Genomic DNA, 111,001 nt, shown 5'->3' with positions numbered 1-111,001 from the left:
TGCCAGTCAGGAGATCGGTAGTGGACGGTCCGGGCGTTAGATCACAGAAGGTGCTCAGCGGGTAGGCGCGGGGAAGATCGATCCCTGAGCTGAGTGAATGTGGTCTGAATCAGACACACGGGCGCCAATTCTGCAGCAGATAGTCCGAGTAGCGGGCTACTATCGAACGCATGTTCACGCAGCTATTGAAGGGTGGCCTCGATCCGCGCCACCGCGTCATCGAGGAGCTCGTGCTCCCAGACGCGGACGACGCGCCACCCTTCGCTGCGCAGGGCTTCGCCGACGATTCGGTCGCGCTCCATGTTGCGCCGAAGCTTCGGTGTCCAGTACCACTCGTTCGTCGTCGGCTGACGGCCGTGTTCAGGGCACACGTGCCAGAAGCACCCATCGACGAACACCGCGACCTTGCGCGCCGTGAACACGATGTCCGGCTTGACACGCACCCCGTCATCGAGCCGGAGAAGAAGATCTTTGCGGTACCGGTAGCCGAGCTTGTGGAGCGCCTTCCGGAGCTTCACCTCGGGTTTGGTGTCAGCTCGACGGTTGGCGCGCATGTTCCGGGATCGGCCGGCGTTCAGCGGAGCCGGATAGATGCCCGCGGCGTGCGCTCGCTCACGGGCTTCGCTGAGGTCTTGTTCAGACACGATCACACCAACTGTCAGGCGGTGAGGGCTAGCTCGCGCGTACAAGGCAAGATAACGCCTGCCAGGAGCAAGCCTGACGCACCGTGCCTAGCTGTGAGGAGGGGAACAGATGTCGGACTACGGCGTCGTTGAGATTTGCGCAGGTGCGGGCGGCCAGGCTCTCGGGCTGGAGAAGGCCGGCTTCGAGCACAAGCTTGCGATCGAGCTCGACAGCAACGCATGCGACACGCTCCGCTTGAACCGCGAGGAATGGGACGTCAAACAAGGCGACGTCGCAGATCGGGATCTCTGGAACCCGAGTGACTATCGTGGCGTCTCGCTCTTGGCGGGGGGTGTTCCTTGCCCACCGTTCACGATCGCGGGTAAGCAGCTCGGAGCCGAGGACGAACGGGACCTGTTCGCGTGGGCGATCGAACTCGTCGACGAGGTGAAACCGCGGGCGTTGCTGCTGGAGAACGTTCGCGGCCTGAGCATGCCCAGGTTCGCTGGCTACCGCCAGCACGTGTTGGACCGGCTGACCGAGCTCGGTTACGTGGCCGAATGGCAGCTTCTGAACGCTTCGGATTTTGGTGTTCCGCAGTTGCGGCCGCGATTTGTCCTGGTCGCGCTGCGTCCTGAGGACGCTGCCTACTTCGCATGGCCCGAGACTGACGAAGAACCCAGCACTGTCGGAGAGGTCCTCAAGGACCTTATGGCCGATAACGGCTGGGAGGGCGCGGACGAGTGGGCCAAGCGTGCGAACAAGATCGCTCCGACGATTGTGGGCGGATCTAAGAAGCACGGTGGGGCTGACCTTGGCCCGACCAGGGCCAAGCGCGCGTGGGCTGAGCTGGGAGTCGATGCCCTAGGGATTCGCAACGACGCGCCCCTCCCTGGTGAAAAGTTCGAGGTCGGGCCGAAGCTCACGACCGAGATGGTCGAGCGGATTCAGGGCTGGCTTCCGGATAAGGGCTTCAAATGGAAGTTCGCTGGACGGAAAACAGCCACCTACAGGCAGATCGGCAACGCCTTTCCGCCACCGGTCGCTGCTGCTGTCGGCTCGGCGATCATGCGCGCGTTCCAGCACGAAGGCGAGCCGACCCAGCGTCAACCTGTCGAACATGACCCGATCTACAAGGCCCTGCGCAGTAGCGGCGAGTTCATGACACAAGCTCAGCTCTCGCAAGCAAGCGGACTTGACCTCGACGCCCCAGAACTGGAGCGCCGGATCAGCATCCTCAGCCGCGACTTCGACGTGGAGATCAGCACCCGTAAATCGGCGACGGCATACAAACTTGGAGAGTTCCGGGCGTTCACCGGACAAGAGGATCACGCGCGGAACGAGCTCTTCCTTAAAAATCGCGCAAAGATCAGTTAGTGGGATCTGTGGGTTGGTGTCGGTTCTCGTGACTCTGGATCGACACCAACCCTGCTTATGCGTGACTTCGATGCCGCCGTGTATCTTTGCTAGTTCGAACGGGCATTGGTCGGGAGATCGTGGTTGTCGGGCTGCCTGTGCGACTAGGTTCGCGCGCTCGAGATTGACCATCGGAATATCGTGAAACTTGTTGCTTGACTGCCAGCTGGTCTGGTTGGGTGTTGATCGTGACAGCACTTGTAAGCCAGAAGCGCGAGGAATTCCATGCAGGCCTGATCGAAGGTGGAACGCTCACATTAAACGCATCCGGTGTCGCCTCAATGTCTGACGGTGGCAACAAGCTTTCGACCAACGTTGGGGCTGAGCTTGCTCGTGTGCTGCGGGTTAGCACGGAGAGCGAGCGCGCTGCTGGTCAGACACTCGGGGACTCGTTCGAGTCTGCTACGCAAGCGTTCCTCGAGTCTACTTTCCCTGCGTTTTCGATGTTGAGGCCTGGATCTTGGCAGGTGCATAAGGTCGGCAACCGAGCTAAGGGTAATTCGATCGCTTCTTTTGAGCCTTATCAGCATTTGGCAGAACTGGCTGAGGCTGTGCGCAAGAGTCCGAACCTCGCTGCTGTTCTCGGCAATGCATATGCGATCTCGCCGGACGTCATCATCACACGCGAATCGGTTTCGGATGAGTTGATCAATGGTGGGGCCGAATTGGTCGATAATGTCACTGCTGTCCATACGGCAATCCGATCAGTGAATCAGACGCTCCCGATCCTTCACGCTGTGGTCTCGTGTAAATGGACACTAAGGTCTGATAGGGCTCAGAACGCCCGTTCTGAAGCGCTCAACTTGATCCGGAATCGGAAGGGGCGATTGCCGCATATCGTGGTAGTGACGGCTGAGCCCACCCCGTCCCGTTTGTCTTCACTGGCATTGGGTACCGGTGACATCGACTGCGTCTACCATGTTGCATTGCCGGAGCTTAAGAAAGCAATGCGGAAGCATGGCAATGATGACAATGTAGAGGCGCTCGAGGTGATGATTGAGGGGCGTCGGCTTAAGGATATCGCTGACCTTCCTCTTGACCTAGCAATCTGATCGGCGCAAGGGCAGCGGCCTGGTCAGCCCTCGGACTTGGCAGGCCGGGCTGCATCACGCAGCTCGACGTGCCAAAACCAATTCGGTTCCGCTTGGAGCGCGGCCTGCGGCCGCGGTGCTCCGAGCCGCCTGTCTCGGTGGTTGGCGGTTGAACGCGAGCCGCGGAAGCTGCTTCGAAGTGTTGGCTGAGTTGTGTGGATGGAGGCGAAGAGGTGACTGTAGGGAAGGTCTGAGGCTTCCTTTCAGTCGCCCTCTGCGCGAGGGTGCAACCCTTACATACTGATTGTGGCCAACCAGTTTTCGACACGCCTGGGGTCTGTGTAGCCGTGTGATTTGAGCGTGTCCACGATGTCCTTACCACTGATCAGGACGATGGGGTGGCCGTCGTCGCGGACCTCCTTGTAGACCTGCTTGTTGTAGTAGGACAGAGTGACGAAGACGCCGAACTGACGGTGTCGAATGCGGGAGATCAAGCGTGCTAGTGGTTGGACACCGATTGCGTTACTGGGGTCATAACACTTTGCGTATTCACCGATAGCATCGCGTCCGCCATCAACCGCTGGCCGTGTTAGCTCGCAGTGCGTGGTTCGCGGTGCTGTCAGGCGCCAAATCTCACTTGCGCAGGCTTCGAACGCATGCTCGTTGCCGCGGTAGTGGTTCCTGATGGTGTTGAGGATCTCGCATCCGCTGGCGTCGTCGGGAAGCTAATCTTCACGCGACCGAACGGTGGTCGTCGGCGGAGCGGTCAGGGAGCGATAGTTGCGACCGTCGACCCATGCAGTCCAGCTATCGGGGCGGTGGATGCTTTCCCTTGCGGCGGGTGTCGTGTAGTTCGCTCCAGGGCGCTTGTTGTCGCCGTAGTAGGTAAAGATTCCGGTCTGCAAGTCGAGTGAGTCCGGCCAGTCAGACTCTGCGCCGGTCGTATAGAGGACTACCAGCTGCACGCTGCCCCGTTCAGGTGAGCTCTTATAGCGAAACCCACCTTGGTTGCCCACAGGGAGAAGCTGAGCGATCGGGTCGTCCGATGCGTGCCCTTGGAGGCCGCCGTCAAGTAATCGATCTACGACGAGATTTGCAGTGCCTAGCTTATGGAACGGCACTGGTTCCTGTGCTGTCACTTGATGTATCTCTCAGGGTTCGCAGTTCGGGTTACCGAACAGATGGGTTTGCGCCAATGTTCAACTCTTGTCGCGAGGTGCCGTGACGAATGATGACCAGGCTTCGAGGTCGAAAGCTAGGACGGGGCTCGCATCGACGAGTTTGGAATCCCGCACCCCACGGAGGCCGGGGGCTTTTCCGACCTCGACGCACTCTGGGGGTTGCCGCTGCTGTAGGCGGACTTGCGCCAGTTGGTGAACGCGTTCGCGTTCATGCTGACCCTCCTGAGGGACGATCGGTCACACGTAGTTGTCCGCTTCGCGGAGCAGGTACTCGCGAGAGGCCACCGGATCGAGTGCTGCTCCGGTGAGCCGTGCCCACAGGTGACTGTACGTCTCGACGTCGTCTTGTTCGTCGAGGTATCGCCCGTCGTGAAAGTCCTCCAGGTAGACGAACTCCAGCGGGCCGGCCTTGCCCGGTGATGGGATGCGGAAGGTCGTGAAGGGGTAGGTGCAGGCTGGCGTGTAGGTGCGGGCCTTGAACGGGAGGACCTGCAGCTGGACGATACAACTCCCTGGTGACATGTCATCGAGATTTTGGGGGCGATGTGGATTCCAGGTGTGGAGGCGAGGAACCGTGGATGTGGCCTCACTTGGCCGCTTTGGAAGCCAGTGTCTTGGCTAGCTTTCACTTTCGGTGCCTGACAGCCCTCGATGATTGGCTGCTGTGCAGGGGTTTCGGGTCGGGAACGGCGTGTTGGACATGTTCGTCGTTGAGTCCGCAGACAGCGTGTCCGCAGCCCGATTTCGCATCGAGGACGTCGAAAACTCCAATACGCCTGCGGCTCTTTGGCACAGGCGCGGCGCCGTCGCAGATCTGGTCACTGAGCTGCTCGAACTCGCACCTCACGGTTCGCCGGGTACTCCTGCGCTGGCCAACGAGCGCCCGGGCGATCTGTGGGTGCCTTGTGACTAGCCCGGGGCACTACTGGCTCCCGGTTGCTGACGGAGACCGGGGAGCCCGGCATGACTTTCGCGGACGGCGGTGGGAGGGGCAGTCAGCGGAGGACGCCGTTTGCGGCCGTCGTGTCGCGATGGCTCAGCCCTCGGAGATGGACTGGGTGCCGTTCAAGTCCTGCGACGAGTGCCGCTTCGCTTTGCTGTGTGAGGCCGGGATCGACCCCGAGGTCGTACGTGCCTTCGGGCTCAATAAGAGGAAAGCGGTGAAGGTGTCGTTCGGCCGGCAGCCAAGGAGTGAGGCGTTTCCATGAGCGAGTCAAAGCCTGAGGATGAGAAGCCAAAGATCGTAAGACCAGCGACCTCCATGCCGGTGCAGGTCGAGCCGCTCGCATTCGGAGTCGGATACAAGGTGCAGTCAGAAACCCCGGCTGACTCTCCGGCCCGGCCTACGGACTCACCCGAGGACGTTCGCCACCTGCTTGCTTGAACGCTTCCCGCGGATGGATTTACCGCAGCTCAAGTTTGTCCAGGGCCTGCTCGTTCGCGGTAGCTGCGCCTTTCAGCACCGAATGGGCGATGCCGTTGTACACCAGGTCCCACAGGGCGCGCTTGCGCTGCAGCTGCCGCAGGGGAGCTCCTGCGTATCCGCCGTGAACATCGGTCAGCTCGATTCCGATTGACTGACCGCCAGCTTGGTACTCGAGCTTCACCGTCTTCAGCTCGTAGAGCCTCACGTAGCTCTTCTCGGACGTGGCGAACCAGTCAGCGCCTGCTGAGAAACCGCTGCTGCGGCCCAGGAAGTAGAAGACGATCGGGGGCCAGACGATGCAGAGCCACAGCCACCAGGTGGCCATCCAGGCAAAGCCCCAGTCCAGCAGGCACAGGAAGATGACTCCCAGAGCGGTGAGCGCGAAACCAGCCTTGACGGCTTCGGACTGGGTCGCTTGGTACCACTCCAAGAGTGGCCCTTCGCCTGCCGGTGCCGGTGGGAACTTGGCCCTGGCAGGGTTTGTCTTGCCCTCGGTCTTCCACGTGGTGAGCACGGGAGCGCGGGGTGGCCTGGGCTCACCGGTCGTGGTGTCGGGTTTCGGGGCTACCTGCGGCACGCCGCGTCCGCCTTCCATCGCTTGCTCGCGTCCTGGCTGGGGAGGTTAGTCGAACAGGTTCCAGCCCTCGTCGACGGCGATGCCGACGCCGATTCCGATGATCGCCCCGCCGACGACACCGATCGGGCCACCGAACGCCGCGCCGATCGCAGCTCCTGACGCGGCACCTGCGACGAACGACGCCCCACCGGACACCACGGCCTGCGTCGGGTCTTTTCCTTGCTGGATGTCATATCCGACTCCGGCAGCGGTGAACAGCAAACCGGTGTAGGGCAGTGTCCTGCCCAACTTCGTTGCGCCTTTCAAGATCGGGCTCGTCGGGGTCGCCCCGCCGTTCGGGATGATCTTGGCGTCGAGGCCGTACTTCGCCCAGTCCGGCAGCTTGTCGAGCGCGGATGCGATCCGGGTCGGATAGGCGTTGGCCAGCGCAGTGGCTTTGGCCGTGCTTCGCTCGGCCGCGATCTCGGCAGCTCGAAAGCGACCAGCCGCGCTCATGGTGGTGTTCTGGGCGAGCTTTGCGGGCAACTCCGGCGACTTGACGTTGGCGGCCACGGTCTTCCACTTCGACGCGTTCGCGGTGACGGCGCCCGCTAGTCCGGTGGAGACGTCGCCCAAGGTCAGCGAGAGCTTGACGGGCTCGACGACGCCCGCGATCGAGCGCACAATCGCGTTCTGGGAGTCGGTCTCGGTCTTCTTCGCCTTGGCGACAAGCCCCGCAGCTTCGTTGTAGGCCTCGACCTTGCGCTTGTACGCTGCCTGAGCGGCGACGGCCGCCGCGTGATCCTGGGTCTGCTGTGGGCTTGCTTGCTTGCCCGCGGGCAGCGGAGCCGGGGCGGCGGGAGCATCGCCCGGTGGCTGGATCTTGAACCCGGTGATCGTCAGGCCACCTTCGGTGGCCGCGTCGCGCGCCTGCTGCATCTGCGCTGTGGCCGTGCGCAGGCCGTCAGCGTGGATCTCCATCGCGCTGCAAACCTCAGAGATCGTCTGCACTGTGTCCCCAGCCATGCGCGCGCCTTGGAAGGCGATCTCGCGGAAGGCGTCTCCGGCCTCCCCGCCCCATCCGCCTTCAGAACTCCCACGGGCCTTGAGGTAGCTCTGCTCGGCCTGCTCGATGTTGCTGGAGGTCTCGCGCAACCACTGGCACGTCGCGGTGAAGCTTTCGGGGTCGCCCTTGATCTCGGTGTCCAGTTCTTCCACGTCAGCCCCCAGACTGCGCGCTCTTGACGTTCAACGCCTGGTCGTAGTCGATCGCGTCGTACTCCGCGCGCCCTTCGGCGACCGCATCGCCCAGGCCGCCGGCGCTGGCGGCGACGTTGCCGACGCCCTCGCACAGCACCTGCAGGGTCGCCGACAGCAATTCGGTGATGTCTCCTGCTTGCGGCTGCGGAGGGGTCGATGCGCTCGCATCCAGGTCGGTGCCGGCGTTGCGGAGTGTTCCGGCGACCTGGCTGAGCAAATCTGGCTTCGCTTCGATGCCCATGTCAGCGCTCCCCCTGACCGCGTCGCTGCTCCAGCGGTACGGCCGCGTCCCACAGCACCGCGTCGGCTTCGCTGCGCTGCTGCAGGTCTTCCACGGCGTTGCCTTCGACCGCGATCCACGGTTGTCCCTCACCGCAACCGGCGACCAGTGCCTCCAGCGAGGTGTAGGCGAGCATCGCCGTGGTGCCACCGGAGAGCACCCGCAGCTCCAGCGTCACCGGCTGGTTCGGGTCCGTGATCCGCTCTGCCGGGAGGAACACCTGGTCTGGCAGCTGATCGCCGCCATCCAGCGGCGCCACGTGCTCGGCCCCGATCACAGATGGCGCCGCGTTCTCGTGCTGGCGGAAGACGTGCGCGTCTCCGTAGGTCATCGCGTCCCCGTTGGTATCCCTTTCCACTGGTCAACCGCACGGTATCGAACCAGTGCAAACGATGAGAGGGGGTTTCTACTCACTCACTCGAAACGCTCTGATTGAGCGCGCCGGCAGTGGTCAGACTGCTACTGCGGAGCGTGCCGGTTACCTGCGGTATCGCTCGGCGACGGCGGTGAAGGCGGCCTTGGGTTCCCATTCCATGTCGGGGTAGGTCCGGCCCCGGCGGCCTTCGAGGAGTTTGACGATGCTCAGGCTCGCCCGGTCCAGGTCGTTTCTGGGGTCGCCGTCCGGCGGTGCGGGTACCCGGGCAAGGCGAACAGGAACACGAAGGCGCTGTCCACGCCCTCGGTCTCGAAGATCTGCAGCAGTTCGCTCAGATACGCGACCTGCCCGGCCTCGTCGCCGACTCCGCGGTAGGCCGCTGTGCCGAACCCGGTGATGGCGAGCGGCTTGGAGCCTTGGGTCAGCGTCCGCACGGCTTCCCGGAACCGGTCGGCGACCTCGGCGGAGCGGATCAGCTCGTACGTCACCACGTCGAACGGAGTCCAGTCGACCTGCTCGAACTGGATGGACGCGTAGGTGAGCCGTCCCTGGAAGCGCTCGCGGATCGTGGCCGCTGCATCGCTCAGGAAAGCTGAGGTGGGTGCTGAGTTCCCGCATCGCTTCGGCGCGCCGCTCGGGTCGGCTCACAGTCGCTCGACCCGTTCCTCGGGGCTTTCCCCGGGCAGGAACCCGCGGTTCATCGCGGATCGCGGCCGCCGTCGCGGCCCGGCCCGACCGAGCGCGCCTCGCCGACGCCGTCGCTGACGCGGTGGTCGAGCAGTACGCGAACCCCGGGGAGCGCGAGGCGCTGCTGCTGATCACCACCCGGACAGCGCTGCGCGACGCGTTCCTCGACACCACCGCCGAGATCGAGCCCCCGCTCACGGCGGTGATCGCCGAACGCCTGGATGACACCGGAGTGCACACCGCCCGCGTTCTCGCGGCGAGCGTCGCCGCGGCGGTCCGCATCGCCCTGGAAGGCTGGCTTCAGCCGCCCGGGAGTTCAGAGGTCGCCGGTGCCGGAGGGCTCGTCGTACCCACCGGCTCGCTGACCGACCGGCTCCGGGCGGCCCTGACCCCGCTCGCGCCCTCGTTCGACGCAGCCGAGCGACAGTCGCAGTCCTGAGGGCGACAGAACCGGAACACGTCGAGGTGTGCAGCCGTCATCGTTGAAATATGAGGCGACTCCGGGGATTTAAGTGGCTACGCTGTCCTGATGGGGTCGGTCAAGCAGGTTCAGATCACTTTTGATTGTGCGGAGCCGGAGCGGGTGGCTCGGTTCTGGTGCGAGGTGCTCGGGTACGTCGTGCCGCCTCCGCCGCCCGGGTTCGAATCCTGGGATGAGTTCGATCGGTCGTTGCCCGCTGAGCGGCAGGGGTCGGCTTTTGCCTGCGTTGATCCCACCGGGGTGGGGCCGCGGTTGTTCTTCCAGCGGGTTCCCGAGGGCAAGATCGCGAAGAACCGGGTGCACCTCGACGTGCGGGTCGGGACCGGGCTGGTGGGGGAGGAGCGGCTCGCTGCGCTGGAGGCCGAGTGCGCGCGTCTCGAAGGGCTCGGGGCCACCCGAGGCACGTTGCTGCTCGCCGACGGGTTCAACGAGTCCTGTCAGGTGATGCAGGACGTCGAGGGCAACGAGTTCTGCCTCGACTGACCTACTCCGCGGTGAACAGGCCGCTTTCGCTGTTGAGGACCGAGTCGAGGAGTTGGAGAACTTCGGCCGTCTCCGCCATTTCGCCGATGACGATGATCTTGAGGCGTTTGCGGTCTTCGTCGTGGACGGTTTGCACGCGCAGGGTGCGGTCGGCGCCGACGCCCGCGAGGACGAGAGTGCCCAGGCGGTCCGCTGCTGAGCGGTCGACGCCGTCGATCTGGACGATGCTGGAGACCTCCACCGCGCCGGCGGTGTGGGCGGGTTCGGTCGGTCTGCCGGTGAGCTGTTCGAGGTCGGATCGGGAGATCCGGTACTGCTTGCCGATGCGGACGGCGTTGAGCCTGCCCGAGCGGATGTAGCTGCGAACCGTGCGCACGTGCAGGCCGAGGAGTGCCGCGACCTGCTCAACCGAGTACATATCTTCCTGCATCGGTTCTCATTTTAGGTCATGAAGCGGAATGATGCGGCAACGCGTCACGTGGGGTCGCCGGGTTCGATGAACGACTGGACCATCCTGGGGAAGATCTGCGTGAACAGCGGTTTCGACGTCGACGAGGCGCCGGTGAACGCCGCGTGCTCCAGCTGGGCCTCGTAGACCGAGGTCAGCGCGCGGACGGCGTCTCGGGTGTCGACCACCAGGCGCAGGTTCAGCCGGCCCAGGGCCTCGTGCAGCAGCTCGGCGATCGAGTCCGTGAGGTGCTCCAGGGATTCGCCGGCGCGCTTGCGCAGGTGCGGGTGGCGCAGCGCGTGCGCGCGGAACTCGGTGACCAGCATGTACCAGTTCTGGTCGGCGATCAGCGACTCCGCGCAGGCCGTGCCCACCTTGACGATCGCCTCGTGCAGCGATTCCCGGTCGGCGACACCCTCGCCGAGCACGTCGTCGACGATCGCCCGCGTCTTCTGGATGCGCAGGCCCATCTCCTCCTCGTACACCGCGAGGAACAGGTCCTCCTTGGTGTCGAAGTTCGAGTAGAAGGCGCCGCGGCTGAAGCCGGCGGTCTCGCAGATCAGCTCCACCGGTGTGTCGCGAATGCTGTGCTCGGAGAACACCTCGCGTGCTGCGTCGATCAGACGCCGACGCGTCTGCGCCCGTCGCCGTGTTTCCCGTTGGCGCGGTTGTTCGGTCATGCCGGGCATTCTCCTGCGGTGTTTCGGCTCACAGTTCAGTGCGGCCACGAGCTAGGTGGATCTCGGAAAATATACAGTCTGTATCGCATACACCGTGTATCGAAATACCGGGAGTGTTCCCCTTGTCTTCGTTGCTTTACCGGCTGGGGCGGGCAGTGGTCCGCGGTCGAGCCTGGGTGCTGGTCGCGTGGTTAGCCCTGCTCGCGGTGCTGGGAACCGGTGCCGCGCTGTTCCAGCAGGGCATGGAGACCGAACTCGCGATCCCCGGATCCGAGTCGCAGGACACGCTCGACCACCTCAACAACGTTTTCCCCCAGATGAGTGGCTCCAGCGCTCAGCTCGTGGCCACCACACCGCCCGGTGAGCGCATCGACTCACCCGAGGGGCGCGAGGCCATCGAGTCCCTGATCCACCGGGTCGAAGGCCAAGAGGGCGTGACGGCGGTGATGAACCCGCTGTCGGACATGGTCAAGAACCAGGTCTCCGCCGACGGCGACACCGCGCTGATCACCGTGCAGCTCAGCTTCCCCGCCACCAACGTGCCGGACTCGGTGAAGAACGGCCTGCTCGCCGAAGCCGACACCCTCGAGAAGCAGCTCGGCGCCGGCAGCGAGGTGCACGCGGGCGGGTCGATCTTCGCCGTCAACATGCCGGCCGTCGGAGCCACCGAAGCGGTCGGCGTGATCGTGGCGCTGCTCGTGCTGCTGCTGATGCTGCGCTCGCTGGTGGGAGCGGTGATGCCGCTGGTCACCGCGCTGATCGGCGTCGGCGTGTCGATGACGATCGTGCTGCTGTCGACCGCGTTCGTCACGGTGTCCTCGGCCGCGCCGATGCTCGGCCTGATGCTCGGGCTCGCCGTCGGCATCGACTACTCGCTGTTCATCGTCTCGCGCCATCGAGAACAACTCGGCGCTGGACTCGACGTCTCCGAATCGATCGCGCGCTCGGTGGCCACCGCCGGATCCGCGGTGATCTTCGCAGGCGTCACCGTGATCATCGCGCTGCTGGCGCTGGCCGTTCCCGGCATCCCGTTCCTGACCGTCATGGGCATCCTCGCCGGCGTGTCGATCGCCGTCGGCGTCGCCGCGTCGCTGACCGTCATCCCCGCGCTGCTCAGCTTCGCCGGCGAACGGCTGCGCCCCAAGCGCGCCCGCGCCAAGCGCACCACCCGCGCCCGCACGCGCACCAAGTTCAGCCTGCGCTGGGTCCGCGCGGTCACCAAGGCCCCGCTGCTGACGATCGTGATCGTCATCGCCGCGCTGGGGATCTGCACGCTCCCCGCCGCTGACCTGCGGCTCTCGGTGCCCGATGCCGGAGCGCAGGCCGTGGGGACCCCGGCGCGCGACACCTACGACGCCGTCGCCGAGCAGTTCGGCCCCGGCTACAACGCGCCGCTGATCGTCACCACCGACGTCATCGGCACCAAGGACCCGCTCGGCCAGGTCAACGGCATGGCCGACGAGATCCGCGCGCTGCCCGGCGTCGCCGCGGTCCCGATGGCCACACCCAACGAGACCATCGACACCGGCATCATCCAGGTCATCCCCACCTCCGGCGGTGAGTCGCAGGAGACCGAGGACCTGGTGCACCGGCTGCGCGACCTCAGCCCGCACTTCGAGCAGACCTACGGCGCCGGCATCGCCGTCACCGGCATGACCGCCATCGGCATCGACCTGTCGGAGAAGCTCAGCGACGCGCTGCTGCCCTTCGGCGTCATCGTCGTCGGACTGACGCTGGTTCTGCTGGCCATGGTGTTCCGGTCGGTGTGGGTGCCGATCAAGGCGGCACTCGGCTACCTGCTGTCGGTCGGTGCGACCTTCGGCGCCACGGCGTTCGTGTTCAACCAGGGCAACCTCGCCGAGCAGCTCAACATCACCCACGTGGGCGGCGTGATCAGCTTCCTGCCGCTGCTGCTGATGGCGATCCTGTTCGGCCTGGCCATGGACTACGAGGTGTTCCTCGTGTCCCGGATGCGCGAGGACTACACGCACAACCGCGACGCCAAGCGCGCCATCGAAGCCGGTTTCTCCAACGTCTCGCCGGTCGTGGTGGCCGCCGCGGTCATCATGATCTCGGTGTTCGCGGCGTTCGTCCCGCACGGCGACTCCAACATCAAGCCCATCGCCTTCGGACTCGCCGTCGGCGTGTTCGTCGACGCCTTCATCGTGCGCATGACGCTCGTGCCCGCCGTGATGGCGCTGCTCGGCGACCGGGCTTGGTGGCTGCCGAAGTGGCTGTCGCGCAAGCTTCCCGCGCTCGACGTCGAAGGTGAGGCGCTGGAGCACGAGATCCGGCTCGCCAACTGGCCCGGCAACGACGAGGTCGTCAGCGCGCGCGGGTTCGGCGTGCACGACGACCGCGACGAGCCGATCTTCGAAGACGTGCGGATCGCGCTGCGGCCCGGCGGAGTGCTGGCGGTGCAGGGCGATGACGACGAGCTGTCCTCGGCGATGCTGCACGCGCTCGGCGGACGGCTCAGCGGCGTGCGCGGTGACGTGCGCGTGATGGGTTTCCTGCTGCCGCAGCGCGCCCGGGCGGTGCGGTCCGCGACTGCGCTGGTGCGCTGCCGGGAGAGCGTCGCGCCCGCCGCCGAGATCGCTTCGGCCCTGGCCGACGGCGTGCGGCTGGTACTCATCGACGAGCTCGACGCCGTCGCCGACTCCGAGCAGCGCCGCGAGATCGCCCGACTGCTCGCGCAAGCGTCCACATCGGACGGTGAGCCGGTGGCCTTCGTGGTCACCCACCAGAACCCGAGCCTGGTCTCCGGCCTGCTGCCGGAGCACCGGCTGAGCACGATGCGGCTTTCCACGCGGCCGGACGCCCCCGCGTTCGCCGGCCGCCTCCTGGAGGTGTGAGGGACATGCTGAACCCGTTCACGCACGCGAGCAGGCGCGCAGGCGGCTCGGTCGGCTGGCGCACCTGGACCGGCTTGGTGCTCGTGCCGGTGCTCATCGTCGGAGTGCTGGCCTGGGCCTTCTGGGCACCGATGTCCCAGCACGCCGCCGCCAAGGTCGCGGTGGTCAACAACGACGAACCCGCCACCATCAACGGGCAGATGGCTCCGCTCGGCCGCGAGATGGCCGCGAAGCTGGTCAACAACACCGAGTCCGGCTACTCGTGGGAGATGACCGACACCGACGACGCCGACGAAGGCCTCAGCGAAGGCCGCTACTCGGCCGCGGTCATCATCCCGCCGCGGTTCTCCCAGAACGCCGCCTCGGTCATGACCGGTGACCCCCTCGACGCCACGCGCGCCGGCATCCAGGTCAAGACCTCCCCGGCAGCGGCGCCCGCCGACGCCGCCGCGGTGTCGGCCGCGGCCCGGCAGAGCGTGTCGGTGTTCAACAAGCAGATCCTGGAGCAGCTGCTCGACGGCTTCTACGGCGGCTTCACGCAGATGCACGACCAGCTCGGCACGGCCGCCGACGGCGCCAACAAGCTCGCCGACGGCAGCGGGCAGCTCGCCGACGGCATCGGCCAGCTGTCCACCGGGGTCGGTCGGCTGACCGGCGGAACCGGGCAGCTCGCCGACGGCGGCAACCAGCTCGCGGACGGAACCGGGCAGCTCGCGGGCGGCGTCTCGCAGCTCTCCGGCGGTCTCACCCAGCTGCACCAGCAGATCCAGCAGATGCCGGCGCAGACCCAGCAGCTGGCCGACGGCGCCAAGCAGGTCGCGGCCGGAAACCGGCAGATGGCCAACACCTTCACGCCGCTGGCCGATCAGATCCTGACCGTCACCGACCAGATCCCGACCGAGTCCAGCACCCTCGCCACCCTGCAGAAGCTCCTCGCCCAGTGCCCGCCGGAAGGGACCACCGTCGACCTGTGCGCCGGGTTGCGCGCCGAGGTCGACCGGCTCAGCCAGCAGGAGGGCGCGCTGGACTCCATCAAGGAGCGGATCCAGAAACCGGCGCGCGACATGCGCGACGGCATGCAGGGCCTGGCCCACGGGTCCGAGCAGGTCGCGCAGGGCAACCAGGTGCTCGCCGACAAGTCCGGTGAACTCGTCGCCGGTGTCGGCCAGCTCGCCCGAGGCGGGCAGCAGCTCGACGGCGGCGCGCAGCAGCTCGCCGGGGGAGCGCGGCAGCTCGCCGACGGGCTCAACCAGTTCAGCGGTGCGTCGCAGGAGCTCGGGACGGGTGTGCAGGCGCTGGCCGACGGCAGCAGGCAGGTCGCCGACGGCAACCGCCAGTTCGCCGACCAGATGGCGCCGGCGGGCGACAAGCTCCCCAGCTACTCCGACGACGAGCGCGCGCACCTCAAGACCGTGGCTTCCAGTCCAGCGGCGCTGGAGACGAGCCTGCCCGGGTTCGGCAAGTCGCTGATCGCGCTGCTGGTGGCCATCGCGTTCTGGACCGCGGCGATGGGCGTCTACGCGGTGACCAGGGCGGTTCCGGCGGACGCGTCGACTTCGCGCCGCTCCACCTGGCGCTTGGTGCTCGGTTCGGTGGTGCCCGGTGTCGCGGTGGGCGGAATCGGAGCCGTGCTGGTGAGCACGGTGCTCGCGCCGTTCCTGGGACTCGGTGTCGGCGGTTGGCTGGCCTTCACCGGGGTGACGCTGCTGGCGGCACTGGCGTTCGTGGTGGTCAACCAGGCGCTGGTGGCGGTGTTCGGCAGCATCGGGCGGATCATCTCGATCGCGGTGCTGGTGCTGGCCGCCGCGACGGGCGTGGTCTCGACGGTGCCCGGATTCCTCCGCGACGTCAGCGCGGTGCTGCCGACGCAGGGTGCGGTGCAAGCGCTTTCGGCGATCGTCACCGGCAGCGGCGGTGCCCTCGGCGGGGTGCTGCAGCTCGTCGCCTGGCTCGTGGCCGGGGGCCTGGTGTTCGCGCTTGCGGTGGACCGGGCTCGCGTCGTCCCGTCGCGCCAGTTCCGCCGGCGCCCCTCGCCCGGAGCGCGTCCGGCCTGGTGAGGCTGACCGCCCGCGACCCCCGTTTTGTGCGCTCAGGGGCGCCAGCGGGGGTCGCGGCCGGTCTTGGCGACGATCTCGTCGAGCAGCAGGGCGTCCTGCGCCACCGGGATCTCCTCGGAGTAGGCGCCCATCTCGCGGCCCTTGGCCGCGGTCTTGGTGAGCTCGGCGAGGGTCTGGCTGAGGGTTTCGGTGTCCCAGGTGGCTTCGGTGTCGGTCGCTCGGAAGAGGTCCCAGGCGTGGACCGTGTACTCGATGGTGATCAGGTGTCCCACCAGCTCGGACGGGTAGGTCGTCGGGCCGCCCATGTGGGTCTCGCCCGTCCAGGCCTCCGGTGCGTCCCAGGCGCGCGAGGTCCGGTCGAGCTGGGAGAGCAGCGCTTTCGCCCAGTCGCCACGCGTGCGGTCGACCGGCTCGGCAGGGGGAGCGACGTGCTCGCCGCGGGCCGCCGCCTCGAACGGCGGACCCCAGTGCAGCAGGTGGTTGATCAGCGCCCGCACGTCGAACTCCGCGCACGGGGTCGGCGCTGACAGCTGCGCGGGCGAGATCCCGGCGACGACCTGCTTGAGCGTGGCCGCCGCCTGGACCAGGTGCTGGGCTCCGGACATGCCGCCCACCCAACCACCACCGGCCCGGGACCGCCGGTCCGAACACGCAGTCGGCCGTCCGACCCCGCCTCGGTACCCGGATCACTGCCGCTTCGGTGTCCGGATTACTGCGGTAGTCCGGTAGGTACCCGGAATACCGCCGTCATCGGGGGACGGAATACCGCCGTGATCGGGTCAACCCGGGAGAGGGGTCAGGACAGCAGCTTGCGGAGGATTTTGTTGCCGAAGCCGTAGCGGATGAGGCCGTCGAGGTTGCGGATGGTCTTGTCGGTGTAGGGGTACCAGACGCTCTCGCTCTTCGGGGAGCCGCGCGTGAGCAGGATCGGCTGGGCGTGGGTGAAGCCGCGCAGCGAGTCCAGGCCGTTGACCTGGCCGACGCCGCTGTTCTTCCGCCCGCCGAAGGGGGCTTCGGGGACGCCGTAGATGACCGCGGCGTCGTTGTGCACGACCGAACCCGTGGTCAGCTGCCCGCCGATGCGCTCGGCCTTGGCGGCGTCGCGGGTGAAGACGCTGCCGCCGAGGCCGTACTGGCAGTCGTTGGCCAACCGGACGGCCTCGTCCTCGTCGCGCACCCGCATCACGGTCGCGACCGGACCGAAGGTCTCCTCGGTCATCAGCTCCATGTCGTGGGTGGCACCCACGACAACGGTGGGCTGGAAGAACAGGCCGTCGCCCGACACCCGTGAGCCGCCGACCAGCACCTCGGCACCCTTGTTCGTGGCGTCCTTGAGATGCCCGCTGACCACGTCCATCTGCTTGTCGAAGAACAGCGGGCCGACGTCGCCGTCCTCGGAGCCGTAACGCAGCGCGGAGACCTTCTCCTTGAGCAGCCGGATGAACTCGTCGGCGACCGGCTCCACGACGTAGATCCGCTCGACGCTCAGGCACACCTGCCCGGAGTTGAACATCGACAGGTACGCCGCGCCGGAGGCGGCGCGCTCCAGGTCGGCGTCGGCGCAGACGATCATCGCGTCCTTGCCGCCCAGCTCCAGGGTGTAGGGCTTGAGCGACTTCGCGCAGGCCGAGGCGATGCTGCGGCCGGTGCCGACGCTGCCGGTGAAGGAGATCTTGTCGACGTCGCCCTCCACCAGCGCCGCGCCGGTCTCGCCGTCGCCGTGCACGCACTGCACGACGTCGGCCGGAACGCCCGCCTCGTGCAGCACCTTCACGGCCAGCTCGCCGGAGCGGGGCGTGACCTCGGAGGGCTTGAGCACGACGGAGTTCCCGGCCAGCAGCGCCTGCACCACGGGGTTCAGCGACAGCACGAACGGTGCGTTCCACGGCGTGATCACCCCGACCACGCCCAACGGCTGGTACTTGATGCGCAGCTTCTTCATCGGCAGCAGGTAGCCGTGCAGCCGGCGCTTCTCGTCGCGCAGGTCCTTCGGCGCGCGCGTGCACCAGAAGTTGACGAAGTCGCAGGCGGGCACGACCTCGATCGTCAGCGCTTCGGCCCGCGGCTTGCCGGTCTCGGCGCGCACCTGCTCGACGATCTCCTCACGTCGCCGCACGAGCACGTCGACGACGTTGCGCAGGATTCGGGCGCGCTCGGCCACCGGCCGCGCGGCCCACTCGGCCTGGGCCTTGCGGGCGCGCTCGACGGCCGCGTCGACCTCGGCCTTGGTGCTGATCTCCAGGTCACCGACGTGGTGGCGGTCCACCGGGCTGTCCAGGCGGAGGCGACGCCGCCCGTCCTCCGCGGCCGGCTGCGGCTGCACGATAGCCATGGGGGGTTCCTTCTACTCGTAGCTGACTTGCCAGTGCTTGATGCCGTTGATGAAGCTGGATCGAAGTCGCTCGGGTTCGGCGACCTGCCGGATGTTCGGCAGCACGTCGGCGATCGCGTTGAAGATCAGGTCCAGTTGCAGGCGCGCCAGGTTGGCGCCCACGCAGTAGTGCGCTCCGGTCCCACCGAAGCCCAAGTGCGGGTTGGGGTCTCGCAGCACGTCGAAGCGGAACGGGTCGTCGAAGACGTCCTCGTCGAAGTTCGCCGAGCTGTAGAACAGCGCGACCCGCTCGCCCCGGCGGATCAGCTGGCCGCTGACCTCGACGTTCTCGGTGGCGGTGCGCTGGAACGAGGTGACCGGTGTTGCCCAGCGGACGATCTCGTCGGGTGCGGTCGAGGGCCGCCGCTCCCGGTAGATCTCCCACTGCTCCGGGTTGTCGACGAAGGCCTTCATGCCGTGCGTGGTGGCGTTGCGGGTCGTCTCGTTGCCCGCGACCGACAGCAGGATCACGAAGAACCCGAATTCGTCGGAGGTCAGCGACTGGCCATCGACGTCGGCGGTGACCAGCTTGGACACGATGTCGTCCATCGGGCAGGCCCGCTTGGTCTCGGCCATGGTCATGGCGTAGCCGAGCACTTCGGCGGCCGCGGCGACCGGATCGCCGAACTCGGGGTCGTCGAAGTTGAGCATCTGGTTGGACCAGTCGAAGAGGTTCTTGCGGTCCTCCTGCGGCACGCCCAGCAGCTCGGCGATGGCCTGCAGCGGGAGCTCGCAGGCGACCTGCTCGACGAAGTCCCCGCCGCCCTGCTCGCGCGCGTCGCGCACGATGGCCTCGGCGCGTTCGGTCAGCGCCGCGCGCAGGTTCTCCACGGCGCGCGGGGTGAAGCCCTTGTTGATGATGCCGCGGATCTTGGTGTGCTTCGGCGGATCCATGTTGATCAGCATCGTGCGGATCGCCTCGAACGCCTCCGGCGTGGTGTAGCCGGGGAACCGGATGATCGCGTTGTTGGCCTCGGAGGAGTAGAGCTTGGGGTCGCGGGAGATCTCCCGGATGTCGGCGTGCTTGCTGATCACCCAGAAACCGCCGTCGTCGTAGGGCGCGTCCATGCCGTCGGTCTGCGCGTTCCACCAGACAGGCGCGGTCCGGCGCAGCGAGGTGAACTCCTCGACCGGGGTCCGCTGGGCCCACAGCTCTGGATCGGAGAAGTCGAGTCCGGCCGGGATCGTCGGGTCAGGCACCGTTGCCTCCTCGCGGATCGCGGGGGTTGAGCGCGGTCCGGCTTGCCGAAGCGCGTCATACAGACATACCGTAGATGTATGATTGTCAGGAGGCAATGGGCAGCGTCGCGGGTCCGCTCGGCCATACTTGAGCCATGAAACGACCGGCGTGGAACGGGGCGCCGCCGCGTGACGGCGAGGAGGCCAAGGCCCGCATCATCGACGCGGCGATGCGGTGCATCGACCGGCACGGACCGGGCAAGACGAGCCTCTCGGACGTCGCCGCCGAGCTGGGCGTCATCCGCCAGACCGTCTACCGCTACTTCCCGAGCACCGAGGAGCTGTTCATCGCGGTCGGGTTCGCCGCGCTCAACAGCTTCCTGGAACGGCTCGTCGCCCACCTCGCCGGACGCCGCGATCCCGCCGACGTCGTGGTCGAAGCCATGGCCTACGCCATCGAGCAAGTGCCGAAAGACCCCTACCTGGGGCTATTCCTGGACCTCGGGCGCCCGGAAGCCTTCTCGCGCGGCGCCACCTCGGCCCGCGCCTTCGACGCCTGCCGGCTCGCGTTCGCCCGCACCGACGTCGACTGGGACGAGCTCGGATTCTCCGGCGACGAGCTCACCGAACTGCTGGAGTTCTTGCTGCGCGTGCTGCTGTCGTTCGCCAACGACCCGCTGCCCGGGCGGGACGGAGCCGACCTGCGCTCTTTCCTGCGCCGCTGGGTGACCCCGGCGATTCTGGCCCCGACCCCGGCCCCCTGAGCGGTGGTGGCCGCGCTGGGTCTGTCACCCGCACCGCCGAGCGCGAAGACTTCGACTCACCCAGTTGCGTGGATTGGTCTCGGGACCGTACGTTGCGGACACGCCGAGGAACGGGACCAGTTATGGACCACGAGAAGCGTGAGCCATGGGCGGTGCACGTCGGTGCGCAGAAGATCCTCGCCGCCGAGGACATGCGGGACTACGCGATCTTCGCCCTGGACCCCAACGGGTATGTGGCCAGTTGGAACCCGGGCGCCGCCCGGCTCGGGGGTTACGACTCGCACGAGGTCATCGGACGCCACTTCTCGCTGTTCTACCCACCTGACCAGATCGCCGCGGACTACCCGAACTGGGAGTTGCGGCAGGCCGCCGAGAACGCGTTCTACATCGACAGGGGCTGGCGGGTCCGGAAGGACGGCAGCCGGTACTGGGCGCACGTGGTGATCGCCGCGCAGCGCACTCCCGACGGCGCGCTCGACGGGTTCATCAAGGTGGTGCGCAACGAGAGCGAGTCCACCGCCCGCGTCGAGCGCACCAAGCGCCGGATGGCCGACCTCTTCGAGCTCGCGCCCGCGGGCATCGCGCTGCTCGACGACGACGGCCGCTTCGTCGACGCCAACGGCGCGTTCTGCGACCTGCTCGGATACCGGCTCGACGAGTTGATCGGACGCTTCGACGTCGAGTTCCTCGACCCCACCGACTCCGGCGGCGGCCTGGTCGGCGGTCTCACCCGGTCCTCCGGCGAACTGCTGGTCCCGCACCGGGTGCTGGCCCGATCGGACGGCTCTTCGGTGCCCTGCCAGGTGCACGCCGCAGCGTCGGTCCGCGACGACGGCGGCCGCAGCTGGCTGGTCACCTTCCACGACATCACCGAGCAGCTCGCCCGCGCCATGACCCTGCGTTACCAGGCCACCCACGACGAGCTCACCGGGCTGCTGAACCGCCGGGGCTTCCAGGACCGGCTCGCCGAGCTGCTGCCGCCGGACAAGCCCGGCAGCGTCGCGGTGCTGTTCTGCGACCTGCACAACTTCAAGCGGGTCAACGACGCCCTCGGCCACGAAGCCGGTGACGAACTCCTGTCCGCGGTCGCTGAACGCCTGCTCGCCCGGCTGCCCTCGCGCTGCGAAGTGGCCCGCTTCTACGGCGACGAGTTCGTGATCCTGCTGCGCGACCTCGAGGGCAACCGCGATCTGGACACCTTCGTCAACAGCGTCGCCGAGCTGTTCCGGATGACCGTTCCGCTGCGGCGCAGGCAGGTCCAGGTCTCGGCGTCGATCGGCGTGAAGGTGGTCGAGGACACCGGAACCGACGTCGTGGCGCTGCTGCGCTCGGCGGAGTCGGCGATGCTCGACGCCCGGGTGCGCGGTCAGGCGCGGTCGGGGATCGACCACGACCAGCTCACGCTGGAGCAGCACCTGCGCGAGGCCATCAACCGGAACGAGCTCGAGCTGCACTACCAGCCCGTCATCGACAACGACGACAACGTCGTGATCGCCGAGGCGCTGCTGCGCTGGCACCACCCGGACCTCGGGCCGCTCACGCCGGACGTGGTGCTCGCGGTGGCCTCGCGCGGCGGGATGCTCGCCGACCTCGACACGTGCGTGCTGCGCATCGCCTTGCGCGAGGCGCTGTCCTGGAAGCGCCGTGACGGCGTCCCGGTGAAGGTGGCGGTGAACCTCAGCGGACTTCGCCCCGAGCAGCCCGGATTCGCCGACGTCGTGCGCTCTGTCATCCGCGAAACCGGTGCCGCGCCCAGCGATCTGGTGCTGGAGATGGTGGAAACCGTGTTCGCGCAGCTCGAACCGGAGCAGCGCCAGGAGATGAACGACCTGGTCGCCGATGGCGTGCAGTTCGCGGTCGACGACTTCGGCACCGGCTACTCGTCGCTGTCGGTGCTCAAGCAGCTGCCGACGCAGATCATCAAGCTGGACCGCATGTTCGTCTGCGGCGTCGGAACCGACCCCGACGACCTCGGCATCGCCCGCGCCATGACCGAACTCGCCCGCACGCTGGGCCGGATGTGCATCGCCGAGGGCGTGGAGACCTCCACGCAGCACCAGCTGCTGCGCGCGGTCTCCGTCGACGCCTACCAGGGCTACTACTTCTCCCGGCCGATACCGCCGGAGGAGTTCCGCGCCTACCTCGCGGGCTGAGGACGTTCACCACGGCGTCGGTGCCGGACATCCCCATGTCGGCACCGACGCCGTGCCCACCCCCTCAGAGTGGTCTTGGCGAACGCGCGCCGACGCCGGGCATCCCCACGGCCGACGCCGGCGCGCGTCCTCCCCCTCTCGCGATGGCTCTCACAGGCTGGAGAAACAGCCTCACTCGGAAGTGTCTATCCAGAAGCTTTCTTCTCTGGCGTTTTCTTCGTAGAAAGATATCTCTCAGGAAGAATCGTCGCAAGCTGCTGGGTGCCGCCTGCGACGCAGGTCACCTCGGCCTCGCAGGAATCAAGATCATCGGTGAGCTGCTAGGACGGGCAGGAATTTGGTCCGTGGTGAGCGGTGGTTTCGCTGCTCATGCTGGATCTCGTGAACCTGGGGGTAGTCCGCGCCGTCGACGACGGTCAGCGCCCCCGCCGTGGTCGAGCAGCAGGAGCCGGTGCGCAACACCCACGACTGCGGAGAGCTGCAGAACTCGGGGATGGACGTCACCGAGGTCGTCGGCTGCTGGTACGGCCTCGGCGCGCCGTCGGACATGGACGACGACGCCGACGGCATCCCGCGCGAAACCGTCTACGGCGAGTGCTGAGGCCAGATCGTCAGCGCGTCGCTGCACTCTCGATCTTCGACTGGCTTCTTCGGATGGGTCAGGCATTCGCGGACCGCGATGGTGGCCGTGTCCGGCAATGTCACGTCGATTTCGGCCGATTCGTGCGCACCCTTGGTGACGGCCACGGGGCGATGCTCCTTGCCGTCCACGAGGATGATGAGCGACACGCCCTTGTTGTCCTGGGCTCTGTCCTCCAGCTTCCCCGTCACACGGACCTGCCCGTCGGCGTGCTCGATCTCGCCACCAGCGGAGACGCCGCCGACCGCCGATGAAGCAGAGTTGCTATTCCAGTCGTCCGTCTCCGGGGCGAGCCAGGGTTGGATCACGAAGTACTCCAAGAGCAGCGCGATCACACCGCCGCATGCGGCGATCGCGATGCCGGTGAGGACCTTCCGGCTCGGTCGATCGGTCTGCTGAGTCCTGTCAATCATGGCGTGTGCCTCCGGATGGGAACTCCCCCCAGGAAGATCAAGTCCTGGCAAGGGTCCCGTGAAGCACCTGGCCGTGGAAGCGAAATGCGGTTGCCGCACCCGTATGGCGGATCATGGTCGGACGGGGTTCGCACCAATGGAGGCACGCCTCTGCCTCGGGAAATGTGACTGTGGACGCACGGGTGCCCCGCGCGAACCTACGGGTGCGTAACCTGCTCAAATGGCTGAAATCGTCTATCCGCCCGTCATCCTGGCGGCGAAGGCCATGTTCCGCGTGCTGGACAACCGGCTGCGTGTGACAGGCACCGAGCACATCCCGCGCACCGGAGGCGCGGTGATCGCCTGCAACCACGTCAGCTACCTCGACTTCATCTTCTGCGGCCTCGGCGCGCAGCCCGCCAAGCGGCTGGTGCGCTTCATGGCCAAGAAGGAGGTCTTCGACAACAAGATCGCCGGGCCGCTGATGCGCGGAATGCACCACATCCCGGTCGACCGCGCGGCGGGACGGGACTCCTACGACGAGGCGGTGCGCAGGTTGCGCGCGGGCGAGGTCGTCGGGGTGTTCCCGGAGGCGACCATCAGCCGCTCGTTCACCGTCAAGCCCATCAAGTCCGGCGCGGTCCGGATGGCCGCCGAGGCCGGCGTCCCGGTCGTGCCGATGTCGCTGTGGGGCACGCACCGGCTGTGGACGAAGGGCAGGCCGAAGACGCTCACCAAGCGCCACGTGCCGATCCACATCCACGCGGGCGAGCCGTTCTGGCCCACCCCGCAGGACGACCCGGAAGCGCTCACCGAGGACCTCCGCAACCGCATGTCGGCGATCCTCGACGACCTGCAGGCGGGTTACCCCGAGCAGCCCGCCGACGCCGACGAGCGCTGGTGGCTCCCCGCCCACCTCGGCGGCACCGCTCCCACCCCCGAAGAGGCGGCTGCCCTGGACAGCCAGTCCAAGGGGGGTTAGTCGCCCGGCCAGTCGCCGAGCGATTCGGCGGCCGGCCGGTGCTCGATCAGATCGAGTAGTCCACGTTGGCCATGTGGGCGTTCCCGCTGCGCACCCGGACCTCGACCATCGACGCGGTGTTCTCGGGCCACTTGATCTCGCCCGTGCCGAGGGTGCCGCACCCCAGCGACTGCCACTTGTCGGGGTTCTTCGCCTTGCCCATCCGCGCCGCGACGCACGCGTACTGGTTGGTGCTCTCCTGCACGTTCCAGGTGATCCGCAGCTTGCCGTCCCAGCCGCTGGCCGGACTGGTGTAGGAGCACTCCTTCGAGATCGGTCCCCACTTGCCCGGGAACCCGCTCGTCCGGCTCTTGCAGATCGCAGCGGATGCCGGAGCGGCGAAGAAGCTCGCCGACAGCAGCGACAGCAGGGCGGTCATCATCAACGCGGTAGCGGTTTTCCTCATCTGAGCGCACTCGCTTTCGGTGAGAGGTCGAATGGAGCTCGGCGGCCGGGCGAAAACCGGAGAACCGCCGATGAATTCGACACTGTCCAGCGCGGAGAAGACCAGCAACCGGAACCCGTTGTTCGCGGCCACCGGGCTTTGTCCACGGCCAATTCAGGTGGACGTCCGTGCAGGCCAGCGGCACTCATGCGCGCACCGAGCTCAGGTGCTTGACCACGCCCCGAGGGCAGGCGCTCGAATGCTCTTCGTTCTCGAATCGCGAAGAGATGGGGGCGGTGATGAAGCGAAGGCGCGCAGCGGTGCTGTCGGCGATGGTCGGTCTGACGTGCTCGGTGGTCACACCGATGGCGGTGGCCGACGAGGGGCTCGCGTGGGGTCCGTGCCCCGCGGACGTGAAGACGGAGACGGTCGTGCTGGAGTGCGCCACGATTCCCGTCCCGCTCGACCACGCCGATCCCGGCGGTGAGCGCATCGAGCTCATGGTGTCGCGGCTGGCCAGCACGAACCCGGCCAAGCGGCGGGGAGTGCTGATGCTCAACCCCGGTGGTCCGGGCGGATCGGGCCTGGCGTTCCCGGACTTCGTGGCATCGCGCGGAATGCCGGCTGACGTCCTGGAGAGCTACGACCTGATCGGCATGGACACCCGAGGCATCGGGCACTCGGCGCCGGTGAGCTGCGGATTCACCAGCGATCAGGGCTACCTGGGCAACATCCCGCCGTACGCGGTCGACGACGCGGCGTTCGTCGCGCAGGCCGAGTCGGCGAAGCGGGTCGCCGAGCAGTGCGCTGCGCACGACGCCGACGGCCGGATGCGGCACCTCTCGACGGCGAACGTGGCGCGCGACCTCGACCGGATCCGCGCCGCGCTGGGCGAGGAGAAGGCGAGCTTCCTCGGCTACTCCTACGAATCGGCGCTCGGCGCGGTACGCGTCGATGTTCCCCGAGCGGTCCGACCGGATCGTGGTCGACAGCAACATCGGCGACACCCATCTCGACCACGACGGTCTGCGCAGGTACGCGCTCGGTTTCGAGGAGACCTTCCCGGACTTCGCGAGTTGGGCGGCCGAGCGGCACGAGACCTGCGGCCTGGGGCGCACGCCCGAGGAGGTGCGCGAGACGTACTTCCGGCTCGCCGAACGGCTGGACGCGGCGCCGGTCAACGGCATCGACGGGCGCGTGTTCCGGCTGGCCACCCTCGTCGGCCTGTACGGGAAGACGAAGTACGGGCTCACCGCGCAGGCGTGGCAGTCGGTGAGCACCGCGGCGAGACGCCGGAGCCGACCGCCTCCGAAGCGGCTCCGACGGACAACCCGTGGTCGGTCTTCTTGGCCGTGACCTGCAACGACTTCGACTGGTCGGGGGACGTGCGGACCTACCAGCGCGCCGTCGCCGAGGACCGCGAGCGCTACCCGATGTACGGCGCTGCGAGCGCGAACATCAGCCCGTGCGCCTCCTGGGAGGCCCCGGCGGAGCCGCCCGTCGCGATCGACCGAAACGGCCCGGAGAACGTGCTGGTGCTGCAGAACCGCCGCGACCCGGTGACCCCGCACCGAGGCGGCGAAATCCTCGACGAGAAGTTCGGCGACCGGTCCCGGCTGGTCAGCGTCGAAGGCAGCGGCCACGGCGTCTACGTGCTCGGCGAGAACGCCTGCGCGCTCAACACCACGACGGACTTCCTGGTCGACGGCGAACTCCCGGAACGGGACACCGTCTGCCGATGACCTGCGGTGGTGGCGGTTCCGCCCGGAACCGCCACCACCTCGACTACCAGGTCACGGGCAGAGAGGTGACGCCGCCGGTGATGGTCGGGCGGACTTCCAGCTCGTCCATCTCCCGGGCCAGGCGCAGGTCGGGGAGGCGCTGGGCGAGGGTTTCGAAGACGATCCGCAGCTCGGTGCGGGCGAGGCTGGCGCCGATGCAGAAGTGCGCCCCGTGCCCGAAGCCCAGGTGGGTGCGCTCCTCGCGGTCCGGGTCGAACGCTTCCGCGTCGGCGTAGGCGGTCTCGTCGCGGTTGGCCGCGTTGACCGACAGGATGACGGCCTCGCCGCGGCGGATCGTCACGTCGCCGATCTCGGCATCGGTGTGCGCGTAGCGCAGCAGCCCGAGATCGCCGGGGGCGCCCAGCCGCATGATCTCCTCGACCGTGCGGCTGACCCGGCCGGACGGATCGGCGGTCAGCGCCTTCCAGTGCTCGGGCTGGGTCAGCAGGAACAGCACGCCGAGACCGATGCGGTTGACGGTGGTCTCGTGACCGGCGAACAGCAGCCCGACGCACAGCCGGATCATCTCGCCGTAGTCGTAGGTCTCGTCGTCGTCCTGCGCGCGCACCAGGTCCGAGATGACGTCCTCACCCAGGTCATCGCGCTTGGACTCGGCCAGTCCGGTCATGTAGGAGTGGAACTCCTCGCGCGCCCGGTGCGGATCGTCGTCGGCCGCCAGCGTCGCCATCCGGCTCGACAGCGAGTGGAAGTGCTCGCGGTCGCTCTCCGGCACGCCGAGCAGCTGGCAGATGACCGCGACCGGCAGCGGGAACGCCAGACCCGAGTGCAGGTCGACGACGTCGCCGGATTCGCGCTCGGCCATCAGCTTGTCGAGGTAGCCGTCGACCAGCTCCTGCACGTGATCGGTGAGCATCCGCATCCGCTTCGCCGAGAAGGCCGGCGTCAGCAGCCGGCGCATGCGCGCGTGGTCTGCCTCCTCCGTCTCGTAGTTGCCCGTCGGACCGTCCTGCACCGCGGCGGTCGACACGCGCGACGCTAGCTCGGGTTCGGGGTGGGAGCGTCCGAACCGCTTGTCGCTCAGCAGCGTCCGCACTTCGTCGTACCGGGTGACCAGCCACGCGGGGTCGCCCGCCGGGGTGGTGACCGGGGCGACGGGCGCTTCGCGGCGCAGCACCTCGTACAGCGGAGCGAGGTCGAGGACGTTCGGCCTCGGGAAGGGAAGTTGCAGGCGCTCGGCAACTGAGCTCATGGGTCTCCTCGATGCATTAACTGGCAGTCACTGACAATAATGTTGGGCGGATTAGGGTGTGTCAACACGAATCCGGCCGGCCTGAGGGAGCTCTCAGTGGTCGAACGACCCCGCCGCGGCCGCCCGCCGGCGAGCGACCAGCAAAGACAGCAGCAGCGACTCGACATCTCCCGCCACGCGGTGCGGTTGTTCCGCGAGCACGGGGTGGCGGCGACCTCGGGCGAGCAGATCGCGCGCGCCACCGGGATTTCCGAGCGCACCCTGTGGCGCTGGTTCCGCAGCAAGGAGAGCTGCGTCGAGCCGCTGCTGTCGAAGTCCATCGACGCCTTCGGCGCGGTGCTGCGCACCTGGCCGCCCGAGCTCGAACTCGCCGAGCACCTGCGCGCCGCCTACACGCCCGTGCTCGACGCCGACGACGACATCGAAGCGGTCCTGGCGGTCATCCGCATGACCCACGACGAGCCCGCGCTGCGCGCCCTCTACCTGGTGCTGCGCGAACGCGCCGAGCCCGCCTTCGCCGAAGTCCTGGCCGACCGCATGGGCCTCCCGGCCGACGCCCTCGAAGTCCGCATGCAGGCGGCGGCCACGAGCGCAGCCCTCCGCGAAGCCACCGACGACCTCGTCGCCACGGCCACCTCCGAAGGCATCCCGCAGGCGGTCCTCCAAGAGCACAGGGACCGCGTCGCAGACGCCCTCCGCCACCTCACCCACCCCTCGGGCTGACGGTTCGAGGTTGCCGCCTTTTGAAGCGCCCCGAGGAGATGCAGGCTACGGCAGAGACGATCCGCGCCGGGTTGCAATGCGGCATGTTCTAAGGGCTGGCTGCGGGCCAGACGAGATCGAAGACGCAGCGATCGCCGAAGTAAGCGAGGGACGCCTTCTTGAGAGGCGTCACCACGCGCGGGAACGAAACCCGACGTTCGCGCAAGCGTAAAATCAAGGCAGCGCTCAAAAAGCACACGGCCAATTGCGATGCGAGATATGCGACTTCGATTTCGAAGCGGCATATTGCGAGCGAGGGCGCGGCTCCATCGAGTGTCAGCATGTAGTGTCACTGCATGCCTCGGGCGAAACCACGACCCTCCTACAGGACCTCGTGCTCATCTGCGTGAACTGTCACCTGATGATCCACCGCGGAACCCCATGGCTCATGCCGGAAGAACTGCGCACGCTGGTGCGTAGGGGCAGGAAGTCGTAGAGGCTTACACACACCAGCACCGCTGAAGGTGAAGACCTTCTGCTAACTCGCCCAGGGCGGCTCGGGCAGATCGTGCAGAACCTACAGGCTGGCTCGCTGGGTCAAACCTCAATACCGGCTGGCTGATCTGCAGCCCGCCGCGTGCAGTGCCTCCGACCTGCTGCGATGCGTTTCACCCGGATCAGTTGTCCAGACATTGACCAGAAGCGCTCCCGGGGGCCGGGGGCCGGCCCCCGGCGTGACGTCGGCGTGGCGTACGCAGGGCGGCCACAGCGCGACAGAGGTTCAGATAACACCCCTCGCGCCACGAGGCCGACCACCAAGGAGGTCGAATCTTGAGCGAGCCGTATAGCTACGACGAGTGGCCTGACCACCCGAGTGACCTGGATCGGTTTGATCGGAGCCCGTCAAGCTTCCTGGCGGTTTGGACGGTTATCTCCGTGCATACCGCCGCGCTGTACAGAGGTATGACCACGCGACCTTTCCGACGGTGCGGGATCGCATCCCCGTTGAGCGGCACATGGCTGAGCAGTAGTACGCGGATAGCGAGGTTCAGAAGCAACTGCGCCGCAAGATCAATGAGGTGACGCAGGACCTGGCCGCCCAGGCAGGAATGACTATGCGCGATCTTGCCCACTGGCTGGGCCAAGGAACGCGGATTCCCGTGGCGAGAGAACTGCGATATGGCGGATCTCAAGAAGTGGTATGCGTTCGTCAGCGCCTCCGAGACCCTCGATTTTGGCTCGTAACGTCCCGCACTACCCCGCCCCCAAGGAAAGGGCGGCCCAAACTCACCGCGGACCCCTCTGATGTTGAACTTAACGCTGGCGAGTGCCCACCAGTCGCCGGTGCCGGTCTGATGCCAGGCAGGACGCCGGGGACAGTGGTCTAGATGTTGATGCTGGCGGCGTGGGCGCGGAGGGGGCGCCGTGGAGGGCGCGTGGGCACGCGGCTGGGCCTTGGGGCATAGGCGAGCTTGATCCAGGTCGGGCTGGGGCAATCTGGGCATCGGATCGCCTTGGTTGCGGTCACCTTGGTGACGCCGTAGATCTCGGCGAGTTCCGGGCCGGAGGGGAGGCGCTGGCCGCTCAAGGTGATCATCCGACCGCCGAGGGTACTGGCAACCACCGACGGAGTTGCACGCGACTCGTCGGTCGTGGAGATCGCGCTGCTCAACCGGATCATGCAGCGGGAACTCCTTCCGGGGGCGCGGCAATGCGGGTCGCGGGGCTGTTCTAGGCCGTTCAGGTGACGAGTGGATAGGTCGACCACCTGGGAAAACACCTTCGATACGGTGCCCGTGAATATCACGTGTTGTGGAGGGGTTGGCATGGCTGGGATCGAGGTTCCGCCCGAACTGCTTGAACGGGTGCGGGGCATCCTCGATGGTGGGACGCGCAGTTTGGAAGGTGTCGCGGAGTCGCAGCCGCCTGGCGTTGATGCGGGCGAGTCAACGCCGACCGTCGCCGAGACGCTGGGCTTGCTCATGCAGGCCAGCGCAGGGGTGCTTGGCGGTGTGCAGCAGATGGCCGGTGATGTGCAGGCCACGGGCGATACGTACTTGAACAACGACGACGCTGCAGCGGACCTGTTTGGCCGCCACGGGCAGTGACCAGCACTTGGGGGAGTGCCAGATGACGGCGATCAACACACAGATTCTTGCCGATGCTTCCTCGGCTCGCGAAGGTTCGCAGTACCTCAAGCAGCTGAGCGCGGCCAACCGCGACGCGGCGACGGCTGTGCACCAAGCACGTTCGACTTCGGAAGCTGAGTGGGAAGGCGCGGCTGCGAATGCGTTCCGGGATGAAACGCAGCGAAGCAGTAGCGACACCGACGAGCTCGCGCGGATCACGGACAAGATCGCACGGGCGTTGGACAGCTTCGCCGACAACATCGCTACCTGCGTGTCGAGGATGGATCAGGCCTACCAACTCGCTCAAAGCGCAGGGCTGAGCGTCCGCGGTTGGTGGATCGAAAAACCCTTGGGTGAGCCGGTTCAGACTGCCTCGGAGGGAGCTGGACGTCCTTCGCTGCCGGGGCTTGATCCCGGCTATCAGAAGCAGAAGGAGCTGGAGCGCAAGCTCGACGCGTGGTCAGAGGCGGTCGGGCTGGTCGAGTGGGCACGACGTCTGGAACGCACCGCGCACGAGGAACTGAACGCGGCGCTCAGCGACGCGAACAACCTGGTCGCGTCGCTGACCAAGGCATCCACTTGGATCGGCAATTTCGTTGCTCTAGTCGGATCGCTGCATGGTGCGGCGACGAAACTGCAAGGCATGGCCGCTGAACGTCTGGCCTTTCTTGAGGAGTTCAAGCGTCTCTCTGCCGATTCAGCGATGCCGGCGGCTACCCGGCAGGCCCACCTGACCCAAATGATGTCGAGCATCGGACTCACTCAACAGCAGGCTGAGTCGAATGCTCGCGCGCTTGGCAACCTGGGCAACACCAAGGCTGGTGCCTTGGTTTTCAACCCGCTGACGAAGACCTTCGGCGGTACGAAGCCGGGCGTGATGCGCGGACTCGGTCGTTGGGGGTCTGTGCCCGGCTTCATCCTTACCGGCGTTGAGGCGGGGCGACAGATCATCTTCGACGGCAAGCCAGTCGGGAAAACGCTCCAGTCGAACTTTGAGAGCTGGGGCGTCGGCGCTGTGGCGGCCGGCGTCGCCGGCGCCGGCGCGGTTGCGGTTGGGGCGGCTGCTGCTCCAGCGGTCATCCTCGGTGTCGGCGTGGGGGCTGCAGCGTCGTGGGCGTGGAGCTACTCCGAGAACAACACCTGGGAAGACTTCCAGCACGACTCGGAAGAGACAGGCAAGGAAGTCCTGAACCGGCATTCAGAGGCTCAGGAAGAGATGCGCAAGGTCGAGCAGAAGCACCCGGGCTCCGTACCATCCTCGAAGTGGTGACATGTCGAGTCGGATCAAGGAAAGGCGGACAGTGCCCAAATCGGTGCGTGTGAGCGTGGTTGTCCTCGGGGTCCTTGTGACAGCACTTGCTCCGCTGTTCATCGCTCTATCGCTCGCGGACTCTTACGGCTGGGATCGAGAGAACGCTCGGTCAATCGCGTTCGTGGTGACCATCCTCTTGCTGGGTGGCTGGTACCTGGTTATCCGAATGGTCTCCGGCCGGCAGGCCCGGCGCGACGTGGGGGATGAGCTCGATCGAAAGCTCGCCCCGTACCGCGACGAGGACGACGAGAAGGACAAGGGCTAAGCGCATCGGGCCAGCCCAGTCTGCCCGGTCGACCTGCCCTGCCGCGATCAAGGAGACGTAGTGGGCAACGAGAACCTGTTCTCCGCTGATGACCAAGGGGTAGCGCCTGCGGTGTTCGGTGTGGAAGCCGTCGATGATGAGGATGAGTTCGAGCCTGAGCCTGCTGCGGCAAAGCAGCCGACCGCTTCGCCTGAACCGGTCTTCGTCGTCCCCTCCGAGGTAGTGCCCCGGCCACAGGCGGAAGTGACCGTGCAGTTGGGGCGCACGGAAGATGATGAGCTCGTGCTGTTGGCGTTCAGCTCGCCAGAGCGGTTGGCTGCCTGCCTCGGCGATGAGCAGCCGTGGGTGGCCATTCCGCAAGCACAACTCGAAGAGGTTCAACGCGCATGCGGTGCTGAACTGGTCGAGATCGATCCGGTGCTCCCGGCCGCCTGAATTCCTGCCTCCTCAGGTGGCGTGGATCCGCGTGTACGTGCATTGCACGTAGCCAGCGGCTGAGCCCGGCAGACATGAGCCGACAGTGACCGACGTACAGAATCGCCCCTGCCAGGATATGGCCTGGTCAGGGGTGGTTTTGTGTAGGTAAACGAGAGCGCCCCCGGCAGGATTCGAACCTGCGACACCGGCTTTAGGAGAGCCGTGCGGTACGCGGGTGTTTGCGCAGGTGAGGCCAATGGTAAGTGTGCGCGAGTGGCGCCATTGCCCGTGAACTGCCCGTGAGGTGGGGTGTTGGTGGCGCGCTTCGTAGAACAGGGACGAGCTGTCAGGGACCGGCGATAGCCTTCTTCCGTGAGCCTCATGCAGATCACCCGGGCTGAAGTCTTGGCAGCTATTGCTGAGTACGACGCGCTCGGGCGAGAGACGTTCCTAAGCCGGTATGGCTTTGATGACGCGACTTCCTACCTACTCCACCACGCCGAGGAGAGGTATGAGGCAGCAGCGGTCCTGGCCGCGGCACACGGGTACCTCCCTGATCGATCAGCCTTGCGGGCCAGTGAGCTTCCGTCCAGAAAAAATGCCGTTGAACTGCATCTTCGGCGCTTGAGGTTCGACGTGAGGCGTCTGAAGTCGCCCAGCTGGGAGCGCGACGAGGTGATTCTGGCTTGCGATCTGGTCCGTCAGAACGGATGGCACTGGCTGTCGGCGGATGACCAACGGGTTCAGGAGTTATCCGAGCTCTTGCAACTCATGCCGCTGCATCCTGCGGAGGTACGTGGGCCAAAATTCCGTAATGTGAATGGTGTTGCACGCAAGACCGCTGACATCGCTACCCAACACCCCGACTATCGCGGAAAGCCGACTAAGGGAGGGGCCCTCGATAGGGAGGTCCTTGCAGACTTCTTGAAACGCCCCGAGGAGATGCAGACTGCGGCAAATACGATCCGTGCCGGGTTGCAGTCCGGCATGTTCGAAGGGCTGGCCGCGAGCCCAGACGACATCGAAGACACCGCGATCGCCGAAGCAAGCGAGGGACGCCTCCTTGAGAGGCGTCACTACGCTCGGGAGCGAAACCCGAAGCTCCGCAAGCGCAAGATCGACGCAGCGCTCAAAGAGCGTGGCCGATTGCAGTGCGAGGTATGCGATTTCGATTTCGAAGCGGCATATTGCGAGCGAGGGCGCGGCTACATCGAGTGCCACCATGTAGTGCCGTTGCATACCTCCGGCGAAACCACAAACCGCCTGCAGGACCTCGTGCTCATCTGTGCGAACTGTCATCGAATGATTCACCGCGGAACCCCTTGGCTCACGCCGGACGAACTGCGCCTACTCGTGCGTAGGGGCTGGAAGTCGTAGAGTCCCTACAACACACCAGGATCGCTAAAGATGAAGGACCGTCTCAGCGCGCCCTCAGGGCCGCTGCGGGCCTCGATGTGGGGCTGTGGCCCCCAAAAAACCGCCGCCAGAACCGTCTGAGCTCGTACGGCGATCTGAGGGCCGCATCAACGGGCGCAGGCTGTCTGCGTCTCGGTGCCCGGTGCGCCATCGGCCGCGATACGCTCGCGTACTGCCTCCCGTGAGGTCCGCGTTTTGGCAAGTAACTAGTTGAGAGTGGATGCCAGGAATCCCCATTTCCCATGAGCGTTGGTTAGCCGATTTTTCTCTGCGCTTGATTCCACCAAGACGTAGCCATTTGGTGGATCACGACGAAGGTCTTCCGCTGCATGAATCCGGACTCGCGGGTTTGCAAATAGTCCGTGATCGCTGAAGTTTGCGCCGGAATAAGTAAAACCCCCATGAAGGTGAACGTCGGCAAATACCGCAGATTTGCGGAATCGTGCGTTCGCAAATCGGGCATCAGTGATGAACTCTGCCGCAGTGAAGTCTGCGCGCCCGTAGAAAGTCGACTCGGAAAAGCTTCCGGTGGCGAAATGTGCCCCATCGAACCTGGTGGTTCCGTGGAAGGAAGCTCCGTTGAAAATGACGGAACTTGCATGGCATTGTGAGAAGTCGAGATTGTCGAGTTCCGCTCCGGTGAGGTCGAGATCAACATCGGGCCAAAACGTATCCTTAGTTGCGCTTCTGTCGTTTGGTCTGAGGTGTGCGGCTAGCATGCGCTGTGCAGTCATGCGAGTCTCAATTAGGGCCTTGGATTGGTTGGAGTTGGCCGAGTCTTCTCCAGAGCCGACCGACTTCTGGTGGCGCATTTTTGGATTCGTTGCTGAGGGTGCAGGGTGAGGCATTCGTAGGTAGGCGCAGAATATGCTGGCGACGGTTTGCTGCTGATCGGCGGTTTGCGCGAGTCGCTCCAGGGCGTACATTCCTGCCAATCTCACTGCAGGTTGATCAGAACCGAGCTGTTCGGTGGCGGCGGTTAGGTTTTCGGCGAAGAGCCTGGCGTTCTCGCGCTGCTCTGCGGATTCTCCGAGTCGCTGCTTGCGGTAGGCGACTACGAGGGCCACTACTCCGCCAACGCCACCTACGACAGCAAGGACGATCTTGACAAAGTCAAAGGTTTGCGCCGCCGTCCACGGGGTGTGAGCCTGGATCGGAGGTTTCCCCAAGCCCCACCAGAGCATGCCTCCAACTAGTGCGGCTAAAGCAGCCGCCGTGACGAGCAAGGCGGCAATGTTCGCGCCGAGGGTTATTCGTGGTGGTGTTGGCGTACGCGGATGCGGGCGATGGCGATTTGGGCGCATGGTCATGTGTACTCCATCGTGAGAGCCTGAAGGACATGTATATCGCATTGTGGTGTATCGCTGGTCAACTTCCGGATTTTGGTGCATGATCACTGCCATGACGGAGTCGCAAGGGCCGCTCGATCCAATCGAGGATGAGATTGCCCAAAAGTTGGCCATCGGATTTGATAACATTGCTCGGTTGATGACTGGGCCGGTGTCAGATCAGTACTTTCACGAGAAGTTCCCCAGGGCGCTACGGGCTTTTCAAGAGGTTGCTGGATTACTTGGACTTGACACCTACGATCCGGGGGTGGTCATCGAAGATGCGCCGAAACCAGATCTCCTTAAAGTCTGGGACGAAGTTGTACGTCGGGAATCGAGTGACGGGCGCGCTTTAGACCAAATCTGGACAGCCGTGCAGTACGAAAACCCGTACTACGTTGCGCAGTATCCGCTCTCCGATAACAAGCCGTACTTTGGGCGACGACCGCGTACGTTGGATGATCCGACCTGTACGGATTGGCACGTCCAGTACGGGACACAGGATTCCTTCAGGTTGACGAACGCCGTTGTTCGTGGTCGATCGGCGTCCGATGCAGTTAGGAATGCCTACTACCTGTATCCGGAAGCGACAAAAGTTCGCATCAACATCCTGAAGCATCCCGATGAAACATAGAGACGGTGGTCCTGGCTAGGTGTCACGAGGTCGGATGGACATGGCGGGCACGAGCTGCGTCACGACGAGGCTCGGCTTTCGTGAGCGGTTGGTGAGCTCGAAGGTGGCGAGCGCCCACCAGTCGCCGGTGATGGTCTGGTGCCAGGCCAGCAGGACGCCGGGGACCGTCTTGGCGATGTCGATGCCGGCGGCACGGACTCGGAGCGGGACGCCGTCGAGGCCGCGGAGACGTGGGCTAGGCGGCAGGACGTAGGCGAGCTTGATCCAGATGGGGACTGGGACGTCTGGTCGCCGCTGGGTGCCCTGCCAGTCCCCGTCCTTGTGCGTCATGTGGTGCCCGCTCTGGTGTGCCCGTAGGAGCGGGCCGGCCGAGATGGGGTGCAGTCGGCCGGCCCGCATCGGGGCGGGAGATCTTCCCCATCGTCCCGACCCGACTTGCACGCATCCTAGAACGTGCGTTCGAAAGATCGCCAGTTGGCGGTGTTTTCTTTGTTCGTGCGGCAATGCCTCCTCGTTCGGCGCGTCCGGTTAAACCAGCCCAGCTTGGTGAAGTCGGATTACGAGGGTGAACACGCTAACGCACCCCGTGACGGCTGCGAGCGCGGTTTTGAGCACCTTGTAGGCGAGCTCGCGGCGCTGTTGGTCAGCGACGAATAGCGCCACGTAGCCGGCGCAGCCGGTGAGCACTGACAGCAGGACTACGTACGCGGCGATCGACCAGGCCCACATCGACCGGTTCCCTCATTTCTCGCTCGACGACCGGGTCAGCGGCCCGGGTTCCGCACCACGTTCTCGCAGGTCAAAGCGATAATTTACAGAATGTTACAACCGTTTAGACTCTTCGTTTCGAGATCTTTTGCTGGCCGAACATGAGGTGACGAAGCGCCCTCAGGGCTTGATCGTTTACACTTCTTTACAAGATCCAGGCCGGCGGCGCAGTTAGGAGTGTGACTTGGGTGGTGGATGGAAACGCCCTGATTTACCGGAAGGAGCGCTAAAGAACCTCAACGACGAGTTACATGAGCTTCACGGGCTCTCAGGTCATCGCACGACGCGCGAGATCGAACGTTGGCTGAAGCGGGAGTACGGTGATGAGGCCCCGTCTCACACCAAGGTCCACCAGGTTTTTACTCGCCCGAGGCTCTCGAATCCCGAACTCCTGCTGCGGATCGTCAGACAGCTGGCTCTGCGGATCCGTAGTGTCAATGAAGAGGATGAGTGTGACCGCTTCGACGCGCTGTGGCTAGCAGCGCGCGAGGAGGAGCTGAATCAGCAACGGCGTCGACGCGAACAGCCCGGCTCCTCGTGCCCGGCTAGCGACGATCTAAGCGCGATCACGCCACCTCAATTGCAGGTCGAGCGACTTTCTACGCCTTCCCAGATTTTAAACAGGGGCGAGTTAGTCGATCAAATTGAGGCCCGTGATCCAACTTTGCCAGATCCTCAAGCTTCTCGAGCTGTATTTGCGGGAAATGACCCCCGCGGTTTGGGTCCCGGCCCTGCCTGTGTAGTCGCGGAACAACTTTGCGGGCTGTTAAGGCATCCTTCGGGAACGTTTCTTAATCAGAACACTGTCGCATCGATCGAGCCAACCAAGGATCAGCTTCTCATGCAGTTGCAGGAAGCCGCTGATCATGCTGAAGATACCCTGCTCTTCTACTACGCTGGTCGTAGCCGTGTATCCCGCAACGGCCTCCTCCTGCGTGTTTCCGAAATCAAGCAGCAAGGCGGGCTCTTTGTCAATTACGAGGCGATTCGGGGAATCGTCTCCGGGAGTAGAGCCCGCCGGAAGGTAGTCATCCTGGAATGCAGCTCTCATGCAGGGCAAGTTTTGGAGGCGGTGGGCCCCGTACAGCGGGAGGACGGGCACACGGTCGCGGCGAACCCATCTACTTATGTGATCGTCGCAAGGAGACCGTTGGCGGAAGCTGCCGATGACAGTCCATCCCTACCATTTACCGAGACGCTGATGGAAATCCTCCGTGACGGTATCCGCGGTGCTCCCGAACTGCTCACAGTTGACACCATCGTCCGCGAGATCCGGCGAAAGGCTCGTGAACTGGAATTCCCAGAACCCAAATTCTTGATCCGTAATGATCGACGTCTGGCGTTAGCCCGCAACCCGGAATATCCGCAGGTCACTACGATCTCCGCTAGGTGAGTTCGTTGTGTGCGGACCGCTCCGTAGTGTTCGTGATCCGTTAGTCAGTTCGCCGTGACGTAGGTGCCCATGCCGTTGACGACGGTGAGTAGGCCGGCTTCTTGGAGATGGCGGATGGCCTTGGTGGCGGTCACCTTGGTGACGCCGTAGATCTCGGCGAGTTCGGGGCCCGAGGGGAGGCGTTGGCCTGGGGTGAGTTCGCCGGATTCGATGTCGGCTCGGAGGTCGTCGGCGATCTGGGACCAGACGTAGACCGGCAGGTCTCGGTTGATCCTGTCTGCGCGGCTCTCCCAGCTCATGGTCCGACGCTATGCAGGCAGAGGAACCTACGCCTGATGAGATGAACCCATAGATACGTGTAGGTAGCTACACTTTCGCCTATGGAAGTGACCCAGGTTGAGGAGCCGAAAGCGGTCTTCGTGGACGGCCGGCGCTGGCTCGTGTGCCCGGTCGCCGGTCCTGACTGCTTCCGTGTCGTGGCCGACCTCGGGCGCATTGCTGTCGACGCGGTCGAGTTCCACGCGGAGAACCATCACTTGGGAAGGCGCTGTTCCTGCTGTGGCCGATGACCGCTTGGCCGTCGAAGGGCGGGGAGTTGCCCTCCGACGTGCGATAACGCCCCGAGAGGCGATCTCACAGGCCGTTGAGATCGCCACAGCGGCGATGAAAGGCCTTGCCCGGTGTCCGGGCAAGGGCGGAGGTGCAGCGTGAACTGGTCAGCCGGTGCCGTGAAGCAGTCGTTCGAGGTCTTCGGCTGGCGCGGCGCAGCGGAAGCCGGTGTCGTCGTCGCACATGGTCTCGTTGGCGTCGTTGAACTGCGACGGAACCGCGCGATCGAACTGGCTGGTCCAGGCTCCGCCCTTGAGCTCACGCCGTCCAGGCGTGGACTGAGTGTCGAGCCATTCCCAGACGTTGCCGCACATGTCGTAGACGCCGTAGGGGCTGGTCCCGGACTGGTAGCAGTCGACGGCGGTCGTGGTGCCTACGCCGTTCTCGCGGACGTTGCACTTGGCCGGCGTCGGCTGGTCGCCCCACGGGTAGGTCGCACCGCGGGTTCCCCTGGCGGCCTTCTCCCACTGCTGCGAGGTTGGGAGCGTCTTGCCTGCCCACTTCGCGTAGGCGGCGGTGTCCTTCCAGGTCACCCACACCACGGGGTGGTTGGCCAGTTCCTTCGGGAAGGTGCCGTTTTCCCAGTGCTGCGGCGGCTCGTGGCCGGTCGCGGCGACGAACTGGGCGTAGTCCGCGTTGCTGACCAGGTAGATGTCGATGTAGTACGACGGCACCCACAGCGGCGTGTTGCTCGGGCCGGCCTGGTAGATGCTGCCATCCACCTTGACCATCGAGCTGCCGGTGATCGGATGGCGAACCTGGCTGCTGCCAATCGGTTCCACGGTTCCGGAGCCGGAGATCTCGGCGCCGTTGGTGAGTCCCTTGAATCGGGCCTTGGTATCGGGGTCGCACATCCGGAGGCAGGTATCGAGGATCGCCTGGTTGACGGGACGAGGCGTGATCTCCGTGCCCTTGGCCTCCCACTTCGAGATCATCCGTTCGCTCACGCCCAGGTGAGCGGCGAAGTCCCGGAGGCTCATCCGCATCGCTTCACGCAGAGCGCGGATCTCGACCCCGGTCCAAACCTGCACATTCGCCACTTACAGCTCCCCCTGTACCGATCTGTGCCGGGTCAGCGCGATGCTATTACATCCGCGCCTTGCTACCGAAGCTCATCCTGTGCCAGTCTGCCCGGCCAGCTGATCATTCAGGTTCGATCCGCTCAAACCTGCCGTCGTTGACTTCGTAGATGCAGGCGACCCCGTTCGAAGTCAGGAGGTCGACTAGATCGGCGGTCGGGCGAACAGGCGTCAAGACGGCGTGCTTGTAATCGACAAGGCGCCCGTAGTCCTTCAGCTGGCCAAGTGCGAAGCGCAGCTGGTACCTGTTTGCGGTCCCTTTTGCTTCGATCAGCTCGCCAAGGCCCTCGTCAAGGAGGTCGGCGCGCAGCGATCGGCCTGGCTCCCTGATCACGAGACCCGCTGCGTGTCGTCCCTGGGTGGCAAGCCACTGGCTATAACGCTCAACGAGGCTAGCCTCTGTGGAAGCTCTCCCCGCGCCGAAGGCCTTGTAAGCGTGGTCGAGATTCGCTGCGGGAGCCAAGTCTTGCGGCTTTGAGCGTTCTTGATCCTGCCGCTTGGCGTCCGATTTGGCGCGGCGCAGCGCCGAACGAACGCGTTGAACGACGGAAGCTAGCCGCTTAACCAGTCCTTCGAACAGTGCGGCTTCGAGCTGTTCAGCCACCCAAAGGGGCCGCTCGGCGCGCGGCACAGCATATAGCTCGGAGACTAGCTCCGTCCTTCGTGGATCGTTGTGCGGGTACATCAGAACGATCAACCGTAGGCAGAAGCCAGGAACGAAACCAAACGCGACAATGACGCCGAGCATGACGGGCATGGACGTGGATGTAGCGATCGTGACGATGTCGGTCATCAGGCGAACCGTCCAATCAAGGTACGGAATCGCGCATCGCTGCGGGCTTGGTCGAGCACTGCGCCCAGCTCAAGACGCCCCTTGTCAGTCAGTTCGTAGTACCGGCGCGGAGGTCGCTTGCGATCTATGGACGCCGGGTCTTCCCAACCGTCAGAAACCCAGCCTTCGTCAAGCATCCGCGTCAACATCGGGTACAACACGCCGGATCTCACTCCGGCTCGTTTGGTGAGGTCATAACCCCAGTGGCGTCCGGTCGGATCTGCCATGAACGCCATTGCGACTTGGACGAGAGCGTGGGTCTTCCGCATAGATCGTAATCTACATAGGTGTGGCGAAGATCGTCAACGCACTTGATCGGCAAGCGATCGCCCGTCTACACCCTTTCGCCGGGGATGTCCGCGTACAGGCCGCGCAGCTCGTCGAAGATCTCGTGTTGCGCGGGCCACTCGGTGCTCTCCACAGCGGAGACAGCGCGGATGCCGGTGGCGGCGTTCGTGGCGAAGACCGCATCCATCTCGTTGAGGTCGGAGAGCGTCACCGGCTCGACCACGACCGACTCATCGAGTTCCTGCTGAAGCAGCGTCATAGTGATGCCGTTTAGGTATTCCGACTTCGGCCAGATGATCTGGCCTTCGCGCACGAAGCCGATGTTCGAGGTCGCGATCTCGCTGATGGTGCCGTTCGGGTTGAGGAACAGCACGTCATCGAAGCCGTCCCGTTGGGCGATGCGGCGCCGGCGGAGAGCGGCGTACAGGCCGATGTGCTTCACGGGCGGGTCGTCGCGCAGGTAGGAGATCGCGCGGAGACGCATCGGCGAGGCGACGCCGGGTGAAGCCGCGCGCGTCGTGACCAGCACGTTCGGGTCGGCATCCTTGCCGATCGAACCGAGGTCGAGCGCGGGGTCGTAGATGGTCACGCGTGCCGTGGTCAGTGCCGGCGCGTCCTCGAGCGCCAGGCGGAGGAAGTGTCGGACGCGGTCGATGTCGAGATCGACGTCGAAGAGCTGCCGACAGTCGCGCGCAAGACGCTGCATGTGGTGCGACAGCCCGCGTACGCACCCGTCCTCGACCCGCATCGAGGTGAAGTGACCGTAGTTCGTCAAGGCCAGGGTCTTGACCTGTTCCAGGTCGGGCGGAGTGCCGTTGAGCTGCATGCATCCCACCTTGGCAGCTGACGAGCCAAATCTGAACTTGGGCGGAACCGAAGTTCAGCGCTAGTTCAGAGGTGCCGGTTCAGCGCTGGTTCAGCAAGGGGCGTTCAAGGACAGTTCTTTGCAGCTCGCTGAGACCGCAATCTGGATATGTCAGCGGAACGGGCAAGCGAAAAGCCCTCAGCGAGAAGGAGAAAGTCATGGCGAAGCAGGCCTTCCCCGGAGTCCAGACCGGCGGCGGCATTATGCCCAAGCTCGTCGGCGCGGCCGTCACCTTCGCGGTCCTAGTCCTCATCGTGAAGCACCCCGCCGAGTCGGCCGTTTGGGTCAAGGGCGCGTTCGAGCTCTTCATCGCCCTCGTCAACGGCATGGCCCAGTTCTTCCAGGGACTCATGGCATGACGGCGCCTGCCACGAAGCGGTTCGCGCTACTCGTCCCGGACTCGGCTGATGAGGTCGTCAAGCCGCCCCTCCAGGGCATTGATGGCGGCGTCCGCCTGCTGAACCGTCTTGCGAAGCTCGGTCAGCTCCGAGCGCGTGCGGGTGAGTTCCGCAGCCACGTCGACCTGCTCCGAAGGTTCCCGGACGTAGGCGCCGGCGTTGGTCCGGATCGTGACCACGCCGGCGTCCCGGAGCAGGCGCACGGCAGCCAGTGCGGTGTTGACCGCAACCTCGTACTCCTCCGCGAGCAGGCGATATGTCGGCAGCTGGGCACCCGGGGCGAATTCGCCGGCGTCGATCCGCCCCTGTAGGGCGTCCGCCACACGCCGACTAGCTGGGCGCTTGTCCTCGTGCGCGTCGTCAGTAGCCACGTGATCAGCGTACTCGGCATGTCTTGAGACATGGGTTGACAGCTCATCCCGCGCACTCTAATGTCTCGCGACAGAGAAATCTCTTAAGACATCAGGAGGTAGCAATGCCTTACCAGGGCTACGGGTCCCTTGGAGCCGAGCTGGCCAGCTGCGAGGCCGAACTGAGCGAGTTCGAGCAGGAGGCGGTGCGGGACTACTGGTCGCGGGTCATCGCTGAGGAGCTGGGTGAGCTGCCGGTGGCGCCGTTTGTGTGGTCGGAGCTGGGTGCGGGGGAGCGGACGCGTCTGCGGCGTTACGAGCGTCGCGAGGCTGGCGCGGTGCTGCGGCTGATCACGACCGAGGCGGACTCCGGGGAGGCGGCGTGAACGGGCTGGTGAGTTGGCTGTTGTCCGGGCGGCGGGTCCCGCGGTTTTCGACCAGCGACGGTTCCCGGGGTGCTCGGCGGCGGCGTGAGCTGACCTGCGGCGAGCACAAGCCGAGTCGTGGTGAGCAGGTCAGCGAGGTGTCGGTGCGGTGGACCTGTGACTGCGGTGCGTACCGCTTCGAGATCGACGCGCCTGCGCCGCATGTCGATGAGGTCCCCACGGCGGCCTATCTGGAGATGGAGCGCCGGGGGCTTCAGGGCAAGAAGGGGCCGTGGCGTTCCCAGATCACCGGCAAGCCCCTGCCGGTCGAGCGCACCGAACCGGCCGCTGAACCGCTGGTCGAGGCGAGCGCGTCGGAGCGGGCGGAGCGCGAGCTGCGCTGCGACCGGAAGGCCCGGGAGTACTGCAAGCGGTACGGGCCGAATGCGGCGCGGGATGAGGCCTACTGGGCGCTTCACGACAACGACGCCTGGATGGCCGAGGCCTTGTTCCGGGCTGCCGATCGCGTCGACGGCGGCGAGACCACGTGGCCTTTTTGATGTCCCGACCCAACAGTCCTTCCGCCAAGAACGCCTGTTGGGCCGGGTCTCCCATCGATCACGAAACCGTTAGGAGATCTCTGATGCTACGGATCGCCACCAGCCCCGGTGGGGGTGTGCGATGAAGACCCTGGTTATCGGGCTGTTTAGCCTCGTTCTTGAGTTGGCCGTGGTTGTCGTGTTGCCGCTGGTGCTGCTGGTTGTGGCCGGGCTGCTGCGGTTCACCGTCGTGACCGTCCTGCCCGTGGTCGGTCTGTTCGCCCTCGCTGTGGCCTCCGGGATCGCCCGCACCGTCGGCGTCGGTCTGTTCGGCGTGGGTGTGGTGCTGCGGCTGGTCATGGCCGCCGTCGACGCGGTGGGTGCTCGGGTGCCTGCTCCGCGGCTTCCGGTGGGGGTGGGCCGATGACCGCCGCGAAGAGCGCCTACCCGGTGCCGGTGGAGGAGCTGCTGCCGCAGGCCCGCCAACTGGTCATGCAGCTGGGGCGCACGCCGAGCCGGAACCAGCTCATGGCCGAGTTTCGCATCGGTGCCCCGAAGGCCCGGGAGATCCTGGATCGCCTGGCTGAGGAGCACCCGGCCAAGGCTCCCAACCCGGCCGGTCTGCACGTGGTGACCGAGCCTGCTCCGACCGAAACCGAACCCACCGAGACCCACGAGAACGAACCCGCCGAGGTCGAGTCTGAGACCGCCGACGTGGAGCCGGTCGCCGAGTCTGAGCCAGTTTCGGCCGAGGAATCGGAGCCGGTGCGCGAGGTCGAGTCTGAGCCGATCACCACGGCCGCAGACCCGGCCAAACCCGCCGAGGAGTCCAGGCCGGGGCCGGTGGCGGTGTGGCCGGTGATGCTGCTGGCGCTGCCGGCGTTCGTGGCGATTTGGTCCGGGTGGGTCGGACTCGGCCAGCTCACCGGGTTCGGCATCGTGCACCCACTGCCCGGGATCGCTGATGGGTTCGCGATCAATACTGCGATCACGTTGCCGATCGGGGTGGAGACCTACGCCGCCTACGCCCTCCGCGTCTGGCTCTCCGGCCAGGTCCCGGCCCGTGCCCGGCGGTTCGCGAAGTACTCCGCGCTCGGCTCGCTCGCCCTCGGGGCGCTGGGCCAGATCGCGTTCCACCTGATGAAGGCCGCCGGCATGACCTCCGCCCCCTGGCTCATCACCGCAGCAGTCGCGTGCCTGCCCGTCGCCGTACTCGGCATGGGCGCCAGCCTGGCCCACCTGATCAAAGACACCAATGACCACCGGGAGGTGCAGCGATGACCGAACAGCCGAACACGCCCAAGCCCGAGGGCAACGAGCACCAGGCGGCCGAGGAGCAGGCGCGTGTGCTGCGCTTCCCCTCCGAACGCCTCAACCACGACCAGGTCAAGGCCGAGGCCGAGTCGCAGGTGATCGACGGGGAGCTGGTCGACGAGGACCAGGCCCCGCAGGTCGACCAGCCCCAGCACCAGGCTGAGGCGGGTTCGAGCCTGGCCCGCCGTGAGAAGCGCGAACCCGTTCTGCCCAAGTGGGCGAGCAGCGTCGAGGAGTTCCGCGAGACCGCGAAGTGGGCTGTCGGCTACGTCGGCCACAGCTTCGCCTTCCACGCGGTGCGCTGCCCGGTCTACATCGCCCGCATCCTGATCCGCGTTCCACAAGGGACCCTGCGGCTGCTGCGCGGTCTTCTGCGGTGGGTGACCGATGCCGAAGGCCGGCCCGTTCGGCACGCTGCCGCTGACCGCGCCGACGCCGCCGAGTACCTCCGGCTGTCGAGCCAGCGTGATAGCCGGGTTCGGGGCCGGGTCTACGCCACCGTGGGCCTGGGCGCGGCCGCGTTGACGGCGTTCTTCCTGGGCCGCGAGCTGCTGCCCGAGATCGTGCAGTACGCCATCGTGGCCGGAGCTCTCGGCACGGTCGGTTGGTTGGGTGCTCCGGCGGATCAGCCGATCGCATCCCGTGCGGTGGAGGCGACCAAGGTGCCGAAGCTGACCAGCAACGCCGTCGAAATCGCCCTCGGCGCGCTCGGGATTTCCGGGATCAACCAGGCGATGGGCAAGGGCGGCGAAGGGATCGGGTTCCCCAAGCCCATCTCCCGTGATGGCAAGGGGTGGCGGGCCGATGTGGACCTGCCGCACGGTGTGACGCCGGGGGACATCATGGACCGCCGCGAAAAGCTCGCCTCCGGTCTCCGCCGACCGCTTGGGTGTGTGTGGCCCAAGGCCGACAACGGCGAGCACGCCGGCCGTCTGATCCTGTGGGTCGGTGACCAGGACATGCGCAAGGCGAAACAGCCCGCTTGGGCACTGCGCAAGGGCGTGCGCGTGGACCTGTTCCAGCCCCAGCCCTTCGGCACCGACCAACGAGGCCGCTGGGTCGACCTGCGGCTGATGTTCACCTCGGTGGCGATCGGTGCGATCCCGCGCATGGGCAAGACCTTCGCCCTGCGCGAGCTGCTGCTCATCGCCGCGCTGGACCCGCGTGCGGAGTTGCACACCTACGACCTCAAGGGCACCGGCGACCTCGACCCCCTGGAAAAGGTCACCCACGCCCACGGCGTCGGAGACGACGACGAAGAGATCGAAAAGGCTATTAGTGACCTGCGCAAACTTCGCGACGAACTGCGTCGGCGGGCCAAGCTGATCCGGGATCTGGCCAAGCAGGGTCTCGCGCCGGAGAACAAGGTCACGCCCGAGTTGGCGGGTAAGAAGTCGCTGGGTCTGCATCCGATTGTGATCGGTGTGGATGAGTGCCAGGTGTGGTTCGAGCACCCCGAGGTCGGCGAGGAGTTCGAAGCGATCTGCACTGACCTGGTCAAACGCGGACCCGCGCTGGGAATCATCATCATGCTTGCCACCCAGCGCCCCGACGCGAAGAGCCTGCCCACGGGGATCTCGGCGAACGTGTCGACCCGGTTTTGCTTGAAGGTGCAGGGCCAGACCGAAAACGACATGGTCCTGGGCACCTCCAAGTACAAGCAGGGCGTGCGGGCCACGACGTTCGCCTGGGCTGACAAGGGCATTGGCTATCTGGTCGGCGAAGGCTCCGACGCGCAGATCGTGCGCACCGTGGCGGGTTTGGATGGTCCGGCGTCGGAGAAGGTCGCCGCCTACGCCCGCACCCTCCGCGAGCAGGCCGGCACCCTCACCGGCCACGCCATCGGCGAAACCCCCGAGGTCGACGAGACGGCGTCGAAGAAGGACACGTTGCTCGAAGACATCCTGGCCGTGGTCGGCGAGTCCGAGAAGAAGGTCTGGAACGAGCGGGTCATCGCCCGCCTGTATGAGCTCAGGCCGGAGGTCTACGGCACCTACACCGAGTCGGCCGACCTCACCGCGGCTTTGAAGCGCCACGGCATCCGCACCGGCCAGGTGTGGGGCACCACCAACGACGGCAAGGGCGCAAGCCGCATCGGCATCACCCGCGCCGACATCGCCCAGGAAGTCGCGCAGCGTAATCGCCGCGAGGGGTCCGGCTAGCCCTCGCCGGGTCTCTAGACCTAGACGACAGCCCTTCTAGGTCTAGAGACCCCGCTAGACCACCACCCCGCTTTTCTCCAGCGCCCTAGTGCCTAGAGGCGCGTGGGCCAGTGCGCCCAAAAACCGCCCTGGAGGCCATCTGTGACCCCCACCGACCCCGCTAGCGCCCTCCTGTTCCTCGCACTCCTATTGGTCACGTTCGGTTACTGCGTGACGTGCTGGTTCTGGCCCTTCAAGGCCTGCCGCACTTGCCGAGGTGGCGGCAAACTCCGCTCCCCGTTCGGCCGCGCGATCCGCCTCTGCCGGCGCTGCTGCGGCACCGGCCTTCTCCTGCGCCTCGGCCGTCGAGCCATCAACGCCGCTCGCCGCGTCCACGGCGCCAACCGCCACCGCGACTGAATGCCCTACTTGGAAGGCCCATCCCGCATGAGCACTCACCTCGACATCGCTAGCTGGCTCGCTGCCCAGGGAATGCACGTCTTCCCGCTGCGGCCCGGCAGCAAGCGCCCGTTCGCCAACTGCCCGCACTGCAAGGCCGGCCACACCGCACCGGCCGCGTGCCGGTGCCTGACCGCCGAGCAGCCCTGCCACGGCCTCCTCGCGGCCACCACCAAGCCGGAGCTGATCCGGCAGTGGTGGACCCGCACGCCCCGCGCCGGCGTCGGGATCGCCACCGGGCCGTCCGGGCTGGTCGTGCTCGACCTCGACCGCAAGCCCAAGCCGCCGGCCCCGGCAGCGCACGACGTGCCCAGCCCGGTCGGCGACGGGTTGGAAGCCCTCGGCGCCCTGAGCATCGCCGCCGGCGCGACGTGGCCGACCACGCTCACCGTCGCCACACCCTCCGGTGGCCGGCACCTCTACTTCCGCGCACCGACTGGGCTTGAGGTGCCCAGCGACGCCACCGGCCGAGTCGGGCACCAGATCGACGTCCGCGCTCAAGGCGGCTACGTCGTCGCTCCCGGTACCCGCATCACAACACCCCCGGAGGATGCTGCCGGCGCCTACAGCCGGATCTCAGCGACCGCTGAGATCGCCGAGCTGCCCGCCTGGCTGCGGCCCCGGGTCACACCCTCGACCACATCGGTACCGGCAGCTCCCAACCTCGGCGCTGTGCGGCCTGGTGATCACGCTCCGGGCTACTGGCAGCGCGTCTGGGAAGGCCAGCTGACCAAGGTCGAAACGGAGCCGGGGGAGCGTTGGCGCCTGGTCTACGCGGCCGCTCGCCGCCTGGCCAACCTCGCCACCCACGACACCGCCCCGTGGACCGCGACCGAGGCGATCGACGCCCTGACCGCCGCCGCGCTCCGCCGACGGGAGCGCACCGGCAAGCCACTCCAACCCGCTGCCGCCCGACGCAACGCCATCCGGGGTTGGGAGCGCGGAACCCACGACGGACCGGAATCCCTGCTGGGACGCGGCGCGGCATGACCACCACCGACATGAAGGGAGGTAGTCCGATGACGGCACCCACCACCGGCGCGGAGCTCCTGGACGAGCTCCACCAGGCGGTGACGCGCTACGTGATCCTGCCCAGCCCACAGGCCGTCGACGCCGTGGTCTTGTGGATCGCCGCGACCCACGCCCAGCCCGCTTGGGCGCATGCCCCGCGCCTGGTCATCCGCGCACCGGAGAAGCGCTGCGGCAAGTCCCGGCTTCTCGACGTGGTCGAAGCCGCTTGCTACGAGCCGTTGATCACCGTCAACGCCTCGCCGTCGGCGGTGTACCGCTCGATCGACGAGGACCCGCCCACGATGCTCGTCGACGAGGCCGACACGATTTTCGGCGCCGACGCGGGCAGCAACGAGGACCTGCGCGGGCTGCTAAACGCCGGACACCAGCGCAACCGTCCAGCGATCCGGTTCGACGCCAACACCCGCAAGGTTGAAGCCATTCCGACCTTCGCAATGGCCGCGTTGGCCGGCATCGGCGCCATGCCCGACACGATCGAAGACCGAGCGGTCGTGATCCGCATGCGCCGCAGGGCACCGGGAGAGAAGGTCTCGCCGTTCCGGCACCGCCGCGACCGGCCGGCGCTGACCCGCCTTGCAGACCGGATCAAAGAGTGGCTGCGGGCCGACCTGGACAAGCTCGAAGCGGCTGAACCGGAAATGCCACTGGAAGACAGAGCAGCCGACACCTGGGAACCGCTCATTGCCCTGGCCGACCACGCCGGAGGGACGTGGCCGGAGCGAGCAAGGCAAGCCGCGGTTGACCTCCTGGCCGAAGCCAACGACAGCGACCAGGGTTCGATGAAAATTCGGCTGCTGGTCGACATCCGCCGCGCGTTCGCCGATCAGCAGGCCATCTCCACCAGCGACCTGCTGGGCAAGCTCAACGCTGACCTCGAAGCGCCGTGGTGCGAGTACGGCTCGTTGGGACTCAACCCCAGCAAGCTCTCGAAGCTGTTGGCCGACTTCGAGATCCGCTCTGGGAATGTGCGCTTTCCGGACGGATCCCAAGCCAAGGGCTACCGCCGCGCGGACTTCGTCGACGCCTGGCAGCGCTACTGCCCGCCCGAGTCCACTGCCGGGGAGGCGTCCCAGCCGTCCCAAGCGTCCCAGCCCAGCTCAGCCCGGGACGGCACCACCGCTCGGGACGGCACCAGCCGTCCCACCCAGATCGCCGGACCAGTCACGTGGGACGGCAAAAGCCGTCCCAACGTCCCTAGCCGTCCCGCGCTGACCTGCATCGGGACGGATGGGACGGCTGGGACGGCAATCCCGCACGCCGCAAAGCAGAGGGGGATCGCATGACCGATCGAGTCCGTTCGCTCAGTTCGTCTCGACCGAAGGAAACCGCCGTGAAGACCCGCCGACGCGAGTACCTGTCGATCCCGGATCTCTGTGCCGAACTCGGCATCAGCAGGGACACCTTCTACAAGTGGCGCGCCAGGGGGACTGCGCCGCGCTGCACGAAGTTGCCGAACGGAGCCCTTCGAATCCTCCGCGATGACCTCGAAGACTGGCTGAACGATCGGAAGGAAGTGGCCTGAAATGCAGAGCTACGACGTACGCATCTGGGCCATCACCGCTCGCAAGAACAAGGACGGGAAGGTCACGAGCTACCGCCTCCGTTGGCGGGTCAGCCACGAAGAGTTCGAGGAGACGTTCAAGAAGCGTGCGCAGGCGGACGGCCTCCGGGCGGAGCTCGTATCAGCCCAGAACCGAGGCGAACCATTTGACACCCTGACCGGTCGTCCGGTCTCGTTCGGCAGGGCGACGCGGGACCTGCGTTGGTTCGAGCTGGCCTGCAACTACGTCGACATGCGCTGGCCAGAAGCTGCCGCGAACACACGCCAGACCATCGCGGAGGCTCTGATTAGGGTGTCGCCTGTCTTCTTCAACGGAGGAAGGGGCAAGCCGGCCGACGCGGAGATCCGTTCGATGTTGCGAGGCTGGGCGTTCAACTCTGATCAGCGGGCCAAGGGCATGCCGGAAGAGCACCGCGATGCGATTGAATGGTGCACCCGCAACAGCCTGCCGATCAGCGTCGTCCTGGACGAGGCGAAGCAGCTGGAGCTGCAGCAGGCTGCGCTCGTAAGCCGATCCGGCAAAAAGTATGCAGCGACAGTGGCGCGTCGAAACCGCGCTGTGCTCTCACACTTGCTGTCCTACGCGGTCGATGAGAAGGCCCTGGAGACAAACCCTTTGCGAGACACGAAGTGGGAATCCATGCCGAAGGGCAGTCGCTCGCTTGATCCCCGAACGGTGCCAAACCCGGTGCAGGCGCGGACGTTGCTGCGAGCGGTGAGCCAGGTCCAACGCAGTGGCCCGAGGTTGGAAGCCTTCTTCGCAGTGATGTACTTCGCCGCTCTTCGCCCCGAGGAAGCCGCAGCCCTGACCAAGGACGATCTCAACTTGCCGAAGCGAGGATGGGGCGAGATCTACGTCAGCCAAGCACACCCGTATGTCGGCAAGCACTGGACCGGAACCGGCCAGGCACGGGAAAAGCGCGGCGTGAAGGCACGAGCTGTAGGGGAGGGGCGGCCGGTGCCATGCCCGCCAGAGCTGACCGACCTATTGCTCAAGCACAACAAGGCGTATGGCGACGGGGATAGTGGTTTCCTGTTCGAGGGAGACCAAGGCGGAGGAATCCCGAAGATCACGTACACGCGAGTGTGGCGGGCGGCCCGCGCCGTTGCCTTCACGGAAAAGGTCGCACAGTCACGCCTAGCCGAGCGACCGTATTCGCTACGGCATGCTGCAGTGAGCACATGGTTGACGGCCGGGGTTGACCCTACGACTGTGGCGCGATGGGCTGGCCACTCCGTGACAGTCCTGTTGGAAACCTACGCTTCGTGCCTCCATGGCCAGGACGTAATCGCCAGGCAGCGTGTCGAGAGCTTCTTCGGGTACCGGCCAGAATAGTTGCGTCGACCTTCCGAGTCGAAAACCTGAACGGATATCAGCGATTAAGTGAATATACCGCCTCCTGATATGTCGCGGAGGCGGTATATTCTACCCCGCAGTCCAACGACGGAAGGCATAGGTTAGATAAACTATCCGATTTCCATCCCGCCTAGTCGATAAACCTGTTGTGTACCCATGTGTGGATATCGTCGACTAACTTCTTATATGTGCGCACGTGGGCTAGGCTGCCTCCGTAGCTCTTACCGTGCGCGGTGTCATTTCGAATCTTAAGCAGTACTCCAAGTGAGTCCCGATTGCTTTCCTTTTCGAGGAGCTCCTTTAGGTCGGCAATCCACTCATCGCCAAATCTCTCGATCAGTGCTTCAAGTGATTTTGGGGTAAGGTTAGGCGCCTTCCTGAACCAAGAGAGGGCAAAATTAGAGGTGGCTTGGCCAGATGTTTCCGCTACGTATGCCGAGATTGCCTGGTGGAGGAGCTGTTCAAGGTAACCTGATAGGCGAATGCAGATATACAGATGTAGGTCCTGCTGGAGATCGATCGGAACGACTCGGAGGGACCTTTCGTATCGTTCGTAGATCGCATCCAGAGTAGACTTCATCTTGTGGATATCTTTGCGTGCCTGGCTTATGTTTGTCGGCATCAGCGCCCCTGGAAGGCCTTGACGCTTCTTTCGATCCTCTTGGTGACGCTCCTCCTGTGTGAGGTGCTCTTTTCAGTATGTTCTTTGAATTCCTTGTCTGATTCCAGCTTGTTGAACGCGGCGGCTACTTCCTGGACGGTAATGTCGGGGTTGTTCCTTAGGGCTAGGGTTAGTCCGACCAGAATTGAGTCAGTCCTTGCCGCGTTGATGGTTCGGTTCCTCCTAAGGGCACTCTTCCCGGAAGCCTCCACGAGGAGTGAGCAGGCCTTACTAAATTCGGCCATTTCGCGCTTACGTTCAGACGGAGAGAAATTCTTGTCGAAGTCGTCCAGGTGCTTAGTCATGAATGAGGCAAGAGGGGCTTTGTACTCGCGCTCTTCGTTATTGTTCTGTACTGGTTCCGCCACCTTTTTTAGTGACAGATACCGAAGGATCAGTTCCTGATCTTTCAAGTCGCGATGAGGAGGGCTTCCAAACAAGATTCGCCAAGAAATGTCGTCGTTCATCTCACGAATCGTCTTGATCAGGCTTCCGTTGTAGATGGCGACGCGAATTTGCTGTTCGTTTAGCTTTGTGCCGCCGCTATTGATTCTTTCAAATAGAGCGTAGACGGCCAGCTTTCCCTCGTCTCCCGTGGGGACCACCACCGTCGCCTGAATGAGGGCATTGTTCAGGAGTCGCTGATCCGACGAGGTGAGGGTCGCATATGTTTTTCCGAAGAAAGGGCCGTCCTCGGTTACGTACGTAAGCGAGAATTCCTGCTTGCCCTGCGGTGTCGGGTATTGCCCTCGATAGAAGTCGCGCAGAGTGGTGAGTCTCTGCTGTCCATCGAGGACGATGTACTGTCGACTCTCGAGTTCCACCAGGAAAATTCCGGGAACTGGATAGCCAAGAAGGATCGACTCAATGAATCGGTCCATCTGCTTCTTTTTCCAGACGAAGTTGCGCTGGAACGCTGCGTATCCAGTTCCCTGATTTGCCTCGTCTGGCGGGTTGAATCGCGGAACGATAAGCTCTTCGCGTTCGAAACGGCGTACAAGCCCCTCTACGTCAAAATCTACACCAAAGTAACGAAGTGACTCGCCGGCTGACGGCGTTTCGATGTCAACCTCGTCCTCATCGGTCTCGGGATCCTCGACGATCACGTCGGCCGCACCGAGTTCGTCATCTGTAACCAATGACACCACTTCTCCGAACAGTCAGGATTTATGTGCTGATCGTACATGTGCGGACACGCTGCGGGAGTTGTTTTGGGAGCTGTGGTCGACGTTGTCTCCCGGTGCTCGAGTGCGGGCCAGGCCATGCTCGTATGTGACTCCTGCGCACAACCGCCAGGTTTGACGGTCTGCCGGTTCGAGAAGTGAAGTACTCCGACAACGCCTCCAGCTCCGCCTTATGCGCTGGACTCGGGGGGCGCAAAAGAGCGGCGGTTCGGTGGGCCTCGGCCTGATGTAACGGATGCCTGGGCGCAGCTCGCCGCCAGCTCCGACGGGGACGCTTTTGCTCTAGCAACTTGGCGTTGGGGGGTGGGGGTGGAGGTTGGGCGCAGTAACGTTGCCGCCTGCGCCCGTGAATCGCCCGTAAACGCTGGCTGCCAGTAGCGGGTGGTGGCAGCCAGCAGCAGGCTCACCAACTGCTCGTTCCAGATGTCGTGCCTGGTCAAGCGCCGTTTCCGAACTTAACGATAAGCGCCCCCGGCAGGATTCGAACCTGCGACACCGGCTTTAGGAGAGCCGTGCTCTATCCCCTGAGCTACGAGGGCCTGATCGGAGGGTACCTGGTGGAGGTTCGGGTTCGGCACACCTGGTGGCGTCTGTGATCCGCGTTCTCCCCTGGTCGCGGTCGATGCTCGTGATCGGTGGTCGTCACTGCTGGTGGGCTCGTGCGACGGTCCACATGGGACGGGGGTGGAACGAGGTGCGTGACACCGGTGTCGGGCTTCATCGGTCCGGTTGTTGTTGGGCTTCCGGTAGGTCGGTGCCGTTTTCGACCCTGTTTCGGCCTGCTCTTTTGGCCTTGTAGAGGCCGATGTCGGCGGCTGCGAAGAGCTGGTCCAGGTCGTGGGGGCCTGCGGCCACGCCGATGCTGACCGTGGGTTTTTGGTCCAGTCTGCCCAGGACCAGGCGCCAGTCGTGGGCGTTGACCGCGGCGCGGATGCGTTCGGCGACGACCGGGCCGGCTTCGCGGGAGTCTTCGGCGGCGTCGACGAGCAGGACCACGAACTCGTCACCGGCCCACCGGCAGAGCAGGTCGCCCGCGCGGCACTCGCGGCGCAGCAGGTTGGCGACCTCCTGCAGGACGACGTCGCCCGCCGTGTGCCCGGCGAAGTCGTTGACCTCCTTGAAGTAGTCGACGTCGAGCAGCACGAGCCACGGGACCCGGCCGGCCGAGGCGTTGCGCTCCAGCAGGACCGGGGCCATGCGTTCCAGTCCCAGGCGGTTGGCGAGCCCGGTGAGCGGGTCGCGCAGTGCGGCTTCGCGGGCCGCCATCGCCATGCGCTGCGCTTGGGTGGCGACTCTGCGCTGCTCCAGCGCTTGGCCGAGACCTTCTTTGAGGATGTCCACGGCTGACACGGCTGCGGTCACCGCGCGGCGCAGGGCCGCTGCTTCGCCCACCGGATCGCCGAGCTGCTTGCAGATCTCGGCCAGTTCGCGGGAGAAGCGCATCATCAGGAACGATTCGTGGATGTTCTCGGCGCTCTCGAGCGCGCGGCTGGCGAAGGTGCGGGCCTCGGTCAGGACGCCCTGCGAGCGTCTGATGACGGCGAGCACCCAGTTGGCCAGCGCCGTCGCGTAGCCGTCGGAGGTGTCGCGGCTGAGGGTGATCGTCTCGTGCGCGACGCGCTCGGCCGACTCCACGTCGCCGGTGCCGACCAGCGATCGGGCCAGGCAGGCCAGGGCGCTGCGCTTGACGCGTCCCGGCTTGGCCAGCGACTGGGCCTCCTCGCAGAGCTCGCGGGCCGCGGCGAACTGGTGGGCGGCCTGCTCGGGGTGGTTCGCGGCCCGGAACACCCGGGCGATGCCTTCGCGGAGCTCGCAGTGGGCCAGCGACGGCTGGTCACCTGAGTCGCGGGCGATCTGCACCGCCAGCGACATCAGGTCCATCGCCGGACCGCGACGCCCGATGCCCTCCAGCAGGAAGCCCAGCATGCTGACGGTGTGCGCGGCCGATCCGCCGCTCGGCGGCTGCGTGTCGAGCTCGGTCCAGCCCTCGGCGATGAGCTCCAGGGCCAGCGGGATGCGGCCCAGCCGCCAGGCCAGCAGGGCGCGGTGCACCAGCACCGTGGACCTGACCCAGCGGTTGTCGACGAAGTTCGAGCCGCCGGCGAGCAGCTCGTCGAAGGCGGCATCGGCCTCGGTGAAGCTGCCAGCGTCGAGCAGCCGCCTGACCTGGCGGTCCTGGGCCGGGATGTGCCCGGCGAGCGGTTGTTCCTCCGGCTGCACCGCGACCTCGTCGTTGAGCACGTCTTCGTGACCGCTCGGATGAGCGACCTGTCCGAGGTTACCGGTTGCGACCACGCCCGTACGCTTCGTAGTGGATGACGTCGTCCAGGGGCATCCGCTGGCGCCAGCCGTGCCGTTCCAGGTCCGGAGTGTCGGCGAGCTCGCGAACCGGCCCCACGCACAACCATGCCACCGGCCTGACCTCGGAGGGAACTCCCAGCAGTCGTCGCAGGAACTCCTCGCGGTAGAAGCTGACCCAGCCGACCCCGAGGCCTTCGGCGGTCGCCGCCAGCCACAGGTTCTGGATCGCCAGGCACACCGAGTACAGGCCGGCGTCGGCGATGGCGTGCCTGCCCAGCACCTGCGGAGCGCCCCGGCGCGGGTCGTAGGTGACGGCGATGCCGAGCGAGGACTCCACGATGCCCTCGACCTTGATCTTGCTGAAGGTGTCGGCCCGCTCGCCGTCGAGCTTGCTGGCGAACACGCTGCGCTCGGCCAGCACGTGCTCGCGGAACGTGCGGCGCGTGTTCGCGTCGCGGACCAGGATGAAGTCCCACGGCTGGGAGAGCCCGACGCTCGGCGCGGTGTGCGCGGCGGTGAGCACGCGGCGCAGCACCGGCTCGGGGAGTTCGGCGCCGGAGAACTCGCGGCGGACGTCCCGCCTGCGGTTGATCACGTCGTAGAGCTCGGCGGCGGGGGCGGAATCGGTCAGGCTGGGGTTGTGTCCAGGGGTCTTCATCGCGATCAATGCTGCACCGGGGATACCGGCCACCCGGGTTCAGGGTGACCGGTATCGCACGGCGTTCGACCGGATCGTCCTATTTGTGGTGATACGGGAGCAGCGCCATCTCGCGGGCGTTCTTGATCGCCTTGGCGACGTCGCGCTGCTCCTGCGCCGTCAGTCCGGTGACCCGGCGCGAGCGGATCTTGCCCCGGTCGGAGATGAACTTGCGCAGCAGCGTCACGTCCTTCCAGTCGACCTGGACGACGCCCTCGCGTTGCAGGAGGTTCGGCTTCTTGCGGCGTTCGACGGGTCGGCGCACGCGATCACCAGCTCGACTTCGTCACGCCGGGCAGCTCGCCCTTGTGCGCCATCTCGCGCAGGCGCACGCGCGACAGCCCGAACTTGCGGAAGTAGCCGCGCGGACGCCCGTCCACGGTGTCCCGGTTGCGCAGCCGGACCCGGCTGGCGTCCCGGGGCTGCCGCTGCAGCTCGCTCTGCGCCTCGAAGCGGGCCTCGGGTTCGGTCTCGGGCGAGGCGATGATCCGCTTCAGCTCGGCCCGCCGCTCGGCGTACCGCTCGACGACCTCCTTGCGCTGCTCGTTCCGAGCGATCTTCGACTTCTTGGCCACGATGTCCTCTCTGCTGTGCGTCCTCGACCAGTGGTTTCGTGTTCTCAGTGGAAACCGGGGGGCGGAATTCGGCGGAAACCGGGATCCGGTTTTCCGCTGGAATCCGGTCACGCCCGGGGGTGCGCCTGACCTGGGGTGTGGGTTGGTCAGCGTTCTTCTCGGAACTCGACGTGCTTGCGGGCCACCGGGTCGTACTTGCGGAGGCGCATGCGGTCGGGGTCGTTGCGCCGGTTCTTGGTGGTGACGTAGGTGAATCCGGTGCCCGCGGTGGAGCGGAGCTTGATCACCGGACGGGTGTCGGTGCTCTTGGCCATCAGATGCGTTCCCCTCGCGCGCGCATGTCGGCGACGACCGCGTCGATGCCGCGCTTCTCGATCGTCTTCATTCCCTTGGTCGACACCCGCAGCCGGATCCACCGGTTCTCGGCGGGGAACCAGTAGCGCTTGTTCTGCACGTTGGGCAGCCAGCGGCGGCGGGTCTTGCGGTGGGAGTGCGAGATCTGGTTGCCGTAGCCCGGCTTCTTGCCGGTCACCTGGCAGCGGACTGACATGACCTACCTCTCGATAACGACATCCATTTTCATATAGCTGACGGCCAGGGTAGCGTGTCGGCAGCGAAGATGAAAACCGTTGTCGATTGAGGTGGGGATGTTCACCGATCCGTCCGACCGGACGCCGCTGCTGCTGGTGGCCGGCCTCCGCGAAAGCCAGGTCGCCGAGGCGGCCGAGGTCGCGCGCCTCCGCGACCCGTCAGGAACCGCGCTGGTGCACGCCGACCTGCGCTCGGTCGCCGAAGGAGTGGTGCGCCGCGAGGTCAGGCACGGCGATCACGTCGACAGCCACGTCCTCGAACTCGCGCACGGCTGCGTGTCCTGCACGCTGCGCGAAGACCTGCTGCCGCTGCTGCGCAGGCTCGCCGCCGCACCCGACATCAACCGCATCGTCATCCGGCTCGACCCGGCGCTGGAGCCCGAGGCGATCTGCTGGGCGCTGCGCCACGTCGAGGTCGACGGCCGCCCGCTGCTCACCGACGTCGCCATCGAGGCCGTGCTGACCACCGTCGACCTCGAGACCTGGCTGCCCGACGCCTCCGGTGAGGAGGCGCTCGCCGAGCGCGGACTGGGCGGCAGCGCCGACGACGAGCGCACCGTGGCGCAGGTGGCCGTCGGGCAGGCCGAGTTCGCCGACGCGATCGTGCTGGTCGGAGCCGCTGAGGACCGCTGGCAGCGGGTCCGCGCCGAGGCCGTGCTCGCCCGGCTCACCCCGTCGGCGCCGCTGGCCCACCTCGACGACCTGGACCTGCCCGCACTGCTGGCGCGCATCCCCGACGACTCCCGGCGCGGCGAGGTCGACGGGCCGCACGGCCGGTTGCTGCGCGGCCAGCCGTCGCTGGACACCGACGCGGGCGTGGCCACCGTCCTGTTCGAGGAGCGCCGCCCGTTCCACCCGAAGCGGCTGCACGAGGCCGTCGACATGCTGCTGGACGGGGTGGTGCGCACCCGCGGCCGGTTCTGGGTGGCCAGCCAGCCCGACGACTCGCTGTGGCTGGAATCCGCAGGTGGCGGGCTCGCCGTCGCCCACGCCGGACCGTGGCTGGCGACCGTCGACGACTGGGACGGCCTGTCCGACGACCGGCGGCTGAGGGCCGCGCTGACCTGGGACGACTACTACGGCGACCGGATGAACGAGCTCGTCGTCATCGCCCACGAAGCCGACCCGCACGAGATCGTCCGCGCGCTGCGCGACGCCGTGCTCACCGACGACGAACTCGCCGCGGGCGAGCAGGAGTGGGCGCAGTACCCGGACCCGTTCGCCGACTGGCGCACCGAACCGTGCGCCGAACCCGCTGAATCCGAGTTGAAGGGAAACCAGTGAAACCCGACATCCACCCCCGCTACGAGCCCGTGGTGTTCCAGGACCGCACCACCGGCAAGAGCTTCCTCACCCGCTCCACCGCGACCTCCGACGCGCGCATCGAGTGGGAGGACGGCAACACCTACCCGCTGATCACGATCGACGTGACCGCCTACTCGCACCCGTTCTGGACCGGCAACCAGCGCGTGATGGACACCCAGGGCCGCGTCGAGAAGTTCCGCCGCCGCTACGGCGACCGCCGCCGCTGACCGCGCTCGACCCTCGGAGAGGAAGGACCCGACATGGCAGTTCCCAAGCGCAAGACCTCGCGGGCCAACACCCGGCATCGCCGCTCGCAGTGGAAGGCGAAGGCGCCCGAGCTGGTGCCGATCGTGGTGTACGGCGAGCGGAAGCTGGTGCCGCGCGCGCTGATCCGCCACTTCCAGCAGAAGTGAGCGCATCCGGCGCGCGTCGTCACGCCGAGTGAACGACGCGCGCCGGACCGAGACGGCTGTCACCTCGACGAGCGAGGTCCGGCGGGGCTCTCAGCTCGTTCTCAGGGCAACGGGTAACACTGTCCGCATGCGCATCCTCGTCGTCGACGACGATCGTGCCGTGCGGGAGTCGCTGCGAAGGTCCCTGCAGTTCAACGGGTACCAAGTCGAGCTCGCCGCGGACGGTCAACAAGCTCTGGACCACCTGGCCGACAACCGACCGGACGCCATGGTCCTCGACGTGATGATGCCGCGGCTCGACGGCCTGGAGGTGGCGCGGCGGCTGCGCAGCACCGGCGACGACCTGCCGATCCTGGTGCTCACCGCCCGCGACGCCGTGTCCGACCGGGTCGCCGGGCTCGACGCCGGCGCCGACGACTACCTGCCCAAGCCCTTCGCCCTCGAAGAGCTCCTCGCCCGGCTGCGCGCGCTGCTGCGCCGCGCCACCCCGCCCGAGGGCGGTCCCGACGCTCAGCCCGCGGCGCTGCGCTTCGCCGACCTGGAGCTGGACCCGGGAACCCGCGAGGTCCGCCGCGGCGAGCGCTCGATCAGCCTCACCCGCACCGAGTTCGCTCTGCTGGAACTGCTGATGGCCCACCCCAAGCAGGTGCTCACCCGCAGCAGGCTGCTCGAGGACGTGTGGGGCTACGACTTCCCGACCTCGGGCAACGCCCTGGAGGTCTACATCGGCTACCTGCGCCGCAAGACCGAGGCCGAGGGGGAGACGAGGCTCATCCACACCGTTCGCGGTGTTGGCTACGTGCTCCGCGAGACGCCGCCATGATGGGCAATCCGATGGCCGTCCCCGCACCGCCACCACCTGACCTGGACAACCCGCCACCGCCCAGCAGGTTGCAGCGGGTGTCGCTGCGCAACCGCGTCACCTGGCTGGCGGCGATGTGCGTGGCCGGTGCCGTGGCGCTGGTGTCGGTCGGGGCGTTCGTGACCGTGCGCGACAGCCTCTACCAGCAGCTCGACGACAGCCTCACCGAGCGCGCGGTGGAGGCCGCCGAGGGGCCGCTGGTGCGCACCGCCGACCTGCAGCAGGTCCCGGTGGCCTTCTTCGTCGCCACCAATTTCAAGATCAACGTGCTCTCCGCCGACGGCACGGTGTTCGGCCCCGAGCAGCGCCCGCCGATGAGCGTGCTGGAGCTGTCGGTGGCCAAGGGCGAGGTCCAGCGCTCGCTGCGCACCGACAAGCCGAGCAACAGCCGCGTCGTCGCGGTGCCCACCGGGCGCAACGCGGCCCTGGTCATGTCGACCTCCCTGCAGCCCACGCAGCGGACGTTGGCGCAGCTCAGCGTGGTCCTGGTGGTGATGGGCGGGGCCGGCATCCTGCTCGCCGCGGCCGCCGGAACCGCGGTGGCGCGGGCCGGTCTGCGACCGGTGCAGCGGCTGACCGCCGCGACCGAGCGCGTCGCGCTGACCGGGGACCTGCGGCCGATCCCGGTCAGCGGTGACGACGAGCTGGCCCGGCTGACCGCGAGCTTCAACGGGATGCTCAGCGCCCTGGCCGAGTCCCAGGAGCGGCAGCGGCGCTTGGTCGCCGACGCCGGGCACGAGCTGCGCACGCCGCTGACCTCGTTGCGCACCAACCTGGAGCTGCTGCTCGCGGCCGCCCGCCCGGACGCGCCCGCGCTGTCCGAGCAGGACCGGCGAGAGATGTTCTCCGACGTCCAGGCCCAGGTGGAGGAGCTGTCCGCGCTGGTCGGCGACCTGGTCGAGCTCGCCCGCGAGGACACCCCGCAGGCCGTGCACGAACCGGTGGACCTGGTCGACGTCGTCGAGCGCGCGCTGGGGCGGGCCCGGCGGCGCGCGCCGCGCACCGAGTTCGACGTGCGGCTGAACCCGTGGGTGATGATGGGCGATGCGACCGCGCTGGAGCGGGCGGTGCTGAACCTGCTGGACAACGCCGCGAAGTGGAGTCCCGACGGCGGCCACGTGCGGGTCGACCTGTACCCGGAGGCGGGCACCGGGCTGGCGGCTCTGGAGGTGGCCGACAGCGGACCGGGCATCGCCGAAGCCGACCGGCCCTACGTCTTCGAGCGCTTCTACCGGTCGTCGGACGCGCGCACGCTGCCCGGTTCCGGGCTCGGGCTGTCGATCGTCAAGCAGGTCGCCGAGCGCCACGGCGGGTCGGTGCTGGCTGCCGAGGCTCCCGAGGGCGGTGCGCTGCTGCGCATGACGCTGCCGGGAAACTCTCAGCAAAACGAACAGCAATGAACACCCATCCGCAACGCCAAGCCCCAACTACCCGGCTGCCGGGCCGGTAATCCGTCAGGTATTGTTGGTTTTTGTTGACTTGATGACGGAAAGCTGACGCCCGGCCGGGGAGTGGACGTGCTCGCACGACAACGCCAGGAAGTGATCCTCGACGAAGTGCGGCGCACCGGAGCCGTGCAGGTCGGCGAGCTGGTGCAACGACTCGGCGTGTCGGACATGACGATCCGCCGCGACCTCGACGCCCTCGCCCGCCGAGGCCTCGTCGAGAAGGTCTACGGCGGCGCGACCTCCACGATCGGCACCAGCACCGACGAGCCCGGCTTCGAGGCCAAGTCCGTCCGGCAGCTCACCGAGAAGGAAGCCATCGCCAAGCTCGCCGCTGACGAGATCCAGCCCGGCACCGCGATCGGCATGTCCGCCGGAACCACCACGTGGACGCTCGCGCGCCAGCTCGACGACATCCCGGACCTGACCATCGTCACCAACTCGGTCCGCGTCGCCGACGCGCTGCAGCAGCGCGGCCGCGTCGACCGGACCGTCGTGCTCACCGGCGGTGTCCGCACCCCGTCCGACGCGCTCGTCGGACCCGTCGCCGTGCAGTCGCTGCGCTCGCTGCACCTGGACCTGGTGTTCCTCGGCGTGCACGGGATGGCGCCGCGGGCCGGCTTCACCACGCCGAACCTCAACGAGAGCGAGACCAACCGGGCCTTCGCCGAAGCAGCGGGCCGGTTGGTGGTGGTCGCCGACAGCTCCAAGTGGTCGACCGTCGGCATCTCGACGATCGTCGACTTCGACGAGGTCGACCTGCTGATCAGCGACGAGGGCCTGCCGCCGGACGCGCGAGAGCTGCTGGGCGAGCACGTCGAACTGCTGCTGGCCGAGCAGCGGTCAACGGAGGAGGACGAGTGAAGCGCACCGCGCGCCGCCTGGCCGACGGCCGGGAGATCATCTACTTCGACGACGAACCGGGGCGCGAACGCACCGCGGAGGACACCCGCGAGCTCCCGCCCCAGGCACCGGCGTCGGAGATGCGGCGTGATCCGCTGACCGGTGAGTGGGTGGCCATCGCCGCGCACCGGCAGTCCCGCACCTACAAGCCGCCGGCCGCGATGTGCCCGCTGTGCCCGAGCTCCCCGGGGCGCCCCAGCGAGATCCCCGAGTCCGACTACGACGTGGTCGTCTTCGAGAACCAGTTCCCGTCGTTCGCGCAGGGCATCCCCGGCGAGCCGACCACCGTCGACGGCATGCCTATGGTGCCCGCCGCTCCGGCCCGGGGACGCTGCGAGGTCGTCTGCTTCACCTCCGACCACAACTCCTCCTTCGGCTCGCTGAGCGCGAAGCGGGTCCGCAGCGTCGTCGACGTCTGGGCCGACCGCACCGCCGCCCTCAACGAAACCCCGGGTGTCGAGCAGGTCTTCTGCTTCGAGAACCGCGGTGAGGAGATCGGCGTGACGCTGCACCACCCGCACGGGCAGATCTACGGCTATCCGTTCGTCACGCCCAAGACCGAAACCATGCTGCGGGTCGCCGAGCAGTACCGCGCCGAGCGCGGCACCCACGTCATGGGCGACGTGCTGGCCGCCGAGCGCGCGAGCGGGGAGCGGGTGCTGGTCGACTCCGAGCACTGGACGGCGTTCGTCCCGGCCGCCGCCCGCTGGCCCGTCGAGGTCCAGATCGTCCCGCACCGCCAGGTCCCCGACATCGCCGCGCTCACCGACGACGAGCGGGACGACTTCGCCACCACCTACCTCGACGTGCTCGGCCGCCTCGACCGGCTCTACGACAAGCCGCTGCCCTACATCGCCGCCTGGCACCAGGCGCCGGTGAACACCGGGCGCGATCTGTCGTGGCTGCACCTGGAGCTGTTCTCGGTGCTGCGCAGCGCGGACAAGCTCAAGTACCTCGCCGGGTCCGAGTCGGGCATGGCCGTCTGGATCAACGACGCGACCCCGGAGCAGATCGCCGCCCGCCTCCGCTGAGGGGATCTCCCGCTGGCGGCGCCCGGTTCGAACCGTCCGTGATCGAGGTCGGTCGTGCCGGGTCAGTTCGGTCCAGGACCGCCCCCTGTCCTGCGCCCCCGGTCCGCATCCTGGGGGTTTGTCGGATTGGTCGGGGTGGGTGAGGACGATCATGGGACTTATCATGCGTGCCCACAGTCAGATCTCAGGCACTTCTCAGATGCCCGGAGCACAGTGGGAGCCATGACCGAACACACCCCGGAATTCGGCGACAAGCCGGAAGAGCCGAAGCCGAGCGGAGATGGCCTCGGCGCGGGCGATACCCCTCCATCCGGGGTGTCGTCCCAGCAGCAGAGCGCCCAGCCCGGCCCGGCCCAGCAGCCGACCCAGCCCGTCGGGCCGCAAGGCCAGCCCGCCGGCCAGTACGGGACCCAGCACTACCCGTACGGCATGCACCAGCAGCCGCAGCAGACCCAGCAGTACGCGCAGCCCTGGCCCGGGTACGCCTCCGGTCAGGCGACGCAGCAGAAGAAGACCGGTCGCGGCCTGGCGGCCGGGGTGGCCGCCCTCGCGCTGGTGTGCGGCCTGGTCGGAGGCGGTGTCGGCGGGTTCGTCGGGTACCAGCTCGGCGGTGACAGCAGCACCGGTGCCAGCGCGCTCGACGAGTCCAAGCCCGCACGCAGCGCCAGCACCGCACCCCAGGGATCCGTCCAGCAGGTCGCGCAGAAGGTCCTGCCGAGCGTCGTGCAGATCCAGATCTCCAGCGCGCAGGGCTCCGGCGAGGGATCGGGCATCGTGCTCAGCAGCGACGGCCTCATCCTCACCAACAACCACGTCGCCGAGGGCGCCCAGAGCGGGCGGCTGACCGCGCTGTTCCACGACAACCGCACCGCGCCGGTGCGCGTCGTGGGCACCGACCCGAAGTCCGACCTGGCGGTGGTCAAGGCCGACATCACCGGGCTGACCCCGGCCGAGCTCGGCCGCAGCGATGATCTGCCCGTCGGTTCGCAGGTCGTGGCCATCGGTTCGCCCTTCGGCCTGTCCGGCACGGTGACCAGCGGAATCATCAGCGCCAAGGACCGTCCGGTGCGCGCGGGCGGCGAGTCGGGCAGCCAGGACACGGTGCTCAACGCGCTGCAGACCGACGCCGCGATCAACCCCGGCAACTCCGGCGGTCCGCTGGTCGACATGGACGGCCGCGTCGTCGGCATCAACTCCGCGATCTACAGCCCCGGCTCCGGCCAGGAGCAGGCGGGCTCGGTCGGCCTGGGCTTCGCGATCCCGATCGACCAGGCCCGCCGCATCGCCAACGAGCTCAAGGAGACCGGCTCGGCCACGCAGACCACGCTGGGCGTGACGATCACCAACGCCAACCAGCCCGGGGCGCAGGTCCGCGACGTCATCCCGAACGGCCCCGCCCAGGCGGCCGGGATCAAGCCGGGCGATGTGATCACCAAGATCGACGACCGGGCCATCCTCGACGCGGACGCCCTGGTCGCGGCGGTTCGCTCGCACAACCCCGGTGACCGCGTCCGGTTCACCATCGGCGGCCCGGGCGGGGAGCGCACGGTCGACGTGACGCTCACCGGCCAGAAGGGCTGACCCCCTGATCGCGTCGGCCGAGTTCCCGCGGCCTATGCCCCCTTCCTGCGCCGCGGGACCGGCCGACGTGTCCAAAGCCCGTCTGACGAGCTCGTTCTGACCTCAGGCTCCGGCGGCGTCGGTGGTGGGGTGGTAGTGAAGATCGATCGACACCTGGGGAGGACCATGTCCGACAAAACGACCACCGTGACCGGCATCGCGCCGAAATTGGTGGAGCTCACCGACTCCTATGAACTGACCGAACCCGACCTTGGCACTACGGTTACCGGCATGGAACGCAGCGCGCAGCGGCTGGGGCGGGCTCTCGTGGTCGTGGTGGACGACCGGGTCGCCCAAGGAGAGCAGGAAGACAACATCGGTCCGCTGGTGACCGAGTTGCTGGAAGAAGCCGGATTTATCGTCGACGGAACCGTCGCGGTGGCCGGGGAGACGGTGGACATCCGCAACGCGCTGAACACCGCGGTGATCGGCGGCGTCGACGTGGTGATCACCGTCGGCGGCACCGGGGTGTCGCCCCGGGACGTCACTCCGGACGCCACCGCCGGGGTGCTGGACCGGCCGATCCCGGGCATCGCCGAGGCGCTTCGGGCCTCCGGACTGGCCGCCGGTGCGGTCGACGCTGGGGTGTCGCGCGGTCTCGTCGGTGTCTCGGGCAGCACGCTGGTGGTGAACCTGTCCGGTTCGCGGGCCTCGGTCCGCGACGGCATGGCGACCCTGACGCCGCTGGTGGCCCACGTGATCGAGCAGCTCTCGGGACTCGACACCCCCTGAGCGCGGAACGAAGAAGCGGTGGCGGCTCCCGCTCGGGAGCCGCCACCGCTTCTTCATCTTCGGAGCTGATCAGCCGGGCTTCGAGCCGCCGGCGGGATCGTCCGGGCCCTTGTCCTGCGAACCGTTGGAGCCGGGTCCGGAGCCGGGGTCGTCCTTGGCGGAATCCCCGTTCGAGGAGTCCCGCTTGAGCACGCCCTCCACCTTGCCGCTCACCGACTCGATCTGGTCGTGGTACTTGCCGCCGGTGGCCTTGTCCAGGCTCGACTTGGCGGCATCGAGCCCCTTGGCGGCGCTGGGTCCCGCCTTCTCGGCGAACTCCTCCGCCTTGCCCTTGGCTTGACCGGCCAGTTCCTTGGCCTTGTCCAGGAAACTCATCGCAGCCTCCCTGCGTCGCTGTCTCCCGCGACGGCGAGACACGCACTCACTGTAACCGATTTCACACCCGGTGATACCGGTCCGTGCGCGAACCGCTGCGATCGAGGCAGGATGGACAGGTGACCAGCGAATCGCCCCAGGCGAAGCCCGAACGCGAGAAGCGCCGCAGGCTCGCCGAGGTCTTCGGAGATGTGCTGCCGGAGACGACCTCCGACGACCGCCCCGAGCCGACCTCGGCGAACACCCGCGAGAGCTGGTACCGCGAGAACCGGCCGCCGCACCACGACGCTCGCTAGGGCGTCAGTTGCGCGAAGCGGCGTTGCCGTTGCCGGTGCCCGTGGTGGCCTGCTCCTCGGTGGCCAGGCCCTCGATGCGCGGCAGGCCCTGCTCGGCGCGCAGCAGGTTGCGGATCTCCATCAGCAGCTCCACGTCGGTGGGCTCGGACTGACCCTCTTCCTTGCCCTTCTTGCGGCGCTCGGAAATCTTGTTCATCGGAACGACGAACAGGAAGTAAACGACGGCCGCCGTGATGAGGAAGGTGATCACGGCGTTGATCACCGCGGCGAAGTCGATCGTCGAAGCCTTGTTGCCTGCGACGATCTCGATGCTCAGGCCGGTGACGTTCCCGCCGCCCGTCGCCGCGATCAGCGGCTTGATGATGCTGGTGGTGAACGCCGTGACCAGGGCGGTGAAAGCGCTACCGACGACAACCGCGACGGCGAGGTCGATGATGTTGCCGCGCATCAGGAAGTCCTTGAATCCCTTGAGCACGTTGAAACTCCTCTCGAAGAATGCGAGTCCGGATTTCCCGGATCGATGATCGCGCCGCATTCGCCGCGGATCGGCGCGGGCGCGGGCACTGGAGGGCAGCGTAACGGTAACCGAATGGGGGAAAGCAATTGCTCATCGCTGAGCCGTTCAGGTGGCGGCTGTGGCGATGTCCACAACGGAGTGCTGGCCGAGGGCCAGAGCCAGGGCCAGCAGCAGGAGGACCGCGGCCGTGATCCGGCGCAGCCACAGCACGCCGCGCCTGCTCGGCAGCAGGTGGCGGAGCCGGTCGAGCGCCGTGGGATCGAGCTCGGAGTCTGCGGGCATGTCGCCCCCTCGTGCCTTCGGGAGAGATCGGACGCGTTCGAAGTTAGGGACGTGCCCGGTGGCGAGGAAGGAGGAAGCGCGAATCTGTGGATGGATTCGGCACCTGGGGACAACTCGTTTCACCCGGAAGAATTAACCAGTGTCGTTGGTGATCATGATTTGCTGACGGAAATCGGACTTTTCGTGCGCACAGCAAAACCGCCGGCCACATTCGAGTGACCGGCGGTTGAATTGTGCGGAATCAGGAAGCCGCGGCGGTGGTGCTGCTGCTCGACGACGAGCTCGAAGACGACGAGCCCGAAGGGGACGAGTCCGAAGACGACGAGCTCGACGACGAACCGGAGTCCGAGGAGCTCGAGGAGGACGACGAACCGCTCGCGTTCGACGAGGACGACGACCGGTTGTCGGTCCGGTAGAAGCCGCTGCCCTTGAACACGATGCCGACGGCGTTGAACAGCTTGCGGAGTCGGCCGTTGCACTGCGGGCACTCGGTGAGGGAGTCCTCGCTGAACGACTGCACCTGCTCGAAGCGATGGTCACATTCGGTGCAGGCGTACTGATATGTGGGCACGGCCGCGAACCTCCGAAATCTGGGCTTGGCACTCAAACTACGGGAGTGCTAACCCGATAATGCTAGACAACAGGTGTCCAGTGCAAACAGTGCTACGTCACAACGGCAGCTTCACGACTCCGCGCGCGGGGGTGATGACGCTGGTCATCCGCACGTCGTGGTCCTCGCCGGGCAGCGATGGGACGAACTCGGAATCGCGCACCACGCCCAGCAGCTCCGCCGCCGGATCGCGCAGCACCAGTGACCGGTCGTAGTACCCGGCACCGCGCCCGAGCCGGATGCCCTGGTGATCGATGCCCAGCGCGGGCACCAAGATCACCTCGGCCTGGCCGATCGCCGCAGAGCCGAGCCGCTCGCCCGCGGGTTCCAGCAGTCCGAACGTGGCCGGTCGAAGCGAGTCCGGGCCGGTGTACTCGGCCCACTCCAGCGGCTGCTGCTTGCCCGCCACGATCGGAAGCAGCACGCGCAGGCCCGCCTCGTGCAGCACCGACGGGACGTCCGCTCCCGGCTCCGGGCCGACGGGCACGTAGGCGGCCACCGCGCTCAGCTCGCGTTGGGCCAACCAGCCCAGCAAGTTCGACAGAAGTGCCTGGTCGTCGGCTTTCCTGGCTGGTTCGTCCAGCTCGTCGCGTTGGAGCAGGAGTTGGCTCCGCCATTCCGCTTTCGACGTACGAAATTCATCCAGTGAGCTCACGGGTTCACTGTAGGTTTGACCGATAAGCTGCGGCGTCATGAGCAGCCCGACGAGCACGCCGACCGCGTTCCGGACCGCCATCGTGCCGGCGGCAGGACTGGGGACCAGGTTCCTGCCCACCACGAAAGCGGTGCCCAAGGAGTTGCTCCCGGTCGTGGACACCCCCGGGATCGAGCTGGTGGCGGCCGAGGCGGCCGAGGCCGGTGCGCAGCGCCTGATCATCGTCACGTCGCCCGACAAGGGCGCGGTCGCCGACTACTTCCAACCCAGCCCCGAGCTGGAGCAGACCCTCAAGGCCCGCGGCAAGGACGACCTGCTGGCCAAGGTGCACCGGGCCTCGGAGCTGATCGAGGCCGAGACCGCGCTGCAGGAGAAGGCCCTCGGCCTCGGGCACGCCGTGGGGTGCGCCGAATCCGCCCTCGCCGACGACGATGACGCGGTCGCCGTGCTGCTGCCCGACGACCTGGTGCTGCCGACCGGGGTGCTGAAGCGGATGGCCGAGGTCCGCGCCCGCTACGGCGGCAGCGTGCTGTGCGCCTTCGACGTCCCCCGGGACAAGATCTCCGCCTACGGCGCCTTCGACGTCGCCGACACCGACTCCGACGACGTCAAGATCGTCAACGGCATGGTCGAGAAACCCGCACCGGGCGACGCGCCGTCGACGTTGGCCGCCGCCGGCCGATACCTGCTGGACCGGGCCATCTTCGACGCGCTGCGCCGCATCGAGCCCGGCGCCGGTGGCGAACTTCAGCTCACCGATGCCGTAGCGTTGCTGATCTCCGAGGGACACCCGGTTCACGTCGTGGTCCATCACGGTGGGCGACACGACTTGGGAAATCCTGGCGGTTTCCTGAAAGCTGCGGTGGACTTCGCGCTAGCGGATCCCGAGTACGGGCCGGACCTGCGGGACTGGCTCGCCGACCGGATCGACAGAAGCTGATGCCGAGCGCCGGGTAGGCCGACCCCGGCACCGGTGAGGAGCGGGGAAGAGGCGACAGCCATGAGGTCAGTGGACGAGCAGCTGGCGCGCGTGCTCACGGCCGCCGTCCGGCCCGCCCCAGTTCGGGTGGCGATCTCGGAGGCGCAGGGGCTGCTGTGCGCCGAAGAGGTCGTGGCCGAACGGGCGCTGCCCGGATTCGACCAGGCCGCGGTCGACGGCTACGCGGTGCGCAGCGTCGACGTGCAGACGGCCGCCGAGGAGTCGATCGTGCTCCCGGTGGTCGGGGAGATCCCGGCCGGTTCGCGGCAGCCGCGCAGGCTGCAGCCCGGTCAGGCGGTGCGGGTCGCCACCGGTGCCCCGCTGCCGACGCTCGCCGACGCCGTCGTCCCGCTGGGCTACACCGACGAGCACCCCGCCAAGATCACCGTGCAGCAGCCGGTCCCGTCGGCGGCGTTCGTCCGCCGCACCGGTGAGGACGTGCAGACCGGCGACGTCGCCGTGCGGCGCGGGGCGCCCATCGGCTCCGCGCAGGTCGGGCTGCTGGCCGCGGTGGGCCGCGACAAGGTGCTGGTGCACCCGCGTCCCCGCGTCTCGATCATCTCCCTGGGCGACGAGCTCGTCGACGTCGACCGCACGCCCGGCCAGGGCCAGGTCTACGACGTCAACTCCTACGCCCTCGCCGCCGCCGCCCGCGACGCCGGAGCCGAGGTCACCCGGGTCGGCATCGCCAGCAACGACCCGCGCCGGTTGCGCGAGGTCGTCGAAGGGCGGCTGCTGCTGTCGGAGATCGTGGTGATCGCGGGCGGCGTCGGCGGTGCCGCGGGCGGCGACGTGCGTTCGGCGCTGGCCGACCTCGGATCCCTCGACGACGACCGGGTCGCGATGCAGCCCGGCTCGGTGCAGAGCTTCGGCCGGCTCGGCCCGGACGAGATCCCCACGTTCGTGCTGCCCGGCAACCCCGTGAGCGCGCTGGTGGTCTTCGAGGTGCTGGTCCGGCCGCTGATCCGCTCGGCGCTGGGCAAGGAGAACCCGAACCGCCGCAGCGTCTCCGCCGAACTGCTCTCGCCGATCACCGCGACCAAGGGCCGCCGCGGATTCCTGCGCGGGCAGCTGCTGCGCGACCCCAAGAACGGCTCCTACCTGGTGCAGCCGCTGGGCACCTCCGGTTCGCACCTGCTGGCGTCGCTGGCCGAGGCGAACTGCTTGATCGTCGTGGAAGAGGACATCACGGAGGTCGCGGCGGGCGAGGACGTGCAGGTGCGGTTCCTCTCGCAGCGTTCGTGAGCGCGGATGCAGCCCACCGACTCTGATGGGTTCCCGATCGGGCGCCACCCCGGCTGGCCCGCGCGGCTCGGCCCGCTGCGGACCGCGCGCGGCACCGTGGCCCTGCGCCCGCTCCGGCTCCGCGACGCCGGGCTGTGGAGCCGGACCCGCCTGCAGGACCGCGACTACCTGCAGAAGTGGGAGCCGACCGCCCTCGGCGGCTGGCGGGAGCGCAACTCGCCCTCGGCCTGGCCCGCCCAGTGGGCGGCGCTGCGCGGCATGGCCCGCCGAGGCCAGGCGCTGCCGTTCGCGATCGCCGTCGACGGCGAGTTCGCAGGTCAGCTGACCATCGGCAACGTCGTTCGCGGCGCGCTGCGCTCGGCGTGGGTCGGGTACTGGGTGGCCAGCAGGCTGGCCGGTGGGGGAGTGGCCCCGGCCGCGGTGGCGCTGGCCGTCGACCACTGCTTCGGCCCGGTCGGGCTGCACCGGCTGGAGGCCACGGTCCGCCCGGAGAACGACCGCAGCATCCGCGTGCTGGAGAAGTCCGGGTTCCGCCGCGAAGGGCTGTTCCAGCGGTACCTCGACGTCGCCGGGTCCTGGCGGGACCACTACGTCTACGCCCTGACCACCGAGGAAGTCCCCGACGGAGCCGTCGCCCGCTTGATCCGCTCCGGTGGCGCCACCCGCTCCTGACTCCTGAGATCGAACGCACACCGTTACCACTGATCTGCGGCGATGCCCCTGAGGTTGGGCCGGATGGTCGTTCGAACGAGCGCATTCGGCGGTGCGGAAGCCGACACGCCGGTGTCGATGTTGCTCGCGACTGCTCTGTTCGTGCGGTTCTGTAGTCGGAGGCACACCTGTTGCGCGGCGTGGCTGCGAGACACGAGTGACTGATGTGACTAGCGTGGCGATCGCAGATTTGTGCACTGCCGGTGGCCAGGGGAGGTGGCGAGGAATGCCGAGCTCATTGATCTTCGCTGCGCTGGCGGCGGCCTGGTTGGTCGTCCTGGTGCCGATGTTCGCCCGCCGCCGGCAAGAAGTGTCCAAGACCACCGATTCCGCGCTCGCCGCCCGAGTCGTGCGACGCGGCAGTGATCGGCGACCGGCGAGGTCGGAAGCCGCGACAACCGACAGGGTGGAGGTCGGGATGCCTGAACCCGGGCTGGACGTGGACGAGCAGGACGTGGACGAGACCTTCGAGGAGCACGACGAGGACTGGCGCCGCGTCAACAGCGAGGACGTCCGCGCCGGGCGCCGCTACCGTCCTGGCCGGGGCGGCTACGACCCCGAAGCCGCGGCGCTGGTCGCCCGCGCCAAGTACGCCCGCAGGCAGCGCATCGTCCTCACGATGCTGCTCCTGGCGGTGACCACCGGGTTGCTGGCCGCGCTGCTGTGGCCGGTCCTGTGGTGGGGGCACGCCGTCGTCGACCTGTCGCTGGTCGGCTACCTCACCTACCTGCGCAGGCAGGTCCGCATCGAAGAGGACATCCGGGCCCGCCGCCTCGCCCGCATCAACGGCGAGCGCGACGACTTCGAGCGCGAAGAGGACGAGGTCGACGAATACGACGAGCGCGACGACTACCGCCGCGACGACCTCGACGACGACTACGACTACGCCGGTGACCCGGAGTTCGACGAGCTCGGCGAGTTCGTCGAGGACTACGAGGACGAGGTCGCCGACGACCGCAGGCCGGAGCCCGTGTCCGCCCAGGACCGCACCGCCGACATCCGTCCCGCCGTCCCCGGCGTCCGCGTCGAGATCGACGACGAGGACCCGGTCTTCGACGAGCTCGACGAGCGCACCTGGGAGCCCTACCGGAGGGCAGCGGGCGAGTGATCCTCGCGAAGAGGGGGGTGCCGCGAGACCCCGATGCGGGACTTGCTAAGCTTCCCTCACAACAAAGCCGGAGGGCTCGAACTTCCGGTGAGGGGCTGTAGCGCAGTTGGTAGCGCGTCTCGTTCGCATCGAGAAGGTCAGGGGTTCGATTCCCCTCAGCTCCACTCCGCGATTGGAACGCCCTGCTCAACGCAGGGCGTTTTCGCTTTATCGCTCCGTCATTATTTTTGGGGGAGCGACTCCCCCAAGCCCCCTGCGGTGCGGTGGTCGCCTTTCTCTGGTCCCCTCGCCTTTGGCGTCGCTCTCGGGCTGGGCATTTCTCAGCGATCCAGGTTCTGCACGCCTTTAGCCCTAGCCCTGTCTGCGTTTTTGCAGGTGGGGCTCTCCTTCTAGGTGCAGCGGAGGGTGTGGGAGGGGGTTACTCCGTAGTGGTTCTTGTAGGCGGCTGCGAATCTCCCCAGGTGGGTGAAGCCCCAGCGGTAGGCCGCTTCGGTGACCGAGTCCGCGTTTCCGGCCAGCAGGTCCGCGTGCACTCGTCGCAGCCTGATCGAGGTCAGCTCCTGCGTCGGGGTGGAGCCCAAGTAGTGCCGGAAGCCCTGTTGGAGGCGTCGGATTCCGACGCCGGCGGTGCGGGCGAGGTCCGAAGCCGTCCAGTCCCGCGCCGGGTCCTCCTCCATCGCCGCGACCACTCTGGACACGATCCGCGGGCGGATCTCGCCCTGCATCGGCTCTTCCGGGAAGCAGGCGGTGACGAACGCGGCAGACAGCGTGCCCGCCAGCCGGCGGCTCACCCGGGGATCGCGCGCGAGCTCGGGGGAGACCAGCGCTTCCGCCCCGATGGAGGTCAGCAGCGCCATCCAGGTCCGGCCGCCACCGGTGCGCAGGTCCAGCTGCGCGGGCAGCCGATCGACGTGCATGCCGACGAGCGCGGAGACCTCGTCGGCGAGGTAGTCGCGGTCCACGCGCATCCCGACGATCGAGCAATCCGCTGACCAGCGGGTCATCCGGGTCGGCTGGTCCGGCGGGCAGACCGTCGCCTGCCCGTCCAGCGAGAGGACGTGCCGACCGCCGACGCGGGCCTCGAGGACCCCGCTGCGCGGCACGTTCACGGCCCAGGCACCCGGGTGGTCGGACTCGACGGCGACCTCCGAGCCCCAGCCGATGCGCGCCAGCCGGATCGGGCCGAGGTCCACGGCCCGCAGCTCAGCAGGGCCCGCCGCCTGCGCTCTGATCGCCAGATCGTGGGGGAAGTAGGCGCGCGCGACCGAGGCCGAGAAGCCGTCCAGCTCCTCGGGTGAGGCCGTCAACGTGCCGGTCGTGCTCATACCACTCCTTCGTGATGCACCCGATCGTACGTGCTCGGGAGTGGCGCGCATAACAGTTCGACGCTGTCCGGTTCGCAATCCGGATCGGACGTTCGCAGAGCGGATCGCCCGGGACATCGGCTCGACCTAGCGTCACCGCTTAGTTCCGGCCCGCGCATTCCCGCAGGTCTTGCCACTGCGAAGGAGCAGAACAATGGATCCGCGCACCTTGCGATCGACCTTCGGCCGCTTCGCGACCGGAGTCACCGTCATCACCTGCCGGACTCAGGACGGGCGCTACCACGGCGCCACGGTCACCGCCTTCACCCCGATCTCGCTCGATCCGCCGCTCGTGCAGGTCGCGCTGACGCGCACGGCGAAGGCGGCCGGGCACCTGGAGGGGGCGTCGTTCGCGGTCAACGTGCTGGCAGCCGACCAGGTCGACGTGGCCATGCACTTCGCGGGACGGCCGAGCCCGGATCCGCTGCCGTGGCTGGACGACGCGAGCGCACCCACGCTCGCGGGAACCGCCGCGTCGATCATCTGCGACCCCTGGCGCGCCGACGACGGCGGTGATCACGTGCTCTTCCTCGGCGAATGCGTCGAAGTCCGCACGACCGACCGGGCTCCGCTGCTGTTCCACAACAGCGCCTTCCACCACATCGGGCAGCGCACGTCCGAAACCGTCTGGCTCGGATGCCAGGACGACCCGCACGCCGGCTGGTTCGACGCGACGGCGCGGTTCCACCCCGTTCCCGCGCGGTCCAGCTGAGGTCCCCGCACACCACCATCGAGATCAAAGGAGAAGCAGATGGCTGACACCCTCACCTCCGCTGCCGAGGAGTCGGAGTTCGCGGCGAGCGCGCCCGAGGTCAACCCGGCGCAGGACGCTCCCGCCAACCGGCAGACGAACTTCGCCTCGCGGCCGATGACCGGCGACGAGTACGTCGAGAGCCTCCGCGACGGCCGGGAGATCTACCTGCACGGTGAGCGGGTCAAGGACGTCACCGCGCACCCCGCCTTCCGCAACCCCGTCCGCATGACCGCGCGCCTGTACGACGCGCTGCACACCGGACCGCACGTCGACGCGCTCACGGTGCCGACCGACACCGGCAACGGCGGCGTGACCATGCCCTTCTTCAAGACCCCGACCTCCTCGGCCGACCTGATCAAGGAACGCGACGCGATCGCGCAGTGGGCCCGCCTGACCTGGGGCTGGATGGGTCGCAGCCCCGACTACAAGGCGAGCTTCCTCGGCACCCTGCACGCCAACAAGGAGCTGTACGCGCCGTTCGAGGCCAACGCCGAGCGCTGGTACCGCGAGTCGCAGGAGAAGGTCCTCTACTGGAACCACGCGATCATCAACCCGCCCGTGGACCGGCAGCTGCCGCCGGACGAGGTGGGCGACGTCTACATGAAGGTGGAGAAGGAGACCGACGCCGGTCTGGTCGTGTCCGGTGCCAAGGTCGTGGCCACCGGCTCGGCGATCACCAACTACAACTTCATCGCCCACTACGGGCTGCCGATCCGCAAGAAGCAGTTCGCGCTGATCTGCACGGTTCCGATGGACGCTCCCGGTGTCAAGCTGATCTGCCGCCCCTCCTACACCGAGCAAGCGGCTCAGAACGGCACGCCGTTCGACTACCCGCTGTCGAGCCGGATGGACGAGAACGACACCATCTTCGTCTTCGACAAGGTGCTGGTGCCGTGGGAGAACGTGTTCATGTACGGCGACGTCGACCGGATCAACGCCTTCTTCCCCCAGTCCGGTTTCCTGCCGCGGTTCACCTTCCAGGGCTGCACCCGGCTGGCGGTCAAGCTCGACTTCATCGCAGGCCTGCTGATGAAGGCCCTCGACGCGACCGGCTCCGGCGGTTTCCGCGGCGTGCAGACGCGGGTCGGTGAGGTCATCGGCTGGCGCAACCTGTTCTGGTCGCTGACCGAGTCGATGGCGCGCGACCCCGAACCGTGGGTCGGTGACGCCGTCATCCCGAAGCTGGAGTACGGGCTGACCTACCGGATGTTCATGATCCACGGCTACCCGAGGGTCAAGGAGATCATCGAGCAGGACGTGGCCTCCGGCCTGATCTACCTGCCCTCCGGCGCGGCCGACTTCCAGAGCCCCGACGTCAGACCGTACCTCGACAAGTACGTGCGCGGCTCCAACGGGGTCACCGCCGTCGACCGCGTCAAGGTGATGAAGGCGCTGTGGGACGCCATCGGATCCGAGTTCGGCGGCAGGCACGAGCTCTACGAGCGCAACTACTCGGGCAACCACGAGAACGTCAAGGCCGAGCTCCTCTTCGCCGCGCAGAACCGCGGGGGCGTCGACCAGATGAAGGGCTTCGCGGAGAGCTTCCTCGACGAGTACGACCTCGACGGCTGGAAGGTGCCGGACCTGTTCTGATCCCCTCCGGGCAGCGGGCGCCGAACCACGCCGGTTCGGCGCCCGCGCTCGGTCTGAACTCGACATCGCGTCGCCGCGGTCGATTACCGTGGCGACGTGACTCCTGCTCGCGTCCTCGTGCGGTACCTCCCTGCGTTCCTGAGGGCCGACGTCCGGTTGGAGGACGCCGAGGGGAGGGTCCTCGCGGATCTGACGCGAGTGGTCGTCGCCGCGGTGGTGGTGCTGGCGAACCTGATCGGGACCGTGGCGGTCCTCGCGCTCAACCTCGTCGTCATCCCGCTGCCGCCGGACCGGATGCTGTCCAACGGCTTCTACATCCTGGCCGCCGCCGCGTACCTGCTGCTCGCGGCGCTGATCGGCGTCGTCGCGGGGATCCGGGGGCAGCGCGGGCTCAACCGGTGGCTCGCCTCCGGCGGCCCGGCCACCTCTCAGCTGCGGGCGGCGGTGCTGCGGTTGCCGCTGCGGGTGTTCTGGCTGCAGGTGTGGCTGTGGATCGGTGGCGCCGTCGTGTTCGCCGTCTTCGAGGCGAGTCGTGACGTCGAACGCGGCGTGTGGGTCGGAGTCATCGTGGTCCTCACCGGCGTGACCACGGCCGCGTGCGCCTACCTGCTCATCGAGCGGCTGCTCCGCCCCGCCGCGGCGCGGCTGCTCACCGGCGTCGACCCGAACGACCTGCGCGTCGGTCGGGGTGTGGCGGTGCGCAGCGTCCTGGCGTGGGCGCTGGGCAGCTGCGTGCCGATGGCGGGGTTGTTCATGCTCGGGCTGCGGACCTTGGCGCCCTCGCAGGTGACCGACACCGAGCTGGCCGTGGCGATGGTGGCGCTGGCCGGAACCGCGCTGGTGGTCGGGATGCACACCGTCTACCTGGCCGCCCGGGCGACGGCCGATCCGATCAACGGTGTCGCCGATGCGCTGGCCGAGGTGCGCCGGGGGCGTTTCGACATCCGGATCCCCGTCTACGACGGCACCGAGATCGGCCGGTTGCAGTCCGGGTTCAACGAGATGGTCGTGGGTTTGGCGGAGCGGGAGCAGATTCGATCCGCGTTCGGCACCTACGTCGATCCGGCCATCGCCGAGCACATCCTCCGGGAGGGCACCGATCTCGCCGGTGAGGAGGTGGAGGTGTCGATCATGTTCATCGACATCCGCGACTTCACCGGACTTTCCGAGACGATCTCCGCGACCGAGATCGTCGGCACGATCAACCGCCTCTTCGAGCGGGCGGTCCCGGTGATCCGCGAGCACGGCGGTCACGTGGACAAGTTCGTCGGGGACGGGCTGCTCGCGGTGTTCGGCGCACCCCGGCGCATCGCCGACCACCCGAGGCAGGCGCTGCTGGCGGCGCTGGCGATCGCGGAGGCCGTGCGCGAGGAGTTCGGCGGTGGCCTGTCGGTGGGGATCGGGGTCAACACCGGGGTCGTCGTCGCGGGAAACGTCGGTGGCGCGGGCCGGTTCGAGTTCTCCGTCATCGGTGATCCGGTGAACGTCGCCGCGCGGATCGAGGCCGCGACCCGGCAGACCGGCGACACGATCCTGATCTCGGAGCGCACCCGCGAGCTCGTCGCGGGCGCTCCGGCGGAGCTCGAAGAGCGACCGGACGTGGAGCTGAAGGGAAAGTCGGAACCGGTATCCCTGTACGCGGTGCACGTATCGCGGTAGATTTCGGTTCACTCGCGAAAATCACGGATTTTGATTGGCCGATTCGAGCGCATTCACATTTATCTGTCGGAATGTCGCCCTCGCCTTGCGCATTCAACGGTGAATGTGCGGTTGCGTTTAATAATGTTCAGGTGTGATGATTTCGGTCCTTTTGGGGGTATGGAAAGACTCGTCCAGAACGGCAGACTTCGGGATCGATCACGAGAGAGGATCGGCTGCCCAACGAGGTGGTCCCGTTGTCTCTGGAGGTATCCACATGGTTTCTCGTCGGCGGTTTCTCGGCTATTCCGCTGCGGCCCTCACGGCACCGTTCTGGGCCCAGGCGATCAGCGCTCCATTCGCCTCGGCGGCACCGGAAAGCATGAAGTTCGTGCTGCAGAACAACTCCGGCGGTCCGGCCAACGCGTACATCGCCGGATTCTCGGACGCCGAGAAGAAGGCCGTTTTCATCAAGGCGGACGGCACTCCGTACTTCCCCGAGGCGGGCGGCCCGGAGCCGGCGCCGATCGGCGACGACGTGGCCATCCCGGTCGACGGCACCGTCGAGGTGACCGTGCCCCGCATGTACGGCGCTCGCGTGTACTACTCCCTCAACGACACCCTGGAGTTCCAGGTCGTCCAGGGCGCCGACGGCACGACCTCGGTCGTGCACCCGAACTTCGTCTCCAGCGAGGACCCGAACTTCGGCAAGGACTGGACGTTCGCGGAGTTCACCCTCAACGCCGAGCAGCTCTACGCCAACATCAGCTACGTCGACTTCGTCGCCGCGCCGATCGGGCTGCACCTGACCACCACCGGCAGTGGTGAGCAGAGCGTGCCCGGCATGCCCACCGGTGGGATGGACAAGGTCGCCGAGAGCCTCAAGGGCATGGGCGGCAACTGGGCCACGCTGGTGCAGGAGACCAACGGCAAGGTCGTGCGGGTGCTCAACCCGAACCACCGCGCCGCCGACTTCGAGGGCTACATGGAGCCCTACGTCGACGAGGTCTACGCCAAGTACGCGGGCGAGTCGCTGTTCGTCGACACCCAGCGCGAAGACCTCGGCATCATCGAGGGCAAGGTCGAGGGCGAGGAGCTGGTCTTCGGCGCCGAGCGCTTCGCCAAGCCGTCCTCGGTGGACATCTGGGGCTGCAACAGCGGTCCGTTCGCCAACAACCCGGGCAGCGACTCGCAGGAGCGCCTGGCGATCGTGCCGCGGCTGGCGGCGGCGTTCAACCGCACGACGCTGCTGATCAACCCCAACCAGCCGCACGAGGAAGACCCGGCGACGTTCTACCAGAACGACATCACCAACCACTACGCGCGCGTGGTGCACGAGAACCTTCCCGACGGCAAGGGTTACGCGTTCGCCTACGACGACGTGAGCTCCAACGCCGGCGAGGACCACAGCGGCAAGGTCAACGCGGGCGACCCCGAGGTGTTCACCCTGACCCTCAACGCCCTGCGCTGACGAAGAGCGCGGTCCCGCTGCTGCGCCGAGGCGCGCAGCAGCGGTGAACGGCGGCCGATCCACGACGTGGGTCGGCCGCCGTTCACGTCGGCTGGGCTCGGGGGCTCGGTGGGCGTTGCGCAAGAATGAACGGCGTGGACGGTTCTGTGATCAGGGATGACGATTCGCGCAAGCGGGGTCGCAAGCAGCAGCGCCCGGACCCGCAGGAGAGTCCGGTCGCGGAGTTCGCCTGGCAGCTGTGCGAGTTGAAGGAAGCCGCGGGTGACCCGTCCTACGACCGGATGCGCAGCGAGTTCGGCGCCGCGGCGTCGAAGTCGGCGCTGTCGGCTGCGGCGCGCGGCAAGGACCTGCCGTCGTGGGAGACGACGTGGGAGTTCGTCCGCTGCCTCGCGGTCAGGGTGCTCGGCCAGGACGAGAGCACCGCGCGCCGGGAGTGGTCGAGACGCTGGGAATCGGCCCGGACCGTTCCCGAACCCGCCCCCGAGCCTGCTCCCGAACCACCCCTGCCGGAGCCCCGGCGGTGGCCGAAGTGGCTGGTCGCGGCCATCGTGGCGGTCCTCGTCGTGGCCGGTGCGGTCTGGTGGTGGATGCCGGAGCAGCGCCCGATCCCCGGGGACGCGTCGTTGATGCTCAGCGAAACCGTCCCGGACGGCACCGAGTTCGCGATGCGGCAGAACTTCGCCAAGACCTGGGAGGTCCGCAACGTCGGCAGGGAACCGTGGGAGGGCCGGTACCTGGCGCAGGTCTTCCGCGAGGGGGACGCGGCGTGCACCGCTCCGCAACGGGTCTCGGTCGGCGAAGTGGCGCCCGGCGAAACGGTCACGCTCGCCGTTCCGGTCTTCACCGGCAACGAGCCCGGCCGCTGCAAGATCGCGTGGAAGATGGTCGACGAGGACGGCCGGCAGTTCTTCCCCGAGGACCTCCGTCCCGTCTTCTTCGACATCCAGATCCGGCCTTGACCCCCGCGGGACTCCCCGGCACCCCCTGTCGGCCGAGGAGTCCCGCTCGGGTCGACGCCCACGTTAGGCACCCGGCGGCCCGAGATCCACGGATCAATGGGCACACCTGCACGGCGAGACATTTCCGGAAGTCTTCGCAGCTCACAGCTTTGGCCAAGCCGACCGCTCGGACAAAACCGCGGCCTCAGGAGCCGTCCGTTCGTCCACGCGGCCGGGAAGATGGCGCTGTCCGCGGTCGCCGACCTGGACCTGGCGTACCGGATTACTCCAGCTTTCCGTCAACGGAGTACGGCGGTTTTCCGGTGACGGATTACGGGAGGTTTCCGGGTTGGGGAGTTGGGGTGGTCGTCGGGTTGTTGCGGTGTTGCCTGGTCAGGGGTGTGCGGGGTCCGGGTAGAGTGAAGTCAACAGTGTTGACTTCGGTGGTGGAGGTGCGCGGTGGGCGACGTGCTGAGCGGTAGGAGCTCGATCGGGGAGTGGCTCGGCCACCCCGAGGGACGGCCGCTGATCGAGGAGCTGCTGGCCGACTCCGGTCGCGACGCCGAGGCGCTGGCGCCGGTGAGCGGGATGCCGCTGGAGCAGTTGGTCGAGCTCAGCCAGGGCGCGCTCAGCCGCGAGGCCGTCGACGACCTGGTGCTGCGGGTCAACGGCGGGGTGATGCCGGAGGTCGAGGGCGTCGCGGCGGGCTGGCAGGAGCGCCTCGTGCCCGGTCGTTTCGAGGGCAAGACCGTCATCGTCACCGGTGCCGCCTCCGGCATCGGGCGTGCCACCGCCTCGCGCATCGCGCGCGAGGGCGGCCGGGTCGTCGCCGCCGACATCAACGCGGGCCCGCTCGACGAGCTCGCGGCCGAGCTGCCCGGTGCGGTCACCGTGGCCGGGGACATCTCGCAGGCCGCCGACGTCGAGCGGATCATCGCCGCCGCGGGCGAGCGGATCGACGGGCTCGCCAACGTCGCCGGGGTCATGGACGACTTCAGCCCGCTGCACGAACTCGACGACGCAGTTTGGGAACGCGCCTTCCGGGTCAACGTCGACGGCCTGATGCGGCTCTCGCGCGCCGCGCTGCCGTCGATGCTGGCGGCCGGCAGCGGTTCGATCGTCAACGTCGCTTCGGAGGCCTCGCTGCGCGGCAACGCCGCCGGGGTCGCCTACACCGCCTCCAAGCACGCGGTTCTGGGCATCACCCGCAACACCGCCTTCATGTACGGGCCGTCGGGAATCCGGGTCAACGCGGTCGCGCCGGGCGGCGTGGCCACCGGGATCAGCGCGTCGATCGGGGACGTGTCGGAGTTCGGCCGGCAGCGCACGGGCGGGTTCATGGGCCTGATGCCGCCGGTGGCGACGGCACCGCAGCTGGCCGCCTCGATCACGTTCCTGCTCAGCGATGACGGGGTGAACCTCAACGGCGCGATCCTGCCCTCCGACGGCGGCTGGTCGGTGCAGTGATCACGGCGTGAGCAGTCGCTGCAGCAGCGCTCCGTAGCGTTCGACCAGGCCGGCGCGGTCGGCGGCCAGCTGCTGGTCGCCGACCACCCACAGCGCGTAGAGCAGGCCGCCCACCAGCGCGGCGGCCGAGCGGGCACGGTCCTCGGCGTCCGGGCCGCGCATCCGCACCCGCAGCGGCTGCACGAACGACGTCTCGTGGGTCTCGCGCAGCCGCGCGGCGATCTGCGGGTTGCCGCTGCCCTGCACCATCGCCAGGTAGATCGCGCGGCTGCGGCTGTCGGAGTCGAGCAGCACTTCGACGAACCGCGGGCCCAGTCGTGCCAGCGGCACGTTCAGCAGCGGTTCGTCGTCGATGCTCAGGTGCATGGTGTCCAGGAACAGCAGCTCCTTGCTGCCGAAGTGCCGGATCACCAGGGCCGGATCGGTGGCGGCCAGCGAGGCGATGTCGCGGACCGAGGTGTCGGCGTAGCCGTGCTCGGTGAACAGCCGGGTCGCGGCGTCGCGGATCGCCTCGCGCGTCTCGGATCCGGACCTCCTGGCCATGTCGCAGAGGATATCGGCACGACCCTTTCGCGTGACCTCTCCCGCGTAGGATCCACGGCACCACAGTGGAGGGAGCTGGAAGCGGTGGAGATCGACATCAACACGCCGCAGTCGGCGCGGATCTGGAACTACTGGCTCGGCGGCAAGGACCACTACGCGGTCGATCGCGAGGCCGGGGACGCCGTGCTCGCGCACATCCCGGACATCCCGGAGGGCGCCCGCTCCGAGCGCGCGTTCCTCGTGCGCGCCGTGCGCCAGCTCGTGGAGACCGGGGGTCTGCGGCAGTTCCTCGACGTCGGAACCGGTCTGCCGACCGCCAACAACACCCACGAGGTCGCCCAGCGCCTCGCTCCCGAGAGCCGCATCGTCTACGTCGACAACGACCCGACCGTGCTCGCGCACGCCCGCGCGCTGCTGACCAGCACTCCCGAGGGCGCGACGGACTACCTCGACGCCGACATGCGGCTGCCCGGGGAGATCATCGAGGCGGCCCAGCGGACCCTGGACTTCAGCGAGCCGATCGGTCTGATGATGCTCGGCGTGGTCAACCACCTGATGGACGACGAGGAGGCGTACCGGGTGGTTCGCGAACTGGTCGACGCGCTGCCCGAGGGCAGCTTCCTGGTGCTCACGCACTCCTCCGCCGAGGTGCACGGCGAGCCGATGCTGCGCGCGATGCGGGAGACCACCGAGCGCGGAGGCACGCCGATCCGGGCGCGCACCGCCGCCGAGATCGAGGACCTGTTCGCGGGCACCGAGCTGCTGGAGCCCGGCGTGGTCAGCTGCTCGCAGTGGCGCCCGGACACCGCGGGCGAGACCCCCAAGCCCGTCTACCTCTTCGGAGGCGTCGGCCGCGTCGGCTGATTCCGCGGATTCTTCTGCTCCAGGGGTGGAGTGCACCCGGAGCAGAAGAATATCTTTCGTTCATCCGGACGATCAGCTGAAGCATCTTGCTCGAACCACGGCCTTCTGTGTAATTCTTGTTGTGTGCGTGAGACCCGCGCACACGCAGCCGGGAGGCCGAATCATGACCGCTCAGCACGAGACCGTTTCGACCGCAGTTCCCGCCCAGCGGGCCGGAACCGACCCCGTAGCCGCGCTGAAAGCGCAGGTCACCGGCGATCTGATGGACATCGTCGTCGACCTCGACGCCGGCGAGGGCTGCCGCCTGCGCGACGTGCGCGACGGCACCGAGTACCTCGACCTGACGATGTTCTTCAGCTCCGCACCGCTCGGGCACGGGCACCCGGGTCTGCGCACGCCGGAGTTCGAGGCCGCCCTGCTGCGCGTCTCGCGGGTCAAGCCGTCCAATCCCGACTTCGCCACCGAGGAGCAGGCCCGCTTCGCCGAGACCTTCCAGCGGGTCGTCGGGATCCCCGAGCTCCCGCTGCTGTTCTTCATCGACGGCGGCACCCTCGCCGTGGAGAACGCCCTCAAGGTCGCCTTCGACTGGAAGACCAAGGTCAACGCGCGCCGCGGGGTCGCCGTGCGCGGCAGCCGCGTGATGCACCTGGAGAAGGCGTTCCACGGGCGCAGCGGGTACACGCTGTCGTTGACCAACACCGACCCGTCCAAGATCCGCGACTACCCGATGTTCGACTGGCCGCGGATCCCCAGCCCCGCCATCGAGCCCGGAGAGCGGTGGGACACCGCCGAGCTGCTGCCCGAAGAGGTCCAGGCGCTGGGTGCGGCCGAGGCGGCCCTGCGACGCTACGGCGTCGAGATCGCCTGCTTCGTCTACGAACCCATCCAGGGCGAGGGCGGCGACCGGCACCTCCGCCCGCAGTTCCTGCAGGCGGTGCAGCGGTTGTGCGTCGAGCACGACGTGCTCACCGTCGCCGACGAGGTGCAGACCGGCGCGCTGACCGGTCAGGCGTGGGCGCACCAGGCGCTGGGCCTGGAACCCGACCTCGTCGCCTTCGGCAAGCGGCTGCAGGTCTGCGGGGTCATGGGCGGTCGCCGGGTGCTCGACGTCGCCGACAACGCCTTCCGCGAGCCCAGCCGGATCAGCTCCACCTGGGGTGGCTCGCTGACCGACATGGTCCGGGCGACCCGGATCCTGGAGGTCATCGAGGCCGACGACCTCTTCGCCCACAGCCGCGCCATGGGACAGCTCCTGCTGGGCGAGCTGCGGGACCTCGCCGCCGAGTTCCCGTTCCTGATCCACTCGCCGCGCGGCCGGGGTCTGATGTGCGCCATCAGCTTCCACGACGCCGCCCACCGGGCGCGGGCCCTGGAGATCGCGCGGGACCAGCACCGGACGCTGTTCCTGCCGTCCGGACCGGACTCGCTGCGCGCCCGGCCGCCGCTGTCGGCCCGCCCGGAGGAGATCCTCGACGCCGTCGCAGCCCTCCGGAAGACCCTCACGTCCCTCGCCTGAGTGAACGATTCGAATTTCGCGCGGAGTTCGACGATTCGCGCTTCGCGCGGAATTCGAATCCTCCTGGGAGGGTGGGTTCAGATCCAGCCTTCTTGCCAGGCCCTCCGGGCGGCTTCGTGGCGGGTGGTGACGTCGAGCTTGGTCATGGCGGCCGACAGGTAGTTGCGCACGGTGCCCTGGGCGAGGTGGACCTCGGCGGCGATGCCGGCGATGGTGCCGCCCTTGAGGGTGTGCCGGAGCAGCTCCAGCTCGCGATCGGTCAGCGGGCAGGCGTCACCGGTCAGGGCCGTGGCCGCGATCTCCGGGTCGATGTAGCGCCCACCGGACTGGACGTCGCGGAGGATCGCCGCGAGCTTGGTCGCCGGCGTCGTCTTCGGGACGAAGCCGCGAATCCCCGCCGCCAGCGCCCGCTTCAGCACACCCGGCCGCGCGTGCCGGGTGACCAGCACGATCGGGAGCTCCCCGGTGAGCCGCCTGGCGGCCTCGACCCCGTCGAGCTCGGGCATCTCCAGGTCGAACACGGCGATGTCCGGGCGGTGCAGGCGAACCGCCTCCAGCGCTTCGGTGCCGTTGCTGCACTGGGCGACCACCTCCAGGTCCGGCTCCAGCGCCAGCAGCGCGGCCAGGGCGCCCCTGATCAGGTCCTCGTCGTCGGCCAGCACCACGCGGATCACAGCGCCGCCACCGGTTCCTCGGCCGTGCCGATGAGTTCGAAGCGCTCGCCCTCGTGGCGGGCGTCCACGTGCCCGTTCAGCGTCGCGAAGCGGTGCCGAAGCCCGTCGATCCCCGAACCTCCTCGTTCGCCTGCGGGATTCGCCGCGTCGTTGGTCAGGACCACGCGGGTGCGCGAGCCGTCGACGGCGATGTCGAGGGTGCAGCGCCGCGCTCGGGAGTGCCGCAGGATGTTCGTCGTCCCCTCGCGCACGAGCGCCCCGAAGAGCGGTTGCAGCGGCGGCGGGACCAGCGTCGCGTCCCCGCGCACCTCGGTCTTCACGCCTGCGGCCTCCAGGATCTCCCGCGCGTTGGTGAGCTCGCCGGTCAGGTTGCTGCGCCGGTATCCCTGCACGACCGCGCGGGTGTCGCGCAGCGCGGTGCGGGCCAGCTCGGCGACTTCGGCGGCCTGCGCGCGGGCCGCGTCGTCGTCGTTGCCGACGAGGCGTTCGGCGAGCTCCGCCTTCAGCGCGATGGCCTGCAGGTGGTGGCCTTGCACGTCGTGCAGATCGGCGGCGAAGCGCAGCCGCTCGCGGGCGATCGCGAGCTCGCCGCTGACCGACCGGGCGCGGTCCAGCGTCAGCACCATGTCCCAGAACCACACCACGCCCACCGTCAGCGCCGAGATCATCGACACGATGACGATGGCGTAGAAGGCGAAGAACATCCCGACCATCGGGTGCGGGCCGCCGAGCGCGTCGCCCACCCACGCCACTGCGGCGGTGACCACCAGCGCGACGATCTGGATCGGCCAGCGCAGCCGGGGCGCCGCCAGCGCCACGTGCACGCCCACCAGCCCGCCGACCGGAACGACCCAGAGCATCCCGTACGGGGACGTCGACATCGCGTAGCCCGTGGCGGCCAGCCCGGCGGCGAACACCAGCCCGCGCGCGACCGGGTAGCGGGGGCCGTGACCGAAACCGCTCATCAGCAGCGTCGACAGCTGCGTCCCGTCCACCGCGACCAGCAGCGCGACCAGCGCGAGCACCACGACCTCGGGAACGCCGTAGGCCCCGGAGGCGAGGTCCATGGCCGGGAACACCGCGTAGACCGGCATCATCGGCACGATCGACCACCACGTGTAGCGGCGCAGCCGCGCGAGCCGTCGCGGGTCGAACTCGGTCGGGTCCTCGTTCACCTCCACAGCATCGTGCATCCCCGCGCTGCGGCGGCACCGGATCGCCGAGCTCATGACATCAGTCATCGGATCCGCTGACACCGCACCCGCGCAGCGCTGACGGAACGCTCTACCGGCGCGAACCCCGGGTGACCAGGCTGGACGCATCACACCAGTGATCGAAGCCAGCGGCCTGCACTGCCGCTACGGCGATTTCGAGGCGGTGCGAGGAGTCGACTTCGACGTCCTGCCCGGTGAGCTGTTCGCGCTGCTGGGGACCAACGGGGCGGGCAAGACGACCGTGCTGGAAACCGTCGAAGGCCACCGCGCTCCCGCGCAGGGGCAGGTGCGCGTCTTCGGCGCCGACCCGCTGCGCGACCGCTCGATCCGCAGCCGCACCGGGATCATGCTGCAGGACAGCGGATTCGCCGGAGACCTCACGGTCGCCGAAACCGCCGACCTGGCCCGCCGGATGCGCACCGCGAAGTCCGATGTGGACGGAACGCTCGACGCGCTCGGGCTCGACCCGCGCCGCGACGTCCGCGTCAAGCAGCTCTCCGGCGGTGAACGCCGGCGCCTCGACCTCGCGCTGGCCCTGCTCGGCGAGCCCGAGCTGCTGTTCCTCGACGAACCCACCGTCGGCATGGACCCCGAATCCCGCCGCACCACCTGGGAACTCGTGCGCGGCCTGCTCTCCGCGGGCACGACGGTGCTGCTGACCACGCACTACCTCGAAGAAGCCGAACGCCTCGCGCACCGGCTGGCGATCATGCACGAAGGCCGCATCGCGGTCACGGGACGGCTCGTCGACGTCCTCGCCGACCACCACGCGCGCATCACCTTCAACGCCGCGGAAGACCTCGGCCTGCCGCCGCTGACCGGCACCGCGACCCGGCGCGACAGCCGCGTCGACATCCGCACCCCGCACCTGCAGCAGGACCTGCACGCCCTGCTGACCTGGGCCGACGGGAGCGTGGACCTCGCCGGTCTGCGCGCGCAGCCGGCCTCGCTGGAGGAGATCTTCCAGTCCGTCCGAGAGGAGGCCCAGCCGTGACGATGGTCCTGGCTCTGGCGCGAGCCGAGCTGAAACTCCTGCTGCGCAACAGGACCGTGGCGGTCAGCTCGCTGCTGATGCCGATCCTGGTGGGACTGTGGGCCGGCTTCACCCTGCCCGATGACGCCCCGCCGCAGGCCTGGGCGATCACGCTCTGCCTCCAGCTGCTGATGGTGCTCGGCTTCACCGTCCACTTCGCCGTCACCGCCGCGCTGGCCTCCCGCCGCGAGGACCTCTACCTCAAGCGGCTCCGCAACGGCGAGGCCTCCGACGCGGTGATCCTCGCCGGGCTGCTGACCCCGGTGGTGCTGCTCGGCGTGCTGCAATCGGCGCTGATGCTGGTCATCTCGATGAGCTTGGGCGCGCCGGTGCCGGCACCGCTGCCGCTGCTGGTCGCCCTGGTCCTGGGCACGGGGCTCTGCCTGGCGGCCGGCGTCGCGACCAGCGGTCGCACCTCGTCCTTCGAGCAGGCCCAGATCACCACGCTGCCGCTGTTCCTCGCCTTGATGGGCGGCGTCCTGGTCGCCATCGTCGGTCCGATGTGGTTGCTGCTGCCCGGCGGAGGCATCGGCGGCCTGATCCACCACGCGGTCACCGGCGAGGGCGACGTGCTCTCGTCCGCGGCGTCGCTGCTGGTCTGGATCGCGCTGTTCAGCCTGCTGGCCAAGGCCTGGTTCCGGTGGGAACCGCGCTGATCAGCGCCAGGAGGGCAGCCACAGCTCGGCCTGCCACTGCTCGTGGGTGATCGGATCACCGTTGAGGATCGGCCACAGCCACACGAAGTTCGCGACCACCAGTCCGATGTAGAGCGACACGGCCAGCAGCCCGGTCTTGCGCCGCTCGTAGTGGTCGTCGACGGAGCCCAGCACGTGGCCGAGCACCAGCACGATCCCCAGCACCAGGAACGGGACCAGCGGCGTGGCGTAGAAGTAGTACATCTGCCGCGACAGGTTCGTGAACCACGGCAGGTACCCGGCGCCGTAGCCGACCAGGACCGCTGCGTAGCGCCAGTCCAGCCGGAACACCGCGCGCCACACCGACCACGCCGCGACCGGCAGCGCCAGCCACCACATCGCCGGGGTGCCGATCAGCATCGTGGCCTGCACGCAGCTGTCGCGGCCGCAGCCCGGCATCCCGGACTCGTAGTAGTACAGCATCGGGCGCAGGCCCATCGGCCACGCCCACGGCTTGGACTCCCACGGGTGCGGGGTCGAGGGCGTGGTCAGGTGGGTGTGGAAGTCCAGCACGTTGAGCTGGTAGTACAGCAGCGATCGCAGCGCGTCGGGCAGTCCGTTCATGCCGACGTCGTCGCTCTGCAGGACCGCGTGCCGGTCGGTCGCGGTCTCGCTGGCGAACCAGCCCGACCAGGTCGCGAAGTACACCAGCAGCGGGAGGCCCACCAGCGCCCACAGCGCCGGGGCGGTGTCGCGCACCAGCGCGGCCCGCCACGGCCTCCGCACCCCGGCCGCGCGCCTGGCCAGCGCATCCCAGATCACGCTGAGCAGGCCGAACGCCATGATGTAGTAGATGCCGTTCCACTTGACCCCGCAGGCCAGTCCGAGCATCAGCCCGGCGCCCACGCGCCACCAGCGGAAACCCAGCCGCGGGCCCCAGGTCGACGGGTCCAGCCGCCCGTCCGAGCAGACCTGCCACAGGCGTTCGCGCACCTGATCGCGGTCCACCAGCAGGCAGGAGAACGCGGCGAGCAGGAACAGCGCCTGGAAGATGTCGAGCATCCCGACGCGGGCCTGCACGTGGCTGAGGCCGTCGCAGATCAGCAGCACTCCGGCCAGGGCGCCCAGCAGCGTCGAGCGGGTCATCCTGCGGGCGATGCGCACGATCAGCAGCACCATCAGCGTGCCGAACAGGGCGGCCATGATCCGCCAGCCCCACGGCGTGTAGCCCAGCAGCCACTCGCCGATCGCGATCATCTGCTTGCCGACGGGCGGGTGCGCCACCAGCTCGTAGCCGGGGTTGTCCTCGTAACCGCCGTTGCGCAGCATCTGCCACGCCTGCGGGACGTAGTGCTTCTCGTCGAAGACCGGAGTGCCCTCGTCGGTGGCCCGGCCCAGGTCCCAGAACCGGACCAGACCGGCGACCAGGGTGATCACCAGCGTCACCACCCAGCCGCGCCTGCGGTCGGTGGGCATCGAGGAGTCCAGCAGTGGCAGCGGGTCGGTCTCCCCCGGGCGGCGAGCCGCCGGTGCGCGGCCTACCTGGACGAGTTCGTCGGCACCGCCGAACCTGCGGACTGGGACGCTCACACCGTCGATCGTAAGGGTCAGGCGCGCCTCGACCGGGGGACGCCCCGCTGGGAGCCGTTGAGGAATCGCCTCCTCCGGCGGTGGCGGCGCGAGTCCGGCCCGCGCGGCTACGCCGCGTTCTCGCCCGGGGTCAGGCGGCCTACGCTGTGCGGTCATGGACTCCGGCACCCTGCTGCTCGCCGCCACCCCGCTCGGTGATGCCCGCGACGCGTCCGCGCGGCTGATCGAGGCGCTCGGCACCGCCGAGGTGGTGGCCGCCGAGGACACCCGCCGGGTGCGCAACCTCGCCAGCGCTCTGGGCGTCACGCCGACCGGCAAGGTCGTCAGCTACTACGAGGCGGTGGAGTCCGCGCGCGCTCCGATGCTGCTCGACGCGCTGCGCGAGGGGAAGACCGTGCTGCTGGTGACCGACGCGGGCATGCCGAGCGTGTCCGATCCCGGCTACCGGCTGGTCTCGGCGTGCGTGTCCGAGGGTCTGCCGGTGACGTGCCTGCCCGGCCCGTCGGCGGTGACCACCGCGCTCGCGGTGTCCGGGCTGCCCTCGGACCGGTTCTGCTTCGAGGGGTTCCCGCCGCGCAAGACGGGGGACCGGCGCAAGTTCTTCGGCAGATTGGTCGCCGAGGAGCGCACCAGCGTCTTCTTCGAGGCCCCACACCGGCTGGCCGACACCCTCGCCGACGCCGTCTCGGTCCTGGGCGAGCAGCGGCCGGCCGCGGTGTGCCGCGAACTCACCAAGACCTACGAGGAGATCAAGCGCGGCAGTCTCGGTGACCTCGCCGAATGGGCCGCGGAAGGCGTTCGGGGCGAGATCACGGTGGTCCTCGGCGGGGCCGAGCAAGCGGCGCCGACCGACCCCGCGGAGCTCGTCGAGCAGGTCGAGGAGCGCGCCGCGGACGGCATCCGCCTGAAGGACGCGGTGGCCGAGGTCGCCGAACTCGCGGGAGTCCGCAAGAAGGAGCTCTACGACGCGGTCCTCGCCTCGCGGAAGTGACCTGACCGCCAGCCGAGCGATGCAGTCGCTCGGCAAGCATCAGGAGTGGCGCGCGGAGTCCGCGGAGCCGCGCAGGTTCTGCTACCCGCACCGCCCCGCGGGACGAGCAGGCGATTACGCTGGCGGGCATGAGCGCCTCTGTGTTGACCGCTGTGGCCTGGCCGTATGCCAACGGGCCTAGGCACATCGGTCATGTTTCCGGCTTCGGTGTGCCTTCGGACGTCTTCTCCCGGTACCAGCGAATGGCCGGCAACCAGGTGCTCATGGTTTCCGGAACGGACGAGCACGGGACCCCGATCTCGGTCCAAGCGGAGAACGAGGGCCTGACCACGCGGCAGCTCGCCGACAAGTACAACCGGGTGATCACCGAGGACCTGCAGGGCCTCGGCCTGTCCTACGACCTGTTCACCCGCACCACCACCGGCAACCACTACAAGGTGGTGCAGGACCTCTTCCTCGCGCTGCACCGCAACGGCTACGTGCTGCCCAAGACCACGACCGGCGCGATCAGCCCGTCCACCGGCCGCACGCTGCCCGACCGCTACATCGAGGGCACCTGCCCGATCTGCGGTTACGACGGCGCGCGCGGCGACCAGTGCGACAACTGCGGCAACCAGCTCGACCCGGCCGAGCTGCGCAACCCGGTCTCGCGGATCAACGGCGAGAAGCCGGAGTTCGTCGAGACCGAGCACCTGTTCCTGGACCTGCCCTCGTTCACCGAGTCGCTGGGCAAGTGGCTGTCCACCCGGGACGGCTGGCGGCCGAACGTGCTCAAGTTCGCGCAGAACCTGGTCGAGGACATGCGCCCGCGCGCGATCAGCCGCGACCTCGACTGGGGCGTGCCGATCCCGCTGGACGGCTGGCGCGACCAGCCGATGAAGCGCTTCTACGTGTGGTTCGACGCCGTCATCGGCTACCTGTCGGCGAGCGTCGAGTGGGCCCGCCGCACCGGCGACCCCGACGCCTGGAAGAAGTGGTGGACCGACCCGTCGGCCCAGGGCTACTACTTCATGGGCAAGGACAACATCACCTTCCACGCCCAGATCTGGCCGACCCTGCTCATGGGGCACAACGGCCAGGGCGACAAGGGCGGCACGACCGGCCCGTTCGGCGAGCTGAACCTGCCCGGCGAGGTGGTCTCCAGCGAGTTCCTCACCATGAGCGGCTCGAAGTTCTCCACCTCGCGCGGCACCGTGATCTACGTGCGCGACTTCCTGCGCGAGTTCGGACCGGACACCCTGCGCTACTTCATCTCGGTGGCCGGTCCGGAGAACCAGGACACCGACTTCACCTGGGACGAGTTCGTCCGCCGCACCAACTTCGAGCTCGCCAACGAGTGGGGCAACCTGGTCAACCGGTCCATCTCGATGGCGGCGAAGAACAACGGCGCGGTCCCCGCACCGACGGCTCCCGCTCCTGCGGACGAGGAGCTCAAGGCGCAGGCCCGCGCGGCGTTCGACACCGTCGGCGCGCACCTGCGCAGCTCGCGGTTCAAGCTCGCGTCGCAGGAGGCGATGCGGGTGGTCTCGGCGGCCAACAAGTACCTGTCCGACCAGGAGCCGTGGAAGCTCAAGGAGGACCCGGACCGCCGCGACGCCGTGCTGCACACCGCGCTGCAGGTCGTCTCGGACGCCAACACGCTGCTCACGCCGTTCCTGCCGCACTCCGCGCAGAAGGTGCACGAGCTGCTGGGCGGCACCGGGGTCTGGGCGGCGCAGCCGGAGATCCGCGAGGTCGACGACCTCGACGAGCCGTCGATGTCGTACCCGGTGCTGATGGGCGAGTACGCCGCCGAGCAGGCCAAGTGGGAGTCCGCCGACATCGAGGTGGGTCGCCCGCTGGACAAGCCGAAGCCGCTGTTCGCCAAGCTCGACGCCGAACTCGGCGAGACCGGCCCGGAGTGGGCCCCGATCCAGCCGTCCTGATGGCCAAGAAGGACAAGAGGCAGGAACTGCCGCCGGTGCCCGAGGCGCTGGCGGCAGCTGCCGTCGACGCTCACACCCACCTCGACGCCTGCGGCGCCAAGACGGCCGAGGACGTCCGCGAGATGCTCGACCGCGCGCAGAGCGCCGGTGTCGGCCGCGTCGTGACCGTCGCCGACGACATCGACTCCGCGCGCTGGGCCGTCGAGGCCGCCACCTGGGACGACCGGGTCTTCGCCGCCGTGGCGCTGCACCCGACGCGCACCAAGGACTTCGGCGACGAGGACCGCGCCACGCTGGAGGAGCTGGCCGCGCACCCGCGCGTGGTCGCCGTCGGCGAGACCGGGCTCGACTACTACTGGGACTACTCGCCGCCGGAGCCGCAGCAGGAGGCGTTCCGCTGGCACATCGACCTCGCGAAGCGGACCGGCAAGCCGCTGATGATCCACGACCGCGAGGCGCACGACGACATCCTGCGCATCCTCGACGAGGAAGGCGCGCCGGAGAAGGTGGTCTTCCACTGCTTCTCCGGTGACGCCGAGTTCGCGAAGTCCTGCGTGGACGCCGGTTACGTGCTCTCGTTCGCCGGCACGGCGACCTTCCGCAACGCGAAGGGCCTCCGGGAGGCGGCGGAAGCGGTCCCGCTGGAGCAGATGCTGGTGGAGACCGACGCGCCGTTCCTGACGCCGCACCCGTTCCGGGGACGGCCGAATCAGCCTTACTGCGTCAATTACACCCTTCGTGACCTCGCCGAACTCCGTGGCGTGAACGCTGATGAGCTCGCGGTAGCCACCACGGCCACGGCTGAGCGAGTGTTCGGCCTCGAACAGGGGTAATCACAGCCCTGTAGTTCCCTACGCTGCGGTTTCTGGTAGGAGATCCCCTCCTGCGCCCGCTTGCGGTCCGCACGCCGACTCCTACCGTCCACAGTGGAAGCCGGAACGGGGGGACACCCCGAACTCCGCGGGGAACTCGCTCGCGGAGGTCCTCCCACACCGGAACCATCGGTTGTGAGGATGTGCAGTGAAGTTGCATAGATTCACGAAGTGGACCGTGGTGGCGGCTGTTGCCATCAGCGGTAGCGCCCTGGTCGCGGTGGCCCCGAACGCCGCGGCAGCCCCGAATGACGATCGAGCTGCGGTGTGGGACCGGCTCGCGAGGTGCGAGTCCGGCGGCAACTGGGCCGCCAACACCGGAAACGGCTACTACGGCGGCCTGCAGTTCAACCGCAGCACCTGGGCGGCTTACGGCGGTGAGCGGTACAACCGCTACCCGCATCGCGCGTCGCGCGAGCAGCAGATCGCGATCGCGCAGAAGGTGCGCGACGCCCGCGGCGGTTACGGCGCCTGGCCGGCGTGCTCGCGGAAGCTGGGTCTGCCGCGATGACGTGAAGTCGCCGCGACAACGCGAAAGATCGTCGCGGGGGAACTCGTTTCCCTCGTGCGTGGGGAGGGGAGGTCCGGCCCGAGCGCGCTCCGTGCTCGGGCCGGACCGCTGTCCCGGGGGGCGTTCCGGCCCGCCGCACCCCCGTTGATCATGGGTTACAGCACCTTCCGGGCGCGTGTTATATGTCACGCAAGCGGCTCGGGTGGCTGTTAACGAATCCTGTAGGTGCCCCCCGAATGGACTAATTTTTACCGATCTTGACTACAGATCGTGTCGGGTTGCGTGGCAAACAAGCGTAATCGGCCTCACATGTCCGAATCGGGTCCTTGGCGGCCCTGCATGATCACGGTAGAGTCTCGGCCCCGTAACCGATGACAACCAGTCATGGGGAACGCCCGTTAGTCTCGCCGGTGTACGTCGGGGAAGTCTGCGGTGAGCGCAAGGAGCTCGCGGCCGGCTAGGCGGCAATTGGCTTGCGGGAGTCGGATACAGACACGAAGCACGAAGGTTGTGCGCACGCGATGAACGAGAGGGGTTGAGCGAGAAACATGAACTCGCCCAACGCTTCTCACGTTCAGTTCTTCGCGGTCGCGACTTTGCGCCTTCGGGAGGTAACGACCCTGTGAACGGACGTGGCGAGCCCAGTCATGCCGGTTTCGCGACCCCGCGGAACGACGGCTACTGGGCCGATTCCTTTGACGCGGCGACTGACTGGTTCACCCCGGTCCAGCCGACCGAGCAGCACACCGCGGTAGGACTGCTCGACCGCCCGGACCCGCAGTGGTCCGACGAGCACCCGAGCTTCCCGCCGGGCGCTTTCGAGATCACCCCGCAAGACGTCTACGACGTGCTCGGCCCCGACGCCGAGGACGTGCTCGCGACCGCCGAGATCGACGTCGACGAGGTCATCCGGCTGATCAACGCCGAGACGACCGTCCTGCCGCCGATGGACTTCCTCGAGGCGATGCCCGAGGGCGAGGCGGGCGCTCTGCCGCCGCAGCAGGTCACCGAGGCGATGACCGTCTGGAAGCGCCGCTTCCTCAAGGGCGCGGTCGCCGGCGTGCTGCTGAGCCTGACCGGCACCGGTGGCGCCGCCGCCGCGATGGACAAGTCGGTCACCGTCGAGGTGGACGGGCAGACGCGCACCGTCAGCACCTTCGACGACACCGTGGGCGAGGTCCTGGAGGACCAGGGCATCCGCGTCGGCGCGCACGACGCGCTGAGCCCCTCCCCGCAGGCCGAGGTCGGCCACGGCGAGACCATCACCCTCGACCGCGGTCGTCTGCTCAAGCTCAACGTCGACGGCGAGGTCCGCGAGGAGTGGGTCCGCTCGGTGACCGTCGAGCAGGCCCTGCGCCAGCTCGGCGTCAACGCCGACGGTGCCGTCCTCAACGCCGACCGCAACATGCCGGTGCCCGAGCAGGGCATGGAGCTGTCGGTCCGCACGCAGAAGGACATCACGCTCATCGACGGCAGTGGTGCGCCGCAGCGGCTGACCACCACCGCCGCCAACATCGACGAGCTCGTCAAGGAGCGCAAGCTCAAGCTCGGCCCGGACGACAAGGTCACCCCGGGAGCCGACGCCAAGCTGGTCACCGGCGCCGAGGTGCGCATCGACCGGCTGCAGAGCTCCGTGATCAGCGTGACCGTTCCGGTGCCGCCGCCGGTCCGCGAGATCGTCGACAACTCGATGTTCAAGGGCGAGGAGCGGGTCGAGTCTCCCGGCGAGGCCGGCGAGAAGATCCAGTTCACCCGCATCTCCACGCGCAACGGCGAGGAGTCGGACCGCGAGGTCATCGACGAGAAGGTCACCAAGGCGCCGGTCGAGAAGGTCGTGCGCGTCGGTGGCAAGGCCGCGCCCAACAGCGGTGTCTGGGACAAGCTCGTCCAGTGCGAGGCGACCGGCAACTGGGCCATGAACAGCGGCAACGGTTACTACGGTGGCCTGCAGTTCGACAAGTCCACCTGGGACGCCTACGGCGGCGACCAGTACGCCCCGTACCCGCACCAGGCCAGCCGCGAGCAGCAGATCGCGGTCGCCGAGAAGGTCCGCGACGCCCGCGGCGGCAGCTACGGCGCCTGGCCGTCCTGCTCGTCCAAGCTCGGCCTGGACTGACGAGAACTGCGCGCCGCTCATCGTGCGTAGCGGTGCGAGTAGCGGAACCTCAGCGGCTCTCTGGACTGCGGGTGCCACTCCTGATGCATCTCCCATGCGCGGCGGAGTGGCCGTCCTCGCCAGAGAGCCGCTGAGCACCCGCGGCGGTGCGAGTTGCCGGGTGGGGCGAAGAGAAAGCGGCTTCGCCGCTTCGACCTGGTGAGATTGGTCGACACCGGCGCGGGTAGGTTCATCTGCGTGGATGAGCAGGGGGCGGCGTTGCTGGGACCGGCCGACGTGCGTCGGCTGGCCGACGAGCTGGACATCAAACCGACCAAGAAGCTCGGTCAGAACTTCGTGCACGACCCGAACACGGTGCGGCGGATCGTCTCCGCGGCCGAGGTCGGCCCGGACGACGTCGTGCTGGAGGTCGGCCCGGGTCTGGGCTCGCTGACGCTCGCGCTGCTGCCGTCCGCGGGCGCCGTCACCGCCGTGGAGATCGATCCGGTGCTGGCGGAGCGGTTGCCGCGCACCGCGCGCGAGTTCGCGCCCCAGCTGGCCGACCGCCTGACCGTGCTGCCCGCCGACGCGCTGCGGGTCCAGGCCGCCGACTTCCCGAAGCCGCCGACGGCGCTGGTCGCCAACCTGCCCTACAACGTCGCGGTGCCCGTGGTGCTGCACCTGCTGGCTGAGCTGCCGAGCCTGCGCAAGGGGCTGGTCATGGTCCAGTCCGAGGTCGCCGACCGGATGGCCGCCGAACCCGGCAGCCGGGTCTACGGCGTGCCGAGCGCGAAGGCGGCCTGGTACGCGGACGTGCGCCGCGCGGGCCCGGTGCCGCGCAAGGTCTTCTGGCCGGTGCCGAACGTGGACTCCGGGCTGGTCTCCTTCCACCGCGTCGATCCGCCGTCGAGCGCCTCGCGGCAGGACGTCTTCCGCGTGGTGGACGCCGCCTTCGCGCAGCGCCGCAAGACGTTGCGCGGCGCGCTGTCCGGCTGGGCCGGCTCGGCGGCGCGGGCGGAGGAGTTGTTGCGCGCGGCCGGGATCGACCCGACGACGCGCGGAGAGCAGTTGCGCATCGCCGATTTCGCCCGGATCGCGGAGGCAGCGTCATCCGGGTCGAGCAGCTGAACCACTCGTCCGGCGGCTTGCGGCCACGCGCTGCTACGTCACCGAGGGTGACGAAAACGCCACGCTCCGCAGAAAAATTCCCGCTCCGCCCGGTATGTGATGTGGCAAACGATTTCGGTCAGTGACCGCTATCAGCTTGCGTCGCGCCCTGTCGATGGGGTCTACTATTCGGGAAATCCATCCCGAGCGGCTGAGAGACCTGGCTTGTTGACGCCGCAGCAACCACCCGTCGCGGGCAGGTGCTAACGCCAGGACCGATGGAGTAGCTGTGGATTCCAACGCGCGGTTAGCGAACCTGTCTGCCACCGGCAACGCCCGGTTCGAGGTACCCCACATCAGGGAACTGCTCACGCAGCGGCGGTTCATCGACCACGGAAGGCGCACGACCTGCGCCTGTCGTCGCGAGATGTGACCTGGCCCTTCCCCTCTTCCTTTTCCCTTAGAAGTTCCCCATGGCTGCTGCCCGAACGCGGGCGCGGCCATCGCGAGCTGATGTGGAGCAGATCGTGATCTCAGTTGAGAACCTGACCAAGTCGTTCCAGCACAACGGCAGCACCGTCCACGCCCTCGACGGCGTGTCGATGGAGGTCAACGCGGGTTCGGTGTGCGGCGTGGTCGGACCGAGCGGAGCGGGGAAGTCGACGCTGGCCCGGTGCATCGCGCTGCTGGAGAAGCCCGACGGCGGTGCCATCCGCGTCGACGGCACCGACCTGGTGTCGCTGGACGGCAAGGCGCTGCGCGCCGCTCGCAGGCAGATCGGCGTTGTGCCGCAAGGTGATTCGCTGCTGCGGCAGCGCACCGCCGCGGGCAACGTCGCGCTGCCGCTGGAGGCCGCCGGCATCGGCGGTCCGCAGCGGCGCAACCGCGTCGGCGAACTCCTCGACCTCGTCGGCCTGACCGACAAGGCGTCGGTCTACCCGGACCAGCTCTCCGGTGGTCAGCGCCAGCGCATCGCGGTCGCCCGCGCGCTGGCGGCCAAGCCCTCGGTGCTGCTGGCCGACGAGCCGACCTCCGCGCTGGACCCGTCCACCACCGACTCGGTGCTGACCGTGCTCGACCGCGCGCGTGCCGAGCTGGGCGTCACCGTCCTGGTGGTCACCCACGACATGGCGGTGGTGCGCAAGATCGCCGACGACGTCGCGGTGCTCGAAGACGGCCAGGTCGTCGAGCACGGCAAGGTCCTGGACCTCGTCGCCGAGCCCGGCAGCAAGGTCAGCGGCACCCTGCTGCCCGCAACCGACCAGGCGGAGTCGCTGCGCCCGACTTCGGGCCGCCACGACGTGGTCGCCGAGATCGTGCTGGTCGGCTTCGCCGCAGTGGGAGCGCTGCTCCCCGAGGCCTCCAACCGGTTCGCCGTCGACCTGGCGATCCTGGGCGGTGGCCTGACCCGCCTCGGTGACACCCCGGTCGCCAAGTTCAAGATCGGCCTGACCGGTGAGCGTTCCGAGGCGGCGCTGAAGTGGATGATCGAGCGGGACGCGCACGTCCGGCGCGCCCCGGTGAGCGTTGACGGAGTTGCTGCTGCGTGACTGATGTGACCCCCTGGTCGGAGGTCGGCGAACTACTGGGCGAGGCAACGCTCGAAACGCTTTACATGGTGTTGGTGGCGACCGTGCTGGCCGTGGTCGGCGGGTTGCCGCTGGGTGTGCTGCTGCACCTGACCTCTCCGGTCGGGCTGAACCCCAAACCGGTGCTGAACAAGGTGCTCGGCGTGATCGTGGACGTGGTGCGCTCGGTGCCCTTCGTGGTGCTGCTGGTGGTGCTGGCGTCGTTCACCCGGCTGCTGATCGGGACCTCGATCGGCAGCAGCGCGGTGATCGTGCCGCTGACCATCGGTGCGATCCCGTTCTTCGCGCGGCTGACGCAGAACGCGTTGCGCGAGGTCGGTTTCACCGTGGTGGAAGCCGCGATCACGACCGGTTCGAGCAGGCTGCGGATCGTGTGGACGGTGCTGCTCGGCGAGGCCCGAGCCGCGCTGGTCGGCGCCGTCGGCGTCACCGCGGTGGCGCTGATCGGCTACGCCGCGATGGCCGGCGCCATCGGCGGCGGCGGCCTGGGCACGACCGCGATCCAGGACGGCTACCAGGGCTACGACGACCGGATCCTCTACGGATCCGTCGTGGTGCTGGGGATGCTGGCCTTCGCGATGCAGCTGATCACCGATCGCACCGCCAAGCTCGTCGATCGCCGGCGCACCGCCGCCGGCTGAATCCCCGGGAACCGAAACCCCTCCCCCTCCTGCGTCCGTCCCACGAGGACGGTGCGCGACCTCTGCCTGCCTGAGAACAGGCTCGTTGAAAGGACGCACGACATGCGTTTGCGCTTCGCCGCCCTGCTCGCCTCGGCCGGGGTGCTGCTGGCCGCCTGCGGTGGTGGTTCCGCCGCCGAAGACCCCAACGCGCCGCTGAAGATCGGCGTCAGCCCGACGCCGCACGGCGAGATCTTGCAGTACGTCGACGACAACCTGGCCCAGCAGGCCGGGATCGACATCGAGATCGAGAAGTTCGACGACTACAACCGGCCGAACGAGGCCGTCGCCAACGGCGAGCTGGACGCGAACTACTTCCAGCACGTGCCGTACCTGGAGGAGTACCGCAAGGAGCGCGGCGGCGAGTTCACCTGGATCGAGCCGGTGCACCTGGAGCCGCTGGCCGTCTACTCCAAGCAGGCCAAGTCGCTGACCGACCTGCCCGCGGGCGCCACGGTGACGCTGTCCAACGACCCGGCCAACCAGTTCCGCGGCCTGAAGCTGCTGGAGCAGGGCGGTCTGATCAAGCTCAAGCCGGAGGCCGCCGTCGGCACCCGGCTGGACGCCGCCATCGCGGAGAACCCGAAGAACATCCAGCTCAAGGACCTGTCCCCGGACCAGCTGCCGCGTTCGATCGACGACGCGGCCGCCGCGGTGGTCAACGGCAACTACGCGATCAAGGCGAAGCTGTCGAACCCGCTGCTGGTGGAGAGCGCGCAGGGCAACCCCTACGCCAACGGTCTGGTGACCAGCCCAGCGCTGGCCGAGGACCCGCGCGTGCTCAAGCTCGCCGAGCTGCTGCGCAGCCAGCAGGTCAAGGACTTCATCAACGAGGAGTGGGGCGGAGTCGCCGTCGTCCCCGCCTCCTGATTCCCGCGGCGTGACACGAGGGCCGGGGCGGTCGACCACCGACCACCCCGGCCCTCACCCGTCCGATCACCGCCGTGTTCAGGTGACGGATCGCTGCCGTAATCGGGGACCTGAACACGGCCGTGATCCGGGTCTGAACACGGGAGTGATCGAGGACCTGCGGGAGCGGGGTTCGGGTGACCGGCCACCGGGGGATTTGTGGCTGGGGTGGGGCTGTGCGCAGGGAAGTGGGCGGTGGGGTTCTTCGGCCACGTAGGCTCTTGGTGTGCTCTCCGTGGTTCCTACACCGATCACCGTCCGCGTCCCGGCGAAGGTGAACCTCCACCTCTCGGTGGGTGACGCGCGTCCGGACGGCTACCACGAGCTGGTCACCGTCTTCCAGGCTCTGTCGCTGACCGACGACGTCACCGTGGTGGCGGCGGACGATCCCGCCCTGGAGGTCAAGGGCGAGGGAGCCGATGAGGTCCCCACCGGACCGGAGAACCTCGCGTGGAAAGCGGTGCGGCTGCTGGCCGAGCACTGCGGGCGCGATCCGGAGAACCCCGGCGTGCGGATCTCCATCAACAAGGGCATCCCGGTCGCCGGCGGCATGGCCGGTGGCAGCGCCGACGCCGCCGCCGCGTTGCAGGCGGTCAACCAGCTCTGGCGGCTGGAGCTGGGCCGCGACGAGCTCAGCGAGCTCGCCGGCAAGATCGGCAGCGACGTGCCGTTCTCGTTGCAGGGCGGCACCGCCCTGGGCACCGGGCGCGGCGAGCGGCTGGTCCCGGTGCTGGCCCGGCACACCTATCACTGGGTGATCGCGCTGGACCGCGAAGGCCTGAGCACCCCGGGCGTCTACGGGGAGCTGGACCGGCTCCGCGCGGACAACGGCAACGGCCGGATCGGTGAGGTGGAACCCCTGCTGGAGGCGCTGGCCTCCGGCGATCCCCGGCAGCTCGCGCTGCTGCTGGGCAACGACCTGCAATCCGCGGCGGTCTCGCTGCGCCCGGGCCTGCGCCGCACCTTGCGCGCGGGCGTCCAAGCGGGCGCGCTGGCCGGCATCGTCTCGGGATCCGGCCCGACCTGCGCCTTCCTGTGCACCGACTCCGACGAAGCGGTCCGAGTGGCCGCGGAGCTCTCGGGCGCGGGCGTCTGCCGGACCGTCCGCGTCGCGCACGGCCCGGTGCCGGGGGCCAAGGTCGTCTCCGACGAGCCGGCCCATCGCCCCACCCCGCCCCAAGTCCACGCGTGAGGAGTAGTCGAAACCTCGATGGTGAACCTGGTCAACCTGGAAACGGTCAGCAAGTCCTACGGCGTGCGCCCGTTGCTGGACGGCGTGTCGCTGGGCGTGTCGGAAGGCGAGCGGATCGGCGTCGTCGGTCTCAACGGCGGCGGCAAGACGACGCTGCTGGAAGTCCTCGCCGGTTTCGCCGAACCCGACGACGGCCGGGTCTCGCAGTCCCGCGACCTGCGGATGGCCGTGGTCACCCAGCGCACCGAGCTGGACGAGGACGCCACCGTGCGCAACGCCGTCCTCGATCCGCACGGCTTCACCGCCGAGCACGAGTGGGCCGCCGACCCGCGGGTGCGATCGGTGCTGGGCGGTCTGGGCATGACGCGGCTCGGCCTGGACACCCCGGTCAAGAACTTCTCGGGCGGGGAGCGCCGCCGCGTGGCGCTGGCCGCCGCGTTGGTGCGCGACCTCGACCTGCTGGTGCTCGACGAGCCCACCAACCACCTCGACATCGAAGGCGTGCGCTGGCTGGCCGATCACCTGCTGGAGCGCAAGTGCGCGTTGGTGATCGTCACGCACGACCGCTGGTTCCTCGACACCGTCTGCAACCGGACCTGGGAGGTCGTGGACGGCAAGGTCGAGCAGTACGAGGGCGGCTACGCGGACTGGATCTTCGCCCGCGCCGAACGCGCTCGCATCGCGCAGGCCACCGAGGAGCGGCGGCAGAACCTGGCCCGCAAGGAACTCGCCTGGTTGCAGCGCGGAGCGAAGGCCCGCACCTCCAAGCCGCGCTACCGGGTGGAGGCCGCCGAGGCGCTGATCTCCGACGTCCCCGAGCCGCGCGACTCCGTCGAGCTGCTGGCCTTCGCCAAGCGCCGGCTGGGCAAGACCGTGCTGGAGCTGGAGGACGTCGACCTGCGGATCGCCGAGCGGGCGCTGCTGGAGAACGTGACGTGGCGGATCGGGCCGGGCGATCGGATCGGTCTGGTCGGCGTCAACGGTTCCGGCAAGACGACGCTGCTCAAGCTGCTGGCGGGGGAGCGCGAACCGGACGCGGGCAAGCGCGTCGAGGGCAAGACGGTGCGCATGGCGCACCTGACGCAGGAGCTGCACGACCTGCCGGGCAACTGGCGGGTGCTGGAGGCGATCGAGAACGTCGCCAAGACGGTCACCCTCGGCAAGTACGAGCTGTCGGCCTCGCAGCTGGGGGAGCGGTTCGGGTTCGGCAAGGGCAGGCAGTGGACGCCGGTCGGCGACCTCTCCGGTGGTGAGCGCCGCCGGTTGCAGCTGGCGCGGCTGCTGATGGCCGAGCCGAACGTGCTGATCCTCGACGAGCCGACCAACGACCTGGACATCGACACCCTCCAGCAGCTGGAGGACCTGCTCGACACCTGGCCGGGCACGATGATCGTGGTCTCGCACGACCGGTACCTGGTCGAGCGGGTCTGCGACAGCGTCCACGCGCTGTTCGGCGACGGGAAGCTCACCCACCTTCCCGGTGGGATCGAGGAGTACCTGCAGCGGCGTCATTCGCTGCTGGCGGCGGAGAGCAGCGTCGGCAAGCAGGCGACGGACGCGCCGGAGTCGCGGGGGCTGTCGGGCGCCGAGGAGCACGCGGCCCGCAAGGAGCTCTCCCGCTTCGAGCGGCAGCTCGACAAGCTCGCCAAGCGCGAGTCCGACCTGCACGAGAAGCTCGCCGAGGCGGCCACCGAGCCCGACCGCCTGGCCAAGCTCAACGCGGAGCTCCAGTCCTTGCGGCAGGAGAAGGACGACCTCGAAACCCGTTGGATGGAACTGGCGGACCAACTCGGGTAGTGCACGCCGACGAAGGCTCCTCGGATGCCACCGACGGCTCCTTCCGGCTTGGAATTCCATGATGGTGCGAAACGGAACGCTCCGCTTTCGACGGAGGTGACGGACTGCTCCGGTATCCGTTCCCCGATTGCGGGGGTTTTCCGCGTGCACGGTCGGGCGTTGAGGCGTGCCGCCGGGTTTTCCGGATCGTAAGCTGCATCACATGAGTCGGTTCGTGGAGACCTTGGTGGCGTCGGCTCGGCGGAACTCCGGTGAAGGGGCTCGTGGGCTCATCACCGGAGAGCCCGCGGAGCCCCTGTTCCGGAGCTGGGCGCAGGTGCACGACAACGCGCTGCGGATGGCCGGTGGGCTGGGCGAGCAGCTCCGGCCCGGTGCGGCCGTCGCGATCCTGGCCGCCGATCCCGGTCTGATCGGTCCCGCCGTGCAAGCGGTGTGGCTCGGCGGCGGCAGCGTGACGATGCTGCACCAGCCGACACCGCGCACCGACCTCGCGCACTGGGCCGAGGACACCCTCAAGGTGCTGAAGATGATCGGCGCGCGGCTGGTGCTGCTCGGCCCGCCGTTCGAGCAGCTGGCGGGAGTGCTGGAGGACAACGGCATCGCCTACCGCGACCTCGCCGGTCTCGCCGCCACCGAGGCCGAGCCGCTGCCCGGACCGGTCGAGGTCGGCGAGGACGACACGGCGCTGCTGCAGCTGACCAGCGGTTCCACCGCTGATCCGAAGGCCGTCCGGATCACCCACCGCAACCTCAACGCCAACCTGCGCGCGATGGTCACCGCCGCCGAGCTCGACCCGGAGCGCGACGTGGCGGTGTCCTGGTTGCCGCTGTTCCACGACATGGGGATGGTCGGCTGCCTGACCGTGCCGATGGCGATCGGCATGACCACGGTCAAGATCACCCCGTCGGACTTCCTGGCGGGACCGCTGGTGTGGCCGCAGCTGATCAGCAAGTACCGCGCCACGGTCACCGCCGCGCCGAACTTCGCCTACGCCGTGGTCGGTCGCCGGATGGCGCGCGCCGACGAGGACTTCGACCTGTCGAGCCTGCGCTTCACGCTCAACGGGGCCGAGCCCATCGATCCCGCTGCGGCGCAGGCCTTCACCGACGCCGGGGCGCGGTTCGGACTCACCCCGGACTGCATGGTGTGCGCCTTCGGCATGGCCGAGGCGACCCTCGCGGTCTCCTTCGCCCCGCTGCGCCGGGGGTTGGGGGCCGATGTGGTCGACGCCGAGGGCTTGGAGAAGCGGCACGTCGCCGAACCGGTCGATGCCGAGGAGCCGCGCGCGCGCCGGTTCGCGCTGCTGGGGCACCCGCTGCCGGGCCTGGAGGTCGACGTCGTCGACGACGAGGGGGAGGAACTGGCCGACCGGCAGGTCGGGCGGCTGCGCATTCGCGGCGAGGCCGTCACCCCGGGCTACCTCACGGTGGACGGCCCGCAGGAGGTGCAGGACGCCGACGGCTGGCTGGACACCGGCGACGAGGGATATCTGGCCGAGGGCCAGGTGGTGATCTGCGGGCGTCGCAAGGACGTGATCATCATGGGTGGCCGCAACATCTACCCGGTCGACATCGAGCGGGCCGCCTGCGAGGTCCCGGGCGTGCGCCCGGGCAACGCGGCGGCGGTCCGGCTGGAGGCGGGCAGCAGGCGCGAGCGCTTCGCGGTGGTGCTGGAGTCCAAGCAGGCGGGTTCGGAGGACGCGGAGAAAGCGCTGCGCAAGGAGGTCGTGTCCCGCATCGTCGACGCCGTCGGCGTCCGCCCGGCGGAGGTGGTCGTGCTCCCGCCGGGAACGCTCCCGAAGACGCCGTCGGGGAAGCTGCGCCGGGCGGCGACGGCGGACCTGGTGCCGCATCGGTGAAGGGCCCGGACCGTCCGGGCAGACGGGTTCTCGATCACGGGTCACCGCTGCGGTGGTGACCCGGCGCCGTCACGTCAGTGGAACTCGTTCTGGGCCGCTTCCAGGCCCTTGGTGACCAGTGCTTCCACCGCGTCGGCGCAGAGGTCGATGAAGTAGGCGAGCTCTTTGCGCTCGGTGCCGGAGAAGTCCTTGAGCACGTAGTCGGCGGGGTCCATCCGGCCGGGCGGACGCCCGACGCCGAAGCGGACCCGCAGGTAGTCGCGGGTGCCCAGGGACTTGGAGATGGACCGCAGCCCGTTGTGGCCGTTCTCGCCGCCGCCCTGCTTGATCCGGATCGTGCCGTAGGGCAGGTCCAGCTCGTCGTGGATGACGATCAGCGACTCGGGCGCTGTCTTGAAGAACTTCACCGCACCGGCGACCGGGCCGCCGGAGAGGTTCATGAACGAACGCGGTTTGACCAGCACGGACCGGGCGCCGCCGAGTCGTCCTTCGACGGCGTCGGCGCCGGATTTGTGCGACTTGAACTTGCCGCCGACACGAGCGGCCAGCTCGTCCGCGACGAGGAAGCCGATGTTGTGCCGGTTGCCCTCGTAGCGCGGACCGGGATTGCCCAGTCCGACGATCACAGAAACCGCGTCCGCAGTGGTCACGGAAGTAAGTCTCCCTCGTGTCGAGGCAGAACCCGCGCCGCCCCCCGGCTGGGGGACGGCGCGGGAGCGCCCGACGTCGTCAGGCTCAGGCTTCTTCGGAAGCCGCTTCCTCGGCGGCCTCTTCGCCCTCGGAGGCGGACTCCTCCTCCATGGAGGCCGAGGCCTCGGAGACGTTGACGACCATGGTCTCCGGGTCGGACACCAGGGTCGTGCCCTTGGGCAGCTTCAGGTCGGAGGCGTGCAGCTGGGTGCCGATCTCGGCGCCCTCGATCGACAGCTCGATCTGCTCCGGGATGTGCAGGGCCTCGGCCTCGACCTCGACCTCGGTGAGCTCCTGGCTGACCAGGGCGCCGGAGGCGGCGTCACCGGAGACCACGATCGGGACGTTGACGGTGACCTTCTCGCCGCGCTTGACCAGCAGCAGGTCGACGTGCTCGATGTAGCCCTTGATCGGGTGGGCGGTGATGGTCTTGGTCAGCGCGAGCTCCTTGCCGGAACCCGCGACCTCGAGCGTGAGCACCGCGTTGTGGCCGTTCTCACGGATGGCGCGGGCGAACTCGACGCTGGGCAGCGACAGGTGCTTCGGGTCGGAGCCGTGGCCGTAGAGGACCGCGGGGATCTGGCCGGCGCGACGGGTGCGGCGAGCCGCTCCCTTGCCGAACTCGTTGCGCTGCTCGACTGCGATGGTTACCTCGGACACGGTGGTGCACTCCTTGAAGACGTCGGGCGGAACGTGAGTTGTTCGCTGGCCTGCGGCGGTGGGGCGCGCTACTGGGGTGATCGACCGGTGCCGGTGGAAACGGCACCAGGAGAGTGCGCGACATCAGTGCGCCGGAGGAGAATTCGACCGACCGTCACCGTGCCACCGCGCCGATCACGCCGGGCGTACGTCCCGACCTCGCCGAGGCAACCCGAATAGTCTAAACGGTGCTTGCATAGCCGTTTTCGCACGGGTGGACACGACGCCCGAACGGGTCGCGCGGTGACTCCGCTTACAGGGCCCTTCACCGGGAATCGTTGACAGTTCAAGAATGTTGGTGACGTGTGGCCGGGAAGCCCGCCTACCGGCCGGTGAGACCGCCCGATCGCCCCAGGAGTGACCCCATGACCGTGTCCCAGTCCGAGCTCGCCCTCGACGCCCAGGCCCAGGACCTGCTGTTCCGCGAGGCCCGCACCGCCAACTCCTTCAGCGACGAGCTGGTGACCGACGAGCAGGTCCAGGCCATCTACGACCTGGTGAAGTGGGCCCCGACCTCGATGAACCAGCAGCCGCTGCGGATCGTGCTGCTGCGCTCCGCCGAAGCCAAGCAGCGCCTGCTGCCGCACCTGATGGAGGGCAACCGCGCCAAGACCGAGCAGGCTCCGCTGGTCGCGATCCTGGCGGCCGACACCGAGTTCCACGAGAACCTGCCGAAGGTCTTCCCGCACAAGCCCGAGGCCAAGGACATCTTCGCCGACCCGGGTTTCCGGGAGCAGAACGCGAAGCTGAACGCCACGCTGCAGGCCGGCTACTTCTTCCTCGGCGTCCGGGCCGCGGGGCTCGCCGTCGGCCCGATGACCGGGCTGGACGCGGCGGGCATCAACGCCGAGTTCTTCCCGGAGGGCGACCAGCAGGCCCTGGTCGTCGCCAACATCGGCAAGCCCGGTGAGAACCCCTGGATGGAGCGCCTGCCCCGCCTCGACTACGACGAGGTCGTCACCACCCTCTGAGGTGCTCTTGTCCTCGGTCGTTCTGCGTGGCGGTGCGGGTGGCGGAACCTGAGACGCCGTCTGGACTCCGGGCGCCACTGTCCAATACACGGCGTCGCGGCGTCCTCGCCAGACGACGTCTCAGAACCCGCGGCGGTGCCCGTTGCGAGGGTGGTCTTCACGCCTCGCGGCTCCGCCGCTTGCGCCACACGCGAAAGGCCCCGGTCCAGGTCGGACCGGGGCCTTTCGCGTCGATCTCAGGAGATCAGGCGCGACCGTCGAAGAGGCTGGTGACCGAGCCGTCCTCGAAGACCTGGTGGATCGCTTCCGCGACGAGCGGGGCGATCGACAGAACCGTCAGGTTCGGGAACCGGCGCTCGTCCGGGATCGGCAGCGTGTTGGTCAGCACGACTTCCTTGGCGCCGCAGTTCGACAGCCGCTCCACGGCGGGGCCGGACAGCACGGCGTGGGTGGAAGCGATGATGACGTCGCTGGCGCCGGCCGCGAGCAGCTGCTCGGTGGCCTTGGTGATCGTGCCGCCGGTGTCGATCATGTCGTCGACCAGCACGCACAGCCGGCCCTCGACGTCACCGACGACGCGGTTGGCGACCACCTGGTTGGGCTTGCTGGGGTCGCGCGTCTTGTGGATGAACGCCAGCGGCGTGCCACCCAGGTCGTCGGCCCACTTCTCGGCGACGCGAACACGACCGGAGTCCGGGGAGACCACGGTGATGTTCTGGTCGGTGTAGGTCTCGCTGATGTAGTTCGCGAGCAGCTTCTGCGCCATCAGGTGGTCCACGGGACCGTCGAAGAACCCCTGGATCTGGTCGGTGTGCAGGTCCACGACCATGATCCGGTCAGCACCGGCGGTCTTGAACAGGTCCGCCATCAGCCGCGCCGAGATCGGCTCGCGGCCCTTGTGCTTCTTGTCCTGACGGGCGTAGCCGTAGAACGGGATGACCACGGTGATGCGCTTGGCGCTGGCGCGCTTGAGCGCGTCCACCATGATCAGCTGCTCCATGATCGCGTCATTGAGCGGCGTGCAGTGCGACTGGATCACAAAGGCGTCGCAGCCACGAACGGACTCGTCGTAGCGCACGAAGATCTCGCCGTTGGCGAACTGGTACGCGGCCTGGGGCGTGACCGTCACGTCGAGCTGCTTGGCCACCTCCTCGGCAAGTTCCGGGTGGCTGCGGCCGGAGAAGAGCTTGAGGCTCTTCTTCGGGGTCGCAGACATGGCACTCACGGTCATCGTCCCTCCCCGTTCGACGTCTCTGCGTCATCGGTCGGTTCATTGCCCAAAGCCCGCTGTGCGGCCTGGTCGGCGGCGGTGCCCGGGCGGCGCTTGGCCACCCAGCCATCGATGTTTCGCTGCCTCCCGCGGGCGACCGCCATCGCGCCCGGGGGGACATCTTGGGTGATCACCGAGCCGGCGGCGGTGTAAGCGCCGTCGCCGATCTCCACCGGTGCGACGAACATGTTGTCCGCGCCGGTCCGGGAGTGTGATCCGATTTTGGTGTGATGCTTGTTCACACCGTCGTAGTTGACGAAGACGGTGGCGGCGCCGATGTTGGACTTCTCGCCGATCGTCGCGTCGCCGACGTAGCTCAGGTGCGGCACCTTGGTGCCCTCGCCGATCTCGGCGTTCTTGGTCTCGACGAAGGTGCCGATCTTGCCCTTGGCGCCCAGCGAGGTGCCGGGCCGCAGGAAGGCGAAGGGGCCGACGTTGGCGTTCGGGCCGATCTCCGCGCCCTCGCCGTGGCTGCGCACGACCGACGCGCCGGCGTGGATCGTGCAGTTCGTCAGCGTGGTGTCGGGGCCGACGGTGGCGCCCTCGCCGACGGTGGTGCCCGCGCGCAGCTGCACGCCCGGCTCCAGCGTCACGTCGCGGGCCAGGGTCACGTCGCAGTCCAGCCACACCGTGGCCGGGTCGACGACGGTGACGCCCTCGCGCATCCAGCGCGTCACCAGCCGGCGGTTGAGCTCAACACCGAGCCGGGACAGCTGCACGCGGTCGTTGACGCCTTCGACCAGCCACGTGTCCGAGCAGATCATGGTGCCGACGCTGCGGCCGTCGCCGCGGGCGATGGACAGCACGTCGGTCAGGTAGAGCTCGCCCTGGGCGTTGTCGGTGGACAGCCGCTTGAGCGCGCCGGTGAGCACCTCGGCGTCGAAGGCGTAGACCCCGGAGTTGATCTCGGTGATCGCGGCCTGCGCCGGCGTGGCGTCCTTCTGCTCGACGATGCCGGTGACCTGACCGGAGGTGTCCCGGGTGATCCGGCCGTAGCCGGTCGGGTCGGCGACGACCGAGGTCAGCACCGTGACGGCGTTGCCGGAGGCGGCGTGCTCGTCGAGCATCGCGCGCAGCGTGCCGGCGTCGAGCAGCGGCACGTCGCCGTAGCTGACCAGCACCGTTCCGGCGAGACCGTCGGGGAGCTCGGACAGGCCGCAGGACACGGCGTGGCCGGTGCCCAGCTGCTCTTCTTGGACGGCGGTGGTGATCGGGCGGTCGAGCGAGTCCGACACCGAGCTCAAGTGCTCGGCGACGGCGTCGCGGCCGTGCCCGAGCACGACGACCAGTTGATCGGGATCGATCCCCGCGGCGGCGCGGACGGCGTGTTCGACGAGGGGCCTGCCGGCGATCCGGTGCAGCACCTTCGGTGTCGCCGATCGCATCCTGGTGCCCTCCCCGGCCGCCAGCACGACGGTGCTGACCGGTTCCGGGTGCGCAGCAGCGCGCTGAGAGGAGGGCTGGGCGTTGTCGCCCTGGAGCATCAGCGCTCTCCCTTGATCTCTAGAAGCGGCCTGCCGAGTCGGGATCCGGCGCCGGCCGACGTGCCTGTTGCGTCCAAGCGGGTGAAGGGTAACCGCACGGGTCGTCCTTCACCTTCGGCGCCCCTGCCCTTCCGGCAGCAGCTGCGATGGTACCGCCGTTCGGCTGGACGGTGACGGATGAAAGGGCCCCCTAGCTGGGCCAATGTGATCTTTCCCCGACCAGTTGACACGTCGCTTCAGCGCGCGTCCGGCGGAATCCAGACAGCTTGATCGATTTCGGACGGCGGCTCGACCGGGTGAGGCTCGGTGCGGTCGTTGACTCCGGAGAGTGCTGTGACGCGGTTCCCACCGTTGCGCTTCGCCTGGTACATCGCGGCGTCGGCGCGGGCGAGGACCTGCGCGGCGGACTCCTGCGGGCGCATCGCCACCACGCCGATCGACAGCGTCACACCCCGGGACAGCTCCGGCGCCAGGCAGTCGACCGCCTCCACCGTGCGGTGCAGCGCGGCCTCGGCGGCGCTGAGCGTCGCGCCGGGCAGCAGGACCACGAACTCGTCACCGCCGTACCGGGCCACGAAGTCGTCGGTGCGCAGCGTGTCGCGCAGGTTGCGGGCGACGGTGCGCAGCACGTCGTCGCCCTCGGCGTGCGAGCAGCGGTCGTTGACGCCCTTGAAGCCGTC

The 111,001-nt window shown here is 67.8% G+C and carries 117 protein-coding genes, 2 tRNA genes, 2 pseudogenes and 1 riboswitch (2 of these 122 cut by a window edge); of the genes and pseudogenes, 70 read left to right on the top strand and 51 right to left on the bottom strand.

Translation table 11 applies throughout. The features are described from left to right. Positions 1-40, top strand: a pseudogene (locus E1202_RS32770) (nucleoside hydrolase) (it extends 949 nt beyond the left edge of the window). A gap of 142 nt (positions 41-182) precedes the next feature. Here the strand turns inward: E1202_RS32770 and E1202_RS04540 are convergent. Beyond that, entirely contained in the window at positions 183-650 is a 468-nt protein-coding gene (locus tag E1202_RS04540; protein ID WP_235877687.1) for a very short patch repair endonuclease, read from the bottom strand. Positions 651-753: 103 nt separating this feature from the next. Here E1202_RS04540 and E1202_RS04535 point away from each other — a divergent pair, with 103 nt between their 5' ends. Together E1202_RS04535 and E1202_RS04530 are read left to right on the top strand one after the other, a co-directional pair. Further along, positions 754-2,001, top strand: a complete 1,248-nt coding sequence (locus E1202_RS04535; protein ID WP_132681272.1) for a DNA cytosine methyltransferase — start codon at positions 754-756, stop codon at positions 1,999-2,001. A gap of 194 nt (positions 2,002-2,195) precedes the next feature. Beyond that, a complete protein-coding gene (locus E1202_RS04530) occupies positions 2,196-3,092 on the top strand; it encodes an NgoMIV family type II restriction endonuclease (RefSeq protein WP_207918458.1) in 897 nt (298 codons plus the stop codon). Between the two features lie 272 nt (positions 3,093-3,364). On the opposite strand, the gene E1202_RS32910 is transcribed toward E1202_RS04530, so the two are convergent. The 9 genes from E1202_RS32910 to E1202_RS31675 form a co-directional block, all read right to left on the bottom strand. Next, positions 3,365-3,757 carry a restriction endonuclease gene (locus E1202_RS32910; RefSeq protein ID WP_408006085.1) on the bottom strand — a complete coding sequence of 131 codons (393 nt, stop codon included), beginning with the start codon at positions 3,755-3,757 and terminating at the stop codon, positions 3,365-3,367. Positions 3,758-3,796: 39 nt separating this feature from the next. Further along, the gene (locus E1202_RS32905) at positions 3,797-4,192 is read right to left on the bottom strand and encodes a hypothetical protein (RefSeq protein ID WP_408006084.1); all 396 of its coding nucleotides are present in this window, start codon (positions 4,190-4,192) and stop codon (positions 3,797-3,799) included. Between the two features lie 78 nt (positions 4,193-4,270). Beyond that, entirely contained in the window at positions 4,271-4,366 is a 96-nt protein-coding gene (locus E1202_RS32030; protein WP_235877684.1) for a DUF397 domain-containing protein, read from the bottom strand. A gap of 123 nt (positions 4,367-4,489) precedes the next feature. Next, the gene (locus tag E1202_RS04515; protein ID WP_132681271.1) at positions 4,490-4,774 is read right to left on the bottom strand and encodes a Scr1 family TA system antitoxin-like transcriptional regulator; all 285 of its coding nucleotides are present in this window, start codon (positions 4,772-4,774) and stop codon (positions 4,490-4,492) included. Positions 4,775-5,655: 881 nt separating this feature from the next. Continuing rightward, the gene (locus E1202_RS04500) at positions 5,656-6,192 is read right to left on the bottom strand and encodes a hypothetical protein (RefSeq protein ID WP_132681270.1); all 537 of its coding nucleotides are present in this window, start codon (positions 6,190-6,192) and stop codon (positions 5,656-5,658) included. A 108-nt stretch (positions 6,193-6,300) separates the two neighbouring features. Continuing rightward, positions 6,301-7,452, bottom strand: a complete 1,152-nt coding sequence (locus E1202_RS04495; RefSeq protein WP_132681269.1) for a hypothetical protein — start codon at positions 7,450-7,452, stop codon at positions 6,301-6,303. Between the two features lies 1 nt (position 7,453). Then, positions 7,454-7,735, bottom strand: a complete 282-nt coding sequence (locus tag E1202_RS04490) for a hypothetical protein (RefSeq protein ID WP_132681268.1) — start codon at positions 7,733-7,735, stop codon at positions 7,454-7,456. Between the two features lies 1 nt (position 7,736). Next, complete coding sequence (locus E1202_RS04485) at positions 7,737-8,105, bottom strand: SAV_915 family protein (protein WP_132681267.1); 369 nt, start codon at positions 8,103-8,105, stop codon at positions 7,737-7,739. A gap of 251 nt (positions 8,106-8,356) precedes the next feature. Next, positions 8,357-8,638 carry a hypothetical protein gene (locus E1202_RS31675; protein WP_207918456.1) on the bottom strand — a complete coding sequence of 94 codons (282 nt, stop codon included), beginning with the start codon at positions 8,636-8,638 and terminating at the stop codon, positions 8,357-8,359. 281 nt (positions 8,639-8,919) lie between these two features. Between E1202_RS31675 and E1202_RS04475 the strand changes: the two genes are divergently transcribed. Then, positions 8,920-9,276: an acyl-CoA-like ligand-binding transcription factor gene (locus E1202_RS04475; protein WP_207918455.1), complete on the top strand. Its 357-nt coding sequence runs from the start codon at positions 8,920-8,922 to the stop codon at positions 9,274-9,276. A 90-nt stretch (positions 9,277-9,366) separates the two neighbouring features. Continuing rightward, the gene (locus tag E1202_RS04470; RefSeq protein WP_132681266.1) at positions 9,367-9,801 is read left to right on the top strand and encodes a VOC family protein; all 435 of its coding nucleotides are present in this window, start codon (positions 9,367-9,369) and stop codon (positions 9,799-9,801) included. A 1-nt stretch (position 9,802) separates the two neighbouring features. Here E1202_RS04470 and E1202_RS04465 read toward each other — a convergent pair whose 3' ends face one another. Together E1202_RS04465 and E1202_RS04460 are read right to left on the bottom strand one after the other, a co-directional pair. Then, positions 9,803-10,231 (bottom strand): helix-turn-helix domain-containing protein, encoded by a 429-nt coding sequence (locus E1202_RS04465; protein ID WP_235877682.1) that lies wholly within the window; start codon positions 10,229-10,231, stop codon positions 9,803-9,805. Between the two features lie 44 nt (positions 10,232-10,275). Beyond that, positions 10,276-10,929 carry a TetR/AcrR family transcriptional regulator gene (locus tag E1202_RS04460; RefSeq protein ID WP_165943738.1) on the bottom strand — a complete coding sequence of 218 codons (654 nt, stop codon included), beginning with the start codon at positions 10,927-10,929 and terminating at the stop codon, positions 10,276-10,278. 122 nt (positions 10,930-11,051) lie between these two features. On the opposite strand from E1202_RS04460, the gene E1202_RS04455 reads away from it, so the two are divergent. After that, positions 11,052-13,784 (top strand): MMPL family transporter, encoded by a 2,733-nt coding sequence (locus E1202_RS04455; RefSeq protein ID WP_132681264.1) that lies wholly within the window; start codon positions 11,052-11,054, stop codon positions 13,782-13,784. A 5-nt stretch (positions 13,785-13,789) separates the two neighbouring features. Beyond that, a complete protein-coding gene (locus E1202_RS04450; protein WP_132681263.1) occupies positions 13,790-15,841 on the top strand; it encodes a YhgE/Pip domain-containing protein in 2,052 nt (683 codons plus the stop codon). A gap of 32 nt (positions 15,842-15,873) precedes the next feature. Here E1202_RS04450 and E1202_RS04445 read toward each other — a convergent pair whose 3' ends face one another. From E1202_RS04445 to E1202_RS04435, 3 genes are all read right to left on the bottom strand, one after another. Continuing rightward, a complete protein-coding gene (locus tag E1202_RS04445) occupies positions 15,874-16,446 on the bottom strand; it encodes a TIGR03086 family metal-binding protein (RefSeq protein ID WP_132681262.1) in 573 nt (190 codons plus the stop codon). Between the two features lie 191 nt (positions 16,447-16,637). Further along, complete coding sequence (locus E1202_RS04440) at positions 16,638-18,173, bottom strand: aldehyde dehydrogenase family protein (protein WP_132681261.1); 1,536 nt, start codon at positions 18,171-18,173, stop codon at positions 16,638-16,640. A gap of 12 nt (positions 18,174-18,185) precedes the next feature. Beyond that, a complete protein-coding gene (locus E1202_RS04435; protein ID WP_132681259.1) occupies positions 18,186-19,412 on the bottom strand; it encodes a cytochrome P450 in 1,227 nt (408 codons plus the stop codon). Positions 19,413-19,546: 134 nt separating this feature from the next. On the opposite strand from E1202_RS04435, the gene E1202_RS04430 reads away from it, so the two are divergent. The 3 genes from E1202_RS04430 to E1202_RS31260 all read left to right on the top strand — a co-directional run bounded on the left by E1202_RS04430 (position 19,547) and on the right by E1202_RS31260 (position 22,909). Then, the gene (locus E1202_RS04430) at positions 19,547-20,155 is read left to right on the top strand and encodes a TetR/AcrR family transcriptional regulator (protein WP_132681257.1); all 609 of its coding nucleotides are present in this window, start codon (positions 19,547-19,549) and stop codon (positions 20,153-20,155) included. Positions 20,156-20,277: 122 nt separating this feature from the next. Beyond that, on the top strand, positions 20,278-22,308 hold the full coding sequence (locus E1202_RS04425) for a putative bifunctional diguanylate cyclase/phosphodiesterase (RefSeq protein WP_132681255.1): 2,031 nt from the start codon (positions 20,278-20,280) through the stop codon (positions 22,306-22,308). Positions 22,309-22,738: 430 nt separating this feature from the next. Next, complete coding sequence (locus E1202_RS31260) at positions 22,739-22,909, top strand: hypothetical protein (RefSeq protein ID WP_165943737.1); 171 nt, start codon at positions 22,739-22,741, stop codon at positions 22,907-22,909. Here E1202_RS31260 and E1202_RS04420 read toward each other — a convergent pair. Then, positions 22,894-23,361: a hypothetical protein gene (locus E1202_RS04420; RefSeq protein WP_132681253.1), complete on the bottom strand. Its 468-nt coding sequence runs from the start codon at positions 23,359-23,361 to the stop codon at positions 22,894-22,896. The two genes, E1202_RS31260 and E1202_RS04420, sit on opposite strands and share 16 nt — an antisense overlap. Positions 23,362-23,581: 220 nt before the next feature. Between E1202_RS04420 and E1202_RS04415 the strand changes: the two genes are divergently transcribed. Beyond that, positions 23,582-24,322, top strand: a complete 741-nt coding sequence (locus E1202_RS04415; protein ID WP_132681251.1) for a lysophospholipid acyltransferase family protein — start codon at positions 23,582-23,584, stop codon at positions 24,320-24,322. 46 nt (positions 24,323-24,368) lie between these two features. On the opposite strand, the gene E1202_RS04410 is transcribed toward E1202_RS04415, so the two are convergent. Next, positions 24,369-24,767 (bottom strand): hypothetical protein, encoded by a 399-nt coding sequence (locus E1202_RS04410; protein WP_132681249.1) that lies wholly within the window; start codon positions 24,765-24,767, stop codon positions 24,369-24,371. A 278-nt stretch (positions 24,768-25,045) separates the two neighbouring features. Here E1202_RS04410 and E1202_RS04405 point away from each other — a divergent pair, with 278 nt between their 5' ends. Then, complete coding sequence (locus tag E1202_RS04405; RefSeq protein ID WP_235877680.1) at positions 25,046-26,488, top strand: alpha/beta hydrolase; 1,443 nt, start codon at positions 25,046-25,048, stop codon at positions 26,486-26,488. A 43-nt stretch (positions 26,489-26,531) separates the two neighbouring features. Here the strand turns inward: E1202_RS04405 and E1202_RS04400 are convergent, their stop codons facing one another. After that, on the bottom strand, positions 26,532-27,737 hold the full coding sequence (locus E1202_RS04400; protein WP_132681247.1) for a cytochrome P450: 1,206 nt from the start codon (positions 27,735-27,737) through the stop codon (positions 26,532-26,534). Positions 27,738-27,833: 96 nt separating this feature from the next. Between E1202_RS04400 and E1202_RS04395 the strand changes: the two genes are divergently transcribed. After that, positions 27,834-28,460, top strand: coding sequence for a TetR/AcrR family transcriptional regulator (locus tag E1202_RS04395; RefSeq protein WP_235877678.1), 627 nt, complete (start codon positions 27,834-27,836; stop codon positions 28,458-28,460). A 244-nt stretch (positions 28,461-28,704) separates the two neighbouring features. Continuing rightward, positions 28,705-28,935, top strand: coding sequence for an HNH endonuclease (locus tag E1202_RS32495; protein WP_132681243.1), 231 nt, complete (start codon positions 28,705-28,707; stop codon positions 28,933-28,935). A gap of 888 nt (positions 28,936-29,823) precedes the next feature. Here the strand turns inward: E1202_RS32495 and E1202_RS04385 are convergent. Beyond that, complete coding sequence (locus E1202_RS04385; protein WP_132681241.1) at positions 29,824-30,120, bottom strand: GntR family transcriptional regulator; 297 nt, start codon at positions 30,118-30,120, stop codon at positions 29,824-29,826. 145 nt (positions 30,121-30,265) lie between these two features. On the opposite strand from E1202_RS04385, the gene E1202_RS04380 reads away from it, so the two are divergent. From E1202_RS04380 to E1202_RS04365, 5 genes are all read left to right on the top strand, one after another. Next, positions 30,266-30,547 (top strand): hypothetical protein, encoded by a 282-nt coding sequence (locus E1202_RS04380; protein ID WP_132681239.1) that lies wholly within the window; start codon positions 30,266-30,268, stop codon positions 30,545-30,547. Positions 30,548-30,569: 22 nt separating this feature from the next. Beyond that, positions 30,570-31,838 (top strand): WXG100 family type VII secretion target, encoded by a 1,269-nt coding sequence (locus tag E1202_RS04375; protein ID WP_132681237.1) that lies wholly within the window; start codon positions 30,570-30,572, stop codon positions 31,836-31,838. Between the two features lie 166 nt (positions 31,839-32,004). Next, a complete protein-coding gene (locus E1202_RS31255; protein ID WP_165943736.1) occupies positions 32,005-32,145 on the top strand; it encodes a hypothetical protein in 141 nt (46 codons plus the stop codon). Positions 32,146-32,205: 60 nt separating this feature from the next. Next, positions 32,206-32,580, top strand: coding sequence for an SAV_915 family protein (locus E1202_RS04370; protein ID WP_165943735.1), 375 nt, complete (start codon positions 32,206-32,208; stop codon positions 32,578-32,580). Positions 32,581-32,943: 363 nt separating this feature from the next. Then, a complete protein-coding gene (locus E1202_RS04365) occupies positions 32,944-33,939 on the top strand; it encodes an HNH endonuclease (RefSeq protein ID WP_132681348.1) in 996 nt (331 codons plus the stop codon). A 245-nt stretch (positions 33,940-34,184) separates the two neighbouring features. On the opposite strand, the gene E1202_RS04360 is transcribed toward E1202_RS04365, so the two are convergent. Beyond that, the gene (locus E1202_RS04360; RefSeq protein ID WP_165943734.1) at positions 34,185-35,288 is read right to left on the bottom strand and encodes a pentapeptide repeat-containing protein; all 1,104 of its coding nucleotides are present in this window, start codon (positions 35,286-35,288) and stop codon (positions 34,185-34,187) included. Between the two features lie 91 nt (positions 35,289-35,379). Between E1202_RS04360 and E1202_RS04355 the strand changes: the two genes are divergently transcribed. Then, positions 35,380-35,940 (top strand): hypothetical protein, encoded by a 561-nt coding sequence (locus E1202_RS04355; RefSeq protein ID WP_165943733.1) that lies wholly within the window; start codon positions 35,380-35,382, stop codon positions 35,938-35,940. Positions 35,941-35,955: 15 nt separating this feature from the next. Here E1202_RS04355 and E1202_RS04350 read toward each other — a convergent pair whose 3' ends face one another. Further along, positions 35,956-36,270 (bottom strand): hypothetical protein, encoded by a 315-nt coding sequence (locus E1202_RS04350; protein ID WP_132681229.1) that lies wholly within the window; start codon positions 36,268-36,270, stop codon positions 35,956-35,958. A 622-nt stretch (positions 36,271-36,892) separates the two neighbouring features. Here E1202_RS04350 and E1202_RS04345 point away from each other — a divergent pair. Beyond that, on the top strand, positions 36,893-38,101 hold the full coding sequence (locus E1202_RS04345; RefSeq protein ID WP_132681227.1) for a hypothetical protein: 1,209 nt from the start codon (positions 36,893-36,895) through the stop codon (positions 38,099-38,101). Positions 38,102-38,145: 44 nt separating this feature from the next. On the opposite strand, the gene E1202_RS04340 is transcribed toward E1202_RS04345, so the two are convergent. After that, on the bottom strand, positions 38,146-38,400 hold the full coding sequence (locus tag E1202_RS04340) for a winged helix-turn-helix domain-containing protein (protein WP_132681225.1): 255 nt from the start codon (positions 38,398-38,400) through the stop codon (positions 38,146-38,148). A gap of 81 nt (positions 38,401-38,481) precedes the next feature. Between E1202_RS04340 and E1202_RS04335 the strand changes: the two genes are divergently transcribed. Then, positions 38,482-38,670 carry a hypothetical protein gene (locus E1202_RS04335; protein ID WP_132681223.1) on the top strand — a complete coding sequence of 63 codons (189 nt, stop codon included), beginning with the start codon at positions 38,482-38,484 and terminating at the stop codon, positions 38,668-38,670. A gap of 147 nt (positions 38,671-38,817) precedes the next feature. Here E1202_RS04335 and E1202_RS04330 read toward each other — a convergent pair whose 3' ends face one another. From E1202_RS04330 to E1202_RS04315, 4 genes are all read right to left on the bottom strand, one after another. Continuing rightward, positions 38,818-39,750, bottom strand: coding sequence for an SUMF1/EgtB/PvdO family nonheme iron enzyme (locus E1202_RS04330; RefSeq protein WP_132681221.1), 933 nt, complete (start codon positions 39,748-39,750; stop codon positions 38,818-38,820). A 103-nt stretch (positions 39,751-39,853) separates the two neighbouring features. After that, the gene (locus E1202_RS04325) at positions 39,854-40,582 is read right to left on the bottom strand and encodes a hypothetical protein (protein WP_132681219.1); all 729 of its coding nucleotides are present in this window, start codon (positions 40,580-40,582) and stop codon (positions 39,854-39,856) included. Continuing rightward, a complete protein-coding gene (locus E1202_RS04320; protein WP_132681217.1) occupies positions 40,582-40,890 on the bottom strand; it encodes a PadR family transcriptional regulator in 309 nt (102 codons plus the stop codon). The genes E1202_RS04325 and E1202_RS04320 overlap by 1 nt, the downstream gene beginning before the upstream one ends. A gap of 65 nt (positions 40,891-40,955) precedes the next feature. Next, positions 40,956-41,735, bottom strand: coding sequence for an aminotransferase class IV family protein (locus E1202_RS04315; protein ID WP_132681215.1), 780 nt, complete (start codon positions 41,733-41,735; stop codon positions 40,956-40,958). A gap of 197 nt (positions 41,736-41,932) precedes the next feature. On the opposite strand from E1202_RS04315, the gene E1202_RS04310 reads away from it, so the two are divergent. After that, a complete protein-coding gene (locus E1202_RS04310; RefSeq protein ID WP_132681213.1) occupies positions 41,933-42,133 on the top strand; it encodes a hypothetical protein in 201 nt (66 codons plus the stop codon). A 26-nt stretch (positions 42,134-42,159) separates the two neighbouring features. Here E1202_RS04310 and E1202_RS04305 read toward each other — a convergent pair whose 3' ends face one another. After that, positions 42,160-42,543 (bottom strand): GntR family transcriptional regulator, encoded by a 384-nt coding sequence (locus E1202_RS04305; protein ID WP_207918454.1) that lies wholly within the window; start codon positions 42,541-42,543, stop codon positions 42,160-42,162. Between the two features lie 104 nt (positions 42,544-42,647). Here E1202_RS04305 and E1202_RS04300 point away from each other — a divergent pair, with 104 nt between their 5' ends. The 9 genes from E1202_RS04300 to E1202_RS04255 all read left to right on the top strand — a co-directional run bounded on the left by E1202_RS04300 (position 42,648) and on the right by E1202_RS04255 (position 51,269). Continuing rightward, positions 42,648-42,908 (top strand): hypothetical protein, encoded by a 261-nt coding sequence (locus tag E1202_RS04300; protein WP_132681209.1) that lies wholly within the window; start codon positions 42,648-42,650, stop codon positions 42,906-42,908. After that, complete coding sequence (locus E1202_RS04295) at positions 42,905-43,447, top strand: hypothetical protein (protein WP_132681207.1); 543 nt, start codon at positions 42,905-42,907, stop codon at positions 43,445-43,447. The genes E1202_RS04300 and E1202_RS04295 overlap by 4 nt, the downstream gene beginning before the upstream one ends. Before the next feature lie 121 nt (positions 43,448-43,568). Then, a complete protein-coding gene (locus E1202_RS04290; RefSeq protein ID WP_132681205.1) occupies positions 43,569-43,853 on the top strand; it encodes a hypothetical protein in 285 nt (94 codons plus the stop codon). Continuing rightward, positions 43,850-44,707, top strand: coding sequence for an ABC transporter permease (locus E1202_RS04285; RefSeq protein WP_132681203.1), 858 nt, complete (start codon positions 43,850-43,852; stop codon positions 44,705-44,707). The genes E1202_RS04290 and E1202_RS04285 overlap by 4 nt, the downstream gene beginning before the upstream one ends. Continuing rightward, positions 44,704-46,902: an FtsK/SpoIIIE domain-containing protein gene (locus tag E1202_RS04280; RefSeq protein WP_132681201.1), complete on the top strand. Its 2,199-nt coding sequence runs from the start codon at positions 44,704-44,706 to the stop codon at positions 46,900-46,902. Before E1202_RS04285 ends, E1202_RS04280 begins: the two co-directional genes overlap by 4 nt. Positions 46,903-47,328: 426 nt before the next feature. Next, entirely contained in the window at positions 47,329-48,330 is a 1,002-nt protein-coding gene (locus tag E1202_RS04270) for a bifunctional DNA primase/polymerase (RefSeq protein ID WP_132681197.1), read from the top strand. Continuing rightward, positions 48,327-49,655: a DUF3631 domain-containing protein gene (locus tag E1202_RS04265; RefSeq protein WP_235877675.1), complete on the top strand. Its 1,329-nt coding sequence runs from the start codon at positions 48,327-48,329 to the stop codon at positions 49,653-49,655. Before E1202_RS04270 ends, E1202_RS04265 begins: the two co-directional genes overlap by 4 nt. After that, positions 49,652-49,894: a helix-turn-helix transcriptional regulator gene (locus E1202_RS04260; protein ID WP_132681195.1), complete on the top strand. Its 243-nt coding sequence runs from the start codon at positions 49,652-49,654 to the stop codon at positions 49,892-49,894. Before E1202_RS04265 ends, E1202_RS04260 begins: the two co-directional genes overlap by 4 nt. Position 49,895: 1 nt before the next feature. After that, a complete protein-coding gene (locus E1202_RS04255; protein ID WP_132681193.1) occupies positions 49,896-51,269 on the top strand; it encodes a tyrosine-type recombinase/integrase in 1,374 nt (457 codons plus the stop codon). Between the two features lie 151 nt (positions 51,270-51,420). On the opposite strand, the gene E1202_RS32900 is transcribed toward E1202_RS04255, so the two are convergent. The 9 genes from E1202_RS32900 to rpmB form a co-directional block, all read right to left on the bottom strand. After that, positions 51,421-51,870, bottom strand: a complete 450-nt coding sequence (locus E1202_RS32900; RefSeq protein WP_408006083.1) for a HEPN domain-containing protein — start codon at positions 51,868-51,870, stop codon at positions 51,421-51,423. Positions 51,871-51,911: 41 nt separating this feature from the next. Beyond that, complete coding sequence (locus E1202_RS04250) at positions 51,912-53,096, bottom strand: DUF262 domain-containing protein (protein ID WP_132681191.1); 1,185 nt, start codon at positions 53,094-53,096, stop codon at positions 51,912-51,914. A 505-nt stretch (positions 53,097-53,601) separates the two neighbouring features. Next, positions 53,602-53,674: transfer RNA gene (locus tag E1202_RS04245), tRNA-Arg, on the bottom strand. Positions 53,675-53,852: 178 nt separating this feature from the next. Beyond that, positions 53,853-55,430 (bottom strand): GGDEF domain-containing protein, encoded by a 1,578-nt coding sequence (locus tag E1202_RS04240; RefSeq protein WP_328590946.1) that lies wholly within the window; start codon positions 55,428-55,430, stop codon positions 53,853-53,855. Continuing rightward, a complete protein-coding gene (bluB, locus tag E1202_RS04235) occupies positions 55,414-56,094 on the bottom strand; it encodes a 5,6-dimethylbenzimidazole synthase (protein WP_132681189.1) in 681 nt (226 codons plus the stop codon). The genes E1202_RS04240 and bluB overlap by 17 nt, the downstream gene beginning before the upstream one ends. A gap of 79 nt (positions 56,095-56,173) precedes the next feature. Next, entirely contained in the window at positions 56,174-56,398 is a 225-nt protein-coding gene (gene rpsR / locus E1202_RS04230) for a 30S ribosomal protein S18 (RefSeq protein WP_132673840.1), read from the bottom strand. A 4-nt stretch (positions 56,399-56,402) separates the two neighbouring features. Beyond that, positions 56,403-56,708 carry a 30S ribosomal protein S14 gene (gene rpsN, locus E1202_RS04225; RefSeq protein WP_132673839.1) on the bottom strand — a complete coding sequence of 102 codons (306 nt, stop codon included), beginning with the start codon at positions 56,706-56,708 and terminating at the stop codon, positions 56,403-56,405. 146 nt (positions 56,709-56,854) lie between these two features. Then, the gene (gene rpmG, locus E1202_RS04220; protein WP_132681187.1) at positions 56,855-57,022 is read right to left on the bottom strand and encodes a 50S ribosomal protein L33; all 168 of its coding nucleotides are present in this window, start codon (positions 57,020-57,022) and stop codon (positions 56,855-56,857) included. Beyond that, positions 57,022-57,258, bottom strand: coding sequence for a 50S ribosomal protein L28 (gene rpmB / locus E1202_RS04215; protein ID WP_132681185.1), 237 nt, complete (start codon positions 57,256-57,258; stop codon positions 57,022-57,024). The genes rpmG and rpmB overlap by 1 nt, the downstream gene beginning before the upstream one ends. 79 nt (positions 57,259-57,337) lie before the next feature. Between rpmB and mrf the strand changes: the two genes are divergently transcribed. The 9 genes from mrf (at position 57,338) to E1202_RS04170 (ending at position 65,609) form a co-directional block, all read left to right on the top strand. After that, positions 57,338-58,582, top strand: coding sequence for a ribosome hibernation factor-recruiting GTPase MRF (gene mrf / locus E1202_RS04210; protein ID WP_408006079.1), 1,245 nt, complete (start codon positions 57,338-57,340; stop codon positions 58,580-58,582). Next, positions 58,579-58,830 carry a type B 50S ribosomal protein L31 gene (locus E1202_RS04205; protein WP_132673837.1) on the top strand — a complete coding sequence of 84 codons (252 nt, stop codon included), beginning with the start codon at positions 58,579-58,581 and terminating at the stop codon, positions 58,828-58,830. The genes mrf and E1202_RS04205 overlap by 4 nt, the downstream gene beginning before the upstream one ends. Before the next feature lie 33 nt (positions 58,831-58,863). Continuing rightward, on the top strand, positions 58,864-59,016 hold the full coding sequence (gene rpmF / locus E1202_RS04200) for a 50S ribosomal protein L32 (RefSeq protein WP_132681183.1): 153 nt from the start codon (positions 58,864-58,866) through the stop codon (positions 59,014-59,016). A 127-nt stretch (positions 59,017-59,143) separates the two neighbouring features. Then, a complete protein-coding gene (locus E1202_RS04195) occupies positions 59,144-59,839 on the top strand; it encodes a response regulator transcription factor (protein ID WP_132619419.1) in 696 nt (231 codons plus the stop codon). Positions 59,840-59,850: 11 nt separating this feature from the next. Continuing rightward, positions 59,851-61,278, top strand: a complete 1,428-nt coding sequence (locus E1202_RS04190) for a sensor histidine kinase (protein WP_132681344.1) — start codon at positions 59,851-59,853, stop codon at positions 61,276-61,278. 117 nt (positions 61,279-61,395) lie between these two features. Beyond that, positions 61,396-62,187 (top strand): DeoR/GlpR family DNA-binding transcription regulator, encoded by a 792-nt coding sequence (locus tag E1202_RS04185; RefSeq protein ID WP_132681181.1) that lies wholly within the window; start codon positions 61,396-61,398, stop codon positions 62,185-62,187. Further along, positions 62,184-63,257, top strand: coding sequence for a galactose-1-phosphate uridylyltransferase (gene galT / locus E1202_RS04180; protein ID WP_132681179.1), 1,074 nt, complete (start codon positions 62,184-62,186; stop codon positions 63,255-63,257). Before E1202_RS04185 ends, galT begins: the two co-directional genes overlap by 4 nt. A gap of 222 nt (positions 63,258-63,479) precedes the next feature. After that, positions 63,480-64,838, top strand: coding sequence for a S1C family serine protease (locus E1202_RS04175; protein ID WP_207918453.1), 1,359 nt, complete (start codon positions 63,480-63,482; stop codon positions 64,836-64,838). 270 nt (positions 64,839-65,108) lie between these two features. Next, positions 65,109-65,609: a MogA/MoaB family molybdenum cofactor biosynthesis protein gene (locus tag E1202_RS04170; RefSeq protein ID WP_132619691.1), complete on the top strand. Its 501-nt coding sequence runs from the start codon at positions 65,109-65,111 to the stop codon at positions 65,607-65,609. Positions 65,610-65,678: 69 nt separating this feature from the next. Here E1202_RS04170 and E1202_RS04165 read toward each other — a convergent pair whose 3' ends face one another. Next, the gene (locus E1202_RS04165) at positions 65,679-65,984 is read right to left on the bottom strand and encodes an antitoxin (protein WP_132681177.1); all 306 of its coding nucleotides are present in this window, start codon (positions 65,982-65,984) and stop codon (positions 65,679-65,681) included. A 119-nt stretch (positions 65,985-66,103) separates the two neighbouring features. On the opposite strand from E1202_RS04165, the gene E1202_RS31245 reads away from it, so the two are divergent. Beyond that, a complete protein-coding gene (locus E1202_RS31245; RefSeq protein ID WP_165943731.1) occupies positions 66,104-66,280 on the top strand; it encodes a hypothetical protein in 177 nt (58 codons plus the stop codon). A gap of 4 nt (positions 66,281-66,284) precedes the next feature. Here the strand turns inward: E1202_RS31245 and mscL are convergent, their stop codons facing one another. The 4 genes from mscL to E1202_RS04150 all read right to left on the bottom strand — a co-directional run bounded on the left by mscL (position 66,285) and on the right by E1202_RS04150 (position 68,344). Then, positions 66,285-66,755 (bottom strand): large conductance mechanosensitive channel protein MscL, encoded by a 471-nt coding sequence (mscL, locus tag E1202_RS04160; protein ID WP_132681175.1) that lies wholly within the window; start codon positions 66,753-66,755, stop codon positions 66,285-66,287. A gap of 147 nt (positions 66,756-66,902) precedes the next feature. Then, complete coding sequence (locus E1202_RS31240; protein ID WP_165943730.1) at positions 66,903-67,079, bottom strand: hypothetical protein; 177 nt, start codon at positions 67,077-67,079, stop codon at positions 66,903-66,905. A 241-nt stretch (positions 67,080-67,320) separates the two neighbouring features. After that, positions 67,321-67,650, bottom strand: a complete 330-nt coding sequence (locus E1202_RS04155; RefSeq protein WP_132681173.1) for an FmdB family zinc ribbon protein — start codon at positions 67,648-67,650, stop codon at positions 67,321-67,323. Between the two features lie 97 nt (positions 67,651-67,747). After that, a complete protein-coding gene (locus E1202_RS04150) occupies positions 67,748-68,344 on the bottom strand; it encodes a 5-formyltetrahydrofolate cyclo-ligase (RefSeq protein ID WP_132681171.1) in 597 nt (198 codons plus the stop codon). Positions 68,345-68,381: 37 nt separating this feature from the next. Here E1202_RS04150 and E1202_RS04145 point away from each other — a divergent pair, with 37 nt between their 5' ends. The 5 genes from E1202_RS04145 (at position 68,382) to E1202_RS04125 (ending at position 72,551) form a co-directional block, all read left to right on the top strand. Next, positions 68,382-69,284, top strand: coding sequence for a UTP--glucose-1-phosphate uridylyltransferase (locus tag E1202_RS04145; protein ID WP_132681169.1), 903 nt, complete (start codon positions 68,382-68,384; stop codon positions 69,282-69,284). Between the two features lie 60 nt (positions 69,285-69,344). After that, entirely contained in the window at positions 69,345-70,568 is a 1,224-nt protein-coding gene (gene glp, locus E1202_RS04140) for a molybdotransferase-like divisome protein Glp (RefSeq protein WP_132681167.1), read from the top strand. Between the two features lie 6 nt (positions 70,569-70,574). After that, entirely contained in the window at positions 70,575-71,240 is a 666-nt protein-coding gene (locus E1202_RS04135) for a GNAT family N-acetyltransferase (protein ID WP_132681165.1), read from the top strand. 265 nt (positions 71,241-71,505) lie between these two features. Then, entirely contained in the window at positions 71,506-72,387 is an 882-nt protein-coding gene (locus E1202_RS04130; RefSeq protein ID WP_132681163.1) for a gephyrin-like molybdotransferase receptor GlpR, read from the top strand. A gap of 91 nt (positions 72,388-72,478) precedes the next feature. Further along, positions 72,479-72,551 (top strand) — tRNA-Ala (locus tag E1202_RS04125). Between the two features lie 225 nt (positions 72,552-72,776). Here the strand turns inward: E1202_RS04125 and E1202_RS04120 are convergent. After that, entirely contained in the window at positions 72,777-73,712 is a 936-nt protein-coding gene (locus E1202_RS04120; protein WP_132681161.1) for an AraC family transcriptional regulator, read from the bottom strand. A 193-nt stretch (positions 73,713-73,905) separates the two neighbouring features. On the opposite strand from E1202_RS04120, the gene E1202_RS04115 reads away from it, so the two are divergent. The 6 genes from E1202_RS04115 to E1202_RS04090 all read left to right on the top strand — a co-directional run bounded on the left by E1202_RS04115 (position 73,906) and on the right by E1202_RS04090 (position 81,612). Continuing rightward, positions 73,906-74,463 (top strand): flavin reductase family protein, encoded by a 558-nt coding sequence (locus E1202_RS04115; protein WP_132681159.1) that lies wholly within the window; start codon positions 73,906-73,908, stop codon positions 74,461-74,463. A gap of 156 nt (positions 74,464-74,619) precedes the next feature. Next, positions 74,620-76,098 carry a 4-hydroxyphenylacetate 3-hydroxylase family protein gene (locus E1202_RS04110; protein WP_235877704.1) on the top strand — a complete coding sequence of 493 codons (1,479 nt, stop codon included), beginning with the start codon at positions 74,620-74,622 and terminating at the stop codon, positions 76,096-76,098. Between the two features lie 96 nt (positions 76,099-76,194). Then, the gene (locus E1202_RS04105; protein WP_132681155.1) at positions 76,195-77,757 is read left to right on the top strand and encodes an adenylate/guanylate cyclase domain-containing protein; all 1,563 of its coding nucleotides are present in this window, start codon (positions 76,195-76,197) and stop codon (positions 77,755-77,757) included. 256 nt (positions 77,758-78,013) lie between these two features. Continuing rightward, positions 78,014-79,207, top strand: a complete 1,194-nt coding sequence (locus E1202_RS04100) for a glycoside hydrolase family 64 protein (RefSeq protein ID WP_132681153.1) — start codon at positions 78,014-78,016, stop codon at positions 79,205-79,207. 134 nt (positions 79,208-79,341) lie between these two features. Continuing rightward, positions 79,342-80,166 (top strand): NBR1-Ig-like domain-containing protein, encoded by an 825-nt coding sequence (locus E1202_RS04095; RefSeq protein WP_235877673.1) that lies wholly within the window; start codon positions 79,342-79,344, stop codon positions 80,164-80,166. Positions 80,167-80,604: 438 nt separating this feature from the next. Next, positions 80,605-81,612, top strand: a complete 1,008-nt coding sequence (locus tag E1202_RS04090) for an SDR family NAD(P)-dependent oxidoreductase (protein ID WP_132681149.1) — start codon at positions 80,605-80,607, stop codon at positions 81,610-81,612. Here E1202_RS04090 and E1202_RS04085 read toward each other — a convergent pair whose 3' ends face one another. Next, the gene (locus E1202_RS04085; protein WP_132681147.1) at positions 81,613-82,155 is read right to left on the bottom strand and encodes a TetR/AcrR family transcriptional regulator; all 543 of its coding nucleotides are present in this window, start codon (positions 82,153-82,155) and stop codon (positions 81,613-81,615) included. It lies immediately after the preceding gene. Positions 82,156-82,239: 84 nt separating this feature from the next. On the opposite strand from E1202_RS04085, the gene E1202_RS04080 reads away from it, so the two are divergent. Together E1202_RS04080 and lat are read left to right on the top strand one after the other, a co-directional pair. Further along, complete coding sequence (locus E1202_RS04080) at positions 82,240-83,019, top strand: SAM-dependent methyltransferase (protein ID WP_235877671.1); 780 nt, start codon at positions 82,240-82,242, stop codon at positions 83,017-83,019. 163 nt (positions 83,020-83,182) lie between these two features. Beyond that, on the top strand, positions 83,183-84,535 hold the full coding sequence (gene lat, locus E1202_RS04075) for an L-lysine 6-transaminase (RefSeq protein WP_132681145.1): 1,353 nt from the start codon (positions 83,183-83,185) through the stop codon (positions 84,533-84,535). A 77-nt stretch (positions 84,536-84,612) separates the two neighbouring features. Here lat and E1202_RS04070 read toward each other — a convergent pair whose 3' ends face one another. Next, the gene (locus tag E1202_RS04070) at positions 84,613-85,209 is read right to left on the bottom strand and encodes a response regulator transcription factor (protein ID WP_132681143.1); all 597 of its coding nucleotides are present in this window, start codon (positions 85,207-85,209) and stop codon (positions 84,613-84,615) included. Next, positions 85,206-86,384: a sensor histidine kinase gene (locus E1202_RS04065; RefSeq protein WP_235877669.1), complete on the bottom strand. Its 1,179-nt coding sequence runs from the start codon at positions 86,382-86,384 to the stop codon at positions 85,206-85,208. The genes E1202_RS04070 and E1202_RS04065 overlap by 4 nt, the downstream gene beginning before the upstream one ends. Before the next feature lie 154 nt (positions 86,385-86,538). Here E1202_RS04065 and E1202_RS04060 point away from each other — a divergent pair, with 154 nt between their 5' ends. Continuing rightward, the gene (locus E1202_RS04060) at positions 86,539-87,417 is read left to right on the top strand and encodes an ABC transporter ATP-binding protein (protein ID WP_132681141.1); all 879 of its coding nucleotides are present in this window, start codon (positions 86,539-86,541) and stop codon (positions 87,415-87,417) included. Positions 87,418-87,419: 2 nt separating this feature from the next. After that, complete coding sequence (locus E1202_RS04055; protein ID WP_132681340.1) at positions 87,420-88,112, top strand: ABC transporter permease; 693 nt, start codon at positions 87,420-87,422, stop codon at positions 88,110-88,112. On the opposite strand, the gene E1202_RS04050 is transcribed toward E1202_RS04055, so the two are convergent. Then, the gene (locus E1202_RS04050; RefSeq protein ID WP_132681339.1) at positions 88,113-89,567 is read right to left on the bottom strand and encodes a dolichyl-phosphate-mannose--protein mannosyltransferase; all 1,455 of its coding nucleotides are present in this window, start codon (positions 89,565-89,567) and stop codon (positions 88,113-88,115) included. A 268-nt stretch (positions 89,568-89,835) separates the two neighbouring features. On the opposite strand from E1202_RS04050, the gene rsmI reads away from it, so the two are divergent. The 12 genes and pseudogenes from rsmI to E1202_RS03990 all read left to right on the top strand — a co-directional run bounded on the left by rsmI (position 89,836) and on the right by E1202_RS03990 (position 105,207). Beyond that, entirely contained in the window at positions 89,836-90,672 is an 837-nt protein-coding gene (rsmI, locus tag E1202_RS04045; protein WP_132681139.1) for a 16S rRNA (cytidine(1402)-2'-O)-methyltransferase, read from the top strand. Positions 90,673-90,800: 128 nt separating this feature from the next. After that, positions 90,801-92,597, top strand: coding sequence for a methionine--tRNA ligase (gene metG, locus E1202_RS04040; RefSeq protein WP_132681137.1), 1,797 nt, complete (start codon positions 90,801-90,803; stop codon positions 92,595-92,597). Next, a complete protein-coding gene (locus E1202_RS04035) occupies positions 92,597-93,430 on the top strand; it encodes a TatD family hydrolase (protein WP_132681135.1) in 834 nt (277 codons plus the stop codon). The genes metG and E1202_RS04035 overlap by 1 nt, the downstream gene beginning before the upstream one ends. A 298-nt stretch (positions 93,431-93,728) precedes the next feature. Then, positions 93,729-93,980, top strand: a pseudogene (locus tag E1202_RS32025) (transglycosylase family protein); the annotation flags it as partial. 622 nt (positions 93,981-94,602) lie between these two features. Further along, entirely contained in the window at positions 94,603-96,096 is a 1,494-nt protein-coding gene (locus E1202_RS04025; RefSeq protein ID WP_132681131.1) for a resuscitation-promoting factor, read from the top strand. A gap of 237 nt (positions 96,097-96,333) precedes the next feature. Next, positions 96,334-97,203 (top strand): 16S rRNA (adenine(1518)-N(6)/adenine(1519)-N(6))-dimethyltransferase RsmA, encoded by an 870-nt coding sequence (rsmA, locus tag E1202_RS04020; protein ID WP_235877667.1) that lies wholly within the window; start codon positions 96,334-96,336, stop codon positions 97,201-97,203. A gap of 174 nt (positions 97,204-97,377) precedes the next feature. Then, positions 97,378-97,467, top strand: a riboswitch (SAM riboswitch). 242 nt (positions 97,468-97,709) lie between these two features. Beyond that, complete coding sequence (locus E1202_RS04015) at positions 97,710-98,732, top strand: methionine ABC transporter ATP-binding protein (protein ID WP_132681129.1); 1,023 nt, start codon at positions 97,710-97,712, stop codon at positions 98,730-98,732. Then, positions 98,729-99,412: a methionine ABC transporter permease gene (locus E1202_RS04010; protein ID WP_165939670.1), complete on the top strand. Its 684-nt coding sequence runs from the start codon at positions 98,729-98,731 to the stop codon at positions 99,410-99,412. The genes E1202_RS04015 and E1202_RS04010 overlap by 4 nt, the downstream gene beginning before the upstream one ends. Before the next feature lie 102 nt (positions 99,413-99,514). After that, positions 99,515-100,321, top strand: a complete 807-nt coding sequence (locus E1202_RS04005) for a MetQ/NlpA family ABC transporter substrate-binding protein (RefSeq protein ID WP_132681127.1) — start codon at positions 99,515-99,517, stop codon at positions 100,319-100,321. 274 nt (positions 100,322-100,595) lie between these two features. Beyond that, entirely contained in the window at positions 100,596-101,552 is a 957-nt protein-coding gene (locus E1202_RS04000) for a 4-(cytidine 5'-diphospho)-2-C-methyl-D-erythritol kinase (protein WP_132681337.1), read from the top strand. 18 nt (positions 101,553-101,570) lie between these two features. Beyond that, a complete protein-coding gene (locus tag E1202_RS03995; RefSeq protein ID WP_132681125.1) occupies positions 101,571-103,349 on the top strand; it encodes an ABC-F family ATP-binding cassette domain-containing protein in 1,779 nt (592 codons plus the stop codon). Positions 103,350-103,551: 202 nt separating this feature from the next. Then, positions 103,552-105,207 (top strand): fatty acyl-AMP ligase, encoded by a 1,656-nt coding sequence (locus tag E1202_RS03990; protein ID WP_132681123.1) that lies wholly within the window; start codon positions 103,552-103,554, stop codon positions 105,205-105,207. Positions 105,208-105,281: 74 nt separating this feature from the next. Here E1202_RS03990 and pth read toward each other — a convergent pair whose 3' ends face one another. Together pth and E1202_RS03980 are read right to left on the bottom strand one after the other, a co-directional pair. Continuing rightward, positions 105,282-105,857 (bottom strand): aminoacyl-tRNA hydrolase, encoded by a 576-nt coding sequence (gene pth / locus E1202_RS03985; protein ID WP_132679364.1) that lies wholly within the window; start codon positions 105,855-105,857, stop codon positions 105,282-105,284. 85 nt (positions 105,858-105,942) lie between these two features. Beyond that, the gene (locus E1202_RS03980; RefSeq protein WP_132681121.1) at positions 105,943-106,557 is read right to left on the bottom strand and encodes a 50S ribosomal protein L25/general stress protein Ctc; all 615 of its coding nucleotides are present in this window, start codon (positions 106,555-106,557) and stop codon (positions 105,943-105,945) included. Positions 106,558-106,961: 404 nt separating this feature from the next. Between E1202_RS03980 and E1202_RS03975 the strand changes: the two genes are divergently transcribed. After that, positions 106,962-107,567 carry a malonic semialdehyde reductase gene (locus tag E1202_RS03975; RefSeq protein WP_132681119.1) on the top strand — a complete coding sequence of 202 codons (606 nt, stop codon included), beginning with the start codon at positions 106,962-106,964 and terminating at the stop codon, positions 107,565-107,567. Positions 107,568-107,811: 244 nt separating this feature from the next. Here the strand turns inward: E1202_RS03975 and E1202_RS03970 are convergent, their stop codons facing one another. The 3 genes from E1202_RS03970 to E1202_RS03960 form a co-directional block, all read right to left on the bottom strand. Beyond that, a complete protein-coding gene (locus tag E1202_RS03970; protein ID WP_235874753.1) occupies positions 107,812-108,783 on the bottom strand; it encodes a ribose-phosphate diphosphokinase in 972 nt (323 codons plus the stop codon). Between the two features lie 11 nt (positions 108,784-108,794). Next, positions 108,795-110,321, bottom strand: coding sequence for a bifunctional UDP-N-acetylglucosamine diphosphorylase/glucosamine-1-phosphate N-acetyltransferase GlmU (gene glmU, locus E1202_RS03965; RefSeq protein ID WP_132681117.1), 1,527 nt, complete (start codon positions 110,319-110,321; stop codon positions 108,795-108,797). Positions 110,322-110,557: 236 nt separating this feature from the next. Further along, on the bottom strand, positions 110,558-111,001 hold the final stretch of the coding sequence (locus E1202_RS03960) for a GGDEF domain-containing protein (protein ID WP_132681116.1). Its footprint extends 1,287 nt past the window's final position; 444 of the gene's 1,731 nt are visible here — the last part of the coding sequence; its start codon lies beyond the right edge, outside the window; the stop codon is at positions 110,558-110,560.

It is taken from the genome of Saccharopolyspora karakumensis (genome assembly GCF_004349225.1).
GTDB classification, from domain to species: Bacteria; Actinomycetota; Actinomycetes; order Mycobacteriales; family Pseudonocardiaceae; genus Saccharopolyspora; species Saccharopolyspora endophytica.
The sequence above is the reverse complement of the archived record's forward strand: the minus strand, read 5'-3'. Positions and strand labels throughout refer to the sequence as shown.

Excerpts from the sequence above, each read along its gene's own strand:
- E1202_RS04535 (WP_132681272.1), top strand. The coding sequence starts at position 754 with ATGTCGGACTACGGCGTCGTTGAGATTTGCGCAGGTGCGGGCGGCCAG.
- E1202_RS04515 (WP_132681271.1), bottom strand. The coding sequence starts at position 4,774 with ATGTCACCAGGGAGTTGTATCGTCCAGCTGCAGGTCCTCCCGTTCAAG.
- E1202_RS04490 (WP_132681268.1), bottom strand. The coding sequence starts at position 7,735 with ATGGGCATCGAAGCGAAGCCAGATTTGCTCAGCCAGGTCGCCGGAACA.
- E1202_RS04485 (WP_132681267.1), bottom strand. The coding sequence starts at position 8,105 with ATGACCTACGGAGACGCGCACGTCTTCCGCCAGCACGAGAACGCGGCG.
- E1202_RS04470 (WP_132681266.1), top strand. The coding sequence starts at position 9,367 with ATGGGGTCGGTCAAGCAGGTTCAGATCACTTTTGATTGTGCGGAGCCG.
- E1202_RS04465 (WP_235877682.1), bottom strand. The coding sequence starts at position 10,231 with ATGCAGGAAGATATGTACTCGGTTGAGCAGGTCGCGGCACTCCTCGGC.
- E1202_RS04460 (WP_165943738.1), bottom strand. The coding sequence starts at position 10,929 with ATGACCGAACAACCGCGCCAACGGGAAACACGGCGACGGGCGCAGACG.
- E1202_RS04450 (WP_132681263.1), top strand. The coding sequence starts at position 13,790 with ATGCTGAACCCGTTCACGCACGCGAGCAGGCGCGCAGGCGGCTCGGTC.
- E1202_RS04445 (WP_132681262.1), bottom strand. The coding sequence starts at position 16,446 with ATGTCCGGAGCCCAGCACCTGGTCCAGGCGGCGGCCACGCTCAAGCAG.
- E1202_RS04440 (WP_132681261.1), bottom strand. The coding sequence starts at position 18,173 with ATGGCTATCGTGCAGCCGCAGCCGGCCGCGGAGGACGGGCGGCGTCGC.
- E1202_RS04430 (WP_132681257.1), top strand. The coding sequence starts at position 19,547 with ATGAAACGACCGGCGTGGAACGGGGCGCCGCCGCGTGACGGCGAGGAG.
- E1202_RS04425 (WP_132681255.1), top strand. The coding sequence starts at position 20,278 with ATGGACCACGAGAAGCGTGAGCCATGGGCGGTGCACGTCGGTGCGCAG.
- E1202_RS04420 (WP_132681253.1), bottom strand. The coding sequence starts at position 23,361 with ATGATTGACAGGACTCAGCAGACCGATCGACCGAGCCGGAAGGTCCTC.
- E1202_RS04415 (WP_132681251.1), top strand. The coding sequence starts at position 23,582 with ATGGCTGAAATCGTCTATCCGCCCGTCATCCTGGCGGCGAAGGCCATG.
- E1202_RS04410 (WP_132681249.1), bottom strand. The coding sequence starts at position 24,767 with ATGAGGAAAACCGCTACCGCGTTGATGATGACCGCCCTGCTGTCGCTG.
- E1202_RS04405 (WP_235877680.1), top strand. The coding sequence starts at position 25,046 with ATGAAGCGAAGGCGCGCAGCGGTGCTGTCGGCGATGGTCGGTCTGACG.
- E1202_RS04400 (WP_132681247.1), bottom strand. The coding sequence starts at position 27,737 with ATGAGCTCAGTTGCCGAGCGCCTGCAACTTCCCTTCCCGAGGCCGAAC.
- E1202_RS04385 (WP_132681241.1), bottom strand. The coding sequence starts at position 30,120 with ATGATCCGGTTGAGCAGCGCGATCTCCACGACCGACGAGTCGCGTGCA.
- E1202_RS04380 (WP_132681239.1), top strand. The coding sequence starts at position 30,266 with ATGGCTGGGATCGAGGTTCCGCCCGAACTGCTTGAACGGGTGCGGGGC.
- E1202_RS04375 (WP_132681237.1), top strand. The coding sequence starts at position 30,570 with ATGACGGCGATCAACACACAGATTCTTGCCGATGCTTCCTCGGCTCGC.
- E1202_RS04365 (WP_132681348.1), top strand. The coding sequence starts at position 32,944 with ATGCAGATCACCCGGGCTGAAGTCTTGGCAGCTATTGCTGAGTACGAC.
- E1202_RS04360 (WP_165943734.1), bottom strand. The coding sequence starts at position 35,288 with ATGACCATGCGCCCAAATCGCCATCGCCCGCATCCGCGTACGCCAACA.
- E1202_RS04355 (WP_165943733.1), top strand. The coding sequence starts at position 35,380 with ATGACGGAGTCGCAAGGGCCGCTCGATCCAATCGAGGATGAGATTGCC.
- E1202_RS04350 (WP_132681229.1), bottom strand. The coding sequence starts at position 36,270 with ATGACGCACAAGGACGGGGACTGGCAGGGCACCCAGCGGCGACCAGAC.
- E1202_RS04340 (WP_132681225.1), bottom strand. The coding sequence starts at position 38,400 with ATGAGCTGGGAGAGCCGCGCAGACAGGATCAACCGAGACCTGCCGGTC.
- E1202_RS04335 (WP_132681223.1), top strand. The coding sequence starts at position 38,482 with ATGGAAGTGACCCAGGTTGAGGAGCCGAAAGCGGTCTTCGTGGACGGC.
- E1202_RS04325 (WP_132681219.1), bottom strand. The coding sequence starts at position 40,582 with ATGACCGACATCGTCACGATCGCTACATCCACGTCCATGCCCGTCATG.
- E1202_RS04320 (WP_132681217.1), bottom strand. The coding sequence starts at position 40,890 with ATGCGGAAGACCCACGCTCTCGTCCAAGTCGCAATGGCGTTCATGGCA.
- E1202_RS04315 (WP_132681215.1), bottom strand. The coding sequence starts at position 41,735 with ATGCAGCTCAACGGCACTCCGCCCGACCTGGAACAGGTCAAGACCCTG.
- E1202_RS04310 (WP_132681213.1), top strand. The coding sequence starts at position 41,933 with ATGGCGAAGCAGGCCTTCCCCGGAGTCCAGACCGGCGGCGGCATTATG.
- E1202_RS04300 (WP_132681209.1), top strand. The coding sequence starts at position 42,648 with ATGCCTTACCAGGGCTACGGGTCCCTTGGAGCCGAGCTGGCCAGCTGC.
- E1202_RS04290 (WP_132681205.1), top strand. The coding sequence starts at position 43,569 with ATGAAGACCCTGGTTATCGGGCTGTTTAGCCTCGTTCTTGAGTTGGCC.
- E1202_RS04285 (WP_132681203.1), top strand. The coding sequence starts at position 43,850 with ATGACCGCCGCGAAGAGCGCCTACCCGGTGCCGGTGGAGGAGCTGCTG.
- E1202_RS04280 (WP_132681201.1), top strand. The coding sequence starts at position 44,704 with ATGACCGAACAGCCGAACACGCCCAAGCCCGAGGGCAACGAGCACCAG.
- E1202_RS04270 (WP_132681197.1), top strand. The coding sequence starts at position 47,329 with ATGAGCACTCACCTCGACATCGCTAGCTGGCTCGCTGCCCAGGGAATG.
- E1202_RS04265 (WP_235877675.1), top strand. The coding sequence starts at position 48,327 with ATGACCACCACCGACATGAAGGGAGGTAGTCCGATGACGGCACCCACC.
- E1202_RS04260 (WP_132681195.1), top strand. The coding sequence starts at position 49,652 with ATGACCGATCGAGTCCGTTCGCTCAGTTCGTCTCGACCGAAGGAAACC.
- E1202_RS04255 (WP_132681193.1), top strand. The coding sequence starts at position 49,896 with ATGCAGAGCTACGACGTACGCATCTGGGCCATCACCGCTCGCAAGAAC.
- E1202_RS32900 (WP_408006083.1), bottom strand. The coding sequence starts at position 51,870 with ATGAAGTCTACTCTGGATGCGATCTACGAACGATACGAAAGGTCCCTC.
- bluB (WP_132681189.1), bottom strand. The coding sequence starts at position 56,094 with ATGAAGACCCCTGGACACAACCCCAGCCTGACCGATTCCGCCCCCGCC.
- rpmG (WP_132681187.1), bottom strand. The coding sequence starts at position 57,022 with ATGGCCAAGAGCACCGACACCCGTCCGGTGATCAAGCTCCGCTCCACC.
- rpmB (WP_132681185.1), bottom strand. The coding sequence starts at position 57,258 with ATGTCAGTCCGCTGCCAGGTGACCGGCAAGAAGCCGGGCTACGGCAAC.
- rpmF (WP_132681183.1), top strand. The coding sequence starts at position 58,864 with ATGGCAGTTCCCAAGCGCAAGACCTCGCGGGCCAACACCCGGCATCGC.
- E1202_RS04195 (WP_132619419.1), top strand. The coding sequence starts at position 59,144 with ATGCGCATCCTCGTCGTCGACGACGATCGTGCCGTGCGGGAGTCGCTG.
- E1202_RS04190 (WP_132681344.1), top strand. The coding sequence starts at position 59,851 with ATGGCCGTCCCCGCACCGCCACCACCTGACCTGGACAACCCGCCACCG.
- E1202_RS04175 (WP_207918453.1), top strand. The coding sequence starts at position 63,480 with ATGACCGAACACACCCCGGAATTCGGCGACAAGCCGGAAGAGCCGAAG.
- E1202_RS04170 (WP_132619691.1), top strand. The coding sequence starts at position 65,109 with ATGGAACGCAGCGCGCAGCGGCTGGGGCGGGCTCTCGTGGTCGTGGTG.
- E1202_RS04165 (WP_132681177.1), bottom strand. The coding sequence starts at position 65,984 with ATGAGTTTCCTGGACAAGGCCAAGGAACTGGCCGGTCAAGCCAAGGGC.
- E1202_RS31240 (WP_165943730.1), bottom strand. The coding sequence starts at position 67,079 with ATGCCCGCAGACTCCGAGCTCGATCCCACGGCGCTCGACCGGCTCCGC.
- E1202_RS04145 (WP_132681169.1), top strand. The coding sequence starts at position 68,382 with ATGAGCAGCCCGACGAGCACGCCGACCGCGTTCCGGACCGCCATCGTG.
- glp (WP_132681167.1), top strand. The coding sequence starts at position 69,345 with ATGAGGTCAGTGGACGAGCAGCTGGCGCGCGTGCTCACGGCCGCCGTC.
- E1202_RS04135 (WP_132681165.1), top strand. The coding sequence starts at position 70,575 with ATGCAGCCCACCGACTCTGATGGGTTCCCGATCGGGCGCCACCCCGGC.
- E1202_RS04130 (WP_132681163.1), top strand. The coding sequence starts at position 71,506 with ATGCCGAGCTCATTGATCTTCGCTGCGCTGGCGGCGGCCTGGTTGGTC.
- E1202_RS04120 (WP_132681161.1), bottom strand. The coding sequence starts at position 73,712 with ATGAGCACGACCGGCACGTTGACGGCCTCACCCGAGGAGCTGGACGGC.
- E1202_RS04115 (WP_132681159.1), top strand. The coding sequence starts at position 73,906 with ATGGATCCGCGCACCTTGCGATCGACCTTCGGCCGCTTCGCGACCGGA.
- E1202_RS04110 (WP_235877704.1), top strand. The coding sequence starts at position 74,620 with ATGACCGGCGACGAGTACGTCGAGAGCCTCCGCGACGGCCGGGAGATC.
- E1202_RS04100 (WP_132681153.1), top strand. The coding sequence starts at position 78,014 with ATGGTTTCTCGTCGGCGGTTTCTCGGCTATTCCGCTGCGGCCCTCACG.
- E1202_RS04085 (WP_132681147.1), bottom strand. The coding sequence starts at position 82,155 with ATGGCCAGGAGGTCCGGATCCGAGACGCGCGAGGCGATCCGCGACGCC.
- lat (WP_132681145.1), top strand. The coding sequence starts at position 83,183 with ATGACCGCTCAGCACGAGACCGTTTCGACCGCAGTTCCCGCCCAGCGG.
- E1202_RS04055 (WP_132681340.1), top strand. The coding sequence starts at position 87,420 with ATGGTCCTGGCTCTGGCGCGAGCCGAGCTGAAACTCCTGCTGCGCAAC.
- E1202_RS04050 (WP_132681339.1), bottom strand. The coding sequence starts at position 89,567 with ATGCCCACCGACCGCAGGCGCGGCTGGGTGGTGACGCTGGTGATCACC.
- rsmI (WP_132681139.1), top strand. The coding sequence starts at position 89,836 with ATGGACTCCGGCACCCTGCTGCTCGCCGCCACCCCGCTCGGTGATGCC.
- metG (WP_132681137.1), top strand. The coding sequence starts at position 90,801 with ATGAGCGCCTCTGTGTTGACCGCTGTGGCCTGGCCGTATGCCAACGGG.
- E1202_RS04035 (WP_132681135.1), top strand. The coding sequence starts at position 92,597 with ATGGCCAAGAAGGACAAGAGGCAGGAACTGCCGCCGGTGCCCGAGGCG.
- E1202_RS04005 (WP_132681127.1), top strand. The coding sequence starts at position 99,515 with ATGCGTTTGCGCTTCGCCGCCCTGCTCGCCTCGGCCGGGGTGCTGCTG.
- E1202_RS03995 (WP_132681125.1), top strand. The coding sequence starts at position 101,571 with ATGGTGAACCTGGTCAACCTGGAAACGGTCAGCAAGTCCTACGGCGTG.
- E1202_RS03990 (WP_132681123.1), top strand. The coding sequence starts at position 103,552 with ATGAGTCGGTTCGTGGAGACCTTGGTGGCGTCGGCTCGGCGGAACTCC.
- E1202_RS03975 (WP_132681119.1), top strand. The coding sequence starts at position 106,962 with ATGACCGTGTCCCAGTCCGAGCTCGCCCTCGACGCCCAGGCCCAGGAC.
- E1202_RS03970 (WP_235874753.1), bottom strand. The coding sequence starts at position 108,783 with ATGTCTGCGACCCCGAAGAAGAGCCTCAAGCTCTTCTCCGGCCGCAGC.
- glmU (WP_132681117.1), bottom strand. The coding sequence starts at position 110,321 with ATGCTCCAGGGCGACAACGCCCAGCCCTCCTCTCAGCGCGCTGCTGCG.